Origin of the sequence: Lysobacter soli, assembly GCF_003382285.1 — a bacterium.
Classification (GTDB): domain Bacteria; phylum Pseudomonadota; class Gammaproteobacteria; order Xanthomonadales; family Xanthomonadaceae; genus Lysobacter_J; species Lysobacter_J soli.
The window spans coordinates 57,672-168,810 of record NZ_QTJR01000003.1 but is presented as its reverse complement, the minus strand read 5'-3'; the positions used below and the strand labels follow the sequence as shown (position 1 = coordinate 168,810).

The window sequence follows — 111,139 nt, the reverse complement described above, 5'->3', positions numbered from 1 at the left end:
CAGCGCGGCTTCGGCCGGAACCCGCCCGGCTTGCGCGGGCCGGCGCCCTGCGGACGCGGGCCGCGCGGCGGACGGCGGTCGTCGTCGAAACCGCCGCGCTCGTGGCGGCCGTGCGGGCGCTGGCCGCCGTGGCCGCCTTCGCCCGGTCGGCTGATGCGCAACTGCTGGCCAGCGACACGCACGCGCTTGAGGTGGTCCATGACCTCGCGCGGCATGCCTTCGGGCAGGTCGATCAGGCTGTGGTCGTCGCGGATGTCGATGCGGCCGATGTAGCGGCTTTCGAGTTCGGCCTCGTTGGCGATGGCGCCGACGATGTTGCCCGGCTTCACCCCATGCTGGTGGCCGACCTCGATGCGGAAGGTTTCCATGCCGACTTCCGGTGCGCGCGCCTCGCGCGGCTCGCGGTGTTCGCGCGGCTCGCGGTGCTCGTGGCGCGGCGCCGGTGCTTCGTCGTCGAACATCGATTCGGCGGCATTGAACGACGCGCGCTCGTTCTGCGGGCGTTCGCTTCGCGATTCGAACTGCGGACGCTCGATAGCAGGACGCTCGTAGCGTTCGGTCGGCGCGTACGGCGTTTCGGTGCGCTGCGGGCGTTCAGAACGATCGCCGCGCTCGTGACGCGATTCGTGGCGCGGCTCACGCGGTGCTCGCGGTCCGCTGTCGCGTTCGAAGCGCGAGTCCCGATCGCGACCGCGCGAATCGCGGCCCTGTTCGCGCGGACCACGCTGCTCGAAACCTACCTGCGCGTGCGGGCGCAGCTTCTCGGCGGTGACGTCCAGCAGCAGCGGCATGTCGCCCTGCAGCAGCTTCGCCAGCGCCGCGGCGATCTCCACCGCCGGCACGTTCTGCTCGCGCTCGTAGCGTTCGACCAGGTCGCGGAACTGCGCCAGGTCGTCGCTGTCCAGCGCGCCGGTGATGCGGCCGAGGAAGCGGTTCACGCGCTGCTCGTTCACCGTTTCGATGGTCGGCAGCGCCATCGGCTCGATCGGCTGGCGCGTGGCGCGCTCGATCGCGCGCAGCATGCCGCGCTCGCGCGGCGTCACGAACAGGATCGCCTCGCCCTTGCGGCCCGCGCGGCCGGTGCGGCCGATGCGGTGCACGTAGCTTTCGGTGTCGTAGGGAATGTCGAAGTTCAGCACGTGGCTGATGCGTTCCACGTCCAGGCCGCGCGCCGCCACGTCGGTGGCGACGAGCACGTCGATCTTGCCGTCCTTGAGGTTCTGGATGGTCTTCTCGCGCTGCGCCTGCTGCACGTCGCCGTTGATCGCGGCGGCGGCGATGCCGCGCGCCGCGAGCTTGTCGGCCAGCTCTTCGGTGGCCTGCTTGGTGCGCGCGAAGACGATCATCGCGTCGAACGGTTCGGCTTCCAGGATGCGGGTGATCGCGTCCAGCTTGTGCACGCCGCTCACCGCCCAGTAGCGCTGGCGGATGTTGGCGGCCGTGGTGGTCTTCGCCTTGATGGAGATCTCGACCGGGTCCTTCAGGTAGGTCTGCGCGATGCGGCGGATCGGCGGCGGCATCGTCGCGGAGAACAGCGCGACCTGGCGCGTCTCCGGCGTCTTCTTCAGCACGGCCTCGACGTCGTCGATGAAGCCCATGCGCAGCATTTCGTCGGCTTCGTCCAGCACCAGGCAGCGCAGTTCGGACAGGTCTAGCGAGCCGCGTTCCAGGTGGTCGATCACGCGGCCGGGCGTACCGACCACGACCTGCACGCCGCGCTTGAGCGCCTGCAACTGCGGGTAATAGCTCTGGCCGCCGTAGATCGGCAGCACGTGGAAGCCGGGCAGGTGGTGGGCGTACTTCTGGAATGCCTCGGCGACCTGGATCGCCAGTTCGCGCGTCGGCGCCAGGACCAGCGCCTGCGGCTTCTGCCGGCCGGGCTGGATCTGCGCCAGGATCGGCAGCGCGAACGCGGCGGTCTTGCCGGTGCCTGTCTGCGCCTGGCCGAGCACGTCGCGGCCTTCCAGCAGCGGCGGGATGGTGGCGGCCTGGATGGGCGAGGGGGATTCGTAGCCGACGTCCGAAAGTGCCTTGAGCAGGGGCTCGGGCAGGGCAAGATCGGTGAACTTCAGGGACGGGGCATCATTCGAGCTGGGCTCGGCGCTCATGGGGGAGACTCGGCAGCGCCGGCGAACGCCGGTCGGGAAGACTGAACAGTGTAACCGAGGGGCGTCGTGGGGCTGTGTAATGAACTGGGGCGCGGCGCCCGGGAAAAGACCGTGGTTTAGCCCCTCTCCCGCCGGGAGAGGGGTTGGGGTGAGGGTCGGGACGTGCGGTGCGCTCGCACTCGCTGTGCTGTCGCCGTTGCGTGGGCTTGGAGCAACATCAAGATCAACAGCTTCCGCTCGCAAGCGAGCGGGTCACTTTTGTCCTGGCAAAAGTAACCAAAACCGTTCGCTCCTGACGCGAGCCGCCGCTGCGCGTCGGTGCCCTGCGCTCCTCGCCGGAAAAGGGACGTCGCCCGAACTCGCTACGCTGCGCTCCGCTCAGACAGCGGGCGACTCTTTGCCCTTTTCCGACTCCGGTGCTCGGCTCGCTTTAAGTCGCTGGAAAGTCAAAGGCGAACAGCGACAGCGAACAGCGACAGCGAACAGCGACAGCGAACAGCAACGGCGATGGCAAAGCTGTTGTAGCCCGGGTAAGCGCAGCGCACCCGGGATATGCGCCTGCTCGTCCTGCAACGCTTGGCCAACCGGCTACGGTGATCCGGGAGCGCGACTGTCTCAGCCCTCACCCCAGCCACTCTTCCGCAGCGGAAGAGGGGCTTCGAGATCAGAGCGCCGACGCCGCGGCGCCGACGCGCACATCCTTCTCCACCCGCCCATCCTTCATCACGAATTCCACCCTCTTGAGCACGGTCACGTCCGTCAGCGGGTCGTCGCTCACGGCGATGAGGTCGGCGCGCTTGCCTGCCTCCAGCGAACCGACCTGATCGGCCAGGCCCAGCAGGTCGGCGGCGTTTACGGTGGCGGCCTGGATCGCGGTGGCGGGCGTCATGCCGTGCGCGACCATCAACTCGAATTCGTCGGCGTTGCGCCCGTGCAGGCTGACGCCGGCGTCGGTGCCGAAGGCGATCTTCACGCCCGCCGGCACCGCGCGCTCCAGCGCCTTGCCCGTGATGCCGATGCGCCACTGGATCTTCTCCAGCACCTCGCCGGTGTACGCGTCGGGATTCTTCGCCAGCCGCTCCTTGTAGCCGTTCACCGTCGACAGCGTTGGCACGTAGTACGCGCCGGTCTGGCGGAGCAGCTTGATGTCCGCATCGTCCATCAGCGTGCCGTGTTCGATCGAATCGGCGCCGGCGCGCAGCGCGAGGGCGATGCCGTCGGCGCCGTGCGCGTGGACGGCGACCTTCTTGCGGTACAGGTGCGCGGTTTCGACGATGGCCTTCGCCTCATCGTCGAACATCTGCTGGCCCAGGCCCGCGCCGATGCGACTGTTGACGCCGCCGGTGGTGGCGATCTTGATGACGTCCGCGCCGCGCGCGACCTGGCGTCGCACTGCCTTGCGGCATTCCTCGGCACCGTCGCAGGTGTTGCCGTGCACATCGAGCGCGGCGTGCAGTTCGTCGCGGAAGCCGAGCGTCGGATCCATGTGGCCGGCGGTGGCGGAGATCGCCATGCCCGCGTCGACGATGCGCGGCCCCGGCAGCTTGCCCGCGGCGACTGCATCACGCAGCGCGAGCGTCACGCCGTCCTCGTCGCCGAGGTTGCGCACGGTGGTGAAGCCCGCCTGCAACGTCTTGCGCGCATTCACCGCGGCCTCGTAGGCGTGGTCGGCGACGCCCTTCGAAATGCCTTCCAGCTGGCCTTCCACGCCCGCCTTGTCGGACGTCAGGTGTACGTGGCTGTCGATCAGGCCCGGCAGGACGAACCGGTCGCGCAGGTCGATGACGATCGCGCCGGTGGCATTCGGGAACGCGGATGCATCGACGAAGCCATCGCGCACAGCATCGATGCGGCCGTTGCAGACCAGTAGCGTGCTCGCGCCGCGTGCCGCATGGCCGGGGCGATCCAGCAACCGCCCGGCCTGCAAGAGGCTGCACGACGGCTTGCCTGACGGCGCCTGGGCACTGGCGGGCGTGGCGATCGCCAGCAGCATCGCGGCGGCGAGGGCCGGGCCGATATGGCGGACGGCGTGGTTGGTGCGTTGGCGCGACATCATCCGTTCGATTCCCCAGAGCGACGGTGGACGGCCAGCATACGCGGACGTCCGCCCGCCCGACTGCGACCCGCGTCGATGTGCCGCGGCTGTCCCTTCGCCGCCTGCGGCGGGTTCACCGCTTGTAGCCACCGCGCCCGGCACCATCTGTAAAGCGGTCCCTGCCGCGTGCGCACGCTTCATGCTGAATCCGCATTTCGACAATCTCTTCGTCCGCGATCTCCCCGGCGACCCCGACACCGCGCCCGGCGTGCGGCAGGTGCACGGCGCCGCGTATTCGCGCGTGGAGCCCACGCCAGTTCCGCAGCCGCGGCTGCTCGCGCATTCAGCGGAGATGGCGCGCCGGCTCGGCTTCAGCGAGGCCGACGTCGCCTCCGACGAGTTCGCGCGCGTGTTCGGTGGAAATTCGCTGTTGCCCGGTATGCAGCCGTTCGCGGCGAACTACGGCGGCCATCAGTTCGGCCAGTGGGCAGGCCAGCTCGGCGACGGTCGCGCGATTTCGCTGGGCGAGATGATCAACGCCGAGGGCGAACGCTGGGAATTGCAGCTCAAGGGCGCCGGTCCGACGCCGTATTCGCGCAGCGCCGACGGCCGCGCAGTCCTGCGTTCGTCGATCCGCGAATTCCTGTGCAGCGAGGCGATGCACCACCTCGGCGTGCCGACCACGCGCGCGCTGAGCCTCGTGGGCACGGGCGAATGGATCGAACGCGACATGTTCTACGACGGCCATCCGCAGCTGGAACCCGGGGCGGTGGTGTGCCGCGTCGCGCCGTCGTTCATCCGTTTTGGGAATTTCGAACTGCCGGCGTCGCGCAACGACACCGAACTGCTGCGCCAGCTGGCCGACTTCTGCATCCGTCGCGATTTCCCGGATCTGCGCGGCCTCGGGCGCGGGCAGGCGGCGTATGCCGAATGGTTCGCGCAGGTGTGCGAGCGCACCGCCGTGCTGATGGCGCACTGGATCCGCGTCGGCTTCGTGCATGGCGTGATGAACACCGACAACATGTCGATCCTCGGCCTGACCATCGACTACGGCCCGTACGGCTGGGTCGACAACTTCGATCCGGGCTGGACGCCGAACACCACCGATCGCTACCAGCGCCGATACCGTTTCGGCCAGCAACCGCAGGTCGCGTACTGGAACCTCGGGCGGCTGGCCGGCTCGCTGTCGCTGCTGTTCGACGACACCGAACCGCTGCAGGCCGGCCTGCGCCGCTTCGTCTCCACCTACCTGGACGCCGATCGCGAGAACACCGCGCGCAAGCTCGGCCTGGCCGACTACCGCGAGGACGACACCGCCCTGATGCAGCAGTTGCAGGACCTGCTGACCGAAGGCGAGATCGACATGACGCTGTTCTTCCGCGGCCTGGCCGACCTCGACGTGCAGGCGCCGGACCTCGGCCCGATGGAAGACGCGTTCTACGACCCGGCGCGCCGTGAAGCGGTCGAGCCGGCGTTGCGCGAATGGCTGGCGCGTTACGTCGCACGGCTCTCGCAGCAGGACCTGCCGGACGCGCAGCGCCGCGAGCGCATGAAGGCCGCCAACCCGCGCTACGTGCTGCGCAACTACCTCGCGCAGCAGGCGATCGACCGTGCGGCTGAAGGCGACATCGGTGGCGTCACGGAGCTGCTGGAGGTCATGCGCCGCCCCTACGACGACCAGCCCGGCCGCGAGGCCTACGCGCGCCGCCGCCCCGACTGGGCGCGAGAACGCGCGGGCTGTTCGATGCTGTCTTGCAGTTCCTGACGCCGCCTACACATCGGCCGCGCATCATGCCGCCGCGGGGAACATCGCGGAGGGTGCGGCCATGGGCAACGCAACGATCGTCCGTTTCCATCGCACGCTGGTGGCGTGCGTCCTGCTTGGCCTGACGTCCGCCGCCGCGGCGCAGGTGCAGGGCCGCACGGTCGGCACGCTGCAGCGGCACGATCCGGCGCAGCATCGGATCGTGCTCAGCCAGGACGCGCGCACGGGCAGCGAGCTGGGGCAGGGCGCGCCGATCAACCTGTACTACGACGAGGCGAAGGCCGAGCGCGATCGCGCCACGCGGCCGAAACTGCAGCCGGGCGACCGCGTGATGCTGGACACGGTGAAGACCGGCAACCGCGTCGAAGCGACATCAGTGACACGCCTGCCCGACACGACGCCGGGCCAAGGCTGGGGTCAGTACCTGCACGGCACCGTCGCCGAGTTCGTCCCGCGCACGAACGTGCTGATGGTCGACCAGAGCGAGACGCGCATCCGCAACCGCATCGGAATCGATGCCAACACGCAGGTGTTCGCGCTGGACGGCACGCCGATGCGGCTCGAGCAGCTCAAACCCGGCGATGAGATCGACATGGCCTTCCGCCTCGTTGGCCGCGTGCGCACGGCCTCGAAGATCGTGCTGCTCAAACCCGCGGGCGGCTGAGCGCTACGGCCAGCGGTCGAGGATCGACGGCTCGGCGCCGACGCGCCGGCACGCACGCGGACCGACGCCGTCGTTCAATGCCGCGCGGAAGATCGGCGAAATAGTGCGCAGCGTGCGCGATGCGACCGCGGCTCGGGCGCGTTCGAAGCGCGTCGGCGCGAGCATGTCGACCGCCCAATCCGGCAGCAGCGCGGCGCCGGCGCCGAGGAACAGGTCGCGCGACAGTCCGGCCATCGGCACGGGCAGACGGATGCGCGCGAGCACGCGCAGCACTTCACGCGAGCGTTCGTCCAGTCGAAGCTCGCCCTGCATGCGGGCGAAGAACGCGGCGACTTCGGCCTCCGTGCCGGGCACGTCGCGCGCGCCCAGCGCTTCGGCGACGCGACGCACTTCGCCGTAGTACGCATCTGTCGCGCCGATGGGCAGCGTCATCGGCGAATAACGGCGGAATCCTTCGAGGAAACCGAAGCTTTCGGTCACATGTACCCACGTCAGCAACGCCGGATCGTCGGCGCGATACAAGCGACCGTCCGGCAGCGTGCCGCGCACCTGCTCGTGGATTCCCGCCACGCGGTCGATGAGTTTCTGCGCTTCCGGGCGCGAGGCGTACGTGGTGCCGGCGACGAAATTGGTCGTGCGCCGCAGCCGGCCGACGAGATCGGTGCGGAAGTTGGAGTGGTCCCACACGCCGGCCAGCGCCAGCGGATGCATCGTCTGCAGCATCAGCGCGCACAGGCCGCCGGCGAGCATGCCGGGGAAGTCGGAATGCACGCGCCAGGTCACGCTGTCGGGACCGAACAGGCCGGGATCGCCGGCCGGATGGTCGTAATCGATGCCGCTCTGCCCGCGCGGGAAGGCGGACAGCACCCAGTGGCGGATGCGTTCGGCGGCGAGGGCGTGCGGGGAGGGCATGGCGGGGATGATCCCATCCCGTCGGTTCTCAAGCGCCATAGCCGCTCTCCCGCGCGCGGGAGAGGGGTTGGGGTGAGGGGTAACGGAGTGGGTGCGTCGAAACATCACGCAGCGGGGGCACTGCGGGTTTGAGTGAAGGCAGCCTGGGTCCCCGCTTCCGCGGGGATGACGGGATGAGCCGGTAGAATCCCCCCATGCCCCTGATCACCCTGAACAACGTCGATTACGGCGTCGGCGGCCCCTTGCTGCTTTCCGACGTCGTCCTCTCCATCGAACCCGGCGAGCGCATCGCGCTCATCGGGCGCAACGGCGCCGGCAAATCCACGCTGATGAAGCTCATCGCCGGCGACATCCACGCCGACGACGGCGAGGTCCGCCGCGAAGGCGGCGTCCGCATCGCGCGCCTGGAACAGGAAGTGCCGCCCGGCGCCGAGGGCGACGTCTGGGACGTGGTCGCCGGTGGGCTGGGCGAGCTCGGCAGCTGGCTCGCTCAGTTCCACCACCTGAGCCACGCCGAGCACGTCGACACCGACGCGCTGGCGAAGGTCCAGCAGAAGATCGAGGACGCCAACGGCTGGTCGCTCGACCAGCGCGTGACCGAGACCCTGCAGCGCCTGGAACTGGACGGCGACGCCGTGTTCGCGCGCCTGTCCGGCGGCATGAAGCGTCGCGTGCTGCTCGCCCGCGCGCTGGTGTCCTCGCCCGACGTCCTGCTGCTGGACGAGCCGACCAACCACCTGGACATCGAGGCCATCGACTGGCTCGAAGGTTTCCTCAAGGCCTGGCAGGGCGCGCTGGTGTTCGTCACCCACGATCGCCGCTTCCTGCGTTCGCTCGCCACGCGCATCGTCGAGATCGACCGCGGCCAGGTCACCAGCTGGCCCGGCGACTGGGACAACTACCTGCGCCGCCGCGAGGAGCGCCTGAACGCCGAAGCGCAGGAAAACGCGCGCTTCGACAAGATGCTGGCGCAGGAGGAAGTGTGGATCCGGCAGGGCATCAAGGCCCGCCGCACGCGCGACGAAGGCCGCGTCACGCGCCTGAAGCAGATGCGCGTGGAGCGCTCGCAGCGGCGCGAGCTGCAGGGCAACGTCAAGATGGACTTCGCGCAGAGCGAATCGTCGGGAAAGAAGGTCGTCGAAGCCAAGGACGTCAACTTTGCCTTCGGCGATCGTGAACTCATCCGCGATCTGTCCACCACGATCTTCCGCGGCGATCGCATCGGCCTCATCGGCCCCAACGGCAGCGGCAAGACCACGCTGCTGAAGCTGCTGCTGGGCGAACTGAAGCCGCAGACGGGCGAGGTGAAGCTGGGCAGCAACCTGCAGATCGCGTATTTCGACCAGTACCGCGCGACGCTGCGCGAGGACTGGAACGCGCTGGAAAACGTCGCCGAGGGCCGCGAGTTCGTCGAGGTGGGCGGCAAGTCCAAGCACGTCATCGGCTACCTGCAGGATTTCCTGTTCACGCCCGAACGCGCCCGCGCACCGATCACGCGTTTGTCCGGCGGCGAGCGCAACCGCCTGCTGCTGGCGAAGCTGTTCGCGCAGCCGTCCAACCTGCTGGTGATGGACGAACCGACCAACGACCTCGACGTCGAGACGCTCGAACTGCTGGAAGAACTGCTCGGCGACTATCCGGGCACGCTGCTGCTGGTCAGCCACGATCGCGATTTCCTCGACAACGTCGTGACCTCGACGCTGGTGATGGAAGGGGATGGCCGCGTCGGCGAATACGTCGGCGGCTACACCGACTGGCTGCGTCAACGGCCGGTGAAGTCGGTTCCGGCGGCGAGTGCGAAGGCCGCACCCACGGCGACGGCTGTTGCGGCAGCCACGCCCGCGCCGGCCGCGCCGAAGAAGAAGCTCAGCTACAAGGACGCGCGCGAACTGGAGCAGCTGCCGGTGCGCATCGAGCAACTCGAAACGAAGGTCGCCGAACTCACCGCGCAGATGAACGAGCCTTCGTTCTATCAGCGGGACGCCGCCGGCATCGCCGCCCACACCGACCTGATGGCGAAGACGCAGGCGGAGCTGGATGCGGCGTATGAGCGGTGGAATGAGCTGGAGGGGTGACAAAGCTCGCCCTCACCCCAACCCCTCTCCCGCAGGCGGGAGAGGGGCTAGCAGTGCGACTGCCGGGAATAAATGAACGCACCCGGAGAATCGCCCTTCTCCCGCGCGCGGGAGAAGGTGCCGGCAGGCGGATGAGGGCGCTCAGCCGATAAGCCGCCACGCCCGTCTCACCCCGCGAGACGCCCTCACCGCACACTCGCGCGATGCCGCGCGCCACCGCCCTCACCGACGATCTCTTCGCTGCCGCCCCGGCCAGCAACGCCCCGCGCACGCTCATCGAAGACGCCCAGGGCGGCATCCGCTACTGGCCGGCGTTTCTTCCGGATGAGCTCGCCGCGCGCTGGTTCGACGAGCTGAAAACCACGGTCGCGTGGGAAGCGCAGCGTCGCCCGATGTACGACCGCATCGTCGACGTGCCGCGCCTGATCGCGTCCTACCGTTTCGAGGACGACGGCATTCCCGCACCGCTGATCGACGGCGTCGAGCGCGTTCGCGCGCATCTGGACGAACCTTTCAACGCGGTCGGCCTCAACTACTACCGCGACGGCAACGACAGCGTCGCCCCGCACGGCGACAAGCTGCACATGCTGCGCGAAGGCCATCCCATCGCGCTCGTCTCGCTCGGCTCGCCACGGCGCATGACCATCCGCGACCTCGCCACGCGCAAGGCGCTGCACATCGACCTGGAACCCGGCAGCCTGCTGGTGATGAGCCACGCCAGCCAGCTCACGCACGAACACGGCGTGCCGAAGACCAAGGCGCCCGTGGGGCCGCGCATCAGCCTCGCGTATCGCGTGCGACCGCCGCGCACGGCGCGCGGCTGAAGTTCACTCCAGCCGCACCTTCAGGTCGCGCCCGGCCGTGGCGAAGTTGCCGCTGTAATCCTGCGCGGTGATGCGCAGCACGTAGTCGCCGGTGGGGAATTCGTCCGGTTGCCACTGGCCGTTCGCCAGCACGCCGTCGCGCACGGTGTTGGTCACCAGGTACTGGAATCGCGTGATCGCGCTGCCGTGCACGGTGATGCCGCTCGACGGCCCGTAGGCGATCTTCACCGCGTCCGGATCGGCCGGCATGCGGTTGAATTCGATCGTCATGCGCGGCTGCTCGTAGCTCGGCAGCGGCGCGCCGGTCGTGTCCAGCCACTGATAACCCAACGCGTGCAGTCCGAGCCGGCGCCGCGGCAGGTTGCGATCCACCTGGTCCCACGCATCCACCGCGATCTGCACGCCGGGCGTCGCGCGCGAGAGCACCAGGCGTCCATCGCGACGCGCAGTCAGCGGCTGGTCCTGCGCGTCGAGCAGTTCGATGCGGTCGATGCGCGGCGCGTAATGGTCGGCGTAGTTCACGAAGCCCAGCGCCACCGCGTTGCGTTCGTAGCCACTGGCGCCGACGCTCAGGTGCACGTGCGCCATGCCGTTGATCGTGCCGAGCGCGTCGCCCGCGGCAAAGCGCGTGCCGCGACGCACGCGGACGCGTTCGGGCTTGCCGTCGTCGCCGGGGACGATGAGGAAGCGCGAGGCATCCAGCGGCTCGCCGCGCGGCGTGCGGCCCACGCGCATGTGGATGTAGCCGAGCGTGTCGATCCCCAACCCTTCGCCGAGTTCGCCGAAGCCCCACGCGGCATACGGGCTGCTGACCTTTCCGTCGGCGATGGCGAGCACCTGCTGTCCGACGTCGCCGCGAATGTCGAGCCCGCCATGCAGGTGGTCGCGGTTCTCGCGCTGGTAGTTGCCGCGCACTTCGCCAAGCGTGCCGACGACTTCGTGCCAGCCGTCCTGCGGCGCCAGCGGCCAGCGCCCGCCGGTGGCGGGCAGTGGCGCGTCGGGCGAAGGGCCGACGATCTGCGGCGTGCCCGCATCGCGCGCCGCATCCAGGGGACGGACGCGATGCACGCGATAGGCGCCGGTGTCCGCGACCAGCAACGTGCCGTCTTCGGCGACCACCAGCCCCGACGCGCGCGACAAGCGCTGCGCCTGCGTCTGCCCGGTGATCTGGTGCGCGCTGCCGTCGCGCGCGAACTGCACCAGCCCGCGGTACATCTCGCCGACGTAGAGCACGCCGTCGTGCGCGATCGCCAGGCTAAGTGGGCGATGCACCGGCGGATGTTCGTCGCCCGGCATCGCGCGGGCGAGGGTGGTGACCTCCCCGGTCGGCGTGATTCGGCGGATCGCGTTGTTGCGAAGATCCGCCACGTAGACGCGGTTCATCGCGTCGACCGCGACCGCGGTGGGCGTGTCGAACCGCGCCAGCGTGCCGACGCCGTCCGCGTCGCCCGGCCGCTCGCCGCCGGCCAGCGTCGAGACGCTGCCATCGGGCGCGATCACGCGGATGCGGTCGTTGTAGGTGTCGGCGACATACACGCGACCGTCCGCGCCGACGGCGACGCCGGTCGGACCGTCGAAACGCGCCTGCGCGCCGGGGCCATCCGCGAAGCCCGGCGTGCCGTTGCCGGCGATCGTGCTCACCGCGCCTTGCGGCGTGATTTTCCGGATCGCGTGATTGCCGGTATCGGCGACATAGAGATTGCCGTCCCGATCGAAGGCGAGTCCTGACGGGGTGTCGAACGCCGCAGCGGCACCGACGCCGTCGGCGAAGCCTTCCACCGAGCCGGCGACCGTCGAAACGGTGCCGTCGCGCGCGATGCGGCGTATGCGGTTGTTGTCGCCCGCGTCGCTGACGAACACCGCGCCGTCCTTCGCGACCGCAACGCCGTACGGATCGGCGAAGCGCGCCTGCATCGCCGCGCCGTCGCGCAGGCCGGGGATGCCGTCGCCTGCGATCAGGTCGATGTGGCCGGCCCAGCCGATGGTTGTCGGCGCCGGACCGAGCACGGCCTGAGCGATGGGTGGGCGACGTTCGAACATCCCGGTTGCGGCGAGCGCCGCCGCGGTCGCGACCAGCACCACCACCAGCCATCCGTTGCGTGACATGCGTTTCCTCGTCGTGCGTGACCTTCGATTATTGCCCGCGCCGCGCGCCCGGCGCACCCTTGCACGCGGCGGTCGGCGCGCGCCTAATCGCGCTGGTTTTCGATGACGGGAGCGTGCGATGCGTTGGATTCTCGGAGCAGGCGCGCTGGCGCTTGCGTTGACGTGCAACACGGCCGCGGCCGCGGTGAAGGACGCCACGGCCGGCGGCTTCACCATCGAGAACAGCGAAACCTTGCCGGTCGATGCCGACGCGGCGTGGAAGGCGCTGGTGCAGGACGTCGACCGCTGGTGGCCGAAGGACCACAGCTGGTGGGGCAACGAATCGAAGCTGTCGATCGACGCGCGTGCCGGCGGCTGTTTCTGCGAACTCGCCGGCGCACGGCAGGCGCAGCACATGGCGGTGGTGTTCGTCGATCCCGGCAGGACGCTGCGCATGACCGGCGGCCTGGGTCCGCTGCAGGGCATGGGGCTCGGTGGCGCGCTGGAATTCCGCCTCGCGCCCGCCGACGGCGGTGGCACGCGCATCACGATGTTCTATCGCGCCGGCGGGTACACGCCCGACGACCTGTCGAAGTTCGCACCCGTCGTCGACAAGGTGCAGGCGCAGCAGCTGCGCGGACTGGCGGACTTCCTCCGCAAGTCGGCGAAGCAGGGCGGCTAGCGGATGGCACAGCTGGGACTGGGATTCGACGATGCACCGACGGGCGAGCTGCACCGCCTGTTCTTCGCGCTATGGCCCGACGACGCGCTGCGTCCGCGCATCGCCGCGACCGCGGCGTCCGTCGTGTCGGAACATGCGCCGGGCGGGCGTCCGCTGAAACCCGACCGCTACCACGTGACGCTGCAGTTCCTCGGCGATTTCTGCCCGCTGCCGTCGTCGCTGGTCGAAGACGCGAAAGCCGCGGCCGCCGCCGTGCGTTCGCCGGTGTTCGAGCTGTCGCTCGATGAAGTCGGCAGCTTCCGCGGCGCGAACGTCTGGTGGCTCGGTTCGAAGCACTTGCCCGACGGCTTGCGCGCGCTGTTCGACGCGCTCGGCCGGTCGCTGGCACAGCATCGCGTCCCGGTGAAATCGTCCGCGAGCTTCGTGCCGCACCTCACCGTGCAACGCGACGTGCGACGCTTGATCGCGCCCACGCCGGTGCCGCCGCTGCCCTGGCCCGTGCGCGAGTTCGTGCTGATCGACAGCCAGCCCGGACGCGGCACGCCGTACGAGGTGATCGGGCGATGGCCGCTGGGCTGAGCGCTTCAGTGACGCAGCGCGATCTCCGGCCAGCGATCGATACTGCCGTCCTCGCGCACGACCACGAAGTCGCGCGCGGTGGCGAACAGCACCGGCGTCGGGTGATCCAGCGGCGTGCGCACGAAGGCCAGCCGCCAGCCGCAGCGTTCGCAGGCTTGCAGCATCGTGCGTTGCGGGATGGTCAGCCCGATGCGGCGCTGGACGCGGATGCCGCCGCTGGGCGTCCGCCGTTCGACAGTGGCCATGACGTGTTCCCCCTGTATCGCCGCCCTCATTGATTCCAACGCATGGCGCACGGCGGGCCGGACGCCCGCAACGCCCTTCAGGAGCCCCGCATGCCGACCGTCGATCCGCGCGTCGATGCCTACATCGAAAAGTCCGCCGACTTCGCCCGGCCGCTGCTCGCGAACATCCGCGAAGGTGTGCATGCCGCGTGCCCAGAAGCGGAGGAAACGCTGAAGTGGGGCATGCCCAGCTTCACCTGGCGCGGGAAGATCCTGTGCGGGATGGCGGCGTTCAAACAGCACGTGACGCTGTGGTTCTGGGAAGGCCGCGCGATCATGGGCGACGACGCCAACCGCGAGGCCATGGGCCAGTTCGGCCGCATCGCGAAGAAGTCCGAACTGCCCGGAAAGCGCGAGCTCGCCGGCTACGTGAAGCAGGCGATGGCGCGGATCGAAAACGGTGCGACGGCGCCCGCGAAGGAGAAGCCGGCGCCGAAGGCGGCGCTGCCCGTTCCCGAGGACCTTACCGCCGCGCTGCGCCGCAACGCGAAGGCGCGGGCGACGTTCGAGGGCTTCGCGCCTGGCTATCGGCGCGACTACATCGAATGGATCGTCGAGGCGAAGCGCGAAGACACCCGGCAGCGTCGTATTGCGCAGGCGGTGGAATGGCTCGCGGAAGGGAAGACGCGGAACTGGAAGTACATGAAGTAGGCGGGCGAGGGTGGCCCTCGTGCCCGCATCGGCCCCCTGCTTTCAGCGGTGGTCGAGCCCCCGTCGTGGGCTTCGCTTGCCCGCTGCAGGGCCTTTTAAAGCTGTCATCCCCGCGAAGGCGGGGATCCATGTCTCCGCGCCGTCATGGCCTCCGACAGGCGTGACATGTCTGCGAGATGGATTCCCGCCTTCGCGGGAATGACGGCAAAAAAAGCGTTTGGTTGCCGAATCTCCATCCGCCACTGCTCGATCCACCTCTACCGCAACGGCTCCACCACCGCCGCCCACGCCAGCGCCGCATCGTGCTCGTCCGGCTCGAACGCGCGGATTTCGGTGTTCGGGAAAAAACGCCCGGCGAACTCGGAAATCTCGCCCAGCCAGCGCTTGTCGGTCACGATCGCACCGCGCGCGAAGCGGTCGTACTCGCCGAACTTCGCGAAGAAATAGCGCAGGTCCTTCGCCAGCGCCTCGGGCGTCAGACCGGTGAAGCCGGTCATGTCGCAGTAGATGCCGATGCGTTCGTGCAGGCGCAGGCGGCCCTCGATGTCGGCGATGCAGCGGTCGTAGTCGGCGCCGTCCAGCGTGCCGCTCAGGCGATACGCCCCGACATGCGATGGCGAAGGCAGCAGATCGATCATGGCATCGTCCGACGGAACCTCGCGCCAGCGTGCGCGGCGCGGGGTTCAGGACGCGTCAACGCATGCGCGCAGTGGCGTTACTTCGAAAGGAACGCGCCACACCCGGTGTAGGTCTTGCCGCCGGCGTGCAGCTGCGCGGTGACGTCGAACGTCGCACCGGCGTCGTCCTGGCAGGGTTTGCGCTCGGTGATGAGTTCGACCTGCGTGCCGTTGGCGCTCTTGCCGGTCCAGCCGTCGCCCTTCGCGCGCGGCTGCACGCTGGCGATGTCGAGCTTGCGCGAGCCGAAATCCAGCTGCGCGTGCAGCGAAGGCGCGTCGCCCCGGCCGATCTCGACCAGCCATCCCGGCTCGTTGCCCACCGCGCGGAAGGCGACGCCACGCGAGCGCGCGTCGTCCCACGGCGAGGCGACGTTCGTTCGCGTGCATTCGAGCTTCTCGCCGTCGAGCGTCAGCGTGCCGCTGTCGCCCTTCGTCCAGAACTCGTTGCCGGCGTAGTCGGCATAGCGTGCACCGGATCCCGATACCGCCAGCGGCAGCGAACGGCTGCGGCCGCTGTACGACAGCGTCACGGTGTTGGCGACGTTGTCGAACACCGCGCCCACGCGCAGGTCGCCGCACTGCCAGTTCGTCGGCGGCGGCGATGTGGCCGTCGACGGCGCGTCTGCGGCCGGCGCGGCGACATGCACCATCGCGATCTCCACCGGTTTGTTCGCCGCTGGGTCCACCGGCACGCGCGTGACGCTCGCGAACAGCGGGGCGCCGTCGGGCCCGGCGAGCGTGGCGTGCAGGCCGTACTGGCCGTTGGTGCGCAGCTTCGCCGGATCGAAGGGCAGGGTGAAGGCGATGGGCGGGCCGCCGACGTCCTTCACCATGGCGTCGGCGATGACGGCGTTGGGCGTGTCGGCCAGCAGGTTGTCGAGCAGCTGCACGCGCAGCGTCGAACCCGGCGGCGGCAGGATGCGCTCGCGGTAGGTTGCCGTGCCGGTGACGGCGTGGGCCCCCTGCGTCATGGAAGGCGCCGGGGCTGTGGTGTTGCCCTGGGGCTGGCACCCGGCGACGAGTGCCGCCACCGTCAGGAGGAGCGGCGCGGCGCGAAGGGAAGTCCTCGACACGGTCATGGCACGTCCTCCTTCAGGTGGCGCGAGCGTAGCGGGGCGTTTGTTGGAACCGCGTCAGCGCGGCGCCCGGTCGATGCGGACCACCGGGTAGCGGCGATACTGGTCATCCCACGACGAATGCCGGCGCGCGAAGAACTCCAGCCGCTGCTGCGGACTGTCGGCAAACGCCTTGTCCTCTTCGAGGCGCTGTTCGAAGGCGGCCTTCACCTTCGGATCCTTCAGCATCTCGCGCGCCACATCCTCGGCGACGTAATCCTCCATGTATTCCTTTCGCTCGAAGTAGTTGTTGAACTCGCCCCACGCGACCAGCGCGTCCGGCGCCTGCGGTTCCAGCAGCGCCATCACCAGGCGCGCCTTCGGCTGGGCGATCGGCACGAACAGCGCGCCGGCGCCGATGGTGCGCTTTTCCGGCGTCCACTTGCCTTCCAGCGTCGCGCGCTGGTGGCCTTCGACCGACTGCGCGGCGAACGTCGCCGTGTCGGCACGGAACGCCTGCACGGCGTATTTCGACAAGGGCGCGTCGAGGCGGCGATACGTCACGCCGTGCTGGTCGAGCTTCGCGCCGACCCACGCCGCGTGCGCGGCCGGGACGATATACCCCGCCTTCGGCGCATCGACGACATGCGCCGGCACCAGTTCGTCGCGCATCGGCACCTGCCAGACCTGCGGTTTGCTTTCGTCGTAACGCGTCATCAGCGCACCGGAGACCTCCGACGGCGTACGCGTGTATTCGTAGCCGCGGAAGTCGATTGTGCGCACCGTGTCGGTCGCCTTGTAGTCCAGCGCCACGGGCTTGCCGCCCAGCAGCTGCGCGCGCACGTCGGCGGCCAGCGCCTGCACGCGCCATTGAGCGCCGTTCTGCGCGATGAGGTCCAGCAGCGAGAGGATCGTGTCGTGCGTGACCTTCACCCGGTGCGGGTAGTCGCGCCAGGAATGCGTTTCGACCAGCATGCCAAGCCGGTTGCGCAGCTGGAAATAGCCGTGCGAGAAGCGCGGCGTGGCGACGCCGTCCTCGAAACCGGACGACGGATCGTCGTTCACCACGAACGAGGGATAGAACGGCAGCGGCAGCGAACCCTGCTCGGCGAGGTACGCGATCACGCCATCGCGCAATGCGGTGCCGGCCTTGCGCAGCGTTTCGTCGCCGCCATGCACCGGCTCGACCTGGATGGAGACGTCGTGCTCGAACTTCGCGCCGTCGGTGACGTGCAGGTCGATGTAGGCCAGCGGGTCCCACGCGTTGACCAGGGCCAGCATCGCCTGCATTTCCGGCGTGTCGGCCTTCACGTAGTCGCGGTTGAGGTTGTAGTTCTGCGCGGTGGTGCGCCAGCCCATTTCCTCCGGGCCGCGCTGGTTCGGGCGGTTCCACGCGGCGAAACGCTCGTGGCCGTCCACGTTGAACACCGGCACGAACAGCAGCACCTGCTTTTCCAGCGCGCCGACCGCGACTTCGCCATCGAGCGCCTGCCGCAGCGCGAGGAAGCCCGCGTCCTTCCCGTCGATTTCGCCGGCGTGGATGCCGCCCTGGATCAGCGTCACCGGCAGGTTCTGCGCCTTAGCCGCTTCCGGCGTCAACGCACCGACCTTCGACACGACGAGCACCTTCATCGGGCGGCCTTCCGGCGTGGTGCCGAAGTCCTGGCAGCGCACGGCCTCGGGATAACGCGCGGCGAAGGCGTCGCATAGCGCGATCACCTCGTCGTAGCGGCCAGTCTTCGTGAAGCCGCTGCGCTCGGAAATGGTCGTCAGCGCGGCGTCGAGCGGCGCGGCGACGGCGGGCAGGGCGGTGAGCAGGGCGGCGATCAGCAGCGTGCGGGTCATCGTGCGGCGTTCCGGCGGAAAGTCCCGAATGGTAGCGGACCCCGCCCGCGGGGCCGCCCTGTCGCCGGTCACGTTGCTGCCAGCGCCTGTCAGCAGTGAGGTGCCGGGGCCGGGGCGCGACCTCAGACGAAGTTCGCCGCCAGCCGGTTGTGCACGTCCGTCGCGGCGATCGCCGCGTGCCCGGTCGCCACGGAAATCTGGTTCAGCGCGCTCACCACGTCGCCGATGGCGTAGAGCCCGTCCACCGACGTCATCTGCCGGGCGTTGACGATCAATGCGCCGTCTTCGTCGCACGTCGCACCCGCACCAACCGCCAGCGACGAACGCGAGATGAGGCCCATCATCGGGTACATCACGTCGAACGCGCGCGGCGCTCCGTCCAGGTCGAACACGCAACGCTCCCCGTCGAAGACGAGCGATGCCGGCACTGTCGTCAGTTCGATGCCGTCTTTGACGAGTTGCTCGCGCGTTGCGTCTTCGATCTCCGGCGTCGACGGCACGAGCGTCACGTTCGCCGAATACGTGCGCAGGAAGCGCGCATGCGACGCGGCCTTGTCGGCGGGCCCGTGCACGGCGATGGTCGTGTCGATGGCCTCGAACGCGTCGCAGATCGGGCACATGCGCACCGCGCCGCATTCGACGGCCTTCTCGATGCCGTCGAGCGCCGGCGTCACGTCCTCGCAGCCGGTGGCGAGGATGACGTGGCGGGCCCGCAATTCCTTATCGCCGTGACGGATGCGGAAGCCGTCGCCGTCCACGTGCAGCGCCGTCACTTCGTCGGGAATGGTCTCCACACCGAACTTGCTGGCCTGCTCGCGCATGCGCTGCAGCAGTTCCTCGCCGCCGACGCCGTGCGGGAAGCCCGGGCAGTTGCGGCTCTTCGGGATCCAGCCGGCGCGGGTGCAGCCGGTATCGAAGATGCGGACGCTGCGGCGGTAACGCGCCAGGTACGTCGCCGCCGTCAGCCCGCCGGGGCCGCCGCCGACGACAATGCAGTCCAGGACCTCGCTCATGTGGTTCTCCGTTTCTTCGACGAGGAGTTCGTCGTCGGCGCCTCGTCGAGCATCGACTGCAACCGCAGTGCATCCGTGGCGGCATGCCCGTGCGCCGTGTTGTCGAAGATCACCCAGCGCATGCCGCGATGGCCGTTCACTCCATCGGTCAGCGTACGCAGGGCTGCATCGTCGTACGCGCTGTAATACACGCGCGGGCTGCCATGCCAGCGCCAGTAGCGCATGCGTGCGTCGCCGCCGGGATCGCGCGAGGCGCCATCGGGCACCGGCGGATCCGCCGCGACGCGGGCGATGCCGTGCCGCTGCCAGAGTTCCTCCGCGCGCGGCGTGAACCACGATGCGTGCCGTGCCTCGCACGCGATGCCGACGTCGAAGCGGCGGCGCAGCATCGCGAAAAAGGTCGTCGCCGTCCGCGCTTCGAACGGCAGGCTGGGCGGAAGCTGCACGAGCAGCACGGCGAACTTGCGACCGAGCCCGTCGACTTCGCCGGCGAAACGGTCGAGTTCGCGCGCGATGCCGCGCAGCCGTGCGTCGTGCGTGATCGTGCGCGGCAGCTTCACGCTGAAGCGGAAACGCGCGGGCACGCTGGCGGCCCAGCGCACGTACGTGTCGCGCCGGTGCGGACGGTGGAAGGAGGAGTTGATCTCCGTCGCGTTGAAGCGCGTGGCGTAGCGCGCCAGCATCGATTCACCCTCGCCGAACAGCGATCGGGTGGCCGACGGCAGCGACCATCCGGCGCAGCCGATGTAGAGGTTGCTTCGGGAAACCGGAGGCATGGAGATCCATCGCGATGCACATGCCGGCATCGCACCATCGCGGGCGTCGAGAGGGTGTTACGGCGCGCTTCGGCGTGCGCGCGGGGCGCGGCGTGCCGGCGGGGGGCGATGCTCGATGTCGTCCAGCGCGCGGCGCAGGCGTGCGGTGGCGTCGTTGTCGCGCGGAGGCGGCGCGAGGCCGTCGAGCAGCGATCGGTTTTCATCGCCCACCACGGCCATGCGCAGCGAGAGGCCGTGGGCGTCGAGCACGGGCGCGAGCTCCTCCGCGCGCCGGCGCAGGTCGGCCATCGTGTTGCGCCAGGCGATCTCGCAGATCCTGCGGCGCGCCGAGAAGCTGAAGGCGTTGGTGAAGAACAGCTCGGCATCCCCGGCGTTGGGCTCGAAGATCAGCTGGTCGATGTTGGGATACTGCTGCGCGTACCGGGCCAGCCCGACCTGCATGCGCGATTGCAGCAGCGTGCGGAACGTCTGCGACAGCACGGCCGGCAGGCCGCCCGCGGCGAGGCTGCGCTCGTGGCTCACCGGCCGGCCGCTGTCGTCCTGGGTGAATGGCACCAGCGGGTTGAGGCCGATCATCAGGTCCACGTCGCGGTCGAGCAGGACGGAGGCGTGCATCGTCCGGCGCAGCGCACCGTCGACGAAATGCCGGCCGCCGATCTCGACCGGCGGATACAGGCCGGGCAGGGCGGCGCTGGCCTGCACGGCGACGGAGATCGGCACGCCGTCCCAGCCTTCGGTGCCGAATTTCACCGCCTCGCCACTGTCCAGGTCGACCGCGACCACGCACAGTTCGGTGTCCAGATCGCGGAAATCGTTGCTGCGGCCGCGGCGGGTGAAGACGTCCTGCAGGAAGCGTTCGACCTGCGCGTTGTCGAACAGGCCGGTGGGGACCAGTGCGCCGAAGTGCATCAGCAGGTCCGACCAGCGCGACTCGTTGCGCGAGAACAGCAGCTCCTGCCACCACGTCGCCGCCAGCCGCGGCAGCCGCGCGGCGCGGCGTGCGTATTCGAAGATCGCCGGGCGCAGGAAGGTTTCGGGGCGGAACTGCACGTCCGCGCTGTCGCCGGTGATGAAGATGCGGCACATCTCGGCCGTGTCGATGCGGTTGGCGAGGCCGGCCGCGAGGAACGCGCCGCTGCTCACGCCGACGTAGCCGTCCAGCCGCGTGAGGTCCAGGCCTTCGATCGCCTCGTCGAGCGCGCGCAGGGCGCCGAGTTCGTACATCCCGCCGATGGGCCCGCCGCCGGCGACCGCCAGGCCGATGCGGGGCGGTTGCCCGGGTGCGCGCGCGCGTTGCCTGGCGGAGTGGAGTGACAGCATGCGGGCACGGGCGGCGAAGGTGGCCCGAGTGTAGCCGCCCCGCGGCGGGCAGCGTCGTGACGGGTTGCGACGTGTGCCCCGGCCGCCGATGATCGACCGGGATGCCGCCGCGCCCGATCCCCGACCGCCGACCTCCGCGTCATCGCCCCCTACGCGACGGGCCGCTCCGGGACCGCCTGGACTGGCTGCTGCGCGAACACCAGGCGCTGCACGACCCTGCGATCGAACCCCGCAACGAACTGCCGTGGCTGCCGGAACTGCGCCGCTGGCAGACGCGCCGGCTCGAGGCGAGCTTCGACCGCTTCCTGCGCGATCCCCAGCGCCGCCCGGCGGCGCAGTTCTTCCTGACCGACGTCTACAACGAACACGACTTCGCCCAGCGCGACGCCGACATCGCGCGCGTGCTGCCGATGATGCAGCGCCTGCTGCCGGAGCATTTGCTGGCGACCGTGGCCGATGCGATCGAACTGGGCCTGCTCACGCAGGCGCTGGATCTGCGGATGGCGCAGGTGCTGCAGGCCATCGGTGGACCTCACCGCCGCCTGGACGCGGCGCTTTACGCGCGCGCCTATCGGATGGCGGGGCTGCCGCGGCTGCGCGGCTACCAGATCGACCTGATCGCCCGGGTCGGCCTCGGCCTAGGCCATGCGCTCCGGTTGCCGGGCGTATCGATGCTGCTGCGGCTGTCGCGCGCGCCGGCACGTGCGGCCGGGCTGTCGCAGTTGCAGGGGTTCCTCGAACGCGGCTTCGAGGCGTTCGGCCGCCTCGGCGACGCGCGCGGCTTCATCGGCGAGATCGAACAGGACGAACGCGACATCTCGCGCCGCCTGTTCGCGGGCGATGCGGATCCGTTCGACGGCGCGATGGAGTAGGTCGGTGAGCGTCAGGTGAAGCGTTCGTCGAGCACGCGGCGGATCTCCGCCTCGATCGGCCCCTTCATCGTGCTCAGCAGGAAGCCCAGCTTGGCCGTCACGTGCAGTTCGCTCGGCGCCACGTTGATGTGGCCGTCCACGCCGCTGCGGCTGAAATTGAGCGTGTTGCCGCTCCACCCGGTGACCATGCCGAAGCGGTCGGCGAGTTTGTCGGCCACGTCCTGCACGGCCTGGCGTGCCTGTTCCGGCGGCAGCGAATGCGCGTGGCGGATATCGATGTTCGACATGTGGGCTCTCCCGAAGTGGCCGGTATTGTGCGCGCCGCGCACGATGCATCCAAGTGCGCGGGCCTTCTGCTAGATTGCGCGGACGTGACTGCCCTCCGCCTGCGCTTCCAGAACCGCGAACATGCCGACCTGGCCCTGGGGCCGGGCGTGCATGCCATTGGCTACGATCCGTCCGGCGCATTGGCGCAGGTCGCGCCCGACGGCGCCGTCGCGCAGTTCTGCGTCGACCGCCGTGGCGTGTGGCTGCAGGTCCGCGAAGGTGCGCCCGGCCTGCACGTCAACGGTCGTCCGGTGCGTCGCATGGCGATGTTGCGCGTGGGCGATGCGATCTTCGTCGACGGCGTGGAGCTGATGCTGCTCGGCGGCGATCCGCTGCCGGCCCCGGCCGACTACGGATTCAACGGCGGCACCGACACGCGCATGCTGCTGCGTGGCATCGGCGGCCCGCACCACGGCCGCAGCTTCACGCTGGACGCGCCGCGACTGGTCGGCCGCGCCGGCGAGAGCGACATCCGCGTCAACGATCCGAATTTCGCCGAGCGCCACGCGCGGCTGGAAGGCCATGCCGATGGCGTGATCCTTCGCGACCTGGGCTCGGTGGAAGGCAGCCTGGTCAACGGTCGTCCGGTGCGTCACGCGCTGCTGCAGGCGGGCGACCAGGTCGTGTTCGGAAGCCAGCATCGTTTCGTGGTCGAAGCGCCGATGCAGCGCACCGTCGCGCCCGACGTGCCCGCACCGAAGGCGCGCGTGCCGGTCATCGAGGACACGCGCGCCGTCGCACCGATCAAGCGTTCGGCGCGACGCATCCCGTGGCTGTTGCTGGCAGCGATCCTGCTGGCGGCGGCGCTCAGCCTGCTGCTGCTTTACGGCGCGCGCTGAGTTTCCGCTTCTTCAGCGCGTTCCAGGCGCGCCACCCGAGCAGCACCGCAAGGATCCCGGCGTACAGCGCCGGCTCGCGGACGTCGGACTTCACCAGCCACCAGAAGTGAAGCACCGCCAGCATGGCGATGACATAGACCAGCTTGTGCAGCCGCGCCCAGTTGCGGCCGAGCCAGCGGATCGCCGCCTGCGTCGAGGTCAGCGCCAGCGGCACCAGCAGCAGCCAGGCGGCGAAGCCGACGGTGATGTACGGCCGCTTGGCGATTTCCTCGAAGATCTGCGTCCAGTAGCCGCGCAGGTCGAGCACCAGGTACGCGGTGAAGTGCAGCGTCGCGTAGGCGAACGCGTACAGCCCGAGCATGCGCCGGAAGCGCAGCAGCACCGGCTGTCCGGTGAGCTGCCGCAGCGGCGTGATCGCCAGCGTCAGCATTAAAAAGCGCAGCGCCCACAGGCCGAGGCGGTGTTCGATCTCCGCCACCGGATCGGCGCCGAGCCCGCCGCTGCCGGTCAGGAATTCCGCGCGGATCTGCCAGGCGAGGATCGCCGCCGGCGTCAGCGCCAGCGCGTGGACGAGGGTCTTGATGGCGATGAGGGTGCGGGAGGAGAGGGGCATTCTTTGATGAACCGTCGGCCATGTGAACCGTCATTCCCGCGAAGGCGGGAATCCAACTGTCCAGCGAACCACGCTCGCCGGAGAGCGTGCCAGGCCTGACAGTTGGATCCCCGCCTTCGCGGGGATGACGGCAAATGCGGAACGCTCGGAACGAGGGCGCAGCAGTGGAGCGGTACCAGCTTTTAGAGCTTCAGAACCACTTCTTCAGGTCCAGCCCCTTGTACAGCCCGGCTACCTGGTCCGCATAGCCGTTGAACATCCTGGTCGGAATCCGCTCCGCGAACAGCTTGCTTGCGGTGCCCGAGATGCGGCGCTCGGTCTTCTGGCTCCAGCGCGGGTGGTCCACCGTCGGATTGACGTTGGAAAAGAAGCCGTACTCGCTCGGCTGCGCCTGGTGCCAGGCGGTTTCGGGCATCGTCTCGACGAAGTCGATCGCGACGATCGACTTGATGCTCTTGAAGCCGTACTTCCACGGAACCACGAGTCGCAGTGGCGCGCCGTTCTGCTGCAGCAGCGGCTTGCCGTACAGGCCGGTGGCCAGCAGCGTCAGCGGATGCATGGCCTCGTCGATGCGCAGGCCTTCGCGATACGGCCAGTCCAGCGAGGGCCAGGCCACGCCCGGCGTCTGTTTCGGATCGGCGATGGTGGTGAAGGCGACGTACTTCGCCTGCGAGGTGGGCTCGAAGCGCTTGAGCACATCCGCCAGCGGCACGCCCAGCCACGGGATCACCATCGACCAGCCTTCCACGCAGCGCAGGCGGTACACGCGCTCCTCCGGCTTGAAGCCCTTCAGCAGGTCCTCCATCGAGACCTTGCCGGGTTTGGCGCAATGCCCGCCGATGGCGACCGTCCACGGACTCGTGCGAAGCGTGCGCTTGGCTTTCGACGGATCGGCCTTGCCGGTACCGAACTCGTAGAAGTTGTTGTAGGTGGTGACGTCCTCGAAGCGCGTCAGCGTCTCGTCGGTGCGGAAGCCCGAACGCGCCTGCGCCGGCGTGAGCGCCACCTTCGGCGGCGGGGGCGGCTCGGCTTGCCCGCAGCCGGACAGCGCCATCGCGGGCGCGACGGAGAGCGCGGCCAGCAGGCGGCGGCGTTCGCGATAGACCGATTCGTCCGTGATTTCGGCGGCGGGAATCCTCAAGGCGTCGCGCAGTGACATGTCGGTTCCGGTTTTCGCGTTGGAGTATCGCGGGGAGGGCGGACGCACACGTGCGCCCGGTTCCACTATAGAGGGGCAGCATGAGCAAAAAGTTGCGGTGGAAACCATGAATCCGCACGCTGTTGCGGTGCGGCATACTTGGCCGCTCGCGCGTTCCCGCCCGTCCTTCGCCTGTCCGACCGGAGATTTCATGTCCCGCGCCTTCAACTTCGCCGCTGGCCCCGCCACCCTTCCCGAGGCGGTGCTGCGCCAGGCGCAGGAGGAAATGCTGGAGTGGAACGGCGTCGGCGCCTCCATCGTGGAAATCAGCCACCGCGGCGCCGAGTTCATGGAAGTCGCGCGACAGGCCGAAGCCGACCTGCGCACATTGATGTCGATTCCCGACGACTACGCCGTGCTCTTCCTCGCCGGCGGCGCGACGCTGCAGCAGGCGCTGATCCCACTGAACTTCGCCGCGCCGGGGCAGGCCGCCGACTACGTCGTGACCGGCCACTGGGGCAAGACGGCGATCAAGCAGGCGCGCACGTATGTCGATGCACGCATCGCCGCCGATGGCGAATCGTCTGGTTTCCACGACATTCCGCCGCGCAGCGAGTGGCGCCTCACGCCCGGCGCGGCGTACGTGCACTACACCGCGAACGAAACCATCCACGGCGTGGAATTCCGCGATATCCCGGACGTTGGTGATGCGCCGCTGGTCGCCGACTTCAGCTCGTCCATTGCCGCCGAACCACTGGATGTGTCGCGCTTCGGCGTGATCTACGGCGGCGCGCAGAAGAATCTCGGCCCGGTGGGCGTGACCGTGGTGATCGTGCGCCGCGACCTGCTCGAACGCGCCGGCCAGCCGCGCGCGGACATCATGAATTACCGCTCGCACGTCGCGGGCGAATCGATGCTCAACACGCCGCCGACGTGGAATTGGTACCTCGCGGGACTGGTGTTCAAGTGGATGCTGGCCGAAGGCGGCGTCGATGAGTTCGCGCGTCGAAACGCGCGCAAGTCGGCGCTGCTGTATGGCGCGATCGACGGCTCCGGCGGCTTCTATCGCAACGACGTCGTGCCTGCCGCGCGCTCTCGCATGAACGTGCCGTTCTTCCTGCACGATCCGGCGCTGGATGCCGCGTTCCTGAAGGAATCCAAGGCTGCAGGCCTGCTCGCGCTGAAGGGCCACCGCGTGCTCGGCGGCATGCGCGCGTCGATCTACAACGCGATGCCGGAAGCCGGCGTGCAGGCGCTGGTGGACTTCATGCGCGATTTCCAGAACCGACACGGATGAGTGTCCTGTAGCCCGGGCCAGCGAAGCACCCCGGGTCGCGGCACGAGTACCCGGCAGGTCCTTCGCCCGGGCAACGCAAGACAGAACACGGACAACTCCCCCATGAAGAAGACCGGCAAGGCCGCACCGAAGAAGCAGACCACGACGAAGGCGGCCACCAAGCGCGCTCCCTCCAAGCGCGCTCCCGCGAAGGACGTGGCCGACGCCGTGCCTTCGAAGACCGACGCCGCGCCGCTCGATCTCGCCACGTTGCGCGAGCGCATCGACGGCATCGACCGCCACATCCAGGAACTGATCGGCGAGCGTGCGCAGTTCGCCAACCAGGTCGGCAAGGCGAAGGGCAAGCTCGCGGCAGCGGTGGATTACTACCGCCCCGAACGCGAAGCGCAGGTGCTGCGCCGCGTGGTCGATCGCAACGACGGCCCGCTCAACGACGAAGTGCTGGTGCGGCTGTTCCGCGAAATCATGTCCGCGTGCCTGGCGCAGCAGGAGCCGCTGAAGATCGGCTACCTCGGCCCGGAAGGCACGCATTCGCAGCAGGCCGTCTACAAGCATTTCGGCCATTCGATCCACGGCCTGCCGCTGGCTAGCATCGAGGAAGTGTTCCAGGAAGTGGAAGCCGGACATGCCGATTTCGGCGTGGTGCCGGTGGAGAACTCGACGCAGGGCACGATCCAGTCGACGCTCGACATGTTCCTCACCTCGAAGCTGAAGATCTGCGGCGAAGTCGAGCTTCGCGTGCACCAGCACCTGCTGTCGCGGAACGACCAGCTCGAGGGCATCGAGCGCGTGTATTCGCATCCGCAGTCGTTCGCGCAGTGCAAGGCGTGGCTGCGCCAGTACCTGCCCAAGGCCGAGAAGATCCCGGTGTCGAGCAACGCCGAGGCCGCGCGCCGCGCCCGCGCCTCCGACGATGCCGCCGCCATCGCCGGCATCAGCGCGGCGAATGTGTACGGACTGAAATCCGTCGCGGGGCCGATCGAGGATCGCCCGGACAACACCACGCGCTTCCTGGTGATCGGCCGCGAGCTGTTCCCGCCGTCGGGCAACGACCGCACCTCGCTGATGATCTTCATCAAGGACCAGCCCGGCGCGCTGTACCACGTGCTGGCGCCGTTCGCAAAACACGGCCTGAGCATGAACCGCATCGAGTCGCGTCCGGGTCACACCGGGCTCTGGCAGTACGCGTTCTTCATCGACATCGGCGGCCACGTGCAGGAAGAGGCGATGCGTCGCGCGCTCGACGAACTCGCCGATTACGCGCAGGAAGTGAAGGTGCTGGGTTCCTACCCGGTCGCCATCGCATGAGCGCCGTGCGCGAGACGGATACCGACGCAACGCAGCCCACGCGCGACGAAGCCTGGTTCGCCGCGCGCGCCTCGCGTGGCGTGCAGGGGTTGAAGGCCTACGATCCGGGGCACGACCTGGTGGCTTTCCGTCGCCAATTTGGTGAGGCCAACCTGGTCGAACTCGGTTCGAACGAGAACCCATACGGCCCTTCGCCCGATGCACGCGCGGCGATCCTCGACCAGCTGCATTCGCTGCATCGCTATCCCGACCCGCTCGGAGCCGATCTCAAGCGCGCGCTCGCGGCAAAGCATGGTGTGGAGACGAAGCAGATCCTGCTCGGCAACGGTTCGCATGAACTGCTGATGCAGTTGGCGCAGGTGTTCGCCGCTGCAGGCGACGACGTGGTGTTCTCGCGCTACGGCTTCGCCGTGTTCGCGCTGGCGACGCAGGCGGCGGGCGCGACGATGCGCATCGTGCCCGCATTGCCGGACGATCATCCGACGATGCCGCTGGGTCACGACCTGGACGCGATCGCCGCGGCGATCACCGAACGCACGACGCTCGTTTACCTCGCCAATCCCAACAATCCGACCGGCACGTGGTTCGGCCGCGCGGCGTTCGAGGCGTTCCTGGCGAAGGTGCCGGCGGACGTCATCGTCGTGATGGACGAGGCGTACGCCGAACTGGCCGATGCCGAGGCCGATGCCGCGACCGCGCTCCCGCTGCTCGCGTCGCATTCCAACCTGGCGCTCACCCGCACCTTCAGCAAGGCGTACGGCCTGGCCGGATTGCGCGTGGGTTACCTCATCGCCGCGCCCGGGCTGGTGGCGGTGATGGAGCGCCTGCGCGAAAGCTTCAACGTCAACGGGCTTGCGCTCGCGGCATGCGAAGCGGCGCTGGGCGACGTCGCGCATCTGGAATGGGCACGCGCCCGCAACGCCGAACAGCGCAAGGCGCTCGCAGAGGCTTTCGAGCGCCGCGGCCTGCGTGTCATGCCGTCGCAGACGAATTTCGTGCTGGTCCGCTTTGGGGCGCAGACGACGCGTATCGAAGCCGAACTGACGAAACGCGGCGTCGTGCTGCGTCCCATGGGCGGTTACGGATTGCCGGAGTATCTGCGCGTCACCGTCGGCACCGTCGACGAAAACCGACGCCTGCTCGCGACGATCGACGCGGTGCTGGGCGAGGTGGGCGCATGAGCGGCGGTTCGCAGCACTGGATCGCACGTGCCGGGCAGCCGTTGCGCGGAAGCATCCGCGTGCCGGGCGACAAGTCGGTCTCGCATCGTGCGGTCATGCTCGGCGCGCTCGCCGAAGGCACCACGCACGTGCGCGGCTTCCTGGAAGGCGAGGACACACGCGCGACGGCTCGCGTGTTCGAACAGCTCGGTGTTCGCATCGAAACCCCGAGCGCGAGCGAGCGCATCGTCCACGGCGTGGGCCTGCACGGCCTGCGCGCGAGCAGCGCGCCGCTGGACTGCGGAAATGCCGGCACCGGCATGCGGCTGCTTGCCGGCGTGCTGGCGGGGCAGGCGTTCGACAGCACGCTGATTGGCGACGCGTCGCTGTCGAAGCGGCCGATGCGTCGCGTGATCGAGCCGTTGTCGCTCATGGGCGCGCGCATCGATTCGGAAGAGGGCGGTTTGCCGCCGCTGCGCATCCATGGCGCGCAGTCGCTCACCGGCATCGACTACACCTTGCCGGTTGCGAGCGCGCAGGTGAAATCCGCGCTACTGCTCGCCGGGTTGTATGCAAGCGGCGACACCGTCGTGCACGAGCCGCATCCCACGCGCGACTACACCGAGCGCATGCTCGCGGCGTTCGGCTGGCCGATCGAGTTTTCGCCCGGTTACGCGAAGCTGTCCGGCGGCGGGCGCCTGCGCGCGACCGACGTCAACGTGCCCGCCGACTTCTCGTCCGCCGCGTTCTTCCTGGTCGCGGCGAGCATCGTGCCGGGCTCGGAGCTGCGGTTGGAGGCGGTCGGCGTTAACCCGCGCCGCACCGGCCTGCTGACCGCGCTCCGCCGCATGGGCGCCGACATCCGCGAGGAGAACGCGACCCAGCAGGGCGGCGAGCCCGTGGCGGATCTGGTCGTGCGACACGCGCCGCTTCACGGTATCGAAGTGGACGGCGAACTCGCGCCGGACATGATCGACGAGTTCCCCGCGCTGTTCGTCGCCGCCGCATGCGCCGAGGGCGTCACGACCGTCCGCGACGCGGCGGAGCTGAGGGTCAAGGAATCCGACCGCATCGCCACCATGGCGCAGGGCCTGCGGGGGCTGGGCATCGAAGTGGACGAGCATCCCGACGGCGCGACCATCGTGCCCGGCGCGCTGCAGGCGGGCAGGGTGGACAGCCATGGCGACCACCGCATCGCGATGAGCTTCGCGGTCGCGGCGCAGCGGGCGTCGGGCGACGTGCGGATCGACGATGTCGCCAACGTGGCGACCTCCTTCCCGGGCTTCGATTCCCTGGCCCGTGATAGCGGTATCTGGCTGGCCGCAGGCGCGTGACTTAGACTCACCGCCTGCCGTTTCCCCCAGCGAAATTCCCGACCCAAGTGCAGCGCTCCGCCACCGACCCCGACGCACGCGACTCCTTCGGCGGTCGAGGTCCGAGCCTCGCGGGTCCCGAGGCATTGGGCATCTCCCGGACGCTTGCATGGATCGCCTTGGCGGGCGTGGCGTTCCAGGCGTTCTTCGCGATCAACGACCTGGGCCGGCATGTCCCGAACATGCACCCGGAGTACGGCACGTTCGTGGCGCTGCTCGCCATGGCGTTCGCCGGCTCCCGCCCCTGGCGCGAACTGGCGGCGCACCCCGCGGTCCGGCTGCTCGGCGTGCTGGCCGTCGTCCTGATCGTGCATGCGGCGTACATCGCGTGGCTGCTGCCGGAGGTACGCTGGTCGAACCAGCTGACCGTCGTCGCCAAGCTGCTCCGATTGGGGTTCCAGACGTGCGTCATCGGCTGGTGGATGTCGGTGAACCCGCGCGCGATTCCGAAACTGCTCGGCGTGCTGATCCTCGGCCTGCTCGCCGCGGTGCTCTACCACATGCCATGGAGCGCGATGCCGGCGATCTGGTCCGGCGAGATGCGTCCGTGGTTCGGCATTTCGCAGAACCTCAGCGGCATGATCGCCGCCGTGGGCGGCTGGCTCACGTTGTGCCTGCTCATCGGCATCTGGCGCGATTACCCGCGCGGGTCGCGTCGCATCTGGCTGCTCGTCCTGGCGCTGCTGGCGTTCGCCGGCTGCTTCTGCGTGCTGCTGTTCTCGCAGTCGCGCGGCGCGTGGCTGTCTTTCATCGTGGCCGTCCCGCTGGCGATCATCGGCTACGCGTTCACGCGCGGCCCGCGCCGGCGGCCGCTGCCGTGGCAGCCGATCGTGCTCGCGCTGCTGGTGTGCCTGATCCTGCTCACCGCCGCCCATCGCATCTTCGCGCTGCGGTTCGACGGGGCGAATCAGCTCGTGCCGGCGTGGGTGGAATCGCTGCTGGAAGGCAAGTCGGCGAGCGATGCGAACGCCGTACCCGCAGGACCGGCGCCCGCGCCGGCACCGGGTTCGACCATCGACGCGCCCGCTTCCGATGCGATCGCCCAGGCGCCGGCCGATCCGCGGGCCCTCCCGCGCGACATCGACGGCCTGGACACCACGATCCCCGGCAACAAGGCCGTGGGCATCCGCATGATGCTTTACCGCGAAGGTGTGGAGCGTTTCCTCGAACGCCCGCTTTTCGGCTGGGGCCTGGACACGATTCCGCTGCTGATCCAGCGCGCGCAGCTGCCCACCGGCGGCGAGCAGTTCGTCCACCTGCACAACGCCTACCTGGATGCGCTGGTCGGCCTGGGCGTGATCGGCGCGGCGCTGCTGTTCGCCGTGTTCGCGATGCTCATGCGCGAGCTCTGGCTGGCGTGGCGTACCGGCATCGTCTCGACCGCCAGCTTCTGGGGGCTCGCGGGCTGCGTCGGCATCGTGCTGATCGCCAACAACTTCGACTCGCTGCTGTGGCGGTTCGAATACGTGCGTGCGCCGCTGGGCCTGCTGTTCGGCTGCTGCATGGCCTACGGCCTGATCCGCGAACGCCGCGCCCGCGAGGGCTGATCGCGGCTCGCGTCGGTTCTGGAGGCGTGCCTCAGCGCTGCGCCTGGAACTCGATCGGCACCATCACCGTTCCCGTGGTCGGCTGGCCGCCCTGCATCGCGGGACGGAAACGCCAGCGCTTGACCGCGTCCACGGCGGCGCGATCCAGGTACCGCGAGCCGCTACCGGTCGCGACCGCGACCTCGCTCGGCACGCCATCCGGGCCGATCTGCGCCCGCACCGTCACCGTGCCGCTTTCGCCACGACGCAGCGACTGCGTCGGATAACGCGGTGCCGGCGTCTGCCCGGCGAGGGGTTCCGGGCGCGACACCGGCCCGCTCGGCACTGCCGGCGCGGCGGGCTGCGGCAGCGACGGCGGAGGTGCAGCCGGCCGCGTTTCGACCAGCCGCGGACGTTCTTCCTCTTCGCCCGGCGCCTGCGCGGGCGGGGCGCCCATGCCGCTCGCGTTGTCGCGGCTGGCGGGCAACGGGGCGGGAAGCGGCGAATAGCGCGGCGCATCCGCGGTCGGCGGCGTGCCCACGCGGAACAGCGCGTCGTCATCCTTGCGTCCTATCGACAACACCAGCGCGAACAGCACCAGCCCGATGACGAAGGCCAGCAAAACCCACAGGAAGGATCGCCCCGCCGGCAGCCAGCGGCCGAGATCGAAGGCGGGACGATGCGGCGTCGGAGCAGGTGTGGACATGCGTGAACCGGTGGGAAACCTGTCCCGATTCTGCCCATCGCGGCCCTTCAGGACGTGAACGTTTCGGCAATCCGTCGCCCTGGCGGTGGTTCCACGCGATAATCGCGACCTCGATCACTCGTTCGGCCCCACGCTCCCATGCTCGATCCCAACCTGCTGCGCCACAACCCCGCCGAACTTGCCGCGCGCCTGCGCGAGACCCGGGGCTACGAACTCGACGCCGGCGTGCTGGAAGCGCTGGAGTCCGAGCGCAAGCAGATCCAGGTGCGCACGCAGGAGCTGCAGAACCTGCGCAACACGCGCTCGAAGGCCATCGGCCAGGCGAAGGCGAAGGGCGAGGACGTCAGCACGCTGATGGCCGAAGTTGCCGGTTTCGGCGACGAACTCAAGGCCAGCGAAGCGCGCCTTGAAGTCATCCGTGGCGAGATCGAGGCGATCGCGCTGACCATCCCGAACCTGCCGCACGAGTCCGTGCCACAGGGCGAGGACGAGAACGACAACGTCGAACAGCACCGCTGGGGCACGCCGCGCACGTTCGAATTCCCGGTGAAGGACCACGTCGAACTCGGGGCGCGCAATGGCTGGCTCGACGGCGACACCGCCGCCAAGCTCAGCGGCGCGCGCTTCACCGTGCTGCGCGGCTCGCTCGCGCGCCTGCACCGTGCGCTCGCGCAGTTCATGCTCGACCTGCACACCAACGAGCACGGCTACCAGGAAACCAGCGTCCCGCTGCTGGTGAACGCCGACAGCATGCGCGGCACCGGCCAGCTGCCGAAGTTCGAGGACGACCTGTTCGCCACGACCATCGGCGACGGCGAAAACGCCCACAAGCGGTACCTGATCCCGACCTCGGAAGTGCCGCTGACCAACATCGTGCGCGACGAGATCGTGGAAGCCGACGCGATGCCGATCCGCATGACCGCGCATTCGATGTGTTTCCGCGCCGAAGCCGGCAGCCACGGCCGCGACACGCGCGGCATGATCCGCCAGCATCAGTTCGAGAAGGTCGAGCTGGTGACGATCGCGCGCCCGGAAGAAAGCTATGTCGAGCACGAGCGCATGACGCGCTGCGCCGAAGTGGTGCTCGAAAAACTCCGCCTGCCGTACCGCCGCGTGCTGCTATGCACGGGCGACATGGGCTTCGCGGCGACGAAGACCTTCGACCTGGAAGTCTGGCTGCCGTCGCAGGACACGTACCGCGAGATCTCGTCCTGCTCGAACTGCGAAAGCTTCCAGGCCCGTCGCATGCAGGCGCGCTGGCGCAACCCGGCCACCGGGAAGCCGGAGCTGGTGCACACGCTCAACGGCTCGGGCACGGCCGTGGGCCGCGCACTGATCGCCGTGATGGAGAACTACCAGAACGCCGACGGCTCGATCACCGTGCCGGAGGTGCTGCGGCCGTATATGGGCGGGCAGGAACGCATCGCCTGAGCCGCATGCTGTTTCCTTCTCCCCTCGGGAGAAGGTGCCCGCAGGGCGGATGAGGGGCAACGAAGCCACAGCGGCAAACCAGCAGTGCATCACCGCGCTACTGGTTTTTGAAGCAACCGCTTCGTTACCCCTCACCCCAACCCCTCTCCCGAGGGGAGAGGGGCTTAAAAAAACGGGCCCGCAAGCGGGCCCGTTCGCGTTTGCCGGCTCAAGCGGGGAGGGGTGGGCCGGCGCGCGTCTCCTGCATGCCTGGAGCTCAGGCAGCCTCTGCCATAGGCGAACGGATGGACGCATGCGCAGCGGCCAGCGCATCGGCGCGATGCTGCGGCGAGTACGCCACGCCCTCGGCGCGGATGATCTCCACGTCCTTGATGCCGATGAAGCCGAACACCTGGCGCAGGTAGGCTTCCTGGAAATCCGCCGGGCTCGCGTCGCCGTACTGGCCGCCGCGACCGCTGACGATGATCACCTGCTTGCCGCCCGCCAGGCCTTCCGGACCGGCCTCGGTGTAGCGGAAGGTGCGCCCGGCGACGGCGACGCGGTCGATCCACGCCTTCAGCGTCGACGGAATGCTGAAGTTGTAAAACGGCGCGCCAATCACCACTACATCGGCAGACAGGAACTGCTGGAGCGTCGCTTCGTCCGCTTCGGCCTGGGCCGGATCGGCCTTGGCCAGCGAGCGCCCGGTGAGGTGCGGCAGGGGGTCGGAGTCAAGATCGCGGTACTCGACGGTCAGGTCGGCATGGGCGTCCTGCCAGCGGGCCACGACGGCGGCGGTCAGTTCGCGGGTAACCGAATTGGTGCCAAGGGCACTGGTATCCAGATGCAGGAGCTTCATGATGGGCCTCGAATGGAACGATCGGCGGGGTTGCCGGCTCGGGGACCAATCTAGGTCGTTGCAGGGATGGAATAAATCTGGTCAACTATCACTAACTGTTCCGGAATTGGAATTATGGCCATGCAGGACCTGAACGACCTCTACTACTTCGCCATGGTGGTCGAGCACGGCGGCTTCGCCGCGGCCGAGCGCGCGCTGGGCATCCCGAAGTCCCGCCTGAGCCGTCGCATCAGCCAGCTCGAAACCGACCTGGGCGTGCGTCTGCTGCAGCGTTCCACGCGCCGCTTCGCCGTCACCGACGTCGGCAACAGCGTCTATCGGCATGCGCAATCGATGCTGGCCGAAGCGCAGGCCGCGCACGAAGTCGTCGACCGCCTCAGCGCCGAGCCGCGCGGCGTCATCCGCGTCAGCGTGCCGGTGGGCATGGCGCAGCAGCAGATGCCCAAGCTGCTGCCGGAATTCCTCGCGCGCTTCCCGCAGGTGCGCGTGCAGCTGCTGGTGAGCAACCGCCGCGTCGACATCATCAACGAAGGCATCGACGTCGCCCTGCGCGTACGCTCCAAGCTCGACGACGACGGCAGCCTGGTGATGCGCAGCTTCGGCCAGATCGCCGAACTGCTGGTCGCCAGCCCCGATTACCTCAAGCGCATGGGCCGCCCGAAAAATCCGGATGAACTGAGCGACCACGTCACCCTCAGCATGAGCGAGGACGATGCCCGCCAGCGCTGGGAACTGCACGGCCCCGACGGCGACGTGCGTCGTGTCGAACTCAAGCCGCGCGTGATGGGCTTCGATTTCCCCATGCTGATGCAGCTCGCGCAGCAGGGCGTGGGCATCACGCTGCTGCCGGAAACCATCTGCGCCGAAGCCGTGCGCCGCGGCGAGCTGGAAGTCGTGCTGCCCGACTGGCGCCTGCCGCAGGGCATCTTCCACGCCGTGTTCGCCTCGCGCCGTGGCCTGCTGCCGGCCGTGCGCGTCTTCATCGACTTCATCGCCGAGAAGGCCCCGGGCCTGGTCGAATCCGCGCGCCTGCAGTGCAGCGAGATCAAGGGCAAGCCGTGCCCGGAAGACGTGGCGAAGCTTTCTCCCACGGCGGTTCCCACACCGGCGCCCCGCATCGTCACCGAGGCGTGAGAGAATGCGGCCCGCACCACGCGGGCCGCTTCGTTTGATGGCCCGGTGCCCCGGGCCACCGGGTTCGCGATCGCCGTGCAACGCGGCATCGGTGCAAGGCGGCAACGCCGATACGGAGAGATGGCCGAGTGGTTTAAGGCAGCGGTCTTGAAAACCGCCGAAGGGTCAAACCTTCCGTGGGTTCGAATCCCACTCTCTCCGCCAATTTCCTTCCGTTGGACTCCTGAGCCAGCTGATTAGCAGTAGGGTTTTTCTTACGTCATTTTGCGACGCAAGCCTATAGCGTTCAGCGGGATTACCTCAGCAATGTGGGCGCGTACTCAGTGCCGAGTCCCACGAGACTGTCACCGGCAAGGCGCATCTTGAATTCGCGCTTGACGGCTGCAGGGGCGTCAACCATGAAAGCTGGTCAAACGAAAGGAGATGTATGCATGTTCGATGATGCTCAAGCGCAGGTTGAGAGGATTCTCTCGATCGTCCAGACATGCCCGGAGAAGTTCCAGGAGAAATGCTTTGAGATGCTCCTCAACGCATATCTCGAAAGCAAAGCCCTAAAGCCTCCGTCTGTTGCTAGTGGGTCGCAGGGCACACCTCCCGCTGGTGCTGACCTGAATGGTGGCGTGAACGCGCCTGGAAACGTAGTGCCGGAAGCTATTCGTACTCGCTTCAATTCTCTGACGACGAGAACCAAGGTTTCGGGGGCAAGGGGGGCGGAGCTGTTCGACTTCAACGTGGATCCGTTCACTTTTCACGGCATCTCAGTGCCCGGCGCATCGAATCGCGAAAAGACGCGAAACGTTGTGGGCCGCTGCTGTTGCAAGGTTTCACGCTGAGATCCAAAACGTTGGGTTCGCCGCCTATAACGCCGCTGCGGCCGCCGCGGTTAAAAAGAAAGGCAACCCATTTAATCGCGTTTCAAACGGAGTGAACGTAACGAGTCTCGCTGATCTACAGTTGGGGCGTGACTTCGACATGTTAGTCATTGGTATGGATCTGTGGGGGTATGACAGCCAGACTTTCGATGAACTGAATCGATGTCTGAACATTAGAAATAGCGCCGCTCACCCTGGCTCGTTCGAGCCAACAACGTTGGACGTGCGACAGTTCGCAGACAAGTTGAAGCGTTATGCGTTCGCCTCGGTAGGGGGTGAGCGCTACACATAGCGCCTTCCGGGGGGGCTGTAAGAGCAAGGTGGATCAGCGAAGAAAATGCAACGCTAGCCGGGCAAGCGAAGCGCACCCGGGCGCGGGTGCGCATGAATCTGCTGTGTATCAGCCAGCTAGTCGCGCATCGATGAGCAAACACTCGATGCACGAGAAGAAGCCGACCCAGTAGCCGTTGCGGTCGCGGGCTTCGTAGTCGATGTCGGAGGCGATCCAACCGAGGATGCCCATGCCGGCGATGCTCGGGTTGGCTTGCAGCCATTGCACGAATTGCTGGGCGTATTCGCGGCCGGTTCGTTCGGCTTCTGCGTAGTCTCCGACTGGACCGCCTACTGGAGGGACTGTCCAGTAGTGTGCGCGACCATGCTCGCGTGGCGAGATGAAGGGTAGGTTCGGGAAAGACGAGGGTTCTGCCGATCGCTCGCGACGGGCGCGCTTCTTGTTAGTCATGAATTGGAATTCTCGTTGGATGGGAATTCCGTCACCGCGACGCCAAACGAGGGACGGACGAATGCCTTGCGGCTGATGCGTCAACTCGTGCAGACCTCGCATCAAAGGCTGCTGCACGCCTCGTTGTTCGGGACGCCAATCCCGACACCGGAGTTCGCCGGTGCAATGCCAGCGTGCGCATGCATGCAACGCCGGTCAACGCTGCATTGGTGCAAAGTGAGACGTTCGTTTCTCAGCCTTTGTCGCATGTGTGTCGCGCATGGATGGTGCTGACGCGGCGTTTGCGTGTTGTGCGCGACGCGCCGATCGCCACCGATGCGATCGGAAGGTTGGCAGTGACTTCTTTGGTCTTTCGCGCCACAGGGAGAGCGTGGAAAGTCCATGGATTCCCGCCTTCGCGGGAATGACGAGCAAGAGCAACGGCGCGGGGCCACGGCATCTGCACCGGCCTGGCTCCGACACCGACACCGGAACTGGCGTTGGCACCGGCATCAGCTCTTCACACCCGGCTGAGTCCGCCTGCCGCACCCTTCGCGCGACCGTCGTAGGCCCACGCTTTCTGGCTGGAGTCCGCCCATGCGCACCGTCGCGTTCCCCCTGATCCAGCGCATCTCCGTTGCGGTCGTGTTGTTTGCCGCCGCCGGTTCTGCCGCCGCGCAGGACGATCCCACCGCGATGCCCGACCCGGGCGCCGACATCCGCGCGGCCGAACAGAGCATCACCGAGCAGTTCCAGCACTCGGAGCAGTCGATCACCGGCTCGGGCACGTCCACCGACACCAGCGGCACGCGCAGCGATTCGTGGACAAACGCCGGCAGCGTGGAAACCACAACGTCCAGCAGCGGCCATTCGCACAGCGAACGCCGCAGCCACGACAGCTGGGGCGGCATCAGCATGGGCACCGGCGGTGGCTGGAACAACACCGCGCCGCCGAACGAGGCCATCGTCGGTCGCTGGTCGCTGGCCCAGGACGGCGGCGACAACTGCACGATCGAACTGAAAGCCGACGAATGGTTCGGCGGCCATCGTGCCTACACCCCGGCGGGGTGTCCGGACGGCTTCTTCGACGTGAACCGCTGGACCGTGTCCGGCAACCAGCTGCAGCTGACCGACACCAATAACCGCATCATCGGCCGCTTCTGGCCCGCCGGCGATGGCCGCTGGTCCGGCAAGCGTGAGTCCGACGGCGCGCGGATGAGCCTCAACCGGTAGGCGCGGTCGCGAGCGCGAGCGCGAGGCGGGCAGGCGAGGCGCGTGTCGAGCACATGGCTCGGGCATCCGGGCTAAAAGCTCGACACGCCGAGCTCGGAGCTCGGATCGCGAGGCAAAAAGCTCGACGCACCGGGCTCGGAGCTCGGCCTTCCGAGCAAAAAGCTCGACGCACCGAGCTCGGAACTCGACCCTCCGAGCAAATAGCTCGACGCGCCAAGTTCTAAGCTCGGCCAGCCGAGCGAAATCTCTCAAGCGCCGCGCTTTGCCACTCGTAACGCATGCGCAGCGGCCGCGACCAACGAGTGGACGTGCGACACGTGTCGCACCGGACGTCCCGTCCGAACACGTCGAGAACACCCACGTCTACGGCGCACGGGTTAAGCGTGCGCCGGCCGCAGAAACCCGACGGCCTTGATCGCAACGAACGTCCCGGCCGCCTGCGCCGCGACGAAGGCGGGAACGTCTTCGGGCCGGATGCCCGCGAACGTCGTCGTGAGCGCACGTGCCAGCGTAACGGCGGGATTGGCGAAAGACGTGCTGGCGGTGAACCAGTACGCGGCGAAGATGTGACTGGCCACGAGTGCCGGTACTGCCACGGGGCGATGACGCACGCCGAGCACGATGGTCAGGATCAATCCGAACGTCGCCACCGCTTCGCTGAGCCACTGCGACGCGCCGGTGCGGACCTGCGTGCCGGCCTGCAGCAGCGGCAGATCGAACATGGCATGTGCGAGCAGCACGCCTGCGATGGCGGTGACGGTCTGCACGACGATGTACGCGACGGCATCGCGGCGGCTCAGGTCGCCGTGCAGATGCGCGACGACCGTCACCGCCGGGTTGAAGTGCGCGCCGGAAATCGGCGCCAGGATCACGATGAGCGCGTACAGCGCGCCCGCCGTGGCCGCTGCGTTCGCCAGCAGCGCGACGGCGGCGTTCCCGCGCGACAGCGCTTCGCCCATGATGCCGGAGCCGACGATCGCGGCGAGCAGCAGCGCGGTGCCGATGAACTCGGCCGTCAGGCGACGCGACAGCGGCATCACAACGCAGCCAGCAGCGCCCGCACGCGCGCGGAGATCTCGTCGCGCACCGCCCGATAGCCGTCGTCGTCCATGTGCTTCGGATCGGGCAGGGTCCAGTCCTCACGCCGTTTGGCCGGCACCCACGGGCAGTCGTCGCCGCAGCCCATGGTGATGACCGCATCGAATTCGCCGGCGATTTCGTCGAGCGATTTCGACGCGTGCGCGGTGAGGTCATAACCGAGTTCGGACATGAAGCGCACGGCCTTCGGGTTGATCAGCCCCGAAGGTCGCGACCCGGCACTGAAGGCCTCGACCTGGTAGCCGCCATGGATGCGCGCGAAGGCTTCGGCCATCTGGCTGCGATTGGCGTTTTCCACGCAGACGAACAGGACGCGCTTCCTCTTCCCCTGATCCAGCGGTTTGGCCATGCAGGTGGCGGATTGCGGGCAGAGCGAACGGAACTGCGCGCTTGCACGCACGTCGTCCGGCGCGTCGTTGCGATCGATGACGCGATAGCCGCGCTTGCCGAAGAACGGCGCGGCCGTTTGCGTGAGCAGAAGCAGTCGATCGATGCCGCGCTCGCGGGCGAACGCTTCGAGCGCATCGACGAGCCGGCCGCCGATGCCGCTTTCACGCAGGCCGGGGCGAACGGCGAGCGAACGCAGCAGGCCGGCGCGTTCGAACGACTCTATGCCGACGACGCCTACGATCACGCCCTCGTCGATGGCGACGATGAACTGCACGTTGGCGTGATCGAGGTCGTCGACGGGAAGCCCGGCATGGGCGAGCAGAGAACGGATCGCGTCGTGATCGTCGGGACGGTGGAGGCGCAGTTCCATGTCGGTCTCAGCAGCAGCCGGACGCGGGCGCGCAGCGGCTCTGCACGGCAGCGGGCGCGGGGCGGCATGCGGCGTCGGTCGAGCACGCATCGTCGGCGGCGTAGTAGGTGACCGCGTCGCCGAAGGTGTGGAAGGTTTCCCAACGCGTGCCTTGCGGGTCTTCGGTCCACATCTTGTCGGAGCGCGCGTAGCAGCACGTGGCGTCGGGTTCGGGAACGACGGTGCTGCCGGCCGCGTCGAGGCGACGGCCGAGCGCGACGAGTTCATCGCCGCTATCGACCTGGATGCCCAGGTGATCGATGCCGGGCGCCCGCCCCGTGGTGGAAATCGCGAAGTTCACGCGCGGATCTTCGAGCATCCACTTGGCGTAATCGCCCTTGACCACCGCCGGCGCGCGAGCGAAAAGCTGCGAGTAGAAACGGATGCTGTCGTCGAGGTTCGACACGTTGAGGTGTACGTGGAAGCGGTTCACTTCGAGGCTCCTTTCTTGCGCGGCGTGCAGCCGCTGGCGGGCTCGCAGGCGGACTGGCCGCTGCAGCAGTTTTCGGTGAGGTAGGCAATCAGGCGGTTCATCTGCAGGTAGTTGGCCCGCACGCGGATGACGCGCCCCTCGCGCTGGTCGTGCACCAGCGCCGCGTTGCGCAGGATGTTGAGCTGCGCGGTGAGCGTCGCGGCGGGAAGGTCGAGGCGGTCGCGCAACTCGCCGACCGACAACCCATCGGGCCCGGCCTGGACGAGTTCGCGAAACGCTGCCAAGCGCGCGTCGTGGCTGAGCGCGGCGAGGCTCTTGAGTGCAGTGTCGGTTTCCATAATTCCATGTTTATGGAAATATCGAAACGTGTCAACTAATGGAGCGCGTGACGCAGCAGATTGACCGTAGGTCAGCTCACGTAGAGCACACCCATGCTGAGCGCATCGCAGAGGCTCGCTCACACGCAAGCCCATCCGAGCTACACTGCACCTCGGCCAGTCCGTCTGGCGCTCTCCGGCGCGACGCGCCGATTCCCGCAACCGCACCGCCAAGCCTTTCCGCGCCGCCAGGCGCAGTGAAGGCTGCATTCACGGCGACTTCCCGCTCCAGGTGGCACAAGTAAGGAGCGCCCGCTCCAACGCCGCCGTCGCCTCTCCACGGGCCTGACTGCCTGTGCGTCTTTCCCACGGCCCGTACGGGCGCCTCGTCTCCAGGAGCCACACCCCAGATGCCGGATCGACAACGAAGCCCCGCCAAGCAGCCAGCGCCTGTCCTAGCGGCGGCCGACTGCGCGCGGTGCGATGCCGTTTGTTGCCGGCTGACGGTGGTGGTGCAGCCCGAAGACCACATTCCGTCCCACCTGACGACCGAGCTCCCCGGCGGGCTGCGGGTCATGGCGAAGGACGAGGATGGCTGGTGCGTGGCGGTAGACGGCTCGCGCATGAACTGCGGGATCTACGACAGCCGGCCCGACGTCTGCCGCCGTTTCGCGATGGGCGGCCCGTATTGCGACGCGATCCGCGAAGACTACGCACGCGACCATGCGCGCGCGATCGAGCTCGTCCTTCAATGATCAACACACCCACCGGAGGCACACCCATGTCCAGCTATCGCCCGACCGGGGCGAACGGATACACCACATCCCCGTTCGGCAAGCCGTCGCCCGACAAGGAAGTGACGCACGAACGAATCGCCGCCGACATGGACGCCTTCAGCAAGGCCGGCGGTCAGGTGGAAGTCCTGGGTGTCACGCCGCTGCGTCGCAAACCCGAGAAGGACGCCTTGGCCTCGACGAACGGGGCAGCGGCGAAGAAGACCGTTCCCGCGCGCCCGAAGGCCCGCTGAGCCACAATCAGATTGCCCACGACCACGGCATGGTCGTCGACTCCACCAACCACAAAGCGAGAAGCCCACTTGCCCAAGCCCAACTACTCATTCGAAAAGCGCCAGCGCGAAATCGCCAAGAAGAAGCAGCAGGACGAGAAGGCCGCCAAGAAGGCCGCCGCGCGCGAGGCGAACAAACCCGCTACCCGCAGCGACAACGACGACGATCGCGCTCCGCCTTCCGGGGAGCGTTGAGCGCGGCACAACGGCGTCGATAGATCGACGCTGAGTGCGCCGTGGCGCGCCGATGAAAACCATCGCCCTGCTGCCCGGGTTCATGCTCGACGACGCGCTGTGGGACGACTTCGTTCCGCATCTGCCAGGCGACTGGCGCGTGCAGCGCATCGCGCTGCCGCGCGGTCGCACGGTGCGGGACGTCGCGGACGCCGTGGCGGCGCAACTTGCCGGGCCGACTGTACTGCTCGGATTCTCGATGGGAGGCTACGTCGCGCGTGCGCTCGCGGCGACGCATCCGCAACTGGTCGAAGCGCTGGTGCTTGTCGCGACATCCGCGCGAGGCGAGCGTGCGGCCGCGCCGCTTTCGGGTTCGACGGGACGTGCCACGTTCGCGGGACTCAGCCGTCGTGCGATCCAGCGATCGCTGGGCCCCAGCGATGCGGACGATGAGGCGCTCATCGAACGCGTACGCGCGATGAGCATCCGCCTGGGTGCGGACGCGTTCGATTGGCAATCGGCGCTGGATCGAACCGACGTTCCGCTCGAAGGAATCTCGTGTCCCACGTTGGTCATCGCCGCGCGCGATGACCAGCTCCGCTCCATCGACGAGTCGCGCGAACTCGTCGATGCGATACACGGTGCGGAACTTAGGATCATCGAGGGCACGGGGCATCTGATCCCGCTCGAAGCCCCGCGGCAGCTGGCCGAAACGTTGCTGGACTGGCTGCGTCGGTAGCAAGCCGATCGTCCATTCGCCATCGCGCAGCGTCGAAGTGCCGGTCGACGCGTTCTCGTCCATCAGCCTCTACAACGGCGACGGCTTCTTCCCGATGGCCGAAGTCAGCGGAACGATGCACGCACTTCCAGTGCCGTGCGGGCCGGATCCTGCAGATGCGGGAAATGGCCGATGCCGGGCAGCACGTCGATCTGCAGCCGCGCCTTCGCCGCGAACTCCAGGCCCATGTCCGGCCGGATGTAGATATCGCGCTCGCCCCACACCACGCGAACCGGCGTCTGCAGTTTCGCAACGTTCGCTTCGAAGTACCGCTGGTCGCGGGTGAAGCGGGCGTAGTAGTGCGCGAACGCGTCGACGGTCGTCATGCCGTCGCGCTTCCAGTTGGTCGCGATGTCGGCCTGGAATTCCGGCGCAAGGTCGTACTGCGATTCCGGCGGAAGGTCGCGGCGGTGGACGTTCGCGATGATGTCGGCGTGGTTGGCGTTCATCGCCGCACGCGTGGGCTCGGCGCTGCCCGGGGACTTCAGGTTGCGCAGGTTTTCGTGCATCAGCTGCGGCCGGTCGAACGGTGCGAAATCGCCGACGATGATGCGCCGCGCGATGTGCGGTTCGTCCAATGCGAGCAGCAGAGCGGGCAGGGCGCCGATGTCGGTCGCGTAGATCGTCAGCTTCGAGGTGTCGATGCGCTCATGGGCGATGTAGGCCTTCAGCACGCGGGCGTAATCGGCGGGCGCATAGGCGAAGCGGTCGGGCGAGGGGCGCGATGACTGTCCGTAGCCCGGCCAGTCGAACGCATGCACTTCGTAATCGTCGCCCAGCGCGATGGCGATGTCCTTGAAGGCGAGGCTCGATTCCGGGAAGCCATGCAGGAACAGGACGGTGCCCTGCGGATTCGCATTGCGGACGACGAGCTGGCGAAGGGTGATGTCGTCATCGAGACGAACGAAGCCGGTTTCGGCCGACGTCGGCTTCTCGTTGGCGCCGGCGACGGGCGTGCTGCCGATGGCGGTCGCGAGCAGGAGGTGGGCGAAGTTCATGGCGGCAATCCGGTCAGGTCGGTGGAGCGCGGTCCGCTGGTGCTGCATCGCGTCCGCCATCGCATTGGGCGCCTGCCACGTATCGACGATATGTCGCCGCCGGCCTGTTCATGTATCGCCGTGTACGCCTGCCACCGCCTGCGGCGTCCTGCGGAAGCTGATCGCCAGGCGGTTGTACGTGTTCATCAGCCCGATGGCGATGGTCAGGTCGACGACGTCCTTCTCGCCGAATACCGCCAGCGCAGCTTGGTAGTCGTCATCGGGCACGCCAGTCTGCGCGACGCGCGTGACGCTTTCGGCCCACGCCAGCGCGGCGCGTTCGCGTTCGCTGAATAGCGCGCCGGCTTCGCGCCACGCCTGCACGAGCGCGAGCTTTTCGATCGCCACGCCGCGACCGACGAGATCGCGCGTGTGCAGGTCCAGGCAGTAGGCGCAATTGTTGATCTGCGAGATACGCAGGTACACCAGGTCCACCAGGTCGGCGGGCAGCGCGCTCTGCATCACGTGGCCGTAGACGCCGCCGAGCGCCTTGACGCCTTTCGGCGAGATCTGCGTGTAGTCCAGGCGTTGGGTCATGTCGAGTTCCTCGATGTGGTCGATGCCATGCGCACGGTTTCCGGCGCGGGAGCGCATGCTCGCGTGCTTCGGTTCGCCGGTGCACTACCTGTGGCATGACGCATCGTTGCGCCGTTTTTTCCGGCGAACCTGTCACAGCACGGCCCATCACCACGTCGCGCCGCATTCATGTGGCGCGCATGCTCACCTTCGGCGCAGCGCGAGGGTCTCCCACATTGCGACAATCATCAGCACCAGCGTCGTCGCCGTCGCCAACGCGAGCGGCGAGAGCAGATGCGCCAGCCCGATCGGTGCCAGCACCGCGAGCATCACGATGCCCGCGCAGTGCGACAGCGGCGGCCCGCGGCGTTCGTTGCAGACCCACTTGAACAGCGCGACGCCGAGCAGGTAGAGCATCGGCCCGCCGATCATCGCCGCGATTGCGGCGCGGCCGTCGCCTTCGAAGTGATCCGGATGCGCCAGCGCCAGTTCGTCCGCCACGGCGCAGACCACGATGCCGGCGATGATCAGCAGGTGCAGGTAGGTGTAGGCCAGCCGCGCCTGGCGGCCCGGATCGTCGGAATGTTCTATGCGCTGGCTGGCGCGTTCGGCACCGGTGTCGAAGTAGATCCACCACATCGCCACGCTGCCGAGGAAGGCCACGATGAACGCGGCGATGGTCGGTGTGGTCCAAGCCTCCGCGGCGAACGTCGCGCCGGTGACCAGGATCGATTCGCCCAGCGCGATGATCACGAAAAGCGCGCAGCGTTCGGCCAGGTGATGGCCGTCGACATCCCAGTCGATGGTGCTCGATCGCCCCATGCCCGGCACGTAGAAGTACAGCGCGGGCGCGCAGTATTCGATGGCGACGGCGGCCGTCCACAACGCCACGCGCGTGGCGCCTTCGTTCAGGCCGCCGGCGACCCACAGCGTTCCCGACAGCGCCAGCCACAATGCGATGCGCACGAAGTTCTCGTGCAACACGCGATGGTGGTTGCGCATCGCAATCGCCACGAAGGCCGTTCGCCCCACCTGCATCGCCGCGAACACCACGCCGAACATCAGCCCGCGCTCGCCGAACGCCTGCGGGATCGAAGATGACAGCAAGAGCCCGCCGAGCATCAGCACGAACAGCATCACCCGCACCGGCGTGCGATCGGGATCGAGCCAGTTGGTGACCCATGAGGTGAAGATCCACAGCCACCACACGGCCAGGAACAGCAGCAGCGTCTGCAGCGCGCCCTGCACGGTGAGGTGTTCGAGCAGCGTGTGCGAGAGCTGCGTCACCGCGAACACGAACACCAGGTCGAAGAACAGCTCGACCATCGCGACGCGGTTGCCCTCGGCGGTGCCGCGCTGGCGAAGGAGGGGAGAGGCGGGCGTCATGCGGGCTCGCTTGGCGTCGGCGTGTCGGCTTGGGGTGCCGCAAGGGTCGCACAGGACCGGCACCCACGCCGTCGGACGACCAGCGGCGTGGTGCCGGTCCCTCCCGGAATCGCCGATGCGGCCTCGCGCCGGGCGCGTCGGACGCGCTGGGCCCGTTCGGCCTAGATCGAATAGCCGCCGTCCACGGTCAGGCTCGCACCGGTCATGTACCGCGCGTCGGCACTCGAAAGGAAGGCGGCGAGGGCCGCGACCTCCTCGGGACGACCGACGCGTTTGAGCGGGTTTCGTTCGATCAGGTAATCGAGGAAACCCGTCGTGATGTCGGTTTCGACAGGCCCTGGCTGGATGTTGTTGATGGTGATCTGGCGCGGGGCCAGATCCAGCGCCAGTTCGCGGACCAGTGTCGCCACGGCGGCCTTGGACATCGCGTAGACGCTGCTTCCGACCACACCGCTGCGTGCGGCTGTATTGCTGCCAATGGTGATGATGCTGCCGCCGTCGGCCATCCGCGAAGCCGCAGCCTGCACGGCGAGGAACACGCCCCGTACGTTGATGGCGAGCATCCGGTCCAGCATGTCCAGCGGAAACTGCTCCAGCGGACTGCCTTCGTAGATGCCGGCGTTGACCACGGCAACATGGAGCCGTCCGAAGCGCGCGGCGGCATCCGAAACGGCGGCGGCGATCGCGCCCGCGTCGGTACTGTCTGCCTGCAACGCGATGGCCATGCCTCCGTCGGCCTGGATGGACTGGACGACCTCGTCGGCCTTGTCGGCACGCGAGGCGTAGGTGAGGGCGACTGCATATCCCTCATGGGCAAGGCGGCGGGCGATGGCGGCGCCGATACCGCGCGAACCGCCGAAAACGACGGCCGCTTTGAGCGGCGGGGATGGCAGGTCAGTCATGTCTGGATCCTCAGGGTGGGCCGGCGGACGATCCGCCGGGTGCACGCATTGGAGGGCCCGCATGTATCCGGCCCATGTCGAAGCGGGGCGCGATTGTCAGCCACTGCATCCCGACGTCGCGTCGCTACATCGGGATACATATCAGGCGTACGCACGAATCGCGACGGCATACATGCGTATGGGTCCATACCAACGTGTTATCGCGTCACCGGCGCGCGGCTGCTTAGATGGCGATGACCGCTGGAGTCGCGCATCGACCGGCGATCGGCCCTTCGAACATTTCGATACGAAGGGCGGCCTGCCCGGACACATGCGGGATACACGGGCCAGTGAAGCTGTTCACACACCAGCGCTGACGGCGCCACGCCGGACGGGACGCCCTGACGCGTCGTGTCCGATGTTCGCGCATCCCACGACACGGAGATCACCATGGACAAGCTCGCCGCCGCACCGTTTGATCCGCTCCGCCGCAAGATGCTCGCCACCGCGGCGCTGGGCGTCGCGGCCGCACCGCTCGGGCTGGTACGCAGCGCGCATGCCGCGCCGTCGTCGCCGGCAACGCCGCTCGCACGACGCGTGCAGGCAACCGCGTTCGCACCGCTGAAGACGGTCCGTGCCGGGCTGCTCGACATCGAGTACGCCGAAGCCGGTCCCGCCAATGGCCCCGTGGTGATCCTGCTGCACGGCTGGCCGTACGACATCCACAGCTATGTGGAAGTGACGCCGATGCTGGCGAAGCTGGGTTATCGCGTGCTGGTGCCGTTCCTGCGCGGATATGGCGGCACGCGCTTCGTCTCCGGCGACACGCTGCGCAACGGACAGCCCTCGGCGCTGGCCGAGGACGTCGTGCAGTTCATGGACGCACTGCGCATCCGCACCGCGGTGCTGGGCGGTTTCGACTGGGGCGCGCGTTCGGCCGACATCGTCGCCGCGCTCTGGCCCGAACGCGTGAAGGCCCTGGTCGCCGTCAGCGGTTATCTCATCGGCAGCCAGGCCGCCGGGCAGGCGCCATTGCCGCCGGAAGCGGAGCTGCAGTGGTGGTACCAGTTCTACTTCGCCACCGAACGCGGTCGCGCCGGCTACGACAGGAACCGCCACGACTTCGCCAGGCTCATCTGGAAGCTCGCCTCGCCGAAGTGGAACTTCGACGATGCCACGTTCGACCGCAGCGCGGCCTCGTTCGCCAATGACGACCACGTCGACATCGTGATCCACAACTACCGCTGGCGACTTGGCCTCGCGCAGGGCGAATCGCGGTACGACGCGCTCGAAGGCCGCCTCGCGCAGAGCCCGTCGATCGGCGTGCCCACCATCACCATGGAAGGCGATGCCAATGGCGCGCCGCATCCGCCGCCGGAAGCCTACGCCAAACGTTTCACAGGGAAGTACGAGCACCGCCTGATCACCGGCGGCATCGGCCACAACCTGCCGCAGGAAGATCCGCACGCGTTCGCCCAGGCGATCGTCGACGCGGACCGCCTCTGACCCGCGGGGACGACGACCATGAAGACCAGATGGGTCGTACTTCCCATCGCGCTGGTGGTGCTCGGCCTGATCGCGATCACCGCCGCCGATGATGCGAGGGCCGCCAGGCCCGCGTCGCCGATCTACGGCGTCACCGTGCCTGACGGTTACCGCGGATGGGAGCTCGTCGCACCTGCGCGCGAAGCCGCGCGGTTCGATGAACTGCGCGTGGTGCTCGGCAACGACATCGCCGTGCGCGCGTATCGCCAGGGCTCACTGCCGTTTCCCGATGGCAGCGTGCTGGTGAAGCTCGCCTGGAAGGAAGTGCAGTCGCCGGATTTCGCATCGGCGACGATTCCCGGCGCGGCCACGACCGTGCAGGTCATGGTGAAGGATTCGAAGCGGTACGCCGCAAGCGGGGGATGGGGTTTTGGCCGCTTCGTCGCCGGCGTGCCGACCGACGAAGCGCAGCATCGAACCTGTTTCGCCTGCCACCAGGCGCGCGTGCAGGGTCGCGACTACGTGTTCACGCGGCTCGCACCGTGAGCGCGACCACCAGGAGAGACGACATGACGCAACGATGGCTGATCACCGGCAGTTCCCGCGGCCTGGGCCGCGCACTCGTGGAGGCGGCGCTGGAAGCCGGACATCGCGTGGTCGCGACCGCGCGCGATCCGTCGCAGCTGAACGACGTGGTCGCGCGTTATGGCGAGGCCGTGCGCGCGGTGGCGCTGGATGTCACCGATCCCGTCGCGGCCGACGCCGCCGTCCGGGAGGCCGTCGCAGCATTCGGCGGCCTCGACGTGCTGGTGAACAACGCCGGCTATGGCAACGTGAACTCCGTCGAGGACACCCCGCTAGACGACTTCCGCCGCCAGATCGAAACCAACCTGTTCGGCACGATCATCATGACCAAGGCCGCGATAGCGCTCATGCGCGAGCAACGCAGCGGTCACTTCATCCAGTTCTCGTCCGTCGGCGGTCGCGTCGGTGCGCCGGGGCGCGCGCCTTACTCGGCCGCGAAATGGGGCGTCGAGGGGTTTTCTGAAGTGCTCGCGCAGGAGATGGCGCTGATCGGCGTGCGCGTGACCATCATCGAGCCGGGCGGCTTCCGCACGGACTTCGCCGGCGCATCGACGTCGCTGGCCGAAGGGCGCGCCGAGTACGACGCCGTCGTCGGCAAGGCGGCGCGCATGCAGCGCGAGTACGACGGCCGGCAGCCGGGCGATCCCGCGCGTGCGGCGCGCGCAATCCTCCAGGTCGCGGCAATGGACGCACCGCCGTTGCGGCTGGCGCTGGGCAGCGATGCGGTTTCGGTCATCGAACGCGTCGAACATGCACGCCTGGACGAACTGGCCCGGTGGCGCGAGCTCAGCGTATCCACCGACTTTCCCGCCTGACCCCTCACCCCACGAAAGGAGACGAACATGAAACACCTGCTGCTTGCGATGGCGCTCGGCGCCGCCGCGTTCGCCACGGACGCATCGGCGCAGGCCGCCAAACCGACCGTCGTGCTGGTGCATGGCGCCTTCGCCGATGCATCCAGCTGGAACGGCGTGATCCGCATCCTCGAAAAGGATGGCTATCCGGTCGTCGCCGTGGCCAACCCGCTGCGTGGCGTTGCCAGCGACGGCGCGTACGTCGGCGACGTCGTGACCAGTCTCGCCGGGCCGGTCGTGCTGGTCGGGCATTCCTACGGCGGCAGCGTCATCACCGAGGCCGCGCGCGACAAGTCGAACGTGAAGGCGCTCGTCTATGTCGCCGCGTTCGCTCCCGATGCGGGCGAGACCGCCGCCGGACTGTCGGGGAAATTCCCTGGCAGCACGCTCGGTCCGGCCATCGCGCCGCCCGTCAAGCTGGCGTCGGGCGGCAATGACCTGTACATCCGGCAGGACAAGTTCCACCAGCAGTTCGCGGCGGACGTGCCGAAGGCCGATGCCGCGCTGATGGCCGCCACGCAGCGGCCCATCACCGAGGCCGCGCTCAACGAGAAATCCGGCAGCCCGACGTGGACGGGCATTCCGTCGTGGTTCGTCTACGGCGACAAGGACCTGAACATCCCGCCGAAAGCCCTGGCGTTCATGGCCGAACGGGCGAAGTCGCAAAAGACCGAGGTCGTCGCCGGCGCCTCGCACGTGGTGATGGTGTCGCACCCGGATGTCGTGGCACGGCAGATCGAGCGCGCTGCGGAAGCGAAGTAACCCCCCACGCTTCGCTTCCCACGTTGCCCCGGGCCTTGTGCCCGGGGCTTTTTTTCATTCCACGAACCGCTCGACTCGTGCAGGCATGCGCTGCGTCCCGCGTTTGGCACGAGAAGGCGGCAACCAGCGCGGTTGCCGCCTCCGACCCAGCGATGCGACGCCGCTGCAATCAGCCGCGGATGAACGCCAGCAGGTCCGCGTTGATCACGTCCGCGTGCGTGGTGCACATGCCGTGCGGGTAGCCCGGATACACCTTCAGCGTGCCGTGCCTGAGCAGCTTGATGGTCAGCAGCGCCGAATCGGCGATCGGCACGACCTGGTCGTCGTCGCCGTGCAGCACCAGCGTCGGCACGTCCATCGCCTGCAGGTCCTGCGTGAAGTCGGTTTCGGAGAACGCCTTGATGCCCTCGTAATGCGCCTTTGCGCTGCCGGACATCCCCTGGCGCCACCAGTTGTCGATCACGCCCGCGTCGACCTTCGCGCCGTCGCGGTTGAAGCCGTAGAACGGGCCGGACGGGAAATCGCGGAAGAACTGCGCGCGATTGGCGGCGACCGCGGCGCGGATGCCGTCGAACACCTCGATCGGAAGGCCGCCCGGATTCGCGTCGGTCTTCAGCATGATCGGCGGGACGGCGCCGATGAGCACCGCCTTCGCGACGCGGCCTGCGCCGTGGCGGGCAACGTAGCGCGCGACTTCGCCGCCGCCGGTGGAATGGCCGACGTGCACGGCGTTGCGCAAGTCCAGGTGCTCCGCGACCGCCGCGGCATCGGCGGCGTAATGATCCATGTCGTGGCCGTCGCTGACCTGGCTCGAACGCCCATGGCCGCGGCGGTCGTGGGCGATCACGCGATAACCCTGCGCGAGGAAGAACAGCATCTGCGCGTCCCAGTCGTCGCTCGACAGCGGCCAGCCGTGATGGAAGACGATGGGCTGCGCGTTCTTCGGGCCCCAGTCCTTGTAGAAGATGCGGGTGCCGTCGTCGGTGGTGATGAAGCTCATTGCGGGTTTCTCCGTGGGGTGGACACACGGGGAAACTACGGCGCGCACCAGCGCGGCGGAATCCTACCTACGTATGGTCGTGGCGTTCGCCCCGGGCCAGCGCCGCGTCGATGCAGCGCGCCACGGTGGGGCCGTCGACCGGCTTGATCAGGTAGGCGAGGGCACCCGCGGCGAGCACGCGTTGGCGCGTGGCGTCGGACGGGAACGCGGTCATGACGATCACCGGAAACCGCCGTCCCGCCATGGCCAGTGCTTCCAGCAACTGCGCGCCGCTCATGCCCGGCATCTGCACGTCGGTGATGAGGCAGTCGGGATCGCCTGCATCGGCATCGGCGAGGAACGCCGCCGCCGACGCATACGTGCAGACGTCGTGGCCGAGCGATCGCACGAGGCTGGAGAGCGACGTCCTGACGCCTTCGTCGTCGTCGAGGATCGCGATCATGGATGCGTGCTTCATCAAGGCCCTTCGTGCCGCCGTGCGCAGAAACGCGCATCGGGTGGCGGCATGCGAACGTTACGCCTGCACGTCGTGGCGCGGAATCATACGGACGTATGTCCGTCCGCGCGTCATGCGCCCAGCGCCAGCGCTTCGGCCTGGCGCACCAGGTCGGCCAGCGTGCGCACGCCCATCTTCCGCATGACGTTGCCGCGATGGATCTTCACCGTGATCTCGCTCAGTTCGAGCAGGCCGGCGACCTGCTTGTTCATCAGGCCCGAAGCGACGTGCGCCATCACCTCGCGCTCGCGCGGCGTCAGCGTCGCGTAGCGCGTGCGCACCTCGTCCAGCGCCGCATTGTCCGCGCGTCGCTGCGCGTCGCGTTCGATCGCGCCGGCCACCGCGTCTAGCATGTCCTGGTCGCGGAAAGGCTTGGGGAGGAAGTCCACCGCGCCGGCCTTCATCGCGCGCACCGACATCGGAATGTCGCCATGTCCGGTCATGAACACGATGGGCAGCGCGATGCCGTGGCGCGCCAGTTGTTCCTGCAGGTCCAGGCCGCTGATGCCCGGCAGCCGCACGTCGAGGATCAGGCAGCCTAGCGTGTCGGGCACGCTCGCCTGCAGGAGTTCGGCGGGCGAGGCGAACAGCAGCGTACGCAGGCCGATGGAGCGGAACAGGCTGTCCAGCGCGTCGCGCACTGCAGCTTCGTCGTCGACGATGACGACCAGCGGGGCAACGGGCGCGGCACCGCGCGGATTCGCCGGCGGATCCAGGGACGTGTTCATACGGGAGTCTCCGTCGCGGTGGAGAGCGAAAGCCGGAACGTCGCGCCGTCGCCGGGCGTGCTTTCGACGCCGAGCCGGCCGCCGTGCGATTCGACGATGGTGCGGCAGATCGCCAGCCCCATGCCCATGCCTTCCGGGCGCGTGGTGAAGAAGGGATCGAACAGGCGCTCCAGGTGTTCGGCCGCAATGCCCGGGCCGGTGTCGGCGACGGCGATGTCGATGCGGCCGTCGACCGTTGCCGCCGCGACCACCGACAGCCGCCGGCGATTCGCCTGTCCCGTCATCGCCTGGCTTGCGTTGACCATGAGGTTCACCAGCACCTGCTGCAGCTGGACCCGGTCGCCGCGGACCGCCGGCAGGTGCGGTTCGAGTTCGAGATGCAGGTCCACGGCGCCACGCGCCAGTTCGTGCTGGACCAGCCGCGTCGCTTCCTCGATGACGTGGCCGATGTCGAGCGTTTCGTGCCCGGCCGTTGCCTTGCCGAGGAACGCGCGGATGCGCTGCACGATCTCGCCCGCGCGGCGGCCTTCGGACACGATCCGCGAGATCGCGGTGTCCACTTCGTGCAGGTCCGGCGGGTCGCGGCGCAGCCAGCGCATGCCGGCCTCGCCGTAGGTGACCACGCTCATCAGCGGCTGGTTGACCTCGTGCGCGATCGACGCCGTCAGCTCGCCCAGCGTCGACACGCGCGAGGCATGCGCCAGTTCGGTCTGCGCGAGCAGCAACGCGTCCTGCGCGCGCTGGCGTTCGGTGTTGTCGACCACGAACACCAGCACGCTCGCATCGGCGTCCCCGGCGGAGGGGAAGGTGATGGTGAACAGCACGGGCACCCGGTCGCCACCTCGGCGGACGATCTCGGTTTCGCCCTCGTGGAACGCATCGCCACGCGCGAAGGCCAGCAAGGCGGCGGCGAAGGTGCGGTCGGCATCGCCGATGATGTCCTGCACGGACGCCGGTGCCGTCATCGACTCGCTGTCGGCGAACATCATCGCGAAGGCGGGGTTCACCTCCTCGATGCGCGCCAGCCGCCGGGCATGGCCGACGAACTCGGGATGCCCGGCGATGTGGTGCGCCAGCGCATCGGCATCGCGCAGGCCGCGCGCCTCAAGTTCGGCGCGCACCGCGCTCCAGTCCTGCTGCAGCACGCCGATGCGGCTCTCGTCGAACATGCGGCGGAAGCGCTGCTCGCTGCGCACCAGGGCCGCGTATGCGGCCTTGCGTTCGGTGATGTCGGTGTGCGTTTCGAGCACGCCGACAGGACGCCCCTTGTCGTCGCGCTGCAGCACCCAGCGGCTGTCGAGCACGAGCGTGTTTCCATGGCGCGTGACCTGTTCGAGCACGCCTTCCCAGCGGCCGGTGGCAAGCAGTTGCGCCTCGACGTTCTCGCGGCGATCGGGATAGCGCGTGCCGAGCAGTTCGTCCGCACGGCGGCCCAGCGCCTGCACCGAGGGGAATCCGTAGACGCTTTCGGCGGTCGCGTTCCAGAAGGTGATCGTTCCGGCGATGTCGCGCACGAAGATCATGTCGTGCGAGACGTCCAGCAACGTCGCCTGCGCCGACAGCGTGCGCACCGCGCTCTGGTTCTGCAGAGCCAGCAGGGCCGCGATGCCGATGGCCGACAGGCTCACGAACGCGCGCACGGTCTGCGAGCCCACGTGCTCCATGCCGTGCGATTGCGCGTAGGCGATGATCGTCAGCAGCACGGAGCCAGCCGCAGCCATCGCGATGTCGCCACGGCGATGCGTGCCGGCCACCAGCAGCACCGCGACGACGTAAAGCACGGCGACTGCACCTTCCAGCGTCGTGAGCGTGTCGAGCAGGAAGATGCCCAGCATGAGCGCGGCCGCCGACGTGCGCAGCAGCCACGGACTGACGCGTTCGCGCGTCCGGACGCGCACGGCGGCACGCGCGGTGGGCGGATGGGGCTGCAGGCGGGGAAGGGCGGCCACGGGCGGCTCCGGTGCGGTGCTCGGCGCGGTGAACAGTAGCATCGCCGCGGCGTCGCGCCGCCCCTGCATCGCGCCGATGCAAACCAAAGTATGAGGCGGCGACACGATCGTCCGATACACGGCCCGCTCGTGCCTGCCTAGTCTGCGGTCATCGGCCCTCGCGGCCCATCCAGGAAGGAGATCGACCGTGAACATGCTTCCCGTCAAGACGCGGCAGTCCGCACCGCTGCACACCCGCACCGACCTGCGCGCCCAGGCTGGACTCGACATCGCTGCCGCACTCACCACGCTGCTGGCCGACATGCTGGCGCTGTACATGAAGACCAAGAACTTCCACTGGCACATGTCCGGGCCGCATTTCCGCGACTACCACCTGATGCTGGACGAGCAGGCCGGCGAGATCTTCGCCACGACCGACGCCATCGCCGAGCGTGCACGCAAGGTCGGCGGTACGACGCTGCGTTCGATCGGGCATGTCCACCGCCTGCAGCGTTTGCTCGACAACGACGCGGAGTACGTCACTCCGCAGGACATGCTGGCCGAACTTGCCGACGACAACCGCCGGCTCGCGTCCTTCCTGCGCTCCACGCATGCGGTGTGCGAACCGTATGGCGACGTCGCGACGACGAGCCTGCTCGAGACCTGGATCGACGAGGCCGAGAACCGCAGCTGGTACCTGTTCGAGACCACGCGCGCTCCGCGTTGAGCATGCAGCGGCGCGCATCTCCACGAATCGAACGGAACCTCCCATGACCTCCATCGAGCATTTCGCGGGCCACGAGCCCCTAGACTGCGAACGGCGCCGCTTCCTCGGCAACGCGGCCCGGACCCTTGCCGCGGCCGGCGCGTGGAGCCTGCTGCCGGGCGCTGCGCTGGCGGCAACCGCCGGCGACGCGGCGATCCGGCCCTTCCGCATCCACGTTCCCGAATCCGACGTGCTGGACATGCGCCGGCGGGCGGCAGCGACGCGTTGGCCGGATCGCGAAACCGTCGGCGACGAATCGCAGGGGCTTCAGCTGGCGCGACTGCAGGCGCTGGTGTCCTACTGGGCTACCGGTTACGACTGGCGCGAGGCGGAAGGCAGGCTCAACGCATTGCCGCAGTTCATGACGAAGCTGGACGGACTCGACGTCCACTTCATCCACGTGCGTTCCCGGCATGAGGACGCGATGCCGCTGATCCTCACGCACGGTTGGCCCGGTTCGGTACTGGAATTCCTGAAGACCATCGGCCCGCTGACCGATCCCACCGCGCACGGCGGGAAGGCAGCGGACGCATTCCACGTCGTGATTCCGTCCATCCCCGGCTATGGATTCTCCGAGCGCCCGCGCGAAGCGGGGTGGGGCCCGGATCGCATCGGCCGTGCATGGGACGTGCTCATGAAGCGGCTGGGGTACGCGCGCTACGTGTCGCAGGGCGGCGACCATGGATCGGTCATCTCCGACACGATGGCGCGACAGGCGCCATCGGGACTGCTCGGCATCCATCTCAACATGCCGGCCACGGTGCCGCAGGACGTGATCCACGCGATCAACGCCGGCGATCCCGCGCCGGCCGGATTGAGTGCATCGGAGCAGGCCGCCTTCGAAGCGCTGAATGCGTTCTTTTCGAAGAACGCAGCGTACGGCGCGATGATGGTCACGCGGCCGCAGACCGTGGGCTACGCGCTGAACGATTCGCCGGCCGGTCTCGCGGGCTGGATGTACGACAAGTTCGTCCAGTGGACCGACAGCGATGGCGTTCCCGAGCGCGTGCTGACGCGCGACGAGATGCTCGACGACATCAGCCTCTACTGGTTGACGGGCACCGCGGTCTCGGCGGCGCGCTTCTACTGGGAGAACCACAACAACAACTTCAGCGCCCTGGCGCAGAAGACCGGCGACATCCGCATCCCGGTCGCCATCACGGTGTTCCCCGGCGAGATCTACCGCGCGCCGCGCACCTGGGCGACGCAGGCCTATCGGACGCTGTACTACTTCAACGAAGTGGACAGGGGCGGGCACTTCGCCGCATGGGAACAGCCCCGGCTGTTCGCCAGCGAGCTGCGTGCGGCATTCCGGCCGTTGCGGGCTTCGCTCTGATCGAAACTCGCCGCTTCCGTGGGCGCCGGTTTTCTTGCGCCCTGAGCGATGTCACTGCGTCATCAACCCGTCGGAGAGACCCCATGCGCCGGCAACCCGATCACGTCGCTGAAGCCGCTGTGCCCGTTGAGGAAAGCGGGCGAAGCGATGCGCGCATCTGGTTCATCACCGGTGCCTCGAGCGGCCTTGGCCGCGCCCTCGCGGAGACCGTCCTGGCGCGTGGAGACCGCGCCGTGCTGGCGGCGCGCGGCGTCGATCGCCTCCGCGATCTGGTCTCCGCGTTTCCGGTGCGCGCGCTTGCCGTCGCGATGGACGTGACCGATCGCGCGCAACGCGCCGCAGCCGTCGACCAGGCGCTGGCACATTTCGGTCGCATCGACGTACTCGTCAACAATGCCGGCATCGACTTCCTTGGCGCCATCGAGGAGCAGCGCGAGGACGACTACCGCGCGCAGTTCGAGGTCAACTTCTTCGGCCCGGTGGAGATGATCCGCCTCGTCTTGCCGGGCATGCGCGCTCGGGGAAAAGGCACGATCGTCAACATGTCGTCGATGGATGGACTGTCGAGCCTGCCGGCGAACGGCTATTACTCATCAAGCAAGTTCGCGCTGGAAGGGTTGACCGAAGCGTTGTGGCAGGAACTCGAACCGCTAGGGCTGCGCGCGTTCCTCGTCGAACCCGGTTCGTTCCGTACGGGCATCGAACAGCGCACGAAGTTCTCGGGCGAATCCATCGCCGTGTACGCGGCCACGTCCGGCGCCTTCCGCGATCTCATGGGAACGCTGACCCCTGACATGTTCCCCGGCGACCCCGCACGTGCGGCGGAGGCGATCTACGAGGTCGTCGCCTCACACCCCGGCAGGCACTGGGTGGTGCTCGGCAGCGACGCCCAGCGGCGCATCCAGGCGAAGCTCGCGCTGCTACAGGCCGAAGTGGACGCCGGCGAAGCGATGGCATTGAGCACGGACTATCCCGGAAGCGCCAGGGCGGTGCTTTGACGCCGCTCGCGTCGTGAAGTCCCGATGGCGGAGCTCCGCACAGGGTCGGCCCGCTACGGTCACTGCGCCGGCGTGCCGGCATGGCGCGTCGCGACGCCGCGCGAAGCACGCGAGGTGCGCGGCACCAGCATCGGCACATCGCGGCGGTATTGCGCGTACTCCGGCAGCGCATCGAGCAGGTCGCGTTCCTCCAGGCGGATGGCGATGAGGATGTAGGCCGTCGTCATCAGTGCGAACACCAGGTGCGTCACCGTCATCGTCGGCGTCGCCCAGAACGCGAAGAACCAGCCGACATACAGCGGGTGGCGCACGATCCGGTACGGGCCGGGCGTCTTGAAAGGCAGCGGACGATACGGGCGGCCGCGGAACTGCAGCCAGACCTGGCGCAGGCCGAACAGGTCGAAATGATTGATCAGGAACGTCGACACCAGCACCAGCGCCCAGCCGAACGCGAAGGCGGCGTACAGCAGGACGCGGCCGACCTCGTTCTCGACGTGCCACACGATGCCGCCGAGCGGACGCCACAGCCAGAACAGCACGATCAGCGCGACGCTCGACAGCAACGTGTAGGTGCTGCGTTCGGCGGATTCGGGAATCACGCGCGTCCATGCGCGCTTGAACGCCGGCCGCGCCATCACGCTGTGCTGAAGCGCGAAAAGTGCGAGCAGGCCCAGGTTTATCGCCAGCGCGACAGGCAGGCTCGTGTCGCGGGGCGAGTCCATGGACTTCGGCACCCCGAAACCGCCGACGAAGCCGATCGCGTACAGGAACGTCGCGAAGAACACCGCGTAGCACGCCACGCCGTAGAGCAGGATCAACCGTCGCTTCATGACAGCCTCGAAAGCCCCGGGGGAAAGTGCCCGCAGCATCCTCCTGCGCGCGGCGCGGCCATAGGGGACGGACGTCCCGCCGTTTGCCCGGCGCGGGCGCTACCGGGTGAGGTTTGTCCCGACTAGACTGGCGGCGGGCACGACGAAGGCTTTCGACCATGAAGCAGTCGATCCGTTACCTCACCAGCCCCGAGGGCACGCGCATCGCGTGGTCGTCGATGGGGTCGGGCGTCACGCTGGTGAAGGCCGCCAACTGGCTCAGCCACCTCGAGTACGACCTCGAAAGCCCGATCTGGCAGCACTGGACGCGTTTCTTCGGCAGCCACTTCCATTTCATCCGCTATGACGAGCGCGGCTGCGGCATGACCGGCGGCGATCCACGCGGCCTGTCGCTGCCCAACTGGCTGGGCGATCTGGAGAGCGTGGTCGATGCGGCCGGCCTCGACGAACCGTTCGCCTTGATGGGTATTTCGCAGGGCGCGGCAGCCTGCCTCGCGTATGCAGTGAAATACCCGCGCCGCGTTTCGAAGCTGCTGCTGTACGGCGGCTACGCGCGTGGCGCGTACGAGCGCGACAACCCGGAAGCCGCGCGCATGTACCGGGCCATCGTCGACATCGCGCGTGGCGGCTGGAACGACCAGAACCCCGTGTTCCGGCAGGTGTTCACCGCGCGCTTCATTCCCGACGCCACCGACGCGCAGGTGCAGTGGTTCAACGAACTCGCGCGCACCACGACCACCGCCGAGGCCGCGGGCGCGCTGCTGGAGGCCCGCGCGCACATCAACGTGATCGATCTGCTGCCGCAGGTGACGGTGCCGACGCTGGTGCTGCACAGCCGCCAGGACGGCGTGGTGCCGCTGGAGGAAGGCCGGCTGCTCGCGGCGAGCATTCCCGGTGCGCGCTTCGTCGAACTGGAGTCGCGCAACCACGTCCTGCTGGAAAGCGAATCCGCGTGGACGCGTTTTCGCGAGGAGACGCTGCAATTCCTCGGAGGCGAACCGACAGACCGACTTGCCGCACTGACCGAGCGGGAGCGCATGATCGTCCAGCGCCTGGTCGCCGGTTGCACCAATGCCGAGATCGCCGCGTCGCTGTTCATCAGCGACAAGACGGTGCGAAACACGTTGACACGCATCTTCGGGAAACTCGGTGTGCGGTCGCGCACGCAGGCGATGGCGTTGCTGCGCGACGGCGGGGTGCTCGACCGTTAGGGCCGGCGGACGTTCACGGTGTGGGATTTCCGTCCGATGCGGTGGTATCCCGGTCCGCACGCACGCTGGCGCTACGCGCAACGGATTCTTCGGTCACGTACACGTTCGGCCCGCCTCGCCCCGATTGCGGATCGACTCCGTGCACCGTGCACGACGACGCGGCCTGCAGGCGGCGGAGCACATCGACGGTGACGCCGAACGCCTCGGCCTGCTGCGCCGGTTCGAGTGCTTCGGGCTGGCTCGCCGCGTTCTCGCGATTGGTCAACGCATGCCAACGCGCGACGGCAAACGTGACCAGCCACAACACGAGCAGGGCGACCACCTTCAGGAAGGGCAGCGTATCGCGCACCATCTCGCCCGGCGGCCATGGCGGAGGCACGTCGACGCCGAGCACGCGCAGTGCGTAGTACGCGGCCATCCATGGCAGGTCGCGGATCACGTAGAGCAGTACGCCCCACGCGAACAGCGTCGCCGCCGTATCGCGGACCACGACCCACCGCGGCAGGTGGCCGGAATCGATGAGGGGAGGCCATCTCATTCGCGGAATCCCCGGTCGGGACTGATCCAACGCCCGCGCGGACCTCGCCGGAAGATCGCGCGGGGCAGGCCGACCACGGCCGTCGTCGCCTGCAGCAGCCAGAAGACGATCGGGTACCACACCACCCAGAACAGCGTGCGCATGATCCCGTGCTCGTAACCGCGATCCAGGCTCGCCGCGACCATCGCCTGCAGAAGGTAATGGAACGCCAGCACCATCCCGGCCTGTCCCGGGAAGAAGCCGAATCCTTCCAGCGTCAGGAAGTGGCCCAGCCGCAGTCCGCCCATCCACCAGATCACCAGCATGGCGAGCATCGAATACGCCCAGAGCATCGACACGAACCAGTTCAGCCAGATCGGCCACATGCGCAGGCCGCGCCTGCGGAACAGAGCGGGAATCGCGCGCAGCGCGACGTCGGTGCCGCCCTCGCTCCACCGCAGCCGCTGATGCCACAGTCCGCGCACGGTTTCCGGCGTGAGGATCCACGCCATCGCCTTGGGCTCGAACGCCATCCGCCATCCCGACATCTGCAACCGCCAGCTGATGTCCACGTCGTCGGTGATCGTGTGCGGCGACCAGCCGCCGACATCGTGCAGCGCCCGCTTGCGGAACGCGCAGATCGCACCCGATGCGGTGAACAGCGTTCCGTACACGCTCTGCGCGCGTTTGATCAGGCCCACGATGCTGGAGAACTCGCCCACCTGCAGGCGCCCGATCACGCTGGTGCGGTTGCGGATGCGCGGATTGCCGGTGAGGCCACCGATGAGTGGATCGTTCTGGAACCGTCGCACGAACCACGTCAGCGCATGCGGGTCCATCAGCGTGTCGCCGTCGATGCAGGCGACGAGTTCATGCCGCGCGGCCAGCGCGCCGAAGTTCATCGCCGTCGCCTTTCCTCCGTTGTTCGCCATGCGCACCACGCGCAGGCGCGGATACCGCGCCGCGAGCCGGACAAGCCGTTCGGCGGTGTCGTCGCTGGAGCCGTCGTCGATGGCGACGATCTCGAAGTCGGGATAGGCCAAGCGGGCCAGCGCCGCAATGGTTTCGTCCACCTGGCGCGACTCGTTGTAGCAGGGCACCAGCACCGACACGGGCGGATAGTCCGCAAGCGTCGGCGGCTGGTCGAACGGCGGCTCGCGTCGTTCGCGCAGCACCTGGAACATCACGCCGCCGACGATCCAGTACCACGCCATCACGTAGGGATAGCCGAAACAGAGCGCTGCGAGCACGAGTTCGAGCGTGAATTCGTTCATGGCACGCGATCCTGCACGGGTGGGAAGCGCCGCGCGGATACGAATGGCGCGATTGCCTGCGCGTCCGCGGGCGTTGCAAGCGCATCGTCAGGGCCCCACGCGATCACGGTGCCGCCGTTGATCTGGAACGTACGTGCCGATAGCGCGAGGTCGTGCGTCGAGCGCGACGACGCGTCTGGCATGCGCAGGAAAAGACCGACCCGTCGCGCGAATGCGGGAGGCGGTGCGGCATCGTCAGTGGTTGCGTCGGGCGTTCGCGGAACCAGCGTCACTTCGGCGAGCGACGAAGGACGATCGAAACCGTGACCCTCCGGCGCCAGCCAGTACGCCTGCAGGCCCGGTCGCATGCGTTCTGCCGCGAGGAAGGCACGCATCGCCGTCGCATCGGCGTCCGGCCAGCCGGTGAAGCGTTCGGCCTCGCGCCGCCGTGCGACGTCCCATGGAGACTCGTCCGCCCGTGCGGTCGCGTTGTCCAGCGAAGGCACGTCTTCCAGCACCAGGCCCTCGAATGGCACGTGGACGGCGAGGTCGCGATACAGCGCGACTGCACGCTGCGGATCGCCAACGCGGCGCAGCACGGCCGCATGCGGCAGGCGGACGATGACGTCCACGCCGGCGCGCGCACGCATCTGCGCCGCGAATCGCCCCAAGACGTCGGCGCGCACTGGCAGCTGGGCATTGGGGAACCATGTGGAGTCCAGCCGCCCGTCCGCCGACACCGTACCCGCGTCGAGCATCGCGTGCGTGGCGCCGAGCGCGACGAGGCGCTCGATCGCGCGACCGAGTCGGGCATCGGTCTCCGTGGCGTCGCCGCCGACCAGCTGCGCGGGATCGATCGCGACGACGCGGCGCGCAGAGGGCCACGGGTCGCGCAGCCGCAGGTTCGACACCCACGTCGACAGGTCCGGGTCGCCCGTGGGGAGGAAACGTTCGATCGCGAACGGCCGCGTTGCGTCGGCCGGCCCGGGTTCCAGCGTCATGGCGAAGGCGAAGCCGATCTCCTTCGCGATCGCAAGCGTTTCCTCGTTGTAGCGACCGTACGGCCACACGAGCGCGCGCGGCTCGCGACGCAGTTCCACGCGCATCCGCTCCCGCGAGCGCAACAGGTCGGCGCGGATGCGTGCGCGGAACGCGTCGTCGCCCTCGTAAGCGCCGTCGGAGAAAATGCGGTTCTGCCCGGCCGGCAGGAGGTTGCCTTGCGGATTGGCGCGCACCACGGTGTGCAGCGCATCGCTGTGCGAGGCGAATTCCACCCAGCCCGATGCCTGCATTTCGCGCGCCTGTCTCCAGCTGATGAATGCCGAACGGGGCAGGGTGCGTTCGCCGTAGCGAACCGTGCCGTCCGCAGGAACGTCCATCCACGCGCCGACCAGCGCCACGACGACGGGCACGCGGTATGCCAGCGCCAGCGGATACACGCGCGTGTAGGCGCTGGCGAGCCCGTCATCGACGGTAATGAGCACCGCCTTGGGCGGCAACGGCGCGATGCCGCGTCGCGCGCGATCGATATCGTCCAGCGACACCGCCGTCCAGCCGTTGCCGGTGAGCCATTCCAGCAACGCGACGAAGCGGTCGCTCGTGATGCTGTCTTCGTCAAGCTGGGCGGGCGTGTCCACCACGTCGTGGAGCGCGATGGCCACGAACGCGGTTCCGTCGCCGTTGCGGGGTTTGGCCGCATGCAGCGCGCTGCCCGCGATCATCGCGACGAAGACGAGCAGAGATGCGATGCAGTAGCCGAAGCGCTTCATCGTCAGAACCTATGGTCCAGGCGCACGTAGAGGCTCACCGAGCGCTCCATGTCGCCGTCGTAGGCCTGCCAGCCGCACGCCACGCCGTACTGCCATTCGGTGCGCGGATCGTGCCGGTAGACCTGTCCGTACTCGATGCTGCCGACGGCATCGTGCCCGTAACCGGATTGCCAGTAATCGCCGATCGTCGCGATGAGCCGTTGCCCCAGGCTGCGTTCGTACCGGCGCCACAGGCGATGGCGCAGGTCGGCCGTGAGCGACACCGAACGGTCGCGCTCGGGATTGAAATACGGCGCGTCGCGCAGCGAGTTCTTCGACGCGTACACCGCCGGGCGCAGCACCAGTTCCAGCCCGGGGCGATCGACGACGACACTGGCGAAATCGAGCGTACCTTCCCAGCGGCGGTTGCCGTCCGTGAAATCCAGCGTGCTCGCCGACAGCGACGCCACGGCCGATTCGCTCCATGCATGCGTCGCACTGACCCTGGCGGCATCGGCGCGAATCCCGGCTTCGACGGCGCGCAGCGGCGTGGCCGATGAAAACGCCTCGTAACCGGCGCCGAAGGTCCAGTGATCGCCAGGTTGCCATTCGACGCTGGCGTCGGCGCCGCCGTGCGACAGCAGGCCGTGGTTCGACCACGCGACCAGTTCGAACGTCACGTCGGGCCATCGCCCTTCGATGCCGGCGCCGTAACGGTTGCGCGTGAGCCGGTCGTCGTCCGGTTCGTCGACTTCCCGTTCCGCCGCGGCGAGCAGTCGCCAGCGCTCGCCCAGCGGTGGCGTGTAGGCGCGTGCGGATGCGGTCAGTCCGCTGCCCGGCGCGTTCGACCCACCGCCATCCGCGCGACGCGGCTGGATCGACACCGACAGCTGCGCGCCGTGGTAGGCGTCGATTTCGTCCTGCAGGCGTTGCAGTCGCGTGTTTTCGGGTTGGATCGCCGCGAGTGACTGCACCCGCGCTTCGGCCGCCCTCCACTGACGCCGGTTGAATTGCGCCTCCGCCAGCGCGATGCCGATGGTGGCGTCGTCCGGTGCGAGGCTCTGCGCGATGCGGATCTCGTCGTGCGCGAGGCGCGGCCAGCCGCGCGCGCTCGCGATTTCGCCCTGTTCCAGCCGCAGATGCGGCGGGGCCGGCGCCTGTTGCGCGATGGGATGGAGCACGCGCCATGCTTCGTAGGGCATGTCGCCGTAGCGGCGCGATTGCGACCACAGGATCTGCGTGTCGAGCCAGTCGGGATCGGGTTTCGGGCGCTGCGAGATGCCGGATCGGCGGGTCGGCGTCGACTTCGCCGCGAGCGCATCGATCGTCGCGAACGCTCCACCGAAATCCTCCGACTCGATTTGCGCATAGAACAGCCCGATGCGTGCCTCGCGGTTCGTCGCGTCCTGTGCGAGCACATCGCGATATGCGACAAGTGCGTCTTCCGGCCGACGCAGCGCGAGCAGCGCCTCGGCCTGCGCCTGCCGCACGTAGGGCGGCAGCGGGCCGCCCATCTGCAGCGCTTCGGCCATCGCCAGCGCATCGGCCCAGCGCTCGCGATCGCGCAACGCGACGACGAGGTCGCCCTGAAGCCGTCGTTCGAGGCCAACGTCACGCACCGGCATCGCGCGCGCTTCGACGAGCAGTGCGTCCAGTGTCGCGATCGCGGCATCGGTTGTCTCGAAGCGACGCGTCGGATCGAGCGACACCTGCGCGCCCCATCGCACGGCTTCGGCGGCCATGCGGCTGCGCACGCCGATGTCGGCGTCCGGTCCGAGTACACGCGCCGCGGCCTGCGGCGCGCCCAGTTCCATCAACACGTCGGCCACGGCGCGGCGCGCATCACGATCGCCGGGACGCTCCTGGAGTGCGAGCGAGAACTCGCGCAATGCAGCGTGGCGATCGCCGGCGCGAAGCAGGACGCGTCCCTGCTGCATGCGCGCATCGAACGACGGCGATGCATCCCGTTCGGCCGCACGAACGCCGGCCATGGCGATGGCCGACAGCAGCAACGACAACGCCAGTCGAACTGCAGCGTCCATTCGCGGGACCGACCTTGGTTCCTCGGCCCAGAAGCGCCGAGCGGCGTTATGCGGGCGTGAAATGAACCCGAGTGGGGCACAGCGTCCGGACGCCACACCCGGACGCTGGGGCGGTAGCTCAGTGGCTGGCCAGGAACGGCAGGATCACGTCCAGCGCCTGCTGCGGTTGTTCTTCCATGATCCAGTGGCCGGAGTTCTCGATGACGGCGCCGTCGACGTTCGTCGCGACGTACTCCAGTTCGGTCTTCATGTTGGCGCCGTAGGACTTGTCGCCGCCGATCGCCAGCACCGGAATGGTGAGCTTGCCGGCCTTCGCGAAGGTCGCCTTGTTCTCTTCTGCATCGCGCGAGAACGCCTCGAACTGCCCGCCGAACGCGTTGTGGATCGCGCCTGGGCGTGCATAGAGTTCCGCGTAGTGCTGGCGCGTGGCTTCGTCGATGCGCGAAGGATCGCCGCCCAGGTCGTTGTAGAACCGGTCCAGCAGGATGCGCTCGCGTCCCGCGACCAGACGCTCCACGTCGGGCCCGCGGAAGTTGAAATGCCACACGCGCGGGTTCACCAGTTGCGCTTCCCACGTGCCCATGCCCGGCAGCGGCGCGTCCATGACGACCCAGGACGTCACGCGGTCCGGGTAGCGCGTGGCCAGCGCATAGCCGACCATGTTGCCGATGTCGTGCGTCACCAGCTGCACCTTCTTCACCTTGAGCTGGTCGAGCATCGCGGCGAGATCGCGCGCCTGCGCGGCCTTCTCGTAGCCGGTTTCAGGATGCGACGACAGCCCCATGCCGCGAAGGTCGGGCACGATCACGGTGTGGTCCTTCACCAGTACCGACGCAAGCGGCTCCCACATGTCGCCGGTGTCGCCGAAGCCGTGCAACAGCACCACCGCCGGACCTTTGCCCCCGATGCGGACGTGCTGCGTGCCGTCGGTGACGGCCATCTCGCGTTCGCGGAAGCTGGACGGGTAGGGGCGTACATCGGCGGCGGCTTCGACGAGCGCCAGCGACGAAAGCAGGACCACGGCGAACAACGCACGGACGGTGGACGGCGAGCGGTGCATGGCGATCTCCACGAGAGGTGAGGGTGTCGGCGGTGATGCGATCACCGCAAGGCCATCTGTTTCCAACGTAACGGCGCGGGCCGCGCGGTCATTCCTGTGTCGTCGAGCCGGCAGGCGACACGCGTGGGATGCGCGCCGCCGGCGAAGGTGGCCCGAGCGAGTCGCGCAGGTCGAGCATCGGTTGCTGCGGCACGTTGATCTTTCCCGTCGAGGGGCGGTCGAGATCGACCACCAGCGTGGCGGCCAGCGTGAACAGGATCAGGAGCACCGTCGTCGATTTGCGATGTGCCGCCCGCTCGTAGCCGACCATCGCCGCGGCGAGCAGCGCGAACAGCCAGAGCAGGCGCAGGATGCGTTTGGGAATATGGGCCTGGCGCGTGGCGAAGCGCTCGGCCGCCAGGTCGATGGACTCATTCGTGGTGCTCACCAGCAGCGAGGCGCGCGGCGAATCGCGGAACGGCGCGATGACCGACATCAGCGCGGTCCACAGTTCCGTCTGCAGCGCTTCAGTACGCCTGTACTGGGCCAGTTCCTCGGCGTCCGTCTCGGCCTGCCCGAACGCGACCCGCGCATCGACGTAACGCCGCAGTTGCGCTTCCATGCGCGCGCGGTCGACGTCGTCCAGCATCTGCATGCGCAACCACGTGGTGCCGATCGCGTTGGCTTCCTTCACCACCAGCTCCCTGCGCGCCTCGTAACGCGAGAGCGCGATGGAGAACGTGAAGCCGATCAGCAACGCGAGCAGCCCCAGCACCGACGTCATGGCGAATGCTTCGGACTCGCCGGCTTCCCTCGGGCCCTGGCGCGCCCGCACGAACGCGCCGAGCTCCCGCGCCAGGATCAGGCTGGCGAAGAAGACCAGCGCAAGCACCCACAGCGGTGCATACGGAAACGAAGACGAAAACGACTCCATGCGATCCTCCCCGGAAGTCCACGAACATCGACGGCGCGGCCACCTGCCGCGCCGCCGGCGCCAACGTGCGACTCAGTCGACGGCGAACGCCGCCGCCGCGAGCTTCTCCAGATCGAGGTACTGCGACTTCTCGACCGTCACGCCGACGAACTTGATCTCGCCACCCGTGAACTCGCCGGGCGAGGTGTAGTCCTCGCTCACCGCATCGCCGCTGTCGCGCCCGATGCACAGGCCGTCGCCGGACAGCGTGAATTTGCCCAGCTGCGTGCGCATGTCGCCTTCGGCTTCCACCTGGTCGTTCACGTACAGCTTCGTCCTGCCGAGCGATTCGCCGTGTTCACCGGCCTTCTCGCGCGTGAACTCCATGCCGACCGTGTACTTGCCGGGTTTCAGCACCGTCTTCGACACGAACTTCTGCTCCGGCTTGATGCCGAGGAAGTTGTAGACGTAATGCAGCTTGCCGTCCTTCACGAACAGGCTGTGCCCGCCGAAGCGCGAACCATGCGCGAAGATCACGCCGGAGCACTGGCTGTCCTTGACCTCGATGTCTGCCAGGATCTTGTACGAGCGGCCGCGCACGTTGACCGCGACGCCTTCCGGGACGGGCGAGGTGCCGGGGTAGTAGATGTAGCGCTCGCGCGGCTCTTCCTCCGTCGGACGTTCGACGCCCAACACTTCGGCGGCGCTGCGGTCGTCGAGCGGCAGGACCTTGTTGATCTCGGCTTCGTCGAACCACGCCTTGATCAGTGCGTCCAGCTTGTCGGGATGTTGCGAGGCCAGGTTCGTCGATTCGGAGCGATCCTCGTCGACGTGGTACAGCTCCCACTGGTCCTGGTCGAAATGGCCCTTGCCGGTGAGCGGCGCGTGCAGGGTGGCGGCTTTCCAGCCGTTCTCCCAGATGCCGCGCGTGCCGAGCATCGAATAATACTGGCGCTTCTTCTGCGTCGGCGCATCGGGCTTCGCGTCGAAGGTGTACTTCATTGAGACGCCCGACAGCGGGTACTGCTCGACGCCGCGATACGTTTTCGGCATTTCCAGGCCGCACGCCTCGAGGATCGTCGGCACGATGTCGACGGAGTGGTGGTACTGGTTGCGCACTTCACCCTTGGCGTTGATGCCCTTGGGCCAGTGGATGACCATCGGGCATGCGGTGCCGCCGGCGTACTCGGAGTAGCGCTTGAACATCTGGTACGGGGTGGAGAATGCGACCGCCCAGCCGGTCGGGTAGTGGTTGTAGGTTTCCTGCCCGCCAAGGACGTCGAGGTACTTCAGGTTCTCGGACAGTTCGTCCGGGAAGTTGTTGAAGAACTTGTTCTCGTTGACCGAGCCGCTGGGGCTGCCTTCGCCCGAGGCGCCGTTGTCGGCGCAGTAGAACACCAGCGTGTTGTCGAGCTGGCCGCTTTCTTCCAGATAGTCGATGAGGCGGCCGACCTGCACGTCGGTGTATTCGGAGAAACCGGCGTACACCTCCGCCATGCGCGCGAACAGCCGCTTCTCGTCGTCGTTGAGCGTGTCCCACGGGCGCACCGCGTCGGCCGGATTGGCGACGTCGTCGGGCAGGGGATTGATCGGCGTGAGCTTCGTGCCCTCGGGCAACATGCCTTTCTCGATCATCCGCGCCATCACCCACTCGCGATAAGCCTCGTAGCCGTCGTCGAACTTGCCCTTGTACTTGTCGATGTATTCCTTCGGCGCGTGGTGCGGCGCATGGTTCGCACCGGGGCAGAGCCACATGAACCACGGTTTGGACGGGTTGCTCGCCTTCTGGTCGCGGATCATCTGCAGCGCCTGGTCGACCAGGTCGCGCGAGAGGTGATAGCCCTCGTCGGGCGAATACGGCTGGTCGATGAATTTGTTGTCCTCGGCCAGGTCCGGATACCACTGGTTGGTCTCGCCGCCGAGGAACCCGTAGAAGCGATCGAAGCCCTTCTGCACGGGCCATTCCGAACGGCTCGCGCCGGTCGCGATGTCCTGCTCGGGCACGTTGTGGTCCTTGCCGAGCCAGAACGTGCTAAAGCCGTTTTCCTGCAGCACCTGCCCGATGGTCGCGCATTCGGCCGGCAGGCGACCGCTCCATCCGGGATACCCCTGCGCGCCTTCAGTGATGCACGCCATGGCGTTGAGGTGGTGGTTGCGGCCGGTGAGAAAGGTCGAACGCGTCGGCGAGCACAACGCCGTCGTGTGCCATTGCGTGTACGTCAGGCCGTTGTCGGCAAGCTTCTGCAACGTCGGCATGTTGATGCGACCGCCGTAGGGCTCCCATGCCGCCTGGCCCGTGTCGTCGTAGAGCACGATGAGGATGTTCGGCGCGCCCTTGGGTGCCTTCGCCAATGTGTATGGCGTCCAGTCGGGTTTGGAATCGCGGACGTCGAGCTTGATGACGCCCTTGAACGGCTTGCTGGCCATGCGCTTAGCCTCCTGGCTGGGGTGGGCACGCGTGGCGCCCGTGACGGAAGGTGTCGTGCGGCGTGCGTGTCAGGATTCCAGTCGTTCGTGCGCTTCGTGCTGCTTTCGTCAGTGGGACTTGCGTCGGGCGAGCAGGCGGGCGAAGCCGCCGCGCAGCAGCAGATACGGAACGAAGGCGAGCAGGAGCGCGACGACGATCGCCTCCCACGGATAGAAATGCTTCAGCACGAAGGCCTGGTAGGCGAGGTCCATCACGAGGCCCATCGCGAGGATCTTGCCCGTCGCGTCCAGCCCTTCGAGCAGGCGCGCGCGACGGCGGACCGGATCTGTCATCACGGTCCAGAAATACGGCGAGCGGCCCGTCTCCGCGTCCTTTTTGCCGTCCTTCCAGGCGGCGATGATCGCCATGATCGGTTGCAGCAGGAACCGGAAGGACATCGGTCCCGAAGGCCGCTCGACGATGTCGAGCCAGAAGCGCTTCCACACGCCCGGTTCGGTGAACAGCGCATACGTGCCGAAGCACAGCGCCACGACGCCGAAGCCTATCGCGGCATGGCGGGTCCACTGCCGGATCGCGGGATTCACGGGGTCAGGCCCTTGCCACGATGCATCGCGCACGCGCACGCGAATCCGGCACGAACGTGCGCGTGGGAACCGCCTCCATCCGCATCGCGAACGCCATGTGGGCGATCCGTCCACGCAGGGTGAAACGCGTGTCTACACCTTGTCGCGTGATCGGACGGTCAAACTTCCACGTGCGGCACCTGAAAAAGCGACGCCGCTACGCGCTCAATAGCGCTCTTCGACGTACTTGTACGGGTAATCCGGCGGGGTGTAATCGCCGCGTTTCTGGCGCTTGGGGAACTTCACCTTCTCGCGCGGAAGCTCTTCGTACGGCACGTGTTCGAGCAGGTGCCGGATGATGTTCAATCGCCCGCGGCGCTTGTCGTCGGTGCGTGCGACGTACCACGGTGCGTGCGGCGTGTCGGTGGCGGCGAACATGTCGTCGCGCGCACGCGAGTAGTCGTACCAGCGGCTGTAGGACTTCAGGTCCATCGGCGAGAGCTTCCAGGTCTTGCGGCCGTCGTTGGCGCGTTCCTTCAGGCGGCGCTCCTGTTCCTCCTCGCTCACCTCCAGCCAGTACTTGAGCAGGATCACGCCCGACTTGACGATCGTCTTCTCCATCAGCGGAACGATCTGCAGGAACGTGCGCACCTTGTCCTCGGGCGTGAAGCCCATGACGCGTTCGACGCCGGCGCGGTTGTACCAGCTGCGATCGAAGATCACGATCTCGCCCGCGGCAGGCAGATAGCGCACGTAGCGCTGGATGTACATCTGGCTGCGTTCGCGATCGCTCGGCGCCGGCAGTGCGATGACGCGGAAGACGCGCGAACTCACGCGTTCGGTGATCGCCTTGATGGTGCCGCCCTTGCCAGCGGTGTCGCGGCCTTCGAACACGATGCACACGCGCAGGCCCTTCGCGACCACCCATTGCTGCAGCTTCACCAGTTCGACGTGAAGCCGCTCCAGCTGATCCTCGTACTCGCTGCGCTTCATGCGGCCGGTGTCCTGTTTGGCTGCGGCGGCCTTCGATTCCTCGGGTTTCGCCTTCCCGTGGTTCGTCGAAGCGTGCTTCTTCTTCGCTTCGGTCTTCTTCGCGGCGCGTTTGCCGTTCCCGTCGGGGGATACGGCTTCGGACTTGCTGCGTTTCATGTCGGCGACTCCGCATGACGTGGCGCGGCCGCGGCTGCCTGCAGGCGCGCGACCGCGACTTCAAGGTTGAACAGCATCCGTTCCTCGCCCAGCACCTGGCCCAGCGGTGAGCGCTGGACCATGGCGTAGACCTCGGGATTGAGTTCGGCCAGCACCAGCTGCACGCCCGCGGCGCGATAGCGGCGTTCGGCCTCGACCAGCGCGTTGAGCGCGGAGTACTCCAGGTCGAACAGGCCGGACATATCGATCACGACATAGCGCGGGCGATGCTGCGCGATGAGCGGCCGGATCTTGTCCGCCACGCGTTCGGCGTTCATGAAGAACAGCCGGCCTTCCAGCTTCAGCAGGAGCAGCCCGGGGAAGGTCTCGTCGTCGGGATGCTCGGGCGATGGCGGGCGGAACACGTTCGTGCCGCGCTTGCGGCCGAGCACGCGTACCGGCGGATCGGCGGCCTGCTGCGCGAGCGCCACCAGCGACACCACGATCGCGACCAGAATTCCCTTCAACGTGCCCAGCAGCATCACGCCTGCGAACGCCGCCAGCGCCCACAGGAATTCCGTACGACGCACGCGCAGGATGTCGCGGAAATCGGCCGGGTGGATCAGGCCGATCGAATACACGATGACGAGCGCGGCCAGCGTCGCGTGCGGCATCAGCCCGATCAGCGGCGCGAGAAGCAGCATCGTGGCGACCGTCGCGCCCGCGGTGAACACCTGCGCCATCTGGCTGCGCGCGCCGGCGCGGCGGTTCACCGCCGTCTGCGACATGCCGCCGCCGGACGGCATCGCGCCGAAGAACGCACTGACCGCGTTGCCCGCACCGGTGGCGAGCAGCTCGCGGTTCGCGCGTGGCAGCGGTTCGTGCGGCGCCTGGAATGCACGGCCGACGGCGATGGTTTCGGTGAAGCTCATCAGCGCGATGCCGCACGCGCCGGGCCACAGCTGCTCGACGAGATCGAGGTCGGGCATCGTCAGGTGCGGGAATCCGCTGGGCACCGTGCCGACCAGATCGATGCCGTGGGCCTGCCATCCGAGCAATCCGGCACCCGCGATCGCGGCCGCGACGGCGATCAATGGTGCCGGCCATTGCGGCCGGAAGCGTTCGATCAACGTCAGCAACGCGATGGTGCCGAGGCCCACCGCCAGCGTCGGCCATGACAGGTGCCCGAGCCCGCGCACGACCTCGCCGATGTTGTGCAGGAACGAGCCCTTGTCGAAATGCAGGCCGAGCAGTTTCGGCAGCTGGTCGACGATGATCACCACGCCGATGCCGGCCTTGAATCCCACCAGCACCGGCAACGAGATGAAGTTCGCGACGAAGCCCAGCCGCAGCAGCGACGCGGCGATGAGGATCGCGCCGACCATCAGCGTGAGCGTCGCGGTGACGGTGATGAGCCGCGCCGGGTCGGCGTCGGGCACGATCATCGACAGTTCCGCGCCGGTGAGGATGGCGATGGTCGTCGTCGTGCTGACCGACAACGGCCGCGACGTGCCAAGCAGCACGTACACCAGCATCGGCACGAACGCGGTGTAGAGGCCGACTTCGATCGGCAGGCCGGCGATGGTCGCGTACGCCATCGCCTTCGGGATCACGACCGCAGCGGCGGTGAGCCCCGCGACGACGTCGCCGCGCAGCGGCCTGGTCCCCGGCACGGGCGACTCAGCGACGGCCACGTTCCTGTTCGTTCTCCAGCGCCTTGTTCACGATCTCGGCGTACAACTGCGAGATCCGCGCGCCGAGTTCATGGAACTGCGGATTGCGCTTGACGTACTGCTGGCCGCTCTTCGCATCGTCCAGCGCGGCCTTGAGGAAGGTGATGTCCTCGTCGGTGAGGCACTCGCCCGCATCGACGCGCTGCTTGACCGCGAGCGCGCGAGGAAGCCGGAACCGGAGCAGCCGGTCCAGCAGCGTTTGCAGCACGGCGTCGTCGTGTTCCTCGGGCATGGGGGGCTCCTCGCGGCCACCGCGACATGCCACCACCATAGGACCGGGCTGCGGGCGCCGGTATTGGCCCTTGGCCCACGTGCCCGGACGATCGATGCCCGGATGCGGCGCGCGGCGTTTCCGTCAGCCGCCGATCACGTGCACCTTCGGCTGTCCGTTGACCTGCTCGAAGCGGATCCGATAGGTCAGGGTGACCGCCTGCGGGACGCTCTTGCCGCCAGCGCAACTGGCGTTCGCGCGTTCCTTGTCCTCCACGTTGCGGAAAACGCAGCGCAGCGCGGGATCGAATTTCCACGTCTTCGCCACGGTTTCCGACGCCGCGAGGAACTCGGGTTCGGCATCGGTGGCGCAGTATTCCGATGCGGGCGCCTTGTGGACCACGGTCACCGCGCCCTTCTCGCTGATGCCTACCATCAGGCAGACGGTGCGCGGCGGCAGGTTCTGCGCGAGCAGGCCCTGCGGGTAGTCCGGATGGACGTTCTTCGCGTCGTCCAGCGGCATGAGGAAGGACTCGTTGTCGGCCAGCACCATGCGGTTGTCATGGGCCGCGGCCTTGGCGGCCGGCGCGGGTGCCGATGTCGCGGTGGCCGCGGTCTGGGCGTGCGACGGGGCGGCATGGCCGCAGGCAAGGGCGGCGGTACATCCCAGAGCGATCCACCTGGTCATCTGTCTCTCCCGTTCGAAGGCGTCAGGCCGCGGTTCGGCGGCCACTCGTATAAGCCGAACGCAACGGCCTCGCCCCGACGGCCACGCCGGCGAAGGGGCCAATCTGGCCGAAAGTCCCGCCGGGGCCTGCCGATATCCGGAGAGAGGAGGAGGCCGCCCATGACCGACACGTTTCCCAGCCGACGCCAGCTGATCCTGGGCGTCGTCGCGATCGCATCGCTAGCGGTGCTGGGGTCGATGGCAGTAGCAACCCGCGCGGTGGACGAATGCCGCTCGGCCGTATCGAGCGCGACCACGCCGTACAAGCTCGAAGTCGCGCTGCGCAGCGCGACCTGCCAAGAGGCGCGCAGCCGCTAGGCGTGCGCCATCACGAACGCGCGCAGCGGATTGGCGGGGTCGGACAGCAGCTTCATCGTGAGCAGCAGCGACATGGTCACCAGCAGCGGGCGGATCACCTTGCCGCCCACGCGCATCGCCAGGTGCGCGCCGACCTGGCCGCCGGCAATGCTCGACACCGCCATCAGCAGGCCGACGGTCCACAGCACGTGGCCGCCGATCACCAGCGTGATGAGCGCGGCGATGTTGCTGGAGAGATTGAGGAACTTGGTGTGCGCGGTGGCCGACACCAGCCCCAGTCCGAACAGCGCCACCAGCGCGGTCGTCAGGAACGAGCCCGTACCCGGGCCGAAGAAGCCGTCGTAGAAGCCGATCGCCGAGACGATCGCCACCAGCGCGATCGGCCCCATGCGGCCCTGGCGGTCTTCCTCGCTGGCCTTCGGCGCGAGCAGGAAATACACCACCATCAGGATCAGCAGCATCGGAATCAGGCCCGCCAGGAACGCCGGGTTCAACCGCTGCAACGTCCACGCGCCCAGCGCCGAGCCGACGAACGCGCCGAGCGCGGGCTTCAGGAACCGCCGGAAATCGATGCGCCCCTTGCGCGCGAAGGCGACCACCGCGCTCGCAGTGCCGAAGCTGCTTTGCAGCTTGTTGGTGGCGATGGCGTTGACCGGCGGAATGCCGGCGGCCATCAGCGCGGGGATGGTCAGCAGCCCGCCGCCGCCCGCGATGGCGTCGATGAGACCGGCGACGAAGGCGACCGCCATGAGCAGGGCGATCGTGTCGGTGGCCAGTTCCATCGGGTGTCCGCGCGCGGGGAGGGGCGGGCATTGTAAGCGGGCGTTTCGCGTGGAGGTGCGTTGCGACGCTAGAGCGCCTTTTGCTGTCATTCCCGCGAAGCGGGGACTAGGCCGAAGGTGGGATCGCAGCTTTGCTTTGTTGCTGTCATTCCCGCGAAGGCGGGAATCCATCCTTCAGCGATGGCACGCTTTCCGCCAGCGTGATGCGCCGGAACGATGGATCCCCGCCTTCGCGGGGATGACGGCTGAAAAGCGCGATGACGTCCGCAAAGGAGAGCGCCAGCTTTTGTAGCCCGGGTAAGCGGAGCGCACCCGAGGTGCGCGCAACGATCACCGCCCGTTATACGGCCCCTCGCCGAAGGCGATGTCCCAGCAGAACACCAGCGCGGCGATCATCAGCACGCCGTGGAAGCCGAAGGTCAGCAGCATGCCGAGCGTGAGGCGGCCCAGCGGCATGTCGCTGATGCGCGGGCCCGTGCGCAGGAAGAGCGCGTGGTACGCCAGCAGCGTGAGCCCGGTGCCGAGTGCAATGCGCAGCGTGCGCGTGATCGAGCGCGAGATGCGATGGCGCAGCGCTTCCACTGGGGTTTCAGCACGCACGTCGAGCACTTCGCAGCCGGCTTCGCCCAGTCGCGCGCGGGCGACGCGGGCGGCCAGCTCGGGATCGGCGAAACGCCCGAAAACGCGCGTGCGCGCCTCGCCGGTGCGCGGATCGAGGAAGGTGACGAAGTAGCGGGGTGCGTCCACGGACAGCCTCGGCTGCAGGGGGATGCGCGGCCCGAAGGGGCCGACATCGAGTTTGACGTGGCGAGCGGGCTCGACCGGACATTCGCGCGGGGAGCCGCTAGCGGAAATCCCGCGACGGCGACTGCAGTTCGCCCAGCATCCCGCTCAGGTCGGTCAGGTGGGCGGCGATAAGGTGCTCGACGCCGTCCACACGCTCCCAGCGGCCGCGCACGGACAGCAGCGTGGAATCCAGCAGCGGCTTGCGCTGGCGCGCGGCGAGGTCGGGCCAGACGATCACGTTGATCATCCCGTGCTCGTCTTCCAGCGTGACGAAGATCGTGCCCTTCGCCGTGGCCGGACGCTGGCGCTGCGTGACCAGCCCGGCGACGTGCACGCCGCGGCCGTGGCGCGTGTCGCGCAGCTCGCGCGATCCCTTGATGCGCTGCGCATCCAGGTGCGGGCGCAGCAGCGCCATCGGGTGCGACGACAGGCTCAGGCCCGTGGCGCGGTAATCGGACAGGATTTCCTCGCCGATGCGCGGCGCGGGCAGGGCGATGTCGTCCTCGTCCGGGCTGCCGGGCAGCAGCGGCCGGCGGCGTTCGAGCCCCGCGACCGACCAGCGCGCGTTGTGGCGATGGCCGACCAGGCTTTTCAGCGCGTCGGCCTCGGCCAGCGCCTTGCAGGTCTTCTCGTCCAGTCCGGCGCGCTGACGCAGGTCCTGCAGGTCGGTGAATGCACGACGCGCACGCGCGGCCGCGATCGCCTTGCCCGATGTTTCGGACAGTCCCTTGACCTCCCGCAGCCCGAGGCGGATCACCGGCTGCGTGCGTTCGTCGCCACCGACGAGCGTGCAATCCCAGTCGCTGTGCATGACGTCCACCGGCAGCACGTCGACGGCTTCGCGCATGGCGCGTGCGCGTTCGATCTCGCTGGCGAATTCGTCCGGCGCGCGTCTGGGCGAACCGCGCCGCGCGTCCTGCACGATCTGGCTGGGCGAATAGAAGCCCATCGGCTGCGAATTCAGCAGCGCGCATGCGAACGCCGCCGGTTCGTGGCGCTTGAGCCAGCAGCTCACGTAGACCAGCTTGGCGAACGAGGCCGCGTGGCTCTGCGGGAAACCGTACGAACCGAAGCCCTTGATCTGCTCGAAGATCTGCTCGATGAAGGTTTCGGAATATCCCTTTTTGCGCATGCATTCGCGGATGCGCACGCGATGCGGCTCCATGTCGCCGCCCACGCGCCAGGCGGCCATCGATCGCCGCAGCCGGTCGGCTTCGTCGTCGCTGTAGCCGGCATGCATCACCAGCTCCATCACCTGCTCCTGGAACAGCGGTACGCCGAGCGTGGGCTTGAGGATTTCCTCGACCTCGGGCGACGGATATTCCACCGGTTCCTTGCCCATGCGGCGTCGCAGGTACGGATGCACCATGCCGCCCTGGATCGGTCCCGGTCGCACGATCGCAACTTCGATGACGAGGTCGTAGAACTTCTCGGGTTTCAGGCGCGGCAGCATCGTCATCTGCGCGCGCGATTCGATCTGGAACACGCCCACCGTATCGGCGCGCTGGATCATCGCGTAGGTGGGCTTGTCTTCCTTCGGGACCGTGGCGAGTTCGTAACGTCGGCCGCGGTGTTTTTCCACCAGGTCCAGCGCCTTGCGGATGCAGGTCAGCATGCCCAGGGCCAGACAGTCGACCTTCAGCAGCTTCATCGTCTCCAGATCGTCCTTGTCCCACTGGATGATGGTGCGGTCGTCCATCGCCGCGTTTTCCACCGGCACCACTGTCGACAATGGCGCCTGCGAAATCACGAAGCCGCCGACGTGCTGCGAGAGGTGGCGCGGATGGTTTTCAAGCTGAGCGGTCACGACCAGCACGCGCTGGATCAGCGGGTTTTTCGGATCGAAGCCGGATTCGAGCAGACGCTGTTCCATCTCGGTGCCGGCGTTGCCCCAGCCGTAGCAGCCGGCGAGCAGCGCGACCTGGTCCGGCGGCAAACCAAACGCCTTGGCGACATCGCGCACCGCGCTCTTGCCGCGGTAACGGATCACCGTCGCCGCCAGCGCGGCGCGTTCGCGGCCGTACTTGGTGTAGACGTACTGCAGCACTTCCTCGCGGCGTTCGTGCTCGAAGTCCACGTCGATGTCGGGCGGCTCGTTGCGCTCCTTCGACAGGAAACGCGCCATCAGCAGGCGGCTTTCGGCGGGATCCACCGACGTGATGCCCAGCGCGTAGCACACGGCCGAATTGGCCGAAGACCCGCGCCCCTGGCAGAGGATGTTCCGGCTGTTGGCGAATCGGACGATGTCCTCGACGGTGAGGAAGAACGCCTCGTACTTCAGCTCGGCGATGAGCGCGAGCTCCGATTCGATCTGCCCGACGATCTTCGCCGGAACGCCGTCCGGCCAGCGCCTGCGCATGCCGGCCTGCGTCAGGTTGCGCAGGTGCGAGGCGGGCGTTTCACCGCTTGGCACCAGTTCGAACGGATACTCGTAGTTCAGGTCTTCGTCGAGCTTGAACGTGCAGCGCTCGGCGATTTTCACCGCTGCATCGAGCAGTTCGTGCGGATGGATGTTCGCCAGCGTGCGGCGCGCGCGCAGGTGGCGTTCGCCGTTGCGGAACAGGTGCGCGCCGCATTCGTCCAGCGGCAGGTTGTGCCGGATCGCGGTCATCGTGTCCTGCAGCATGCGCTGGCGACGCGTGGCCATGTGCACGTCGCCGCACGCGACCGGCGTCATGTCGAGCGAATCGGCCAGCGACATCAGCATGCGCAGCCGCGCATCGTCGTCGTCTTCACGATGCAGTTCGACGGCCAGATGCGTGCGCTCGCCGAACACGGTGCGCAGCCAACTTCCGGCCGGTTCGTCCGGAGCTTTGCCCGGCGCGTGATCGGGCAGCCACAGCGCGAACGCGCCGGGGTCGTGGATTCCAAACACCGCTTCCACGTCTGCGCGCGAGAGCTTGTACGTGCCTTTTCCGGCGGCACGGCGCCCGCGCGTGATGAGTTCGCACAATCGCGTGTAGCCGGTGGCGTTTTCGACCAGCAGGACGAAACGCGTGTCGTCGACCAGGCGGAATTCGCTGCCGACGATCAACTTCATGTTGGTCGCCCTGGACGCTTCCAGCCCGCGCACGATGCCGGCGAGCGAGCATTCGTCGGTGATCGCCAGCGCCTGGTAGCCGCAGTGGCGGGCGCGTTCGAACAGTTCCTCCGCGCTGGCCGCACCGCGCAGGAAACTGAAGTCGGACAGGCAATGCAGTTCGGCGTACGGCGGCGCGTCGTCGTCGACGTCGTCGTTGGCCGCGTGGCGAAGGCGCAGGCCAACCTGCAACGCACGCGGCACGCGATCGCCGGGCGTTTCGCGATCCACGCCGTCGATGGCGTCGTCCCAGCTCATGCACGCGTGCTCATGCGAACCAGCCGTGCAGCATCCATTCGCCGCGCTTGCCCGGATCGGCGAACGCCCAGGCGCGCTGGCCCTGCGGGGTTTCCAGCACGTAGTAATCGCGGCGGACGTCGTCGTCGTCCCACCAGCCGCTTTCGAGCCGCTCCGGCCCGGACACGATGCGCAGGCCGGACTGCCGCAGCGGCACCGGATGCTCCAGCAGCCACGTGGGGCGGGGCGGACGCACGGGCGCGGGCGCATTGCACGCGGCGTCCTCGTCGATGCCTGCGGCGCGCCAGGCGCGTTCGGGGCGTGGATCGCCCGTCGGCGCGATGCGGTACACCGCGTCGTCGCCGAGCCGCGCGCGCAGGCGTTCGCGCAGTTGCGGCCACGGCATCGCCTGCGAGGGGCGCGTGTCGAACAGGTCGCGCGCGGCCGGCACGAACGGCGGCAGTTCGCGCGCGAGCAGACGCAGGCCGACGACGGGTTTGTCGATCGACGCCTGTTCCAGCCGGTTGCGTGCGATGTCCATCAGCAGCGATGCGTCGCGCTCGGCGGCGAGCAGGCCGACCTGCACGTCGGTGTGGCTTTTCTCGCGCACGCCGGCCTCGCGCCGGAGCACTTCGTGCTCCAGCCGGATCACGAACCGCTGCACGCCACCGTCGCGCGTGGACAGGTACACGGCGAGGTCGTTGACCAGTCGCCGCAGCGGGAACAACAGCGCCTGGTGGCTTTCGACCTCGTAGCCGAGCTCCACGCGCGAATCGAAATGATCGGGCGGCTGGTAGCAATCCAGCGGATCGTCGGCGATGCCGTAGAGGCGGTCGAGGTGTTCCAGCAGCGGCAGGCCGAAACGGCGCCGGATGCCATCGCGCGGCAGCTCGCGCAGTTCCTTCAGCGAGCCGATGCCCATGCGGTGCAACCGCACGCCGGCTTCATCGGGCAGCGCGGCGCGGCGGATCGGCACGCGATCGAGCGTCGGTGCGAGCGCATTGCGATCGGACAGCGCGTAGCCGTCGCGCAATCCGGCGAACACCTGCGCCGCACGCGGCGTCGGCGCCAGTGCGATGCGGTGCTGGAAGCCGAGTGCGTCGAGTTCGCGACGCAGCTTCGCTTCCAGCTGCGGCCAGGGGCCGAAGAGGCGGAAGCTCGCGCTGGCTTCCAGCACGATCGCGCCCGGCCATTGCGCGCTCACCAGCGAACTGTGCCGGTACGCCCACGCGGCGAGGAAGCGATGCGCGCGCGCGTCGCGCTGTTCGTCGTGATCGCGCAGCGTCGCCTGCGCGCACAGCGCGTTCGCGGCGGTCAGTCGCATGCCGGGGCGCAGGCCGGCTTCGGCCGCGGACGCGTTGACCGACAGCAGCGTGCGCAGTTGTGCCGGCCCGGTGACCAGGGCGAGCGGGTGTGCGCGGTCGTCGACGTCGCGTAGGACGGCGTCGAGCGCCAGGTGCGGCAGGCGGATGCAGGCCCAGAGCACGGCAGGACCTCAGCCGGGCAAGCCGGCGTGCAGCGGTGGCGCGAATCCTTGCGAGGGAACCTGGCCGCCGCGGCATTTGCGGATGCGCCAGTCGTTTTCGACGCGCTCGATGCGCAGCGCGGCGGGCGAGGGGTTGTCGGCGTGTTTGCTGTCGCGCACGGCGAAGCCGAGGCATTCGCCGGTATCGGCGGCCACCTGCAATCGACGCAACGCCGGACCATCGGCATTGGAAGGCCAGCCCAGCACGGCCGAAAACGCGGCGCTGCGCAGGCATTGCTCGAAGGCCCACAGCGCGCTTTTCGAGAGCGGGCCTTTGGAGCCGGCCTGTGCGTTCGTATCGACGATTTCCAGATAGCGAAGATCCACGCCCGCGCGTTGCCACGCCGGCGCATACGGACAGAACGGCGGCGCGATCAGCGCGACGAGGCGGCCGGTCTGCGTCATCCGCGCGATCGTCGGCATCAGCAGCGTCAGTTCGCCCACGCCTTCCACCGGAATCAGCAACTCGCTCAGCGCGCCCTGCGGCCATCCGCCGTGCGGCAGCAGGGCGTCGAGTGCGGCAAAACCCGTCGATTCGCCCAGCGGCGCAGGCGCGGCCTGTCGCCCCGCGCGCCAGACGGTGCGCGCGGACAGCAACGATTCGAGCGGGACAACCTGCGCGCCCATCAGTCGGTGCGCACCAGGCCGCAGTAGAGCCCTTCGATCGCGAAATCGCTGCCGGCTGGCACGTCGATGGGCGGGTAGTCGGGATTGCGCGGCAACAAACGGATGCCGCGCGCGTTGCGCTCCAGGCGCTTGATGGTGATTTCCTCGTCGATGCGCGCGATCACGATCTGTCCGTCGCGCGCATCGCTCGTGCGTTTCACCGCGACCAGATCGCCATCGAAGATGCCTTCCTCGCGCATCGAATCGCCCTGCACGCGCAGCAGGTAGTCCGGCTCGGTGGAGAACAGCGCGCGATCGATGCGGAGTTCGCGTTCGACATGCGCATCGGCACCGATCGGCGCGCCCGCGGCGACGCGGCCGAGGACGGCGAGGGTGAGCCGGTCGTCGTCGCGCTGCGGCTTGGGCCTGGATGTGGCGAGCCGGATCCCGCGCGCCTGGTTCGGACGCACCAGCAGGTGCCCGGCCTGTTCGAGCCGCCGGACGTGCTTGTGCGCCGCGCACGCCTGCCGGAAGCCGAACGCATCGGCGATCTGCTGCAGCGTCGGAGGCAGGCCCTCGGCGTGGGTGTGATCCTGGATGAAGGCGAGGATCTGCGCCTGGCGAGCGGTGAGGTCGGACATCTATACAGCCCTGGTCGAGGTAAAAATCTATTTACCTTCACGGCCGCGGGCAAGCCCGGGCTTTGGCCGATCTAAGCGCGGCGGTGTATCACCGGCTGCGACGCTGCAGAATCAAAAGGTTGCGGCTGTTTGTTGAGGCGCAACCAAACCGTGAAACAACCGGCCGCCGTCGCCTTGTCGGACCGGTGGCCGATCAATGCGTCTCAGCGATCGGCGAACAACGCATTGACCGCGCCGTAGGCCATGCGCTCGCCGGGCGCGGCGCGGCCGTCCTGAAGGAACGCGCTGGCCAGCGTGCCCACGTGCGCGAACACCGCTTCGGCCAAATCCGAGCCCGCGCTGAGGCGGCGCACGCCGAGGGCGTCCAGTTCCTCGAGCGCGGGCAATCCCGGACGCAGCATCACGTTGAGCGGCAATCCCGCGGCGGAGGCGATGTCGCCGATCGCGCCCGCTTCGATCAGACCGGGAACGAACAGGCCGTCGGCGCCCGCCTCGCGATAGCGTGCGGCGCGTTCGAGCACCAATCCCACGCGCGCGTCCGGCGGCGCCAGGCCGCGCAGATACACGTCGGTGCGGGCGTTGACGTAGACGTCGAGTCCGCGCGCGGCGAGCGCGTCGCGGATGCGCGAGAGCTTCGCGCACAACGCATCGGGCGAACCGCTGCCGTCCTCGATGTTGATGCCGACCGCGCCGGTGTCGGCCGCGCGCACCACGTTCGTGGCGACGACGGACGGATCGTCGGAATAACCGCCTTCCATGTCGACGGACAGCGGCACGCGGATGACGCGTGCGATCTCCCTTGCCGTGTCGAGCAGGCGCTCGATCGGCAGCACGTCGCCGTCCACGTAACCGCGCGCCCATGCCACGCCCGCGCTGGTCGTGGCGATGGCGGGCGCACCGAGGCTTTCGATCAGGCGGGCGCTGCCGGCGTCCCATGCATTGGCCAGGCGCAGCACGCCGCGCGTGTGCAGGTTGCGGAAACGGGCGGCGTGTTCGGCGTTGCTGGCGTGCATGGGGAACCTCGACGGTCGATGTGGGAAGCCGATGGTCGCAGCGAGGTGCGATCCTTACCGGCTGCTTTCGGACGTCGTAGTGGGCGACGCCGTGACACCCTTCGCATCCCAGTCGCGCAGCGCACGCTCGACCGCGTCGACGCCGCGCACGGCGGCTGCGGCGTCGATCTGGCCGATCACGTCCTGGTCGGTGTGGATCACTCGCATCACCTTCGCCGGCGTGTGCGGCTTCTTGCCGGCATAGGCGGCGAGTACCTGCGTGATCTCGTCCGCGCCCACCAGCGAATACGACACCGCCGGCCAGCCGGCGCGCAGGAAGGGCAGGTGATCGGTGGGCGGATACTGCTCGCCCGGCGAGAAGCCGAGCTGCAGCGCCTGCGTGGCGGTGCGGCTGCTATCCACCAGCGCGGCCTGAGCCTGCCCCGGCGCCATCATCCACAGCGTGTCGCCCCAGCCGAACACGTCGAAGTTCACGTACAGCGCGGGCTTCGTCGAGCCATCGGCCACGAAGGCCTTGGAGCCGAGCAGGCCTTCTTCTTCCAGGTCCCAGAAGGCGATGGCGACGCGATGGTGCTTCAGCGGCTGGCGCTGGAAACGCTCGGCCAGCGCGAGCACCGAAGCACTGCCGGAGGCGTTGTCGGTCGCGCCGTGGCCGACGGCGACGCGGTCGGAATGCGCGCCGATCAGCAGCAGCGGGGCATCGGCGGCGCCGGAAACCTCGGCGATGAGGTTTTCGCCGGCCTTCCCGCTGGCTTCGAAAGGCGCCTTGCGCCAGTTCACGCCGAGCGCGTCGAGGCGGGCGGCGATCGCTTCACGGCGCTGCGCGTTTTCGCCGGCGTCGCTGATGGTGCGGACGTCGGACAACCACTGCGTCGCAGCCGGTTGCTCGACGCTCGCCGTGCTGGGCGTGGTCTGGGTAACGGGTGCCGGCGAGGCACAGGCACTGAGAAAAAGGATCGGAAGCGTCGCAACTAACAGTCGGTGCATTGGTGGGGGTCCCCGTTAGAATCCGGTTCAGTGTGCCCCACAGCAGGGGACATGGAATGGGCCGGAAGGGCCATCCACGCGCAGCGGGCACACGCACACCAACGGAGAGTGGAATGGAAATCCGGGTTTTCATCATCGACGACCACGCGCTCGTGAGGACGGGGCTCAACCTGATCCTGTCGGGCGAGAACGACATCGAGGTCGTCGGCGACGCGGAAAGCGGCGAGGAAGCGTTGCCGCTGATCCGCAAGCTCAAGCCGGACGTGGTGCTGTGCGACCTGCACCTGCCGGGCCTGAGCGGCCTGGAAGTCACCGAGCGCATCGTCAAGAGCGAACAGGCCGCGCGCGTGATCATCGTGTCGGTGCTGCAGGACGGGCCGATGCCCAAGCGCCTGCTGGAAGCCGGCGCATCGGGCTACGTCGGCAAGGGCGGCGATGCCGCGGAACTGCTCCGTGCAATCCGCGAAGTCGCGCGCGGCAAGCGCTTCCTTGCCAACGGCATCGCGCAGAACCTCGCGCTGGCCGGCATCGACGGCGGCGCGTCGCCGTTCGACAGCCTGTCGCCGCGCGAGATGGAAATCGCGCTGATGCTGATCCAGGGCCTGCGGCAGGACGTCATCGCCAAGCGTTTGAGCCTGAGCGCGAAGACGGTCAACACGCACAAGGCGCGGTTGTTCGAGAAGCTCGACATCGGCGACAGCATTGCGCTGGCGCGTCTTGCGAGCCGCTACGGGATCATGGATCCGACGCGGGCGATCTGATCGGCTCCTGCTGTCATCCCCGCGAAGGTGAGGATCCGCAAATTTCCGTCGCGCCCAAAACAAAACCGGCTGCCCGAAGGCAGCCGGTTTTTTATTACCAGGAAATGGAACGGGCGATCAGACGTGCCCGGATTCCTGCTTGCGCTCGCTTTCGCCCTGCGCGGCTGCGTGGACGTGTTCGGCGGCGGCTTCGGCCGGGGAGGGCGCTGCCTCGTCGGCGTCCGCGGCAACGGTGTCCGGCGCGGCTTCGTCAGCCTGCGACTCGCCAGCGACAGACGCTTCCACCGGCGCCGGGACCGGCGCGGTTTCGGCGGCCGGCGCGCGAGTGTCGTGCGGCAGCGAATCGAACAGGCCGGCGGTGCGCGGGACGTCGCCATTGGCGAGCGGCGCAGCGGACGGCGTCGAAGCCTGCGGACGCGAGTCGGTGATTTCCGCCTCGGCCTGCTTTTCCGGACGCGCGTCTTCGGCCGGCGCGATCGGCGCCGGATCGATCACGGCCGGCTCTTCGACCTTTTCCGGTTCCGGAACGGGTTCGGGCGCCACGACCGGCTGCTCGACGACCACGGCCGGTTCGGCCGGGGCCTGCGGTTCCGAGGTTGCGGCGACCTGCGGCTGATCGGCCTTCGGCGCAGCGGTTTCGCCCGTCGCCACCGCAACGGCAGCAACGGTCGCCACGGCGGCCTGCGCCGGCGTCGCCACCGGAGCCGGGGTCGCCGGCGTGTGCGTCACGTTCGACGGCGCGGCCGGCGACGGAGTCGCGGGTTCGTCGTCGAAATCGAACTCGGGCTGCGAACGCTGCGCGGCCGGGGCCGGGGCGGTGCCATCAGCCGCATTCGCTTCGTGCGCGTCGTCCTCGTCGTCGAGGAGCGAAGCGTCGTCATGCTCGTCGTGCAGCTGCGCCTCGTCGGTGCCTGCAGCGGCGTCGCCACCGCCACGACGACGACGACGGCCACCGCGACGGCCGCGACGGCGACGGCTGCCGCCTTCGCCAGCGCCTTCGCCCTGGGCGGCATCGGCATGGGCGACGGTTTCACCCGTCTGCACGACGGCAGGCGTTGCGGCTTCGGTGGTCTCCGAGGCAGTCACCGCGGCCGCGACGACGGCCGGTGCGACCAGCGCCACGTCCGCTGCCGTCGTGGCCGGCGTTTCGGCCTTGACGACGTCCGGCTTCACTTCGGCCTTCACCGGAGCGGGACGGTTTTCGTTGCGCGGCGGACGGGCCTCGGCGGCAGGCTGCTGGACGCGCTCTTCGATCTGCGACTGCTGCGCCTGAGCCTGCTGCTGCGACTGCTGCTGCTTAGGCTGCTTCTGCTGTTGCTGCTGTTGCTTGGGCTGCTGTTGCTGCTGCTTCGGCTGCTTCTGTTGCTGGGCCTGTTGCGGCTGCTTCTCGCGGCGCTGCTCGTCGCGTCGTTCGTCGCGACGCGGCTCATCACGGCGATTCTCCTCGCGACGCGGTTGATCGTCGCGGCGGCCATCGCGGCCCTGCTTGCCGTTGCGGCCGTCGCGACGCTTGTCGTTGCGATCGCCGCGTTCGTTGCGACCGCCACGATTGTCCTGCGGACGCGCGGCCGGGGTCGGTTCCACCGCGATGGGCGAACTCGTACCGCGGAAGAAACGCAGGATGCGCTCGACCACGCCGATCGAATGCGTCGGCGCGGCGACCGGTGCCGGAACCGGGGCGGGCGCCGGCGCGGCGACCTGCTGCTCGCGCGGCTCGCGCAGCGGAGCGGGCTGGGCCGGCTTGACGTTGGTCACCGCCGGCGCGGCCGGGATGTTCAGGTGCGCCTTGGTCAGCGAGTGCGTCGGCAGCTTGCGCGGCGTGCCGCGCTGGTAGCTCGGCTTGTTCGACTCTTCGCCCAGCTCGTTCTCGCGGATGCGCGTGACTTCGTAATGCGGCGTGTGCAGCTGCTCGTCGGCGACGATGACGATCGGCGCGTCGTGGCGCTTCTCGATCTCGCTGAGCGCGCGGCGCTTCTCGTTCAGGAGGTAATTGGCGATCTCGGTCGGCGCTTGCACCAACACCTGGCCGGTGTTTTCCTTCATCGCGTGCTCTTCGGCCAGGCGCAGGATCGATAGCGACAGGGATTCAACGCTGCGCATGCGGCCATGGCCTTCGCAGCGCGGGCACACCAGCTGGCTGGATTCGCCCAGGCTCGGGCGCAGGCGCTGGCGGCTCAGTTCGAGCAGGCCGAAGCGCGAGATGCGGCCGATCTGGACGCGCGCGCGGTCCTGCTTGAGTGCGTGCGCCAGGCGGTTCTCGACCTCGCGCTGGTGCTTGTTGGACGACATGTCGATGAAGTCGATCACCACAAGGCCGCCCAGGTCGCGCAGGCGCATCTGGCGCGCGACTTCCTCGGCCGCCTCCAGGTTGGTGTTGAAGGCGGTCTCTTCGATGTCGCCGCCCTTGGTGGCGCGCGCGGAGTTCACGTCGATCGCGGTGAGCGCCTCGGTCTGGTCGATGACCAGCGCGCCGCCGGACGGCAGGCGGACTTCACGCTCGTAGGCGTTCTCGATCTGCGATTCGATCTGGAAGCGGTTGAACAGCGGCGTGTCGTCGGTGTAGTGCTTGAGCTTGCGCAGGTTGTGCGGCATCACCTGCTCGACGAAATCGCGCGCCTCGGCGTACATCTCGGGCGTGTCGACGAGGATCTCGCCGATGTCCGGGCGCATGTAGTCGCGCAGGGCGCGGATGATCAGGCGCGATTCCTGGTAGATCAGGAACGGGCCGGGCTTGCTCAGCGCGGCCTCGGCGACGGACTTCCACACCTGCAGCAGGTAGTCGAGGTCCCACTGGAGCTCTTCGGCATCGCGACCGACGCCGGCGGTGCGGATGATCACGCCCATGTCGTCGGGGATGTTCAGCGCATCCATCGCGCGCTTGAGCTCGGCGCGATCCTCGCCCTCGATGCGGCGCGACACGCCGCCCGCGGTGGGCGAATTCGGCATCAGCACCATGTAGCGGCCGGCCAGCGAGATGAACGTGGTCAGCGCCGCGCCCTTGTTGCCGCGCTCTTCCTTGTCGACCTGGACGACGATTTCCTGGCCTTCGCGCAGCAGTTCGCGCAGGCCGGCCTTGTTGTGGTCGACGCCGGCCTGGAAGTAATCGCGGGAGATTTCCTTCAGCGGCAGGAAGCCGTGGCGCTCGGCGCCGTATTCGACGAAGGCCGCTTCGAGGGAGGGTTCGAGCCGGGTGATGCGGCCCTTGTAGATGTTGGACTTCTTCTGTTCCTTGGCCGGCTGTTCGATGTCGATGTCGTACAGGGTCTGGCCGTCGACGATGGCGACGCGCAGTTCTTCCGCCTGCGTCGCGTTGATGAGCATTCGCTTCATTGGTGCGTTCCTCGCGCGCTCCTGCGCGTGGTCGGCGCGGGACGCATGCGCGTCCTGCAGCCGCGGAACGCCGTGGGGCGTTTCGCCTCTGGATACCGCAAGCCGCGCGCCGGTCGCCGTTGGGCGGGGCCTGGCGCTGCGGCCTCAAGTTTTCCAGCGCTACGACACCACGGCACGCCGCGGGAGCGCTTAATTGTTTCTTTCAAGACAGCTTAGGGACCGGCGGCGCGAACGCCGCGCGGGACGTGTTCATCACGGGCGGTTTGACCCGCGCCGGCAATGTCGGGTTCCGCCGGGCCATCGCTGCTAACATGGCTGCCCCGGGGGCAGTGGTTAGGCGCGGACCGGAATCGCAGGAAAGGGCTTTCGGCCTTTGTGAAGTAACTTCCTGCGAAATCAAAACCTTATCTCGCGTCGCGAGTGTAACAGATAACCCCCTTCGGATGACCCATTCAGACCCCAACGACAGGCCGGGCAGGACCGGCTCCACGCCGCGTCCGGCAAACGAGTCCGGCCAGGTCCGCACCATCCGAGTGCCCGACGACCGCGCCGGGCAGCGCCTGGACAACTTCCTGCTGGGCCAGCTGAAGGGCGCCCCGCGCTCGCTGGTCTACAAGATCGTGCGCTCCGGGCAGGTCCGGGTGAACGGCGGCCGCGCCAAGGCAGAGCGCAAGCTCGAGGGCGGCGACGAAGTCCGTATCCCGCCGGTTCGCCTGGGCGAAGCCGGTGAACGCCCCGCGCCGCCGAAGGGCCTGCTGGAGGCGCTGGAAGCAGCGATCGTCTTCGAAGACGCCCGCCTGCTCGCGCTGAACAAGCCCTCTGGCCTCGCCAGCCACGGTGGCAGCGGCATCAGCCACGGCGCGATCGAGTCGCTGCGCGCGCTGCGACCTGGGCAGACGCTGGAGCTCGTCCACCGGCTGGACCGCGACACCTCCGGCCTGCTCATCGTCGCCAAGAAGCGTTCGGCGCTCACCGAGCTGCAGGCCCTGATGCGCGAGGAGGGCGGCATTTCCAAGCGGTATCTGGCGCTTCTCACCGGCCGCATGCCCGACGGCGTGATGACCGTGGACGCCCCGCTGCACATCGGCCTGCGCCAGGGCGGCGAGCGCCATGTGCAGGTGAACGCGGCCGGCAAGCCGTCGCTGAGCCACTTCAAGGTGCTCGAACGCCGGGGCGGGCAGTCCTACTGCGAAGTGCGCATCGAGACCGGCCGCACGCACCAGATCCGCGTCCACGCGCAGCACATCGGGCATCCGGTGGCCGGCGACGACAAGTACGGCGAGGTGGACGCCAACAAGCGCCTGCGCGAGCAGGCCGGCCTGAAGCGCCTGTTCCTTCACGCCTCGACGCTGGAATTCGCGCTCGACGACGGCAAGACGCCGTACCTGCTCAATGCCCCGCTGGCCCCGGAACTGATCGACGTCCTCGACCGGCTGGCGTGACCGTCAGCCGCCGCGCCGGCGCTTCTCGTCCAGCACGAAGCAGGATTGCGGGCGCTCCACCGGCGGATTGAAGTTCACCGGCACCTGAAGGCGTGAGGACTGCGGCTGCCCGTCGCGGGTCGCCGGCTTGAACGTCCACGTGCGGACGCCTTCCTTCGCGGCCTGGTCCAGCGGCGGCACGCCGCTGCTGCGAAAGACCTCGACCGAACTCGGCTTGCCGTCCACGCCGATCGTCATCGCCAGGATCACCTGCCCGCCGATGTCGTCGCAGGCGAGTTCTTCGGGATACCCCGGCGGTGGCGTGTCCACGGCCATCAACTCCGTCGTCTTGACCGCCGCCGGTGGCGGCTCCGGCTGGCAGGCGGCGATGGCGAGCACGGAACCAGCGAGCAGTGCGATGCGGATGCGGGGGAAGTCCATGCGGGCTGCCTCGTACGGACGGGAAGGTCAGGCGGCGAGGGCCTGGGCCTTGGCGGCGCAGATGAAGTCGTTCTCGCTCAGGCCGCCGACGTCGTGCGTCGAAAAGCGCACCACGCAGCGGTTGTAGTGCACGCCGAGGTCCGGGTGGTGGTCCTCGCGATGGGCCACGAACGCCAGCGCGTTCACGAACGCCATGGTCTCGTAGTAGTTGGCGAAGGTGAACGTCCGGGTGATCGCATGCCCATCCTCGACCACCTCCCAGCCCGGGATCTGCGGCAGCAGTTCGCGCACGCGCGCTTCGCTCAGGCGATGCTCGGTGCCGCGGCGGGCGATGCAGTGGGCCTGCGCGAGGGGAATAAGGTCGTTCACGAAGTGGGGCTCCTTGCGGGAGGGCGACCGGCGGGCCGACTGAATGGAACGCATCGTCGGCCATCGCAGGTGACGGCCGCGCCATCTGAATGCGTGGACCCCGCTAGAATAGCGCCATGATCAATATTTCCGAATCCGCCCAGCGCCATTTCCGCAAGCTGATCGAACGCGAGTCCCTTCCGGGTCTCGGCGTTCGTCTGGCGGCGGTGCACGCCGGTACGCCGCGCGCCGACGTGCGGCTGGAGTTCGCCGAACCCGGCGACCTGCAGGGCGACGAGTGGGCCGTGGATTGCGACGGCTTCACGATCTGGCTCGACGCGCCCAGCGTGAAATACCTGGACGGTGCGGAGATCGATTACGAAACCCAGTCCACCGGCGGCCAGCTGCAGATCCGCGCGCCGAAGATCAAGGGCGAGGCGCCGGCCGATTCGGCGTCGCTGGTCGAGCGCGTGCACTGGATCGTCGAACAGGAAATCAACCCGCAGCTCGCCTCGCATCGTGGCCACGTCTCGGTGCAGGAAGTGACGGCCGATGGCGTGGTCGTGCTGCGCTTCGGCGGCGGTTGCCACGGCTGCGGCATGGCCGACGTGACGCTGAAGCAGGGCATCGAGAAGACGCTGCTGAGCAAGGTGCCCGGCGTGACGGCAGTGCGCGATGCGACCGACCACGACACCGGCGACGCGCCTTACATCCGTCGCGATTCCGCGGCCTGACCCGGGCCCGGCGACGTAGATGTTCTCCGCCGCCGATCTGATCCACGCACTGCAACGAAGGTTGCAGCTCGTCGCGCCGCACCTGCGGCGCAAGCCGGGTGAGTTTCCCCCGGGCTGGCAGACATGGTTCGACGGCATGGCCGAGCGCGTGGGCGCGGTGCGCGGTGCGACCGTCGAAGCGATCATCGCCGTCTTCCTTCAGCGTCCCCTGACCGAGCGTCCGCGACGACTGCGCGATCTGACGCGGTGGCAGGCGTTCACCACGCTGATGCGCCAGGACTGGTCGCGCGACGACAACCGCTGGGACAAGTACGACCGTCGCACGCACTGGTTCGCAGCGACGTTCACGATCCTGTGGCACGTCATCTTCAGCGCGCTGCTGCTGTACCTGATGTACCTGCGCTTCATGGCCGTCAGTGCGCCCGCGCCGCAGGGCGAGGACGTGACGATGATCGAATACGTCGGCACGGGCACGCCGAAGGAACCCGGCGGCGGCGCGGCCGAGCCCTCGCAGGAACCCGAAGCCACGCAGGCGCCCGCGCAACCCGCGCCGTCGCAACAGGCCGCTGCGGCACAACCCGCGCCGCAGCAGGCGCCGTCCGTCCCCGCGCCCCCGTTGCCGACGCCGAGCATCGACGCGCCACTTCCCGACATCGCCCAGCGCGACGTGCCCGAACCGCAATTGCCGCCGCCGACGCCACCGCCGGTGGCGCAGCCGGTGACGGTAAGCGAACCGACGCCGAACACGCCGGACGTGTTCGTGCTGCCGCCCACGCGGCGGCAGCCGCCGCAACCCACGCTCGCGGCGCCCGAGTTGCGCACGCCCGTGCCGCAGGTGCGCACCACCGACGTCGCCGAACCCGTGCAGCCGGTGCATCGCGAAATCACGCCACGCGAGATCGCGGCGCCGACGATCCAGCAGCGCACGCGCGAGATCACGATGCGCGAGGTGCCGGTGCCGGTGCCGCGCGTTCCGGTGCCGACGCTGCCCGAACCGAGCGTCCCGACGCCCCAGGTGCGCGCGGCCGAACAGACCGTCCGCACGCGCGACGTCCCGACGCCGCCAACACCCGCGCCGCCCACGCCGTCGCCCGCAGCGCCCGCGGCGACGGGCCCGGCTGCGACAGCGCCGCCGTCGCCGTCGTCCACCACTTCGAATGCGCCGTCGACCGCATCGTCGAATGCACCCGCAGCGCGGACGGCGTCGGCACCTTCGTCCGCTGCTCCGTCCGGTACCGCACCGGCCGCGGCCGGCCGCGGCGCGCAGCCGTCGACCGCGGGGGCGGGCCCGAGTCCCACCCCGTCGCCAGGCACGTGGTCCACGCCGCGCCGTGGCGACGACTGGGGCGACAGCACGCGCAATGCGCCGGGCGGGCAACGCGGCCTGACGCCGGGCCTGTACAACGCCGACGGCAGCGTGCGCGTGCCCGAGCCCGGCGGCTCGGCGTCGCCCAACCGGCCGCCAGGCGCGATCACGGAGGAAATCCGCGATCTCGACCGTTCGGGCACGTGGCTCAAGCGCAAGCCGACGGATTTCGAACCGACCTCGTTCGACAAGTACTGGGTGCCGGACGAAACGCTGCTCGCCGAATGGGTGCGCAAGGGCATCGAGAAGGTGACCATCCCGATCCCGGGCACGAACAAACGCATCGAATGCGTCGTGTCGATGCTCGGCCTTGGCGGTAGTTGCGGTTTGAGCGATCCCAACCTCAACGACCAGCCCGCCGAAGCGCGTCCGCCGCCGGACATTCCGTTCAAACCGGCGCTGCAGGAAGACAACGGCAGCGTGAAGCCGTAAGCCACACGCATCGAGATGTCGCGTGTTCAGCGCGCCGTTGCGATGCGATGTCACGCGTTCGTCACTGAACCGAACCGAACGAAGCGCTCGCGGGTGTAGCGCAACGTCGCCAGCGAAAACCGCGACGGAAACAATTTCGCCGACGGAAATTTTTCCGCGCGCGATCGCGCACAGGTCGCGCCTGGTGCGATCGCGCGCTGGCATGTCTTTTGCGGAACGCTCCTGCATCCGCTGCGCCCTGCGTTTTCCATGCATGAATCCGCATTCGCATCGGCGACTTGTTACGTCGTCGCTGAACGATGTCCGCGCCGTTTTTACATCTTGCGCGGCACAGTCCGCCTGCGAGCGTTTGCCGCCGAGGCGCGCGAAACACACATCCACACAGGAGGGTAGTCCAGTGACCGACGAGCGATCGGGAACCGGTGAATTCAAGGCCGTTGCGCAAGACGCGATGCGGCTGGGCGCGCGCGCCCTGGAGACGGGACGTGCTTGGTTGAGTGGAAGGAGAGGAACGATGAACGAACGTGATGCATCCAAGCGGTACGAGGAGCGTCTGCGCCAGCAGCGCCAGGAATCGGGCATGTCGGGTCGCTCGGAGTACGGGCAAGGCGCGCGTCGCTGGGGCGCGGGCGAGGACTGGGACGACAGCAGTTCCGGTCGCACGCAGGGCCACTACGCGGGCGATTACGAAACCGGCGGCCGCATGGGCCGGCAGCAGTACGGCAGCGGCATGGGCCGCGATGAGCAGGACTGGTCGCAGGGGCGTCGCGAATCGCAGCGCTGGGGCGAGCAGGGCACCTACGGTGCGCAGGGCAGCAACGAATACGATCGCCAGGGCAGCGACTACGGACGCGAACGCGAGTTCGGCGGCCAGTACGGCGATCGCGGCCACGGCGACTACGGCAGCAACCGTGCATACGGCACGCAGGGCAGCCAGGGCTATGGCAGCCAGAGCTACCGCTCGCAGCAACAAGGCGAGGATTACGGCAGCCAGGGGCGTTACCGCGCGTCGGGCTCCGACTACGGCAGCCAGCGTCCCCAGGAAGGCCAGCAGGATTACAGCAACCAGCGCGGCTACGGCACGCAGGCCTACGGGCAGGGCGAACACAGTTCCGGTTCGCACGGCTACGGCAGTGGTCGCGAATACCGCGGCTACGAAGGCGGCGAGTCCGGACGTCACGCCGGCAATCGCAACTGGGAACGTGGCTATGGCGAAGGCTATGGCCTCTCGTCCGGCTACGCCGACGAACAGGCGTACGGCAGCCAGTACGGTTCAGGCTCCAGCAGCAGCGGCTACGCCAGCGGTTATCCCAGCGATACGCAGGGCTCCAGCCGCCAGCGTTCGATGTCTGGCAGCTCGTCGGGCATGTCGTCGCGCGACCAGTACAGCCGCAACTACCGCGGCATGGGCCCGCGCTCGTACACGCGTTCGGACGAACGCCTGCTCGAGGACATCAACGAGCGTCTGACCGAAGACGATTACCTGGACGCCACCGAGATCACCGTGCGTTGCGTCAACGGCGTGATCACGCTGGAAGGCACCGTCACCGAGCGCTGGATGAAGCACCGCGCCGAAGACCTGGCCGATGCGAGCAGCGGCGTGAAGCAGGTCGACAACCGCATCCAGGTCCAGTCGCAATCGCAGTCGCAGTCCGGACGCTCCAGCGAGTCCGGTTCGTCGCAGGCGCAGGGCTCGTCGCAGTCGCAGGGTCGCTCGGCGTCCTCGTCGACGTCATCCCGCGCAAGCGGCACGACCGCCAGCAGTGGCGGCTCGACCACGACCGGCTCGTCGTCCACGCGCAGCACCGGTGGCGACAACAACCAGGGCGGCTCCCAGCACTGACGAACAGGGAAGCGCACTGGAGACGGAAAGGCCCGCAATCGCGGGCCTTTCTCTTTGGCGAAGACAGGAATTGCCGCGCGGACTACGGATGCTCCGCCGCATCACGCGGATCCATCACCATCGTGCGGCAGCGCTTGCAACCGGCTTCGGCCCGCTTGAGATGCTCGCGGATGCGTTCGGGTTCGGCACCGTGATCGAGCATCGCCAGCGCGGTGGACACCGCCATCGTGATCACGTTGAGTTCGTTGCGAAGGCCGTGGCGCCACTGGCGCTCGGTCGCATCGTCCAGCGGCACGCTCACGCTTCGGCGTCCCGCGTGCGAAGGCGCGCCAGCTGGTTGTGGATCGTCCGCACGCTCACGCCGAGCGCGCGCGCGGTGCGCGTGCGGTCGTTGTCGAAGTAGGCGAGCGTGCGGCTGAGCATTTCGTGTTCGATCTCGGCGTAGGTCATGCCGACGGTGAACGTCACCGCGCCGGGATCGGCATCGTTGGCGCGCATGCGTCGCGCGTTCGGCCGCATGCGCAGGATGCCGTCGTCGCTGGCGAGGAACGCGCGCTGCACCGCGCTGCGAAGCTCGCGCACGTTGCCCGGCCACGCGTGGCGGCGAAGCGTGCGGTCGGTGCCATCGGCGAAGCGTTTGTTGGTGGCGTGCCGCACGTTGAGAAGGTCGAGGAAATGCTGCGCGAGCAGCTGCACGTCCTCGCCGCGTTCGCGCAGGCTGGGCATGGCGATGGTGAAGTCGGCCAGGCGGTAGTACAGGTCTTCGCGCAGCGTTCCCGCATCGACCGATCCGAGCGGATCGCGATTGGTCGCCGCGACGATGCGCACGTCCACCGGAATGCTTTCCGAACCGCCGACGCGCGTGACGGTGCCGGTCTCGAGCACGCGCAGCAGGTAGACCTGCAGCGCGAGCGGCATTTCGGTGATCTCGTCCAGGAACAACGTGCCGCCATGCGCCTGTTCGAAGTAGCCGGCATGGCGGGCATTGGCACCCGTGAAGCTGCCGCGTTCGTGGCCGAATAGATGGCTGGCGAGCAGCTCGGGTGAAATCGCACCGGCATTCACCGCGATGAACGCGCCGGGCCGTCCGCTGCGCTGGTGCACGGCGCGGGCGACGAGCTCCTTGCCGGTACCGCTTTCGCCGGTGATCAGCACCGATGCGTCCGACGGCGCCACGCGTTCGATGTCGTCGGTCACCAGCCGCATCGATTCGCAGCGTCCCACCATGCCGAAGCGCACCGGCATGTCGTGCGCCCGCGCGTAGGCCGAGGCGGCCTGCGACAGCAGCGCGTCGAACTGTTCCGGGCACAGTGGCTTGAGCAGGTAGTCGTAGACGGGACGTGAAACCGCCTGGATCGCCGATTCCACCGACGGCTGTCCGGTGACGATCACCGCGTGGTCGTGTTCGGGAAGCGCGGGATCGTCGAGCAGGTCCATGCCGTTGCCGTCGGGCAGTTCCAGGTCTAGCAGCAGGAGGTCGAGCGGCGGTAGGTGGCTGAACTGCCGGGACTGCTCGAGCGAATGCGCCACGTAAGGCTGGAAGCCGCGAAGGCGGGCGAAGTCGGCCGCGGACGCAGTGAAGTCGCGATCGTCGTCGACGATCAACAAGGATGCCGGCACTGGAGATCTCCCTCTTGAGGCCGTCAGCGTAGTCGCGGCGAAGTTAAGACCCTTTGAAGAATATTCAACGCGGCAGGAAACATCTTCGCGATCGGCGTTGTTCCTTCACGCCGTGAAGGCATTCACAACGTCTCACCAGTATCGCTACGGTCAGGTTCGCGAAGATTTTTCACGCGTCCTTCGCGGCCTTTGCGTCGACCGCCGACCATGGCACGTAAGTTGCTCCTGCTTGTCTTTGTCGGGACCGCTCGCCGGTTCCGAAGCACCGCAACGACGATAAGACAACGGAGAGAGAGACGATGAACGCGAAGCTGTATTACGGGGAGCATTCGACGGTCGTGGAAGCGGTGGATATCGAGGAGGAGGTCGCGTACTGGATGCGGCACTACCGCAACTACGTGCCGAGGTTCCGCAGCGAGGACTACCTGCCGGCGTTGAAGCTCGGCCTGGACGCGTACCTGCGCGGGCATGGCCATGACTTCGACGACATGGCCGACGCCCTCCAGCTCTGCTACGTGCGCGTGCGCGGCAATTCGCGCCTGGACTGGAACGAGGCGCTGCCGGTCGCCATGGCCGCGTGGACGCGCCTGTCCGAGCGCCACGCGCCGCGCAGCTACGAACCGGAGCCGCGCTTCGGCTTTGCGACGATTCGTTGAGGGGAGGGCGCGCCGCACAGGGACGTGCGGCGCGGAGCAAGGCTTGCCCGATCAGCGCTTGCCGGAGGATTCGAGCAACGCGCGCCCGCGCTCCAGGTGCATGGCCATGTGGTCACGGGTGTTGTTGAGGAAGTTGCGCACCGGTTCGTCCGTGGCGGCGGGGATCAGCCGCGCATCGAGCATGGAGAGCGCGTGCGCGTGGCCGTCGACCATGGCCTGCAGCCAGGCCTGCTCGTAGTCGGCGTCGGACGTGTTCGCCAGCGTTTCCAGCGTCGTTTTGCCCTGGCCGACGAGGCCGTGCACTTCGGTCGTCGTTTCCGGTTCGACCAGATGACCGGCTGACGAAAGCGAACGCAGTGCCGCGAGATTCTCGCTGTGCTCGCGATGCAGCATCTGCGCGTATTCGCTTGCCTGCGGGCCGAGCCTGCGAGCGCGCGCCTGCTCGACGGCGGCGATCTCGAACTCGTCCACTGCCGCGACCAGCGCAAGCGACACGCCCGCCGACGGCGGCGGCGTCGGCGCGGGTGGTGCGGGTGCGGTGTCGGCGCTGGTGTGCGTGTCGGAGGCCGTCGTGCCCGCGCCCGTGGCGTCGGTCGACGGCTGCGAGCCGGGCGGCGTGGCGGCCGGCGGCACGGTGTCGTCGCGCCGGCAACCTGCGGTGGCCACCAGCGCGCCGACCAGCGCGAGGGCGAGTGCGCGCCTCACCATGTCAATGCGGCGTCGCAACGCCACGCACCAGCTCCTCGGTCGCGCCGTTGTCCGCGCCATGCGCGAAATCGGCCAGCGACACGAAACCCACCAGCCGCTTGTCGCGATTGATCACCGGCAGGCGACGAACCTGCAGGTCGGCCATGTTGCGCGCGACGTCGTCGACGTCCTGGTCGTCGAAGCAGTAGCGGATTTCCTGCGTCATCACCTCGCGCACCGGCGTGTCGGCGTTCAGGCCGCGTGCCACGGCACGGATGGCGATGTCGCGATCGGTGACCATGCCGATCAGGCGGTCGCCGTCACCCACCGGCAGGCTGCCCACGTCCATGCGCTGCATGGTCTCGGCCGCTTCGCGGATGCTGCGGTTCGGGGCGGTGAGGAAGACGTCGGTGTTCATGATCTCGGCCACTTTCATGGGCGTGCTCCTGTGCATGCTCGGCAAGTAGAAACCCGAACCTTCGCATCGGGGCGATTTGGCCCGCGTGAAGCAGCCGGGCGGGCGACGTGAATGCCCCGGGGTTACCACGCGCCCCCGATGGACGGGCGCGCTTGAGTCGGGCTCAGGCGGCGTGACAGCATCGCGCCCGTGAATACCCCCGACGCCGATGCCGTCCACCTTCGCGACCTCGCGCGGCTGCGCCGCGTGCGCGACCGGATCGATCGCGAGTACGCCAAACCGCTCGACGTCGAAGCGCTCGCGCAAGGGGTGCACATGTCGGCCGGACACCTCAGCCGCGAGTTCAAGCGCGCCTACGGCGAATCGCCCTACAGCTACCTGATGACGCGGCGCATCGAGCGCGCGATGGCGCTGCTGCGTCGCGGCGACATGAGCGTGACGCAGGTGTGTTTCGACGTCGGCTGCGCGTCGCTGGGCACCTTCACCACGCGCTTCACGGAACTGGTCGGCATGCCGCCGGGTGCCTACAAGCGCGAGCACAGCGGCGCGGCCGAGGGCATGCCGCCCTGCGTCGCCAAGCAGGTCACGCGGCCGATCCGGTCGCAATCGATCAGGAATCGAGAAGCGCCGGCGGATGCGCCGGCCGCAGACTGATCGCACCGGTTCATTCGAACACGCCGGCTCTCAACAACGTCGGCCCGGCCACGCCCTCATCCACACGGAGAACGACCCCATGGAACTGACCATCCATTCCACCTTCCTGCCGCACAACGATCCCGCCGCCGCGCTGGGCTTCTATCGCGACACGCTCGGCTTCGAAGTGCGCAAGGACGTCGATTACGGTGGCCTGCGGTGGATCACCGTCGGCCCGCCGGGCCAGCCGGAAACCAGCATCGTGCTGACGCCGCCGGCGATCACGCCGGGCATCACCGACGAGGAGCGCCGCACGCTCATCGAGATGATGGCCAAGGGCACCTACGGGATGATCATCCTCGCCAGCCGCGACCTCGATGGCACCTTCGAGAAGGTGCAGGCCAGCGGCGCGGAAGTGATCCAGGAACCGACCGACCAGCCCTACGGCGTGCGCGACTGCGCGTTCCGCGATCCGGCCGGCAACCACGTGCGCATCAACCAGGTGTGATGCGAAGGCGGGTCGCGCTCAGGTGCGCGGCCCGCGTTCCTCGCGCGGCTTGGCCTTGCGATCGCGCAGCAATGCGCTGACCACCAGCGCCAGGCCCAGCGCGGTGGCGACCAGGAACAGCACCAGCGCCAGCCATTCGTAGCGGTTCGCCGTGCCCGGGCCGCTGCCGCGCAGCAGCATCGCCGAAGCGAGGATCAATGCGGCGACGACGACGCCGGCCGCGATGCGGTTGGCGATCTTCTGCAGGTTCTCCATCAGCCGCGATTCCTGCAGCCCGGTGATGCGCACCTGCAGGCGGTTCTCCGCCAGCAGCGACAGTGCCGAGGACAGCTTGCGAGGCGCGTCCTGCACGAGGGCCTGCAAATCGATCGCTTCGACCGCCAGCGCCGGCATCGACAGGGAGCGCTTGATCTGCGCGGTGATCATCGACGGCATATGGCTTTCGATGACCTTCTGCACGTTCAACTGCGGCGCGAGCAGCCGGCACACGCCTTCCAGGTGCAGCAGCGTGCGGCCGAGCAGGCTCAGTTCCGGCGGCGTGCGCAGGCCGCACATCGCGCCGATGCGCGTGAGGTCGAGCATCAGCCGGCCTTCGGAATGATCCTTCAGGCCGGCGTGCGCGGCGTAGCGTGCGATGAGCTGGCCGGATTCGCGCAGGTAGCGCTCCTCGTCGAAGGTCTCCAGCCGCGTGCCGAGCGCGATGACCTCGTCGGCTGCGTCGTCGCCGCGGCCTTCCACCGCGGAGAACATCAGTTTCAGCAGGCGCGTGCGCTGGCGCGGCGGCACGTGGACGACCATGCCGAGGTCGATCACCGCCAAGCGTCCGTCATCGGTCAGCAGCAAATTGCCCGGATGCGGATCGGCGTGGATCTCGCCATGCACGAACATCTGGTCGAGGTAACCGCGCAGCAGCGATTCGCACAACCGTTCCAGCGAATCCGGCCGCATGCGCGAGAGCACGTTCGCGTCAAGCGGATCGCCGTTGACCAGGTCCATCACCAGCACGCGCGTGCGCGTGAGCGGCCACACCGGCCGGGGTATCAGCAGGTCCGGGTAGGCGGCGAGGTGTTCGGAGAAGCGCTCCAGGTTGGCCGCTTCCAGCGTGTAGTCGAGTTCGCCTACCAGCGCCTTGCGGAACTCGTGCACCCAGTCGGAAAAGCGCACGCGCTGTCCGAGCCCCGTGGTGTGGTCGACGCCGGTGGCGATGGAGTCGAGCACGGAAAGGTCCTGCTTCACTTCCTCCGCGACGCCGGGACGCTGCACCTTGACGGCGACCGGCCGGCCGTCGAGCAGGCGCGCGCGATGCACCTGCGCGAGCGACGCGCTGCCCAGCGGCGCGGGATCGAACCATGCGAAGACTTCCTCGATCGGCCGCTCCAGCGCGCATTCGACCTGCGTGCGGATCGCGTCGAATTCGACCGGCGTGACCTGGCTCTGCATGCGCGTGAGCGCGGCAAGATACGGCGGCGGCACGAGATCGGTGCGCGTGGACAACGCCTGGCCCAGCTTGATGAAGGTCGGGCCCAGGGCTTCGAGATCCTTCACGAACTGCTCGGGCCGCTGGTCGGAGACGTCGACCTCTCCGGCGATCTGCGCCGACGAGCGCAGGTCGAGGCCGGTGAACACGCCCGTGCCGCGATAACGCATCAGGAAGCGCAGGATGCGGCCGGTGCGGGCCAGGCCCGTCGATTGCGTGCTCAAGGCATCGGCGCGCACGGGGCGCGGGATGGGCGAGAGCGAGGGCGCGGGCAGGGCATCGCGCATGCGTTCGTGCTCCGTGGTGCAGTTGGAAGGCTGGGCGTGTTCCGCGCCGGCGCCCGCGTGCTTGCGCGTTGCGTCGCGCGCGATGAACGGACTCCAGAATAGGTCGCCACCGCTAAGGCGCCGTGAGGCCGATGCGCGCATTGCTTCACGCGCTGCATTCGTGCGCGCTGCGACATCAGTCCGCCTTGTCGCGTTTGCCGTCGCCCGGGATGCGCCTTTCGATCCAGTTGATGGCCGTGAGGATCAACAGCGTCAGCGCGGTCGAAAGGCCGGCGAGCAGGTGGTAGCGGAAGCCGCACATCACGCCGATCACCGCGACCATCAGGATGGTCGCTGCGGTGGTGATGCCCACGACGACCTGCGAGCCGCGGCGCGCGAAGATCGTGCCGGCGCCGATGAAGGACACGCCGGCGATGACCGCTTCGACCAGTCGCAACGGGTCGATGGTGAGGCGCAGTTCGCTGTCGAGCCGGTGGTCGATGATCACCAGCTGACCGAGCCCGACCAGGAGCGCGGCGGCGCCGCCGACGAGCATGTGGGTGCGAAAGCCGGCCGGTCTGTTCTTCAATTCGCGTTCGAAGCCGATCACGCCGCCAAGCAGCATGGCGATCGCGGCGTCGCGCACAACGAGCAGCTGGAGCGTCCAGTCCATCCCGACACGTTGGTTTTGCCGATGTGTAGGGACCGTCACGGTGCCGCTAGCGGCCACACACGCGCCGCTCACGAGGGCGTTCCTACCATCCGGCGCACCTTAGACGGAGAGAGGAGGAGACACGAAATGGGCATCATCATCTGGTTGATCGTGGGCGGTATCGTCGGTTGGCTCGCCAGCCTCATCATGCGTCGCGATGCGCAGCAGGGCATCATCCTCAACATCGTCGTGGGCATCGTGGGTGCCTTCATCGGCGGCTGGCTCGGCAGCGTGCTGGGCATCGGCGGCGGCGACATCAACGACGGCAACTTCAGCATCGCAGGACTGCTGCTGTCGCTGCTCGGCGCGGTGGTGTTGCTGGCGATCGTGAATCTGTTCACGCGCGGGCGCGCCCGCTGATCTTCCACGCAACGGTCGCATGAAGCACAAGCGGTTCCGCTTCGGACCGGGATTCCGTGTCGCGTTCGACGTACGCAAGGTGCAGGCGGCCGAAATGGTCATTGCGCCGGGCGACAGCGAAGGCGGCCCGGACAACCGGCACCGCGGCGCCGACCAATGGCTTTATGTCGTATCCGGGACGGGGCTGGCGATCGTCGAAGGACGTCGCCAGCCCCTGAAGGCCGGCAGCCTGCTCGTGGTCGAGCGCGGCGAACGCCATGAAATCCGCAACACCGGGCGCACGCGCCTGAAGACGGTCAACTTCTACTACCCGCCGGCGTACGACCGCGAGGAAGAGCCGCTGCCTGCCGGTCGCAAGTAGACCCCGTCCGGTCACATTCGCGAAGTCAGTAACGCCGCGAATACCACTGCGCGAGCGTCTCCGGCAGGTGCTCGCGCATATCCACGCCGAGCGCTCGATGCGCATCCAGCACGTCGAGCACCTGCTGCCGCAGCGCGTGCAACATCGGCAATTGGTCAAGATGCGCTGGCTCGCCCTCCACGCGCTCGAGCACGCTGATTCCCCAGGAGAACAACGCCGGCGCGCGTGCCTGCATCTGCGCCTCAAGCCACGCGCGCAACGGCACGTGCACGGTGTGGCCGCGCTCGGCGAGGCGGTCGACGGCACTGGCCAGGATCGGATACGCGCCGCGATACCACTCGGTGTGACCCGCGGCCTGGATCCGCACGGTGAGCGGGGCGGGCGCGCTGTATTCGGCCAGTGCGTGGCCCAGCTCCAGTTCCAGCCGGCGCGAGTCACGCACGGTCTCCGTGTCCACCAGCAATGCGCGGTCGAGATCGAAGAACTCGAAGAACCGCGGATGCAGCGTCTGCATGCGCTCCAGTGGCTGCCGCGAGAAGCCGAGCTTCAGCAGGTCCTCGTACGCGCACGGCAGCACGTAAAGATGGCACGCGCCTTCGCTCACGCCGCGCGTGCGTTCGGGGTCGCTGGTCCGCAGGAACGCCATGCCGGCCATCATCGCCGATGGCATGTGAGACGCGTCATCGCGACGCCATCTTGATGCACTCCTCCGGATGCTGGCGGCATGGCGAAATCCCGCAAGGTGCCGCGACAACCGAAGACGAGCGGCGAGGGCGTGCTGAAGAACAGCGTGCTGAAGAACAGCGTGCTAAAGAACAGCGTGCCGAAGAACGACGCGTGCGTGGCCGCGGCCAGCGACGGCGGGCTGGTCTATGTGAGCGATGGCGAGCCCGGGCTGCGGCGGATGCGCTCAGGCAAGGGCTTCCGTTACATCGACGCGGACGGGCGCACCGTGCGCGACGCCGACACGCTGGCGCGCATCCGCTCGCTGGCGATCCCGCCGGCGTATCGCGACGTGTGGATCTGCCGTCGCGCGAACGGTCATCTGCAGGCCTGTGGGCGCGATGCGCGCGGACGCAAGCAGTACCGTTACCACCCGCGATGGCAGGAAGTCCGCGACTCGCGCAAGTTCGATCGCATCGTCGCGTTCGCTGCCGCGCTGCCGAACCTGCGGCGCACGTTGCGTCGCGATCTGGCGCGCGAAGGGCTCGGTCGCGAGAAGGTGCTGGCGATCGTCGTATCGGTGCTGGCCGACACGCTGGTGCGCATCGGCAACACCGAGTACGCACGCGGCAACCGTTCGTACGGCCTCACGACCCTGCGCAATCGACACGTCGAGTTCCTGCGCGGTGGCCGCGCGCACCTGCGCTTCCGCGGCAAGAGCGGGCTGGAGCACGACATCGTGCTCGACGATGCGCGCCTCACGAAACTCATGCGGCGCTGCCAGCAGCTGCCGGGGCAGGCGCTGTTCCAGTACCTCGACGACGACGGGCAGCAGCAGCCCGTCGATTCGGGCATGGTCAACGACTACCTGCGCGAGGCGATGGGGGCGGACTTCACCGCCAAGGATTTCCGCACCTGGGGCGGCACGCTGGTCGCGATCCGGCTGCTGGCCGAACGCGAAGTCCCGCGGCGCGAGGGCGGCGAGATCAAGGTCACCGCGGTACCGGCGGTGCGAAACGAGGTCATCAAGGAAGTCGCGCAACTGCTCGGCAACACGCCGGCGGTGTGTCGCAAGTCCTACATCGACCCGACGGTGTTCGAGTGCTGGGAAGACGGCCGCCTGCAGCGCGCCGTGGCGGGCGCCCGTGGCGAGCGCCAATGGGAACAGGCCGCGCTGCGCCTGTTGCGGCGCAGCCGGCGGGAAAGCAGGACGTAGGCGGGCGATCAGGCCGGCTCGTCTTCCTGCGTCGCGGCGGCGTCGGGGAGCGCGATCGAACTGAGGTCGTGCCCCGTCAGCCGGGCGATCAGCTCGATGCCCTTCTGCGTGGGTTCCCAGCGTTCGCCCTCGAAAACCGCGAGCCCCTTGCCGGCCAGGCGCTGCATCGTCGCCGACTCCATCAATGCGTGCTCCCAGCGGAACCGCGTCTTGTTGCGCAGCGCCAGCAGGGCGAAGCGCTCGGTCTGGGTCAGCTCGGTGCCGGTGAGTCGACGGGCCTGGCGCATGGGCGTCCCGGAGGGCGGAGGGCCTTCCAGCTTTCCGCAACCGTCGTTTGCGGGCCCATCAGACGAGTCCGAATTGGGGCGTGCGCGCTGGCGAAGCGGGCAGGGCGTCACGCCACGCACCCCGCACGACGCTCATCGCACGCTTGAACGCCCGCAAACACCGCGTCCTGCAGGCCTTGTCGTCGCGGGCTTCGCCCCTATACTGGACGGGTCAGCATCAGCTGTCCCCGGGGGTGCACTGGCTTCGACGGGGGTTGCGAAATCGCTTGGCGCATGCCGAGGGGGTAGCTTTCCTCGTAAATCCAGCTGCAAACTTCTAGTTGCCAACGACGACAACTACGCTCTGGCCGCTTAAGGCCTAAGCCCCGAAACTGCTTGTGTCCGTGCTCGCAGCGTAGGGTCATCATCACGGAATCGCCGGGGACGGTTGCCTGTCAGTCCCTGGTCAACCCAAAACAGGCTGGTTCCGGGATGCGCTTTGCATACCGTGCTGTTCCGGGACGAGATCCAACGGTGAGCTAAGCATGTAGTGCCGGGGATGGAGTGCCTTCGGACGGGGGTTCAATTCCCCCCACCTCCACCATACCAGTGCAGAAAAGCCCGCTTCGGCGGGCTTTTTTGTGTCTGCGACATCGGCACCGGCGCGTGCGTCAGGTTTCCTCGAGCAACTGGATCAGCGCACGTTGCTTCTTGCGCGGCAGCTTGCGCACCAGCCCGACCAGGCGGACCTCTTCGGCGTTGTCGTACTTCGTGGGCGTCTCGCGCACGGACTCGGCCAGCTCCATCGTGCCGCGGCCGGTCGACAGCCAGTCGGAATTGACCTTCATCTGCACGGCCATCGCGGTGAGGCGTTCGCTCGCCGGCTTCGAAAGACCCACGGCCCACTTGCGGGCGGATTCGCGGCTGACCTCGAAGTACTCGGCCAGCGCCGCCGTGCGATGGCGGCCCTTCACGATGCCGGCGTAGTCCCAGGCCTGGTGCAGCCGTTTTGAGAATTCCTTGTGCGGTTTTTGCGGCATTTCCGTGCGCTCGAATAAGGGAAATCCGACACCCACACGAGGAGTGTGAGACGTCGCAATTTATTGTTGCGCAGCGTCTGCGAAAAGCACGCATCTTCAGGTTGTTGAATGTGGCAACTGGCGGTGGTATCCATTTGCGCCATGACTATCGAAATGGACGTCGCGGCCAATCCGGTCGAGCGATACGTTGAATGTTTCAACTCCTGCGGCGCGGCCGCGCAGGCGGCCGGCATCAGCACCGAAATGCTGCGCCGAATGCGCAAGCGCGGCTACGTAACCACTAGAAAACGTGCACTTATCATGGCCAGGGCATGCAGCTTCCGCGTGGATGCGATCGAGCTGCTCGCACTGTCCGGCGTGCGACGTTCGCCGCGCGGGCCACGCACGTGACGATGCGCGTGAGCGCTAACCAACGCGGGGCGGGTCCACCCGGCTGAATGCGAAAAATTCTCGGCCCTGTATGCTTGGGGAATGAGCCCCGAGGCCGTTCGCGAAGACCGCACGCCCGACCTGTCCGAGCTGTCGCCGCGCCGCGGGTACCTGCTCGCGCTCATCGTGCTCGTCGGCTCGCTGCTGCTGGTCTTCACCGCGTGGCGGGCGGCGCGCGAACGCGAGTTGCGTTCGGCCGAGGCGGAGTTCATCAGCAAGACCGCCGAAGTCACCGAGCTACTGCGCCAGGGCATGACCAAGTACGAACTGGTCGCGCGCGGTGGCGTGTCGATGTTCGCGTCGGTCACGCGGCCGCGGCCGTCGCCGGCGCAGTGGCAGGCGTACGTGGACGGAATGGACCTGCAGCGTCGCTTCCCCGGCATGGTTGGCCTTGGATTCGCCGAATTCGTCCCCGCCACGCGCTTGGCCGACCTGCAGCTGGAATGGCGTGATGCCGGCCACGGCCTGCTCGAGATCTGGCCGCGCGGGCAGCGCCGCGACTACGGGCCCATCCTTTACCTCGAACCGAAGACGCCCGCGAACGTGGGCGCGATCGGCTTCGACATGTACTCCGAGCCGGTGCGCCAGGCCGCGATGGTGCAGGCGATGGAAACGGGCAACGCGACGCTGTCCGGCCCGGTGCACCTCATCCAGGACGGCTCGCTGCGCAGCACCGGCATCCTGCTGTACCTGCCGGTGTATCGCGGCGGCGGGCGGCCGGCGACGCTGGCGAACCGTCGCGCCGACATGCAGGGCTGGGTGTACGTGCCCGTGCGCATGGAAGGGTTCGTGCGCAATGCGCTGGGCGCGCTGCGCAACGACAGCCAGTTCCGCGTGATCGACGTGTCCGCCGGCGAGCGCCTGCTCTACGCGACGTACGCGCCGGCCGATCGCCCGCCGCCGGCATTCCGGCACAGCAGTGCGTTCGAACTCTACGGCCGCCACTGGCGCGTGGACTTCGAATCGCCACCCGTGGCGCAGGCCGCGCCGCGATTGCAGGGCCTGCAGAACCTGCTGGCGCTCGGGCTGTTCTCGTCGCTGCTGCTATACGCGATCGCGTGGATGCTCGCGCGCACCGAAGCGCAGGCGTACCGCATCGCCGTGCGCATGACGGAGGACTATCGCCGGAGCGAGCTGCGCTTCCGTAGCGCGATGCGGTATTCGGCGATCGGCAAGGCGCTGCTGGACAGCGAGGGCCATATCGTCGAGGCCAATCCGGCGCTGGCGAACATCGTTGGGCTCACGCCCGAGGCGCTGGTGGGCAAGCGCTTCGACACGCTGTTCGAAAGCGACGAGCCGGAGCTGATCGCCTACGGCCACGGCACCACCGACGCGCAGGGCGTACATCGCGCGACGCGACGGCTGCATCGCGAAGGCGGCGACCCGCGCCAGGCCCAACTGACCTATGCGCCGGTGCCGGGCAACGTCGGCCAGGACATCGTCGGATTGGTGCAGGTGGAGGACGTGACCGAGCGTCTTCGCGCCGAGGCGCGGGTGCACGCGCTCAACCGGACGCTGGAAGCGCGCGTCGCGCTGCGCACCCGCGAATTGAGCCAGGCCAACCAGGAGTTGGAGGCCTTCGCATACAGCGTCTCACACGACCTGCGCGCGCCGCTGCGTGCGATCGACGGCTTCAGCCGGATCCTGATCGAGCGGCATTCGGCGGGAATGGACGAGAACGGCAGCGGTTACCTGGTGCGCGTGCGACGTGCGGCGGGCCGCATGGGCGAGTTGATCGACGCGCTGCTCAAGATGTCGCGCGTCAGCCGCAGCGAACTGCGGCTGGAACGGGTCGACCTGAGCCGCCTTGCCGGCGAGGTGATCGAGGAGCTGCGCGTAAGCGACAGCCGGCGCCAGGTCGAGGTGGACATCCAGCCGGAGCTGTTCGTGATCGGCGACGCGCCGCTGCTGCGCAACCTCCTCGGCAACCTGCTGGGCAACGCGTGGAAGTTCACGCGCGATCGGCTCGATGCGCGGATCGAGTTCGGCGCGGTCATGGGCGAGCAGGGGCTGGAGTACTTCGTGCGCGACAACGGCGCGGGCTTCTCGCAGGCGTATGTCGACAAGCTGTTCCGTCCGTTCCAGCGGCTGCATCACAACGACGACTTCGCCGGCCACGGCATTGGCCTGGCGTCGGTAAAGCGCATCGTCGAGCGCCACGGCGGGACCATCCGCGCCGAAGGCGAAGTGGGGAAGGGCGCCACGTTCTGGTTCACGCTGCCGCGGGAGAAGCTGGCGGAGTAATGGGCGGCCGGCCTCTTCGAACGGCGATTTCCTGTGTACGAAGTCGCCAAGCCCCCAAGTTGGGGGCGATTCGCGCCGAAGGCGCGAATGGGGGATGGATGTGCACTGTTCGCGGCCCGCGGTTTGCGTAGCAAATCGCGGGGTTTTCGGGCGTAGCCCGGAAACAACCAGGCTTTGCCTGGTTCAAGCGTCCTTGTTATGCCGACGCATCACGCGCTGCTTCTCGCGCTGCCAGTCGCGCTCCTTGCTCGCCTCGCGCTTGTCGTGCGCCTGCTTGCCCTTGGCGAGCGCGATCTCCGCCTTGACCTTGTTGCCCTTCCAGTAGAGCGCGGTGGGCACCAAGGTGTACCCGTCGCGCTGCACGCGGCCGATCAGGTTGTCGATCTCGGCACGATGCAGCAGCAGCTTGCGCGAGCGGCGATCGTCGGCCACGACATGGGTCGAGGCGGAGATCAGCGGCGTGATCTGCGCGCCGATCAGGAAGATCTCGCTGTGCAGGACCACCGCGTAGGCGTCGCCGATGTTGGCGCGTCCGGCGCGGATCGCCTTCAGCTCCCAGCCCTGCAGGGACAGGCCCGCCTCGAACTTCTCCTCGAGGCTGTACTCGTGGCGGGCGCGCTTGTTCAGCGCGATGGTGCCGCCGCCAGCGCCCTTTCCCTTATCCTTGCCGGTCTTCTTGTTGGAATTCTTGGACATCGCGCCATTGTCCCCGAAGCGGGGCCCGCGCGCGACTTCATCGCTTCAGGATCGCCGCCGCATGCAGACCATCCGCCGTTCCGCCCTCGTCGAACACTCCGCCGCGCGCATGTATGCGCTGGTGAACGACGTGGCCGCCTACTCGCGCCGTTTCGGCTGGTGCGAGGGCTCGCAGGTGCTGGAGGAGGGCGTGAACGAGGACGGCACCGGGCGCATGGTGGCGCGGCTGGACATCGGCTTCGGCGCGCTGCGCACCTGGTTCACCACCGAGAACACCACCTGCGCGCCGCACCACATCGACCTGAAACTGGTCGACGGCCCGTTCCAGAGCCTGGGCGGGCGCTGGGAATTCCACGCGCTGGACGAGTCCGCCTGCAAGGTGACCCTCACGCTCAACTTCGAGCCGAAGGTGAAGCTGCTCGGCCCGGCGATGGCGGTGGGGTTCCAGAGCCTTGCCGATCGCATGGTCGACGACTTCGTGCGCGTGGCCGACCGGGGCGAAGAGGCGTGAAGGTCGAGGTCGTCCGCGCCTGGCCGCGGCGCTTCGAGTCGGTGTGGGTCGAGTTGCCCGCCGATGCGACGGTCGCGCAGGCGTTGGCGGCCTCCGGCTGGAAGGACGATGCGGACATCGTGGCCTGTGCCGTATTTGGCGTTCGCGCCGATGGCGAGACCGTGTTGCACGAAGGCGATCGCGTCGAACTGCTGCGGCCCCTGGTCGCCGATCCGAAGGATGCGAGGCGCCGGCGCGCCGAGTCGACCAAAACAAAACCCCGGCCGTAAGCCGGGGTTTTCGTTTGCGCTGCGGAGCGACGCGCTACAGGAGCGAAGGTCGGATCAGCGGCCCTTCTTGCCCTTTTCCTTCGGCAGGTTGCGGCCGAACTGCTTGACCGTCTGGCGCGCCAGCTGCTCGTCCTGCTCGGGGAAGTAGTCGCCTTCCCACTTCACGACGGCGTCGTTCTCGAACCACACCGTGAGGTTCTTCTGCTCGGTGGTGCCGCGGCGGTTGGTGCGCTGCGTGGCGGTGTAATCCCAGCGATCGTGATGGAAGGGGTCGTCGATCGACGGTGTGCCGAGAAGCAGGGTGACCTGCTGCTTGCTCATGCCGGTCTGGAGCTGGTCGACGTTGGCCTTTTCCAGCAGGTTGCCCTGGTAGATCGGCTGCTTGTAGAGGATGCCGCAGCCGCTGGTGACCAAGGCAATGGAGAGGACCAGCAGGAGCTTGTGCATGTGCTTCGGCATCGGTGTCTGCGACAGGCGGATAACGCGGCGATGATACACTGCCGGGCGCATCCACCAAGCGCGGAGTCGGGCCGTCCACCTTCGGGGTCGGCCGTGTTCATCCGCCGTTCCGGCGCCACCGGTCGCGCCGCATCGTTGAGGGACCATCATGGAATCGCAAGAACTCCGCAAGGCCGGACTCAAGGTCACCCATCCGCGCCTGCGGATCCTGGAGCTGCTCGAGCAGGCCAAGCCGCGGCACATGACCGCCGAGGACATCTACCGCCACCTGCTCGAACACGGCGAGGACATCGGCCTGGCGACGGTGTACCGCGTGCTCACGCAGTTCGAGGCCGCCGGCCTGGTGCTCAAGCACAACTTCGAGGCCGGGCAGTCGGTGTACGAACTCGATCGCGGCCATCACCACGACCACATGGTCGACATCGACAGCGGCAAGATCATCGAGTTCGAAAGCCCGGAGATCGAAGAGCTGCAGCGCAAGGTCGCGGCCAAGCA

General features: G+C 68.1%; 111 protein-coding genes, 1 tRNA gene and 1 other RNA gene (2 of these 113 only partly in view). 49 read left to right on the top strand and 64 right to left on the bottom strand.

The genetic code is table 11. The features are described 5' to 3' along the window. Positions 1-2,108, bottom strand: the 5' portion of a protein-coding gene (locus DX912_RS06310; RefSeq protein ID WP_115841638.1) for a DEAD/DEAH box helicase. The gene continues 1 nt to the left of window position 1, outside the view; 2,108 of the gene's 2,109 nt are visible here — the first part of the coding sequence; its start codon is at positions 2,106-2,108; only part of the stop codon is in view: it crosses the left edge, with 2 bases visible at positions 1-2. A 664-nt stretch (positions 2,109-2,772) separates the two neighbouring features. Beyond that, positions 2,773-4,161: a metal-dependent hydrolase family protein gene (locus DX912_RS06305; protein ID WP_115841815.1), complete on the bottom strand. Its 1,389-nt coding sequence runs from the start codon at positions 4,159-4,161 to the stop codon at positions 2,773-2,775. 181 nt (positions 4,162-4,342) lie between these two features. On the opposite strand from DX912_RS06305, the gene DX912_RS06300 reads away from it, so the two are divergent. Together DX912_RS06300 and DX912_RS06295 are read left to right on the top strand one after the other, a co-directional pair. After that, positions 4,343-5,908: a protein adenylyltransferase SelO gene (locus DX912_RS06300; protein ID WP_115841637.1), complete on the top strand. Its 1,566-nt coding sequence runs from the start codon at positions 4,343-4,345 to the stop codon at positions 5,906-5,908. 61 nt (positions 5,909-5,969) lie between these two features. After that, a complete protein-coding gene (locus DX912_RS06295) occupies positions 5,970-6,572 on the top strand; it encodes a hypothetical protein (protein WP_115841636.1) in 603 nt (200 codons plus the stop codon). A 3-nt stretch (positions 6,573-6,575) separates the two neighbouring features. On the opposite strand, the gene DX912_RS06290 is transcribed toward DX912_RS06295, so the two are convergent. Next, positions 6,576-7,523: an oxygenase MpaB family protein gene (locus DX912_RS06290; protein ID WP_115841635.1), complete on the bottom strand. Its 948-nt coding sequence runs from the start codon at positions 7,521-7,523 to the stop codon at positions 6,576-6,578. Between the two features lie 155 nt (positions 7,524-7,678). On the opposite strand from DX912_RS06290, the gene DX912_RS06285 reads away from it, so the two are divergent. Beyond that, on the top strand, positions 7,679-9,559 hold the full coding sequence (locus tag DX912_RS06285; RefSeq protein ID WP_115841634.1) for an ATP-binding cassette domain-containing protein: 1,881 nt from the start codon (positions 7,679-7,681) through the stop codon (positions 9,557-9,559). Positions 9,560-9,762: 203 nt separating this feature from the next. Continuing rightward, entirely contained in the window at positions 9,763-10,383 is a 621-nt protein-coding gene (locus DX912_RS06280; protein WP_115841633.1) for an alpha-ketoglutarate-dependent dioxygenase AlkB family protein, read from the top strand. 3 nt (positions 10,384-10,386) lie between these two features. Here DX912_RS06280 and DX912_RS06275 read toward each other — a convergent pair whose 3' ends face one another. Then, on the bottom strand, positions 10,387-12,489 hold the full coding sequence (locus tag DX912_RS06275; RefSeq protein ID WP_115841632.1) for an NHL repeat-containing protein: 2,103 nt from the start codon (positions 12,487-12,489) through the stop codon (positions 10,387-10,389). 118 nt (positions 12,490-12,607) lie between these two features. Here DX912_RS06275 and DX912_RS06270 point away from each other — a divergent pair, with 118 nt between their 5' ends. Together DX912_RS06270 and thpR are read left to right on the top strand one after the other, a co-directional pair. Beyond that, positions 12,608-13,150 carry an SRPBCC family protein gene (locus tag DX912_RS06270; protein ID WP_181902734.1) on the top strand — a complete coding sequence of 181 codons (543 nt, stop codon included), beginning with the start codon at positions 12,608-12,610 and terminating at the stop codon, positions 13,148-13,150. A gap of 3 nt (positions 13,151-13,153) precedes the next feature. Beyond that, positions 13,154-13,729, top strand: a complete 576-nt coding sequence (thpR, locus tag DX912_RS06265) for an RNA 2',3'-cyclic phosphodiesterase (protein WP_115841631.1) — start codon at positions 13,154-13,156, stop codon at positions 13,727-13,729. 5 nt (positions 13,730-13,734) lie between these two features. Here thpR and DX912_RS06260 read toward each other — a convergent pair whose 3' ends face one another. Continuing rightward, positions 13,735-13,974 carry a hypothetical protein gene (locus DX912_RS06260; RefSeq protein WP_115841630.1) on the bottom strand — a complete coding sequence of 80 codons (240 nt, stop codon included), beginning with the start codon at positions 13,972-13,974 and terminating at the stop codon, positions 13,735-13,737. A gap of 90 nt (positions 13,975-14,064) precedes the next feature. On the opposite strand from DX912_RS06260, the gene DX912_RS06255 reads away from it, so the two are divergent. Next, positions 14,065-14,664 carry a YdeI/OmpD-associated family protein gene (locus tag DX912_RS06255; RefSeq protein ID WP_115841814.1) on the top strand — a complete coding sequence of 200 codons (600 nt, stop codon included), beginning with the start codon at positions 14,065-14,067 and terminating at the stop codon, positions 14,662-14,664. A 257-nt stretch (positions 14,665-14,921) separates the two neighbouring features. Here the strand turns inward: DX912_RS06255 and DX912_RS06250 are convergent, their stop codons facing one another. The 6 genes from DX912_RS06250 to DX912_RS06225 all read right to left on the bottom strand — a co-directional run bounded on the left by DX912_RS06250 (position 14,922) and on the right by DX912_RS06225 (position 21,350). After that, complete coding sequence (locus DX912_RS06250) at positions 14,922-15,302, bottom strand: SpoIIAA family protein (RefSeq protein ID WP_115841629.1); 381 nt, start codon at positions 15,300-15,302, stop codon at positions 14,922-14,924. A 77-nt stretch (positions 15,303-15,379) separates the two neighbouring features. Continuing rightward, positions 15,380-16,312 (bottom strand): YbaY family lipoprotein, encoded by a 933-nt coding sequence (locus DX912_RS06245; protein WP_181902733.1) that lies wholly within the window; start codon positions 16,310-16,312, stop codon positions 15,380-15,382. Between the two features lie 162 nt (positions 16,313-16,474). Further along, positions 16,475-18,241 carry a M14 family metallopeptidase gene (locus DX912_RS06240; RefSeq protein ID WP_115841627.1) on the bottom strand — a complete coding sequence of 589 codons (1,767 nt, stop codon included), beginning with the start codon at positions 18,239-18,241 and terminating at the stop codon, positions 16,475-16,477. A gap of 122 nt (positions 18,242-18,363) precedes the next feature. Then, on the bottom strand, positions 18,364-19,254 hold the full coding sequence (locus tag DX912_RS06235) for an NAD(P)/FAD-dependent oxidoreductase (RefSeq protein ID WP_115841626.1): 891 nt from the start codon (positions 19,252-19,254) through the stop codon (positions 18,364-18,366). Then, the gene (locus tag DX912_RS06230) at positions 19,251-20,030 is read right to left on the bottom strand and encodes a DUF72 domain-containing protein (RefSeq protein WP_233433503.1); all 780 of its coding nucleotides are present in this window, start codon (positions 20,028-20,030) and stop codon (positions 19,251-19,253) included. Before DX912_RS06230 ends, DX912_RS06235 begins: the two co-directional genes overlap by 4 nt. A 57-nt stretch (positions 20,031-20,087) precedes the next feature. Continuing rightward, entirely contained in the window at positions 20,088-21,350 is a 1,263-nt protein-coding gene (locus DX912_RS06225; RefSeq protein ID WP_115841624.1) for a patatin-like phospholipase family protein, read from the bottom strand. 101 nt (positions 21,351-21,451) lie between these two features. Here DX912_RS06225 and DX912_RS06220 point away from each other — a divergent pair, with 101 nt between their 5' ends. After that, positions 21,452-22,222, top strand: a complete 771-nt coding sequence (locus tag DX912_RS06220) for a DUF8198 family protein (protein WP_115841623.1) — start codon at positions 21,452-21,454, stop codon at positions 22,220-22,222. 11 nt (positions 22,223-22,233) lie between these two features. Here the strand turns inward: DX912_RS06220 and DX912_RS06215 are convergent, their stop codons facing one another. Then, positions 22,234-22,509 carry a polyhydroxyalkanoic acid system family protein gene (locus DX912_RS06215; RefSeq protein WP_115841622.1) on the bottom strand — a complete coding sequence of 92 codons (276 nt, stop codon included), beginning with the start codon at positions 22,507-22,509 and terminating at the stop codon, positions 22,234-22,236. Between the two features lie 84 nt (positions 22,510-22,593). Here DX912_RS06215 and DX912_RS06210 point away from each other — a divergent pair, with 84 nt between their 5' ends. After that, positions 22,594-23,388 (top strand): FHA domain-containing protein, encoded by a 795-nt coding sequence (locus tag DX912_RS06210; RefSeq protein ID WP_115841621.1) that lies wholly within the window; start codon positions 22,594-22,596, stop codon positions 23,386-23,388. Here the strand turns inward: DX912_RS06210 and msrQ are convergent. Together msrQ and msrP are read right to left on the bottom strand one after the other, a co-directional pair. Then, positions 23,357-24,001 carry a protein-methionine-sulfoxide reductase heme-binding subunit MsrQ gene (gene msrQ / locus DX912_RS06205; protein WP_115841620.1) on the bottom strand — a complete coding sequence of 215 codons (645 nt, stop codon included), beginning with the start codon at positions 23,999-24,001 and terminating at the stop codon, positions 23,357-23,359. The two genes, DX912_RS06210 and msrQ, sit on opposite strands and share 32 nt — an antisense overlap. Positions 24,002-24,191: 190 nt before the next feature. Continuing rightward, on the bottom strand, positions 24,192-25,160 hold the full coding sequence (msrP, locus tag DX912_RS06200; RefSeq protein WP_115841619.1) for a protein-methionine-sulfoxide reductase catalytic subunit MsrP: 969 nt from the start codon (positions 25,158-25,160) through the stop codon (positions 24,192-24,194). 190 nt (positions 25,161-25,350) lie between these two features. Between msrP and serC the strand changes: the two genes are divergently transcribed. From serC to DX912_RS06175, 5 genes are all read left to right on the top strand, one after another. Beyond that, positions 25,351-26,436 carry a 3-phosphoserine/phosphohydroxythreonine transaminase gene (gene serC, locus DX912_RS06195; protein WP_115841618.1) on the top strand — a complete coding sequence of 362 codons (1,086 nt, stop codon included), beginning with the start codon at positions 25,351-25,353 and terminating at the stop codon, positions 26,434-26,436. Between the two features lie 102 nt (positions 26,437-26,538). Beyond that, positions 26,539-27,744, top strand: a complete 1,206-nt coding sequence (gene pheA / locus DX912_RS06190; protein ID WP_115841617.1) for a prephenate dehydratase — start codon at positions 26,539-26,541, stop codon at positions 27,742-27,744. Continuing rightward, positions 27,741-28,925 carry a histidinol-phosphate transaminase gene (hisC, locus tag DX912_RS06185; protein ID WP_115841616.1) on the top strand — a complete coding sequence of 395 codons (1,185 nt, stop codon included), beginning with the start codon at positions 27,741-27,743 and terminating at the stop codon, positions 28,923-28,925. Before pheA ends, hisC begins: the two co-directional genes overlap by 4 nt. Then, entirely contained in the window at positions 28,922-30,238 is a 1,317-nt protein-coding gene (gene aroA, locus DX912_RS06180; RefSeq protein WP_115841615.1) for a 3-phosphoshikimate 1-carboxyvinyltransferase, read from the top strand. Before hisC ends, aroA begins: the two co-directional genes overlap by 4 nt. Positions 30,239-30,285: 47 nt before the next feature. Then, complete coding sequence (locus tag DX912_RS06175) at positions 30,286-31,824, top strand: O-antigen ligase family protein (protein WP_181902732.1); 1,539 nt, start codon at positions 30,286-30,288, stop codon at positions 31,822-31,824. 31 nt (positions 31,825-31,855) lie between these two features. Here DX912_RS06175 and DX912_RS06170 read toward each other — a convergent pair whose 3' ends face one another. After that, positions 31,856-32,509 carry an energy transducer TonB gene (locus tag DX912_RS06170; protein ID WP_115841613.1) on the bottom strand — a complete coding sequence of 218 codons (654 nt, stop codon included), beginning with the start codon at positions 32,507-32,509 and terminating at the stop codon, positions 31,856-31,858. Between the two features lie 138 nt (positions 32,510-32,647). Between DX912_RS06170 and serS the strand changes: the two genes are divergently transcribed. Beyond that, positions 32,648-33,940: a serine--tRNA ligase gene (gene serS / locus DX912_RS06165; RefSeq protein WP_115841612.1), complete on the top strand. Its 1,293-nt coding sequence runs from the start codon at positions 32,648-32,650 to the stop codon at positions 33,938-33,940. Between the two features lie 256 nt (positions 33,941-34,196). On the opposite strand, the gene DX912_RS06160 is transcribed toward serS, so the two are convergent. After that, positions 34,197-34,778: an FMN-dependent NADH-azoreductase gene (locus DX912_RS06160; protein WP_115841611.1), complete on the bottom strand. Its 582-nt coding sequence runs from the start codon at positions 34,776-34,778 to the stop codon at positions 34,197-34,199. 105 nt (positions 34,779-34,883) lie between these two features. Between DX912_RS06160 and DX912_RS06155 the strand changes: the two genes are divergently transcribed. From DX912_RS06155 to DX912_RS18145, 3 genes are all read left to right on the top strand, one after another. After that, entirely contained in the window at positions 34,884-35,912 is a 1,029-nt protein-coding gene (locus tag DX912_RS06155) for a LysR family transcriptional regulator (RefSeq protein WP_115841610.1), read from the top strand. 114 nt (positions 35,913-36,026) lie between these two features. After that, positions 36,027-36,116 (top strand) — tRNA-Ser (locus tag DX912_RS06150). Between the two features lie 227 nt (positions 36,117-36,343). Beyond that, on the top strand, positions 36,344-36,745 hold the full coding sequence (locus DX912_RS18145; protein ID WP_147298572.1) for a hypothetical protein: 402 nt from the start codon (positions 36,344-36,346) through the stop codon (positions 36,743-36,745). A gap of 439 nt (positions 36,746-37,184) precedes the next feature. Here DX912_RS18145 and DX912_RS18330 read toward each other — a convergent pair whose 3' ends face one another. Continuing rightward, positions 37,185-37,526: a hypothetical protein gene (locus tag DX912_RS18330; RefSeq protein WP_181902731.1), complete on the bottom strand. Its 342-nt coding sequence runs from the start codon at positions 37,524-37,526 to the stop codon at positions 37,185-37,187. Between the two features lie 576 nt (positions 37,527-38,102). Between DX912_RS18330 and DX912_RS18140 the strand changes: the two genes are divergently transcribed. After that, the gene (locus DX912_RS18140; RefSeq protein WP_147298571.1) at positions 38,103-38,738 is read left to right on the top strand and encodes an AprI/Inh family metalloprotease inhibitor; all 636 of its coding nucleotides are present in this window, start codon (positions 38,103-38,105) and stop codon (positions 38,736-38,738) included. 377 nt (positions 38,739-39,115) lie between these two features. On the opposite strand, the gene DX912_RS06140 is transcribed toward DX912_RS18140, so the two are convergent. Genes DX912_RS06140 through DX912_RS06125 form a run of 4 tightly spaced genes read right to left on the bottom strand, consistent with a single transcriptional unit; the run spans position 39,116 to position 41,406 of the window. After that, entirely contained in the window at positions 39,116-39,775 is a 660-nt protein-coding gene (locus DX912_RS06140) for an aquaporin (RefSeq protein WP_115841608.1), read from the bottom strand. After that, positions 39,775-40,596 carry an arsenic resistance N-acetyltransferase ArsN2 gene (gene arsN2 / locus DX912_RS06135; protein ID WP_181902730.1) on the bottom strand — a complete coding sequence of 274 codons (822 nt, stop codon included), beginning with the start codon at positions 40,594-40,596 and terminating at the stop codon, positions 39,775-39,777. The genes DX912_RS06140 and arsN2 overlap by 1 nt, the downstream gene beginning before the upstream one ends. Before the next feature lie 7 nt (positions 40,597-40,603). Then, entirely contained in the window at positions 40,604-41,068 is a 465-nt protein-coding gene (locus tag DX912_RS06130) for an ArsI/CadI family heavy metal resistance metalloenzyme (protein WP_115841606.1), read from the bottom strand. Further along, positions 41,065-41,406 (bottom strand): ArsR/SmtB family transcription factor, encoded by a 342-nt coding sequence (locus DX912_RS06125; protein ID WP_115841605.1) that lies wholly within the window; start codon positions 41,404-41,406, stop codon positions 41,065-41,067. Before DX912_RS06125 ends, DX912_RS06130 begins: the two co-directional genes overlap by 4 nt. Before the next feature lie 389 nt (positions 41,407-41,795). Between DX912_RS06125 and DX912_RS06120 the strand changes: the two genes are divergently transcribed. The 4 genes from DX912_RS06120 to DX912_RS06110 all read left to right on the top strand — a co-directional run bounded on the left by DX912_RS06120 (position 41,796) and on the right by DX912_RS06110 (position 43,364). Continuing rightward, positions 41,796-42,140 (top strand): YkgJ family cysteine cluster protein, encoded by a 345-nt coding sequence (locus tag DX912_RS06120; RefSeq protein WP_115841604.1) that lies wholly within the window; start codon positions 41,796-41,798, stop codon positions 42,138-42,140. Between the two features lie 26 nt (positions 42,141-42,166). Then, the gene (locus DX912_RS06115) at positions 42,167-42,412 is read left to right on the top strand and encodes a hypothetical protein (protein WP_115841603.1); all 246 of its coding nucleotides are present in this window, start codon (positions 42,167-42,169) and stop codon (positions 42,410-42,412) included. A gap of 69 nt (positions 42,413-42,481) precedes the next feature. Next, positions 42,482-42,646, top strand: coding sequence for a hypothetical protein (locus DX912_RS18325; protein ID WP_181902729.1), 165 nt, complete (start codon positions 42,482-42,484; stop codon positions 42,644-42,646). A gap of 52 nt (positions 42,647-42,698) precedes the next feature. After that, positions 42,699-43,364, top strand: a complete 666-nt coding sequence (locus tag DX912_RS06110) for an alpha/beta fold hydrolase (RefSeq protein ID WP_115841602.1) — start codon at positions 42,699-42,701, stop codon at positions 43,362-43,364. Between the two features lie 104 nt (positions 43,365-43,468). Here DX912_RS06110 and DX912_RS06105 read toward each other — a convergent pair whose 3' ends face one another. From DX912_RS06105 to DX912_RS06090, 4 genes are all read right to left on the bottom strand, one after another. Continuing rightward, on the bottom strand, positions 43,469-44,401 hold the full coding sequence (locus DX912_RS06105) for an alpha/beta fold hydrolase (protein ID WP_115841601.1): 933 nt from the start codon (positions 44,399-44,401) through the stop codon (positions 43,469-43,471). 108 nt (positions 44,402-44,509) lie between these two features. Then, positions 44,510-45,034 carry a carboxymuconolactone decarboxylase family protein gene (locus DX912_RS06100; protein ID WP_233433501.1) on the bottom strand — a complete coding sequence of 175 codons (525 nt, stop codon included), beginning with the start codon at positions 45,032-45,034 and terminating at the stop codon, positions 44,510-44,512. Positions 45,035-45,160: 126 nt separating this feature from the next. After that, complete coding sequence (locus DX912_RS06095; RefSeq protein ID WP_115841600.1) at positions 45,161-46,342, bottom strand: low temperature requirement protein A; 1,182 nt, start codon at positions 46,340-46,342, stop codon at positions 45,161-45,163. A 161-nt stretch (positions 46,343-46,503) separates the two neighbouring features. Beyond that, positions 46,504-47,244, bottom strand: a complete 741-nt coding sequence (locus tag DX912_RS06090) for an SDR family NAD(P)-dependent oxidoreductase (RefSeq protein ID WP_115841599.1) — start codon at positions 47,242-47,244, stop codon at positions 46,504-46,506. A gap of 429 nt (positions 47,245-47,673) precedes the next feature. Here DX912_RS06090 and DX912_RS06085 point away from each other — a divergent pair, with 429 nt between their 5' ends. The 4 genes from DX912_RS06085 to DX912_RS06070 are packed head-to-tail and all read left to right on the top strand — an operon-like array spanning position 47,674 to position 50,909. Continuing rightward, positions 47,674-48,729, top strand: a complete 1,056-nt coding sequence (locus DX912_RS06085) for an alpha/beta hydrolase (RefSeq protein WP_181902728.1) — start codon at positions 47,674-47,676, stop codon at positions 48,727-48,729. 18 nt (positions 48,730-48,747) lie between these two features. Then, positions 48,748-49,254: a cytochrome P460 family protein gene (locus DX912_RS06080; RefSeq protein WP_115841598.1), complete on the top strand. Its 507-nt coding sequence runs from the start codon at positions 48,748-48,750 to the stop codon at positions 49,252-49,254. A 23-nt stretch (positions 49,255-49,277) separates the two neighbouring features. Then, positions 49,278-50,108, top strand: coding sequence for an oxidoreductase (locus DX912_RS06075; protein WP_115841597.1), 831 nt, complete (start codon positions 49,278-49,280; stop codon positions 50,106-50,108). A 27-nt stretch (positions 50,109-50,135) separates the two neighbouring features. After that, positions 50,136-50,909, top strand: coding sequence for an alpha/beta fold hydrolase (locus DX912_RS06070; RefSeq protein WP_115841596.1), 774 nt, complete (start codon positions 50,136-50,138; stop codon positions 50,907-50,909). Between the two features lie 169 nt (positions 50,910-51,078). On the opposite strand, the gene DX912_RS06065 is transcribed toward DX912_RS06070, so the two are convergent. From DX912_RS06065 to DX912_RS06050, 4 genes are all read right to left on the bottom strand, one after another. Next, on the bottom strand, positions 51,079-51,909 hold the full coding sequence (locus DX912_RS06065) for an alpha/beta fold hydrolase (protein ID WP_115841595.1): 831 nt from the start codon (positions 51,907-51,909) through the stop codon (positions 51,079-51,081). A 67-nt stretch (positions 51,910-51,976) separates the two neighbouring features. Further along, positions 51,977-52,366, bottom strand: a complete 390-nt coding sequence (locus tag DX912_RS06060) for a response regulator transcription factor (protein ID WP_115841594.1) — start codon at positions 52,364-52,366, stop codon at positions 51,977-51,979. A 110-nt stretch (positions 52,367-52,476) separates the two neighbouring features. Then, positions 52,477-53,133, bottom strand: coding sequence for a response regulator transcription factor (locus DX912_RS06055; RefSeq protein ID WP_115841593.1), 657 nt, complete (start codon positions 53,131-53,133; stop codon positions 52,477-52,479). Then, on the bottom strand, positions 53,130-55,082 hold the full coding sequence (locus tag DX912_RS06050; protein WP_220340768.1) for a PAS domain-containing sensor histidine kinase: 1,953 nt from the start codon (positions 55,080-55,082) through the stop codon (positions 53,130-53,132). Before DX912_RS06050 ends, DX912_RS06055 begins: the two co-directional genes overlap by 4 nt. 193 nt (positions 55,083-55,275) lie before the next feature. Between DX912_RS06050 and DX912_RS06045 the strand changes: the two genes are divergently transcribed. From DX912_RS06045 to DX912_RS06035, 3 genes are read left to right on the top strand one after another with little or no spacing between them, the layout of a single operon-like run. Then, positions 55,276-55,788 carry a Dps family protein gene (locus DX912_RS06045; RefSeq protein WP_115841592.1) on the top strand — a complete coding sequence of 171 codons (513 nt, stop codon included), beginning with the start codon at positions 55,276-55,278 and terminating at the stop codon, positions 55,786-55,788. A gap of 43 nt (positions 55,789-55,831) precedes the next feature. Further along, the gene (locus tag DX912_RS06040; RefSeq protein ID WP_115841591.1) at positions 55,832-57,163 is read left to right on the top strand and encodes an epoxide hydrolase family protein; all 1,332 of its coding nucleotides are present in this window, start codon (positions 55,832-55,834) and stop codon (positions 57,161-57,163) included. Further along, on the top strand, positions 57,094-58,161 hold the full coding sequence (locus DX912_RS06035) for an SDR family NAD(P)-dependent oxidoreductase (protein WP_220340767.1): 1,068 nt from the start codon (positions 57,094-57,096) through the stop codon (positions 58,159-58,161). Before DX912_RS06040 ends, DX912_RS06035 begins: the two co-directional genes overlap by 70 nt. A 59-nt stretch (positions 58,162-58,220) precedes the next feature. On the opposite strand, the gene mddA is transcribed toward DX912_RS06035, so the two are convergent. Then, entirely contained in the window at positions 58,221-58,991 is a 771-nt protein-coding gene (mddA, locus tag DX912_RS06030) for a methanethiol S-methyltransferase (RefSeq protein WP_115841589.1), read from the bottom strand. Between the two features lie 158 nt (positions 58,992-59,149). On the opposite strand from mddA, the gene DX912_RS18575 reads away from it, so the two are divergent. Then, positions 59,150-60,202: an alpha/beta fold hydrolase gene (locus DX912_RS18575; protein ID WP_115841588.1), complete on the top strand. Its 1,053-nt coding sequence runs from the start codon at positions 59,150-59,152 to the stop codon at positions 60,200-60,202. A gap of 13 nt (positions 60,203-60,215) precedes the next feature. On the opposite strand, the gene DX912_RS06020 is transcribed toward DX912_RS18575, so the two are convergent. The 12 genes from DX912_RS06020 to DX912_RS05965 form a co-directional block, all read right to left on the bottom strand. Beyond that, on the bottom strand, positions 60,216-60,740 hold the full coding sequence (locus DX912_RS06020; RefSeq protein WP_147298570.1) for a hypothetical protein: 525 nt from the start codon (positions 60,738-60,740) through the stop codon (positions 60,216-60,218). Then, entirely contained in the window at positions 60,737-61,993 is a 1,257-nt protein-coding gene (pgaC, locus tag DX912_RS06015; RefSeq protein ID WP_115841586.1) for a poly-beta-1,6-N-acetyl-D-glucosamine synthase, read from the bottom strand. Before pgaC ends, DX912_RS06020 begins: the two co-directional genes overlap by 4 nt. Then, positions 61,990-63,741, bottom strand: a complete 1,752-nt coding sequence (pgaB, locus tag DX912_RS06010; protein WP_115841585.1) for a poly-beta-1,6-N-acetyl-D-glucosamine N-deacetylase PgaB — start codon at positions 63,739-63,741, stop codon at positions 61,990-61,992. Before pgaB ends, pgaC begins: the two co-directional genes overlap by 4 nt. Positions 63,742-63,743: 2 nt before the next feature. Next, the gene (gene pgaA, locus DX912_RS06005) at positions 63,744-65,762 is read right to left on the bottom strand and encodes a poly-beta-1,6 N-acetyl-D-glucosamine export porin PgaA (protein ID WP_115841584.1); all 2,019 of its coding nucleotides are present in this window, start codon (positions 65,760-65,762) and stop codon (positions 63,744-63,746) included. Between the two features lie 118 nt (positions 65,763-65,880). Beyond that, positions 65,881-66,822, bottom strand: a complete 942-nt coding sequence (locus DX912_RS06000) for an alpha/beta fold hydrolase (protein ID WP_115841810.1) — start codon at positions 66,820-66,822, stop codon at positions 65,881-65,883. 88 nt (positions 66,823-66,910) lie between these two features. Beyond that, positions 66,911-67,735, bottom strand: a complete 825-nt coding sequence (locus DX912_RS05995; RefSeq protein WP_115841583.1) for a bestrophin-like domain — start codon at positions 67,733-67,735, stop codon at positions 66,911-66,913. 72 nt (positions 67,736-67,807) lie between these two features. Next, positions 67,808-70,141 carry an arylsulfatase gene (locus DX912_RS05990; protein WP_115841582.1) on the bottom strand — a complete coding sequence of 778 codons (2,334 nt, stop codon included), beginning with the start codon at positions 70,139-70,141 and terminating at the stop codon, positions 67,808-67,810. A gap of 108 nt (positions 70,142-70,249) precedes the next feature. Continuing rightward, entirely contained in the window at positions 70,250-70,726 is a 477-nt protein-coding gene (locus DX912_RS18500) for a hypothetical protein (protein WP_220340766.1), read from the bottom strand. A 204-nt stretch (positions 70,727-70,930) separates the two neighbouring features. Then, positions 70,931-71,854: a polyphosphate kinase 2 gene (gene ppk2 / locus DX912_RS05980; RefSeq protein WP_115841581.1), complete on the bottom strand. Its 924-nt coding sequence runs from the start codon at positions 71,852-71,854 to the stop codon at positions 70,931-70,933. Beyond that, entirely contained in the window at positions 71,851-73,527 is a 1,677-nt protein-coding gene (locus DX912_RS05975) for a SulP family inorganic anion transporter (protein WP_220340765.1), read from the bottom strand. Before DX912_RS05975 ends, ppk2 begins: the two co-directional genes overlap by 4 nt. Then, positions 73,514-73,798 carry a hypothetical protein gene (locus tag DX912_RS05970; protein WP_115841580.1) on the bottom strand — a complete coding sequence of 95 codons (285 nt, stop codon included), beginning with the start codon at positions 73,796-73,798 and terminating at the stop codon, positions 73,514-73,516. Before DX912_RS05970 ends, DX912_RS05975 begins: the two co-directional genes overlap by 14 nt. A 123-nt stretch (positions 73,799-73,921) precedes the next feature. Beyond that, on the bottom strand, positions 73,922-74,464 hold the full coding sequence (locus DX912_RS05965; RefSeq protein WP_147298569.1) for a hypothetical protein: 543 nt from the start codon (positions 74,462-74,464) through the stop codon (positions 73,922-73,924). Positions 74,465-74,623: 159 nt separating this feature from the next. On the opposite strand from DX912_RS05965, the gene DX912_RS05960 reads away from it, so the two are divergent. Then, the gene (locus tag DX912_RS05960) at positions 74,624-74,821 is read left to right on the top strand and encodes a hypothetical protein (RefSeq protein WP_115841578.1); all 198 of its coding nucleotides are present in this window, start codon (positions 74,624-74,626) and stop codon (positions 74,819-74,821) included. On the opposite strand, the gene DX912_RS05955 is transcribed toward DX912_RS05960, so the two are convergent. From DX912_RS05955 to DX912_RS05920, 8 genes are all read right to left on the bottom strand, one after another. Continuing rightward, the gene (locus DX912_RS05955) at positions 74,818-75,603 is read right to left on the bottom strand and encodes a TSUP family transporter (protein ID WP_115841577.1); all 786 of its coding nucleotides are present in this window, start codon (positions 75,601-75,603) and stop codon (positions 74,818-74,820) included. The genes DX912_RS05960 and DX912_RS05955 overlap by 4 nt on opposite strands. Positions 75,604-75,933: 330 nt before the next feature. Then, positions 75,934-76,350: a hypothetical protein gene (locus DX912_RS05950; RefSeq protein WP_115841576.1), complete on the bottom strand. Its 417-nt coding sequence runs from the start codon at positions 76,348-76,350 to the stop codon at positions 75,934-75,936. 97 nt (positions 76,351-76,447) lie between these two features. Then, positions 76,448-79,726, bottom strand: a complete 3,279-nt coding sequence (locus DX912_RS05945) for an error-prone DNA polymerase (RefSeq protein ID WP_115841575.1) — start codon at positions 79,724-79,726, stop codon at positions 76,448-76,450. Between the two features lie 10 nt (positions 79,727-79,736). Then, positions 79,737-81,191, bottom strand: a complete 1,455-nt coding sequence (locus tag DX912_RS05940) for a Y-family DNA polymerase (RefSeq protein ID WP_115841574.1) — start codon at positions 81,189-81,191, stop codon at positions 79,737-79,739. 9 nt (positions 81,192-81,200) lie between these two features. Continuing rightward, positions 81,201-81,857: a translesion DNA synthesis-associated protein ImuA gene (gene imuA / locus DX912_RS05935; protein ID WP_115841573.1), complete on the bottom strand. Its 657-nt coding sequence runs from the start codon at positions 81,855-81,857 to the stop codon at positions 81,201-81,203. Next, positions 81,857-82,477 (bottom strand): transcriptional repressor LexA, encoded by a 621-nt coding sequence (lexA, locus tag DX912_RS05930; protein ID WP_115841572.1) that lies wholly within the window; start codon positions 82,475-82,477, stop codon positions 81,857-81,859. Before lexA ends, imuA begins: the two co-directional genes overlap by 1 nt. 203 nt (positions 82,478-82,680) lie before the next feature. Next, positions 82,681-83,490, bottom strand: a complete 810-nt coding sequence (locus tag DX912_RS05925) for an isocitrate lyase/PEP mutase family protein (protein WP_115841571.1) — start codon at positions 83,488-83,490, stop codon at positions 82,681-82,683. Between the two features lie 54 nt (positions 83,491-83,544). Next, entirely contained in the window at positions 83,545-84,354 is an 810-nt protein-coding gene (locus tag DX912_RS05920; protein ID WP_181902727.1) for a M28 family peptidase, read from the bottom strand. Positions 84,355-84,590: 236 nt separating this feature from the next. Here DX912_RS05920 and DX912_RS05915 point away from each other — a divergent pair, with 236 nt between their 5' ends. Continuing rightward, on the top strand, positions 84,591-85,238 hold the full coding sequence (locus DX912_RS05915) for a response regulator (RefSeq protein WP_115841569.1): 648 nt from the start codon (positions 84,591-84,593) through the stop codon (positions 85,236-85,238). A 117-nt stretch (positions 85,239-85,355) separates the two neighbouring features. Here DX912_RS05915 and rne read toward each other — a convergent pair whose 3' ends face one another. After that, positions 85,356-88,568 (bottom strand): ribonuclease E, encoded by a 3,213-nt coding sequence (gene rne, locus DX912_RS05910; RefSeq protein WP_115841568.1) that lies wholly within the window; start codon positions 88,566-88,568, stop codon positions 85,356-85,358. A gap of 443 nt (positions 88,569-89,011) precedes the next feature. Here rne and DX912_RS05905 point away from each other — a divergent pair, with 443 nt between their 5' ends. Continuing rightward, entirely contained in the window at positions 89,012-90,010 is a 999-nt protein-coding gene (locus DX912_RS05905; protein WP_115841567.1) for an RluA family pseudouridine synthase, read from the top strand. A 3-nt stretch (positions 90,011-90,013) separates the two neighbouring features. On the opposite strand, the gene DX912_RS05900 is transcribed toward DX912_RS05905, so the two are convergent. Both DX912_RS05900 and DX912_RS05895 read right to left on the bottom strand, forming a co-directional pair. After that, positions 90,014-90,430 carry an energy transducer TonB gene (locus DX912_RS05900; RefSeq protein ID WP_115841566.1) on the bottom strand — a complete coding sequence of 139 codons (417 nt, stop codon included), beginning with the start codon at positions 90,428-90,430 and terminating at the stop codon, positions 90,014-90,016. A gap of 27 nt (positions 90,431-90,457) precedes the next feature. Beyond that, positions 90,458-90,799: a 4a-hydroxytetrahydrobiopterin dehydratase gene (locus tag DX912_RS05895; RefSeq protein WP_115841808.1), complete on the bottom strand. Its 342-nt coding sequence runs from the start codon at positions 90,797-90,799 to the stop codon at positions 90,458-90,460. Positions 90,800-90,915: 116 nt separating this feature from the next. Between DX912_RS05895 and DX912_RS05890 the strand changes: the two genes are divergently transcribed. The 3 genes from DX912_RS05890 (at position 90,916) to DX912_RS05880 (ending at position 95,153) form a co-directional block, all read left to right on the top strand. Continuing rightward, on the top strand, positions 90,916-91,512 hold the full coding sequence (locus DX912_RS05890) for an NfuA family Fe-S biogenesis protein (protein ID WP_115841565.1): 597 nt from the start codon (positions 90,916-90,918) through the stop codon (positions 91,510-91,512). 19 nt (positions 91,513-91,531) lie between these two features. After that, positions 91,532-93,310 carry a transmembrane repetitive protein gene (locus tag DX912_RS05885; RefSeq protein WP_115841564.1) on the top strand — a complete coding sequence of 593 codons (1,779 nt, stop codon included), beginning with the start codon at positions 91,532-91,534 and terminating at the stop codon, positions 93,308-93,310. A 514-nt stretch (positions 93,311-93,824) separates the two neighbouring features. Then, positions 93,825-95,153, top strand: a complete 1,329-nt coding sequence (locus DX912_RS05880; RefSeq protein WP_181902726.1) for a BON domain-containing protein — start codon at positions 93,825-93,827, stop codon at positions 95,151-95,153. Between the two features lie 82 nt (positions 95,154-95,235). Here DX912_RS05880 and DX912_RS05875 read toward each other — a convergent pair whose 3' ends face one another. Next, a complete protein-coding gene (locus DX912_RS05875) occupies positions 95,236-95,454 on the bottom strand; it encodes a hypothetical protein (RefSeq protein WP_115841562.1) in 219 nt (72 codons plus the stop codon). Then, complete coding sequence (locus DX912_RS05870; RefSeq protein WP_115841561.1) at positions 95,451-96,773, bottom strand: sigma-54-dependent transcriptional regulator; 1,323 nt, start codon at positions 96,771-96,773, stop codon at positions 95,451-95,453. The genes DX912_RS05875 and DX912_RS05870 overlap by 4 nt, the downstream gene beginning before the upstream one ends. Before the next feature lie 299 nt (positions 96,774-97,072). On the opposite strand from DX912_RS05870, the gene DX912_RS05865 reads away from it, so the two are divergent. Beyond that, positions 97,073-97,429, top strand: coding sequence for a hypothetical protein (locus DX912_RS05865; protein ID WP_115841560.1), 357 nt, complete (start codon positions 97,073-97,075; stop codon positions 97,427-97,429). Positions 97,430-97,480: 51 nt separating this feature from the next. On the opposite strand, the gene DX912_RS05860 is transcribed toward DX912_RS05865, so the two are convergent. Together DX912_RS05860 and DX912_RS05855 are read right to left on the bottom strand one after the other, a co-directional pair. Next, a complete protein-coding gene (locus tag DX912_RS05860) occupies positions 97,481-98,161 on the bottom strand; it encodes a DUF4142 domain-containing protein (RefSeq protein ID WP_181902725.1) in 681 nt (226 codons plus the stop codon). After that, complete coding sequence (locus DX912_RS05855; RefSeq protein ID WP_115841558.1) at positions 98,139-98,552, bottom strand: CBS domain-containing protein; 414 nt, start codon at positions 98,550-98,552, stop codon at positions 98,139-98,141. Before DX912_RS05855 ends, DX912_RS05860 begins: the two co-directional genes overlap by 23 nt. 171 nt (positions 98,553-98,723) lie before the next feature. Between DX912_RS05855 and DX912_RS05850 the strand changes: the two genes are divergently transcribed. Both DX912_RS05850 and DX912_RS05845 read left to right on the top strand, forming a co-directional pair. After that, a complete protein-coding gene (locus DX912_RS05850) occupies positions 98,724-99,188 on the top strand; it encodes a helix-turn-helix transcriptional regulator (RefSeq protein ID WP_115841557.1) in 465 nt (154 codons plus the stop codon). Positions 99,189-99,267: 79 nt separating this feature from the next. Then, the gene (locus DX912_RS05845) at positions 99,268-99,675 is read left to right on the top strand and encodes a VOC family protein (RefSeq protein WP_115841556.1); all 408 of its coding nucleotides are present in this window, start codon (positions 99,268-99,270) and stop codon (positions 99,673-99,675) included. Positions 99,676-99,693: 18 nt separating this feature from the next. Here the strand turns inward: DX912_RS05845 and DX912_RS05840 are convergent, their stop codons facing one another. After that, entirely contained in the window at positions 99,694-101,439 is a 1,746-nt protein-coding gene (locus tag DX912_RS05840; RefSeq protein ID WP_115841807.1) for an ABC1 kinase family protein, read from the bottom strand. Positions 101,440-101,614: 175 nt separating this feature from the next. Beyond that, complete coding sequence (locus tag DX912_RS05835; RefSeq protein ID WP_115841555.1) at positions 101,615-102,091, bottom strand: MgtC/SapB family protein; 477 nt, start codon at positions 102,089-102,091, stop codon at positions 101,615-101,617. A gap of 126 nt (positions 102,092-102,217) precedes the next feature. Here DX912_RS05835 and DX912_RS05830 point away from each other — a divergent pair, with 126 nt between their 5' ends. Beyond that, the gene (locus DX912_RS05830; RefSeq protein WP_115841554.1) at positions 102,218-102,490 is read left to right on the top strand and encodes a GlsB/YeaQ/YmgE family stress response membrane protein; all 273 of its coding nucleotides are present in this window, start codon (positions 102,218-102,220) and stop codon (positions 102,488-102,490) included. A gap of 19 nt (positions 102,491-102,509) precedes the next feature. Next, the gene (locus DX912_RS05825) at positions 102,510-102,851 is read left to right on the top strand and encodes a cupin domain-containing protein (protein ID WP_115841553.1); all 342 of its coding nucleotides are present in this window, start codon (positions 102,510-102,512) and stop codon (positions 102,849-102,851) included. A gap of 25 nt (positions 102,852-102,876) precedes the next feature. Here the strand turns inward: DX912_RS05825 and DX912_RS05820 are convergent, their stop codons facing one another. After that, complete coding sequence (locus DX912_RS05820; protein WP_115841806.1) at positions 102,877-103,497, bottom strand: GIY-YIG nuclease family protein; 621 nt, start codon at positions 103,495-103,497, stop codon at positions 102,877-102,879. A gap of 78 nt (positions 103,498-103,575) precedes the next feature. Between DX912_RS05820 and DX912_RS05815 the strand changes: the two genes are divergently transcribed. Further along, positions 103,576-104,730, top strand: a complete 1,155-nt coding sequence (locus DX912_RS05815) for a DNA topoisomerase IB (RefSeq protein WP_115841552.1) — start codon at positions 103,576-103,578, stop codon at positions 104,728-104,730. An 8-nt stretch (positions 104,731-104,738) separates the two neighbouring features. Here DX912_RS05815 and DX912_RS05810 read toward each other — a convergent pair whose 3' ends face one another. Next, positions 104,739-105,017 (bottom strand): hypothetical protein, encoded by a 279-nt coding sequence (locus tag DX912_RS05810; protein ID WP_115841551.1) that lies wholly within the window; start codon positions 105,015-105,017, stop codon positions 104,739-104,741. A 229-nt stretch (positions 105,018-105,246) separates the two neighbouring features. Here DX912_RS05810 and ssrA point away from each other — a divergent pair. Beyond that, positions 105,247-105,600, top strand: a transfer-messenger RNA (tmRNA) gene (gene ssrA / locus DX912_RS05805). A 67-nt stretch (positions 105,601-105,667) separates the two neighbouring features. Here the strand turns inward: ssrA and DX912_RS05800 are convergent. Then, positions 105,668-106,036, bottom strand: coding sequence for a DNA-binding protein (locus DX912_RS05800; protein WP_115841550.1), 369 nt, complete (start codon positions 106,034-106,036; stop codon positions 105,668-105,670). A gap of 141 nt (positions 106,037-106,177) precedes the next feature. On the opposite strand from DX912_RS05800, the gene DX912_RS05795 reads away from it, so the two are divergent. Then, positions 106,178-106,426 (top strand): hypothetical protein, encoded by a 249-nt coding sequence (locus DX912_RS05795; protein ID WP_181902724.1) that lies wholly within the window; start codon positions 106,178-106,180, stop codon positions 106,424-106,426. An 81-nt stretch (positions 106,427-106,507) separates the two neighbouring features. Continuing rightward, positions 106,508-108,709, top strand: coding sequence for a CHASE domain-containing protein (locus DX912_RS05790; protein WP_115841548.1), 2,202 nt, complete (start codon positions 106,508-106,510; stop codon positions 108,707-108,709). Positions 108,710-108,892: 183 nt separating this feature from the next. Here the strand turns inward: DX912_RS05790 and smpB are convergent, their stop codons facing one another. After that, the gene (smpB, locus tag DX912_RS05785) at positions 108,893-109,405 is read right to left on the bottom strand and encodes an SsrA-binding protein SmpB (RefSeq protein WP_115841547.1); all 513 of its coding nucleotides are present in this window, start codon (positions 109,403-109,405) and stop codon (positions 108,893-108,895) included. A gap of 61 nt (positions 109,406-109,466) precedes the next feature. Between smpB and DX912_RS05780 the strand changes: the two genes are divergently transcribed. After that, on the top strand, positions 109,467-109,916 hold the full coding sequence (locus tag DX912_RS05780) for a type II toxin-antitoxin system RatA family toxin (protein WP_115841546.1): 450 nt from the start codon (positions 109,467-109,469) through the stop codon (positions 109,914-109,916). Further along, positions 109,913-110,185 carry an RnfH family protein gene (locus tag DX912_RS05775; protein ID WP_115841545.1) on the top strand — a complete coding sequence of 91 codons (273 nt, stop codon included), beginning with the start codon at positions 109,913-109,915 and terminating at the stop codon, positions 110,183-110,185. Before DX912_RS05780 ends, DX912_RS05775 begins: the two co-directional genes overlap by 4 nt. A 54-nt stretch (positions 110,186-110,239) precedes the next feature. Here the strand turns inward: DX912_RS05775 and DX912_RS05770 are convergent, their stop codons facing one another. Beyond that, a complete protein-coding gene (locus DX912_RS05770) occupies positions 110,240-110,632 on the bottom strand; it encodes an outer membrane protein assembly factor BamE (RefSeq protein WP_115841805.1) in 393 nt (130 codons plus the stop codon). Positions 110,633-110,792: 160 nt separating this feature from the next. Between DX912_RS05770 and fur the strand changes: the two genes are divergently transcribed. Continuing rightward, positions 110,793-111,139: the 5' portion of a ferric iron uptake transcriptional regulator gene (gene fur / locus DX912_RS05765; protein WP_115841544.1), read on the top strand. 70 nt of this gene lie beyond the right edge of the window; the window shows 347 of its 417 coding nt (coding positions 1-347); the start codon lies at positions 110,793-110,795; its stop codon lies off the right edge, out of view.

Coding starts and splice junctions, on each gene's coding strand:
- DX912_RS06260 (WP_115841630.1), bottom strand. CDS start 13,974: ATGGCCACTGTCGAACGGCGGACGCCCAGCGGCGGCATCCGCGTCCAG.
- DX912_RS06075 (WP_115841597.1), top strand. CDS start 49,278: ATGACGCAACGATGGCTGATCACCGGCAGTTCCCGCGGCCTGGGCCGC.
- DX912_RS06095 (WP_115841600.1), bottom strand. CDS start 46,342: ATGACGCCCGCCTCTCCCCTCCTTCGCCAGCGCGGCACCGCCGAGGGC.
- DX912_RS05810 (WP_115841551.1), bottom strand. CDS start 105,017: ATGCGCCAGGCCCGTCGACTCACCGGCACCGAGCTGACCCAGACCGAG.
- DX912_RS05815 (WP_115841552.1), top strand. CDS start 103,576: ATGGCGAAATCCCGCAAGGTGCCGCGACAACCGAAGACGAGCGGCGAG.
- DX912_RS05795 (WP_181902724.1), top strand. CDS start 106,178: ATGACTATCGAAATGGACGTCGCGGCCAATCCGGTCGAGCGATACGTT.
- DX912_RS06305 (WP_115841815.1), bottom strand. CDS start 4,161: ATGTCGCGCCAACGCACCAACCACGCCGTCCGCCATATCGGCCCGGCC.
- DX912_RS05835 (WP_115841555.1), bottom strand. CDS start 102,091: ATGGACTGGACGCTCCAGCTGCTCGTTGTGCGCGACGCCGCGATCGCC.
- DX912_RS06105 (WP_115841601.1), bottom strand. CDS start 44,401: ATGAACTTCGCCCACCTCCTGCTCGCGACCGCCATCGGCAGCACGCCC.
- DX912_RS06215 (WP_115841622.1), bottom strand. CDS start 22,509: ATGTCGAACATCGATATCCGCCACGCGCATTCGCTGCCGCCGGAACAG.
- DX912_RS06080 (WP_115841598.1), top strand. CDS start 48,748: ATGAAGACCAGATGGGTCGTACTTCCCATCGCGCTGGTGGTGCTCGGC.
- serC (WP_115841618.1), top strand. CDS start 25,351: ATGTCCCGCGCCTTCAACTTCGCCGCTGGCCCCGCCACCCTTCCCGAG.
- msrQ (WP_115841620.1), bottom strand. CDS start 24,001: ATGCCCCTCTCCTCCCGCACCCTCATCGCCATCAAGACCCTCGTCCAC.
- DX912_RS05830 (WP_115841554.1), top strand. CDS start 102,218: ATGGGCATCATCATCTGGTTGATCGTGGGCGGTATCGTCGGTTGGCTC.
- DX912_RS06085 (WP_181902728.1), top strand. CDS start 47,674: ATGGACAAGCTCGCCGCCGCACCGTTTGATCCGCTCCGCCGCAAGATG.
- DX912_RS06020 (WP_147298570.1), bottom strand. CDS start 60,740: ATGAGATGGCCTCCCCTCATCGATTCCGGCCACCTGCCGCGGTGGGTC.
- DX912_RS05820 (WP_115841806.1), bottom strand. CDS start 103,497: ATGGCGTTCCTGCGGACCAGCGACCCCGAACGCACGCGCGGCGTGAGC.
- DX912_RS18145 (WP_147298572.1), top strand. CDS start 36,344: ATGTTCGATGATGCTCAAGCGCAGGTTGAGAGGATTCTCTCGATCGTC.
- DX912_RS05955 (WP_115841577.1), bottom strand. CDS start 75,603: ATGGAACTGGCCACCGACACGATCGCCCTGCTCATGGCGGTCGCCTTC.
- DX912_RS06300 (WP_115841637.1), top strand. CDS start 4,343: ATGCTGAATCCGCATTTCGACAATCTCTTCGTCCGCGATCTCCCCGGC.
- msrP (WP_115841619.1), bottom strand. CDS start 25,160: ATGTCACTGCGCGACGCCTTGAGGATTCCCGCCGCCGAAATCACGGAC.
- DX912_RS05770 (WP_115841805.1), bottom strand. CDS start 110,632: ATGCACAAGCTCCTGCTGGTCCTCTCCATTGCCTTGGTCACCAGCGGC.
- DX912_RS06060 (WP_115841594.1), bottom strand. CDS start 52,366: ATGAAGCACGCATCCATGATCGCGATCCTCGACGACGACGAAGGCGTC.
- DX912_RS06115 (WP_115841603.1), top strand. CDS start 42,167: ATGTCCAGCTATCGCCCGACCGGGGCGAACGGATACACCACATCCCCG.
- DX912_RS05990 (WP_115841582.1), bottom strand. CDS start 70,141: ATGGCCAGCAAGCCGTTCAAGGGCGTCATCAAGCTCGACGTCCGCGAT.
- DX912_RS05915 (WP_115841569.1), top strand. CDS start 84,591: ATGGAAATCCGGGTTTTCATCATCGACGACCACGCGCTCGTGAGGACG.
- pgaB (WP_115841585.1), bottom strand. CDS start 63,741: ATGAAGCGCTTCGGCTACTGCATCGCATCTCTGCTCGTCTTCGTCGCG.
- rne (WP_115841568.1), bottom strand. CDS start 88,568: ATGAAGCGAATGCTCATCAACGCGACGCAGGCGGAAGAACTGCGCGTC.
- pgaC (WP_115841586.1), bottom strand. CDS start 61,993: ATGAACGAATTCACGCTCGAACTCGTGCTCGCAGCGCTCTGTTTCGGC.
- DX912_RS06230 (WP_233433503.1), bottom strand. CDS start 20,030: ATGCCTCCGGTTTCCCGAAGCAACCTCTACATCGGCTGCGCCGGATGG.
- DX912_RS18330 (WP_181902731.1), bottom strand. CDS start 37,526: ATGACTAACAAGAAGCGCGCCCGTCGCGAGCGATCGGCAGAACCCTCG.
- arsN2 (WP_181902730.1), bottom strand. CDS start 40,596: ATGGAACTGCGCCTCCACCGTCCCGACGATCACGACGCGATCCGTTCT.
- DX912_RS05905 (WP_115841567.1), top strand. CDS start 89,012: ATGACCCATTCAGACCCCAACGACAGGCCGGGCAGGACCGGCTCCACG.
- DX912_RS05925 (WP_115841571.1), bottom strand. CDS start 83,490: ATGCACGCCAGCAACGCCGAACACGCCGCCCGTTTCCGCAACCTGCAC.
- DX912_RS05965 (WP_147298569.1), bottom strand. CDS start 74,464: ATGACCAGGTGGATCGCTCTGGGATGTACCGCCGCCCTTGCCTGCGGC.
- DX912_RS06100 (WP_233433501.1), bottom strand. CDS start 45,034: ATGCGCTCCCGCGCCGGAAACCGTGCGCATGGCATCGACCACATCGAG.
- DX912_RS06140 (WP_115841608.1), bottom strand. CDS start 39,775: ATGCCGCTGTCGCGTCGCCTGACGGCCGAGTTCATCGGCACCGCGCTG.
- DX912_RS05880 (WP_181902726.1), top strand. CDS start 93,825: ATGAACGAACGTGATGCATCCAAGCGGTACGAGGAGCGTCTGCGCCAG.
- pheA (WP_115841617.1), top strand. CDS start 26,539: ATGAAGAAGACCGGCAAGGCCGCACCGAAGAAGCAGACCACGACGAAG.
- smpB (WP_115841547.1), bottom strand. CDS start 109,405: ATGTCCAAGAATTCCAACAAGAAGACCGGCAAGGATAAGGGAAAGGGC.
- DX912_RS06295 (WP_115841636.1), top strand. CDS start 5,970: ATGGGCAACGCAACGATCGTCCGTTTCCATCGCACGCTGGTGGCGTGC.
- DX912_RS18140 (WP_147298571.1), top strand. CDS start 38,103: ATGCGCACCGTCGCGTTCCCCCTGATCCAGCGCATCTCCGTTGCGGTC.
- DX912_RS06225 (WP_115841624.1), bottom strand. CDS start 21,350: ATGCTGTCACTCCACTCCGCCAGGCAACGCGCGCGCGCACCCGGGCAA.
- DX912_RS05995 (WP_115841583.1), bottom strand. CDS start 67,735: ATGGAGTCGTTTTCGTCTTCGTTTCCGTATGCACCGCTGTGGGTGCTT.
- DX912_RS06220 (WP_115841623.1), top strand. CDS start 21,452: ATGCCGCCGCGCCCGATCCCCGACCGCCGACCTCCGCGTCATCGCCCC.
- DX912_RS06070 (WP_115841596.1), top strand. CDS start 50,136: ATGAAACACCTGCTGCTTGCGATGGCGCTCGGCGCCGCCGCGTTCGCC.
- DX912_RS18575 (WP_115841588.1), top strand. CDS start 59,150: ATGAAGCAGTCGATCCGTTACCTCACCAGCCCCGAGGGCACGCGCATC.
- DX912_RS05790 (WP_115841548.1), top strand. CDS start 106,508: ATGAGCCCCGAGGCCGTTCGCGAAGACCGCACGCCCGACCTGTCCGAG.
- DX912_RS06235 (WP_115841626.1), bottom strand. CDS start 19,254: ATGAGCGAGGTCCTGGACTGCATTGTCGTCGGCGGCGGCCCCGGCGGG.
- hisC (WP_115841616.1), top strand. CDS start 27,741: ATGAGCGCCGTGCGCGAGACGGATACCGACGCAACGCAGCCCACGCGC.
- thpR (WP_115841631.1), top strand. CDS start 13,154: ATGGCACAGCTGGGACTGGGATTCGACGATGCACCGACGGGCGAGCTG.
- DX912_RS05900 (WP_115841566.1), bottom strand. CDS start 90,430: ATGGACTTCCCCCGCATCCGCATCGCACTGCTCGCTGGTTCCGTGCTC.
- DX912_RS05890 (WP_115841565.1), top strand. CDS start 90,916: ATGATCAATATTTCCGAATCCGCCCAGCGCCATTTCCGCAAGCTGATC.
- DX912_RS05885 (WP_115841564.1), top strand. CDS start 91,532: ATGTTCTCCGCCGCCGATCTGATCCACGCACTGCAACGAAGGTTGCAG.
- pgaA (WP_115841584.1), bottom strand. CDS start 65,762: ATGGACGCTGCAGTTCGACTGGCGTTGTCGTTGCTGCTGTCGGCCATC.
- DX912_RS06270 (WP_181902734.1), top strand. CDS start 12,608: ATGCGTTGGATTCTCGGAGCAGGCGCGCTGGCGCTTGCGTTGACGTGC.
- DX912_RS06280 (WP_115841633.1), top strand. CDS start 9,763: ATGCCGCGCGCCACCGCCCTCACCGACGATCTCTTCGCTGCCGCCCCG.
- DX912_RS05945 (WP_115841575.1), bottom strand. CDS start 79,726: ATGAGCTGGGACGACGCCATCGACGGCGTGGATCGCGAAACGCCCGGC.
- serS (WP_115841612.1), top strand. CDS start 32,648: ATGCTCGATCCCAACCTGCTGCGCCACAACCCCGCCGAACTTGCCGCG.
- ppk2 (WP_115841581.1), bottom strand. CDS start 71,854: ATGAAACGCAGCAAGTCCGAAGCCGTATCCCCCGACGGGAACGGCAAA.
- aroA (WP_115841615.1), top strand. CDS start 28,922: ATGAGCGGCGGTTCGCAGCACTGGATCGCACGTGCCGGGCAGCCGTTG.
- DX912_RS05855 (WP_115841558.1), bottom strand. CDS start 98,552: ATGAAAGTGGCCGAGATCATGAACACCGACGTCTTCCTCACCGCCCCG.
- DX912_RS06160 (WP_115841611.1), bottom strand. CDS start 34,778: ATGAAGCTCCTGCATCTGGATACCAGTGCCCTTGGCACCAATTCGGTT.
- DX912_RS06090 (WP_115841599.1), bottom strand. CDS start 47,244: ATGACTGACCTGCCATCCCCGCCGCTCAAAGCGGCCGTCGTTTTCGGC.
- DX912_RS06275 (WP_115841632.1), bottom strand. CDS start 12,489: ATGTCACGCAACGGATGGCTGGTGGTGGTGCTGGTCGCGACCGCGGCG.
- DX912_RS05800 (WP_115841550.1), bottom strand. CDS start 106,036: ATGCCGCAAAAACCGCACAAGGAATTCTCAAAACGGCTGCACCAGGCC.
- DX912_RS06245 (WP_181902733.1), bottom strand. CDS start 16,312: ATGACGCAGGGGGCCCACGCCGTCACCGGCACGGCAACCTACCGCGAG.
- DX912_RS05845 (WP_115841556.1), top strand. CDS start 99,268: ATGGAACTGACCATCCATTCCACCTTCCTGCCGCACAACGATCCCGCC.
- DX912_RS05865 (WP_115841560.1), top strand. CDS start 97,073: ATGAACGCGAAGCTGTATTACGGGGAGCATTCGACGGTCGTGGAAGCG.
- DX912_RS05825 (WP_115841553.1), top strand. CDS start 102,510: ATGAAGCACAAGCGGTTCCGCTTCGGACCGGGATTCCGTGTCGCGTTC.
- lexA (WP_115841572.1), bottom strand. CDS start 82,477: ATGTCCGACCTCACCGCTCGCCAGGCGCAGATCCTCGCCTTCATCCAG.
- DX912_RS05780 (WP_115841546.1), top strand. CDS start 109,467: ATGCAGACCATCCGCCGTTCCGCCCTCGTCGAACACTCCGCCGCGCGC.
- DX912_RS06040 (WP_115841591.1), top strand. CDS start 55,832: ATGACCTCCATCGAGCATTTCGCGGGCCACGAGCCCCTAGACTGCGAA.
- DX912_RS05970 (WP_115841580.1), bottom strand. CDS start 73,798: ATGCCCGAGGAACACGACGACGCCGTGCTGCAAACGCTGCTGGACCGG.
- DX912_RS06045 (WP_115841592.1), top strand. CDS start 55,276: ATGCTTCCCGTCAAGACGCGGCAGTCCGCACCGCTGCACACCCGCACC.
- DX912_RS06290 (WP_115841635.1), bottom strand. CDS start 7,523: ATGGCGCTTGAGAACCGACGGGATGGGATCATCCCCGCCATGCCCTCC.
- DX912_RS06240 (WP_115841627.1), bottom strand. CDS start 18,241: ATGACCCGCACGCTGCTGATCGCCGCCCTGCTCACCGCCCTGCCCGCC.
- DX912_RS06285 (WP_115841634.1), top strand. CDS start 7,679: ATGCCCCTGATCACCCTGAACAACGTCGATTACGGCGTCGGCGGCCCC.
- DX912_RS06065 (WP_115841595.1), bottom strand. CDS start 51,909: ATGAGCTTCATCACCACCGACGACGGCACCCGCATCTTCTACAAGGAC.
- DX912_RS06255 (WP_115841814.1), top strand. CDS start 14,065: ATGCCGACCGTCGATCCGCGCGTCGATGCCTACATCGAAAAGTCCGCC.
- DX912_RS06125 (WP_115841605.1), bottom strand. CDS start 41,406: ATGGAAACCGACACTGCACTCAAGAGCCTCGCCGCGCTCAGCCACGAC.
- DX912_RS06000 (WP_115841810.1), bottom strand. CDS start 66,822: ATGCACCGCTCGCCGTCCACCGTCCGTGCGTTGTTCGCCGTGGTCCTG.
- DX912_RS05840 (WP_115841807.1), bottom strand. CDS start 101,439: ATGCGCGATGCCCTGCCCGCGCCCTCGCTCTCGCCCATCCCGCGCCCC.
- mddA (WP_115841589.1), bottom strand. CDS start 58,991: ATGAAGCGACGGTTGATCCTGCTCTACGGCGTGGCGTGCTACGCGGTG.
- DX912_RS06250 (WP_115841629.1), bottom strand. CDS start 15,302: ATGATCGATCTGCTGCCTTCGCCATCGCATGTCGGGGCGTATCGCCTG.
- DX912_RS06170 (WP_115841613.1), bottom strand. CDS start 32,509: ATGTCCACACCTGCTCCGACGCCGCATCGTCCCGCCTTCGATCTCGGC.
- DX912_RS06120 (WP_115841604.1), top strand. CDS start 41,796: ATGCCGGATCGACAACGAAGCCCCGCCAAGCAGCCAGCGCCTGTCCTA.
- DX912_RS06055 (WP_115841593.1), bottom strand. CDS start 53,133: ATGAACACGTCCCTGGATCCGCCGGCGAATCCGCGCGGTGCCGCGCCC.
- DX912_RS06110 (WP_115841602.1), top strand. CDS start 42,699: ATGAAAACCATCGCCCTGCTGCCCGGGTTCATGCTCGACGACGCGCTG.
- DX912_RS05960 (WP_115841578.1), top strand. CDS start 74,624: ATGACCGACACGTTTCCCAGCCGACGCCAGCTGATCCTGGGCGTCGTC.
- DX912_RS06035 (WP_220340767.1), top strand. CDS start 57,094: ATGGGAACAGCCCCGGCTGTTCGCCAGCGAGCTGCGTGCGGCATTCCG.
- imuA (WP_115841573.1), bottom strand. CDS start 81,857: ATGGGCGCGCAGGTTGTCCCGCTCGAATCGTTGCTGTCCGCGCGCACC.